Annotated in this window: 84 protein-coding genes, 5 tRNA genes and 1 other annotated feature; of the genes, 71 read left to right on the top strand and 18 right to left on the bottom strand. The window is 53.7% G+C overall.

Annotation, left to right across the window (positions count from 1 at the left end):
- The 28 genes from mraW to BCV73_RS18765 all read left to right on the top strand — a co-directional run.
- Positions 1 to 184 (top strand): 16S rRNA (cytosine(1402)-N(4))-methyltransferase (mraW, locus tag BCV73_RS35870; protein WP_256992901.1); only part of this gene is annotated, 184 nt, incomplete at its 5' end.
- An 86-nt stretch (positions 185 to 270) separates the two neighbouring features.
- Positions 271 to 687: a hypothetical protein gene (locus BCV73_RS18890; protein ID WP_076169846.1), complete on the top strand. Its 417-nt coding sequence runs from the start codon at positions 271 to 273 to the stop codon at positions 685 to 687.
- 18 nt (positions 688 to 705) lie between these two features.
- Entirely contained in the window at positions 706 to 2,985 is a 2,280-nt protein-coding gene (locus tag BCV73_RS18885) for a penicillin-binding transpeptidase domain-containing protein (RefSeq protein ID WP_089548191.1), read from the top strand.
- Positions 2,986 to 3,078: 93 nt separating this feature from the next.
- The gene (locus tag BCV73_RS18880) at positions 3,079 to 5,100 is read left to right on the top strand and encodes a stage V sporulation protein D (protein WP_089548190.1); all 2,022 of its coding nucleotides are present in this window, start codon (positions 3,079 to 3,081) and stop codon (positions 5,098 to 5,100) included.
- Between the two features lie 47 nt (positions 5,101 to 5,147).
- Complete coding sequence (locus BCV73_RS18875; protein ID WP_089548189.1) at positions 5,148 to 6,635, top strand: UDP-N-acetylmuramoyl-L-alanyl-D-glutamate--2,6-diaminopimelate ligase; 1,488 nt, start codon at positions 5,148 to 5,150, stop codon at positions 6,633 to 6,635.
- The gene (locus tag BCV73_RS18870) at positions 6,635 to 8,035 is read left to right on the top strand and encodes a UDP-N-acetylmuramoyl-tripeptide--D-alanyl-D-alanine ligase (protein ID WP_343220545.1); all 1,401 of its coding nucleotides are present in this window, start codon (positions 6,635 to 6,637) and stop codon (positions 8,033 to 8,035) included. The genes BCV73_RS18875 and BCV73_RS18870 overlap by 1 nt, the downstream gene beginning before the upstream one ends.
- 19 nt (positions 8,036 to 8,054) lie before the next feature.
- The gene (mraY, locus tag BCV73_RS18865) at positions 8,055 to 9,020 is read left to right on the top strand and encodes a phospho-N-acetylmuramoyl-pentapeptide-transferase (RefSeq protein ID WP_076169850.1); all 966 of its coding nucleotides are present in this window, start codon (positions 8,055 to 8,057) and stop codon (positions 9,018 to 9,020) included.
- Positions 9,021 to 9,023: 3 nt separating this feature from the next.
- Positions 9,024 to 10,445 carry a UDP-N-acetylmuramoyl-L-alanine--D-glutamate ligase gene (murD, locus tag BCV73_RS18860; protein WP_076169851.1) on the top strand — a complete coding sequence of 474 codons (1,422 nt, stop codon included), beginning with the start codon at positions 9,024 to 9,026 and terminating at the stop codon, positions 10,443 to 10,445.
- A 48-nt stretch (positions 10,446 to 10,493) separates the two neighbouring features.
- Entirely contained in the window at positions 10,494 to 11,591 is a 1,098-nt protein-coding gene (spoVE, locus tag BCV73_RS18855) for a stage V sporulation protein E (RefSeq protein WP_089548187.1), read from the top strand.
- Between the two features lie 5 nt (positions 11,592 to 11,596).
- On the top strand, positions 11,597 to 12,706 hold the full coding sequence (gene murG / locus BCV73_RS18850; protein ID WP_089548186.1) for an undecaprenyldiphospho-muramoylpentapeptide beta-N-acetylglucosaminyltransferase: 1,110 nt from the start codon (positions 11,597 to 11,599) through the stop codon (positions 12,704 to 12,706).
- Between the two features lie 159 nt (positions 12,707 to 12,865).
- Positions 12,866 to 13,771 (top strand): UDP-N-acetylmuramate dehydrogenase, encoded by a 906-nt coding sequence (gene murB, locus BCV73_RS18845; RefSeq protein WP_089548185.1) that lies wholly within the window; start codon positions 12,866 to 12,868, stop codon positions 13,769 to 13,771.
- A gap of 16 nt (positions 13,772 to 13,787) precedes the next feature.
- Positions 13,788 to 15,071, top strand: coding sequence for a UDP-N-acetylglucosamine 1-carboxyvinyltransferase (murA, locus tag BCV73_RS18840; protein WP_076169855.1), 1,284 nt, complete (start codon positions 13,788 to 13,790; stop codon positions 15,069 to 15,071).
- Between the two features lie 61 nt (positions 15,072 to 15,132).
- Complete coding sequence (locus tag BCV73_RS18835; protein ID WP_089548184.1) at positions 15,133 to 15,900, top strand: cell division protein FtsQ/DivIB; 768 nt, start codon at positions 15,133 to 15,135, stop codon at positions 15,898 to 15,900.
- A 195-nt stretch (positions 15,901 to 16,095) separates the two neighbouring features.
- The gene (ftsA, locus tag BCV73_RS18830; protein WP_076169857.1) at positions 16,096 to 17,376 is read left to right on the top strand and encodes a cell division protein FtsA; all 1,281 of its coding nucleotides are present in this window, start codon (positions 16,096 to 16,098) and stop codon (positions 17,374 to 17,376) included.
- A gap of 61 nt (positions 17,377 to 17,437) precedes the next feature.
- Positions 17,438 to 18,565 (top strand): cell division protein FtsZ, encoded by a 1,128-nt coding sequence (gene ftsZ / locus BCV73_RS18825; RefSeq protein WP_076169858.1) that lies wholly within the window; start codon positions 17,438 to 17,440, stop codon positions 18,563 to 18,565.
- A 478-nt stretch (positions 18,566 to 19,043) separates the two neighbouring features.
- Entirely contained in the window at positions 19,044 to 20,009 is a 966-nt protein-coding gene (spoIIGA, locus tag BCV73_RS18820; RefSeq protein ID WP_089548183.1) for a sigma-E processing peptidase SpoIIGA, read from the top strand.
- A gap of 176 nt (positions 20,010 to 20,185) precedes the next feature.
- Complete coding sequence (gene sigE, locus BCV73_RS18815) at positions 20,186 to 20,908, top strand: RNA polymerase sporulation sigma factor SigE (RefSeq protein WP_076169860.1); 723 nt, start codon at positions 20,186 to 20,188, stop codon at positions 20,906 to 20,908.
- A gap of 77 nt (positions 20,909 to 20,985) precedes the next feature.
- Positions 20,986 to 21,768 carry an RNA polymerase sporulation sigma factor SigG gene (gene sigG, locus BCV73_RS18810; RefSeq protein ID WP_076169861.1) on the top strand — a complete coding sequence of 261 codons (783 nt, stop codon included), beginning with the start codon at positions 20,986 to 20,988 and terminating at the stop codon, positions 21,766 to 21,768.
- A gap of 297 nt (positions 21,769 to 22,065) precedes the next feature.
- Positions 22,066 to 22,383, top strand: coding sequence for a YlmC/YmxH family sporulation protein (locus BCV73_RS18805; RefSeq protein WP_076170149.1), 318 nt, complete (start codon positions 22,066 to 22,068; stop codon positions 22,381 to 22,383).
- Between the two features lie 85 nt (positions 22,384 to 22,468).
- On the top strand, positions 22,469 to 23,335 hold the full coding sequence (pgeF, locus tag BCV73_RS18800; RefSeq protein ID WP_481855841.1) for a peptidoglycan editing factor PgeF: 867 nt from the start codon (positions 22,469 to 22,471) through the stop codon (positions 23,333 to 23,335).
- Positions 23,332 to 24,024 (top strand): YggS family pyridoxal phosphate-dependent enzyme, encoded by a 693-nt coding sequence (locus tag BCV73_RS18795; RefSeq protein ID WP_089548182.1) that lies wholly within the window; start codon positions 23,332 to 23,334, stop codon positions 24,022 to 24,024. The genes pgeF and BCV73_RS18795 overlap by 4 nt, the downstream gene beginning before the upstream one ends.
- Positions 24,024 to 24,470, top strand: a complete 447-nt coding sequence (locus BCV73_RS18790; RefSeq protein ID WP_076169863.1) for a cell division protein SepF — start codon at positions 24,024 to 24,026, stop codon at positions 24,468 to 24,470. Before BCV73_RS18795 ends, BCV73_RS18790 begins: the two co-directional genes overlap by 1 nt.
- A 7-nt stretch (positions 24,471 to 24,477) precedes the next feature.
- Positions 24,478 to 24,750 carry a YggT family protein gene (locus BCV73_RS18785; protein ID WP_076169864.1) on the top strand — a complete coding sequence of 91 codons (273 nt, stop codon included), beginning with the start codon at positions 24,478 to 24,480 and terminating at the stop codon, positions 24,748 to 24,750.
- A gap of 9 nt (positions 24,751 to 24,759) precedes the next feature.
- Complete coding sequence (locus tag BCV73_RS18780) at positions 24,760 to 25,542, top strand: YlmH family RNA-binding protein (protein ID WP_089548181.1); 783 nt, start codon at positions 24,760 to 24,762, stop codon at positions 25,540 to 25,542.
- A gap of 148 nt (positions 25,543 to 25,690) precedes the next feature.
- Positions 25,691 to 26,182 (top strand): DivIVA domain-containing protein, encoded by a 492-nt coding sequence (locus BCV73_RS18775; RefSeq protein WP_076169866.1) that lies wholly within the window; start codon positions 25,691 to 25,693, stop codon positions 26,180 to 26,182.
- A gap of 220 nt (positions 26,183 to 26,402) precedes the next feature.
- Entirely contained in the window at positions 26,403 to 26,537 is a 135-nt protein-coding gene (locus tag BCV73_RS35865; protein WP_256992897.1) for a hypothetical protein, read from the top strand.
- Positions 26,538 to 27,151: 614 nt separating this feature from the next.
- Positions 27,152 to 30,244 carry an isoleucine--tRNA ligase gene (gene ileS, locus BCV73_RS18770; RefSeq protein WP_089550316.1) on the top strand — a complete coding sequence of 1,031 codons (3,093 nt, stop codon included), beginning with the start codon at positions 27,152 to 27,154 and terminating at the stop codon, positions 30,242 to 30,244.
- A 143-nt stretch (positions 30,245 to 30,387) separates the two neighbouring features.
- A complete protein-coding gene (locus BCV73_RS18765; protein ID WP_076170152.1) occupies positions 30,388 to 30,753 on the top strand; it encodes a DUF5665 domain-containing protein in 366 nt (121 codons plus the stop codon).
- Here BCV73_RS18765 and BCV73_RS18760 read toward each other — a convergent pair.
- Positions 30,750 to 31,487 carry a TraR/DksA C4-type zinc finger protein gene (locus BCV73_RS18760; protein WP_089548179.1) on the bottom strand — a complete coding sequence of 246 codons (738 nt, stop codon included), beginning with the start codon at positions 31,485 to 31,487 and terminating at the stop codon, positions 30,750 to 30,752. The genes BCV73_RS18765 and BCV73_RS18760 overlap by 4 nt on opposite strands.
- A gap of 227 nt (positions 31,488 to 31,714) precedes the next feature.
- On the opposite strand from BCV73_RS18760, the gene lspA reads away from it, so the two are divergent.
- The 12 genes from lspA (at position 31,715) to pyrE (ending at position 44,874) form a co-directional block, all read left to right on the top strand.
- The gene (gene lspA, locus BCV73_RS18755) at positions 31,715 to 32,212 is read left to right on the top strand and encodes a signal peptidase II (protein WP_076170153.1); all 498 of its coding nucleotides are present in this window, start codon (positions 31,715 to 31,717) and stop codon (positions 32,210 to 32,212) included.
- Between the two features lie 47 nt (positions 32,213 to 32,259).
- Entirely contained in the window at positions 32,260 to 33,168 is a 909-nt protein-coding gene (locus tag BCV73_RS18750) for an RluA family pseudouridine synthase (RefSeq protein ID WP_256993150.1), read from the top strand.
- Positions 33,169 to 33,263: 95 nt separating this feature from the next.
- A complete protein-coding gene (locus BCV73_RS18745) occupies positions 33,264 to 34,517 on the top strand; it encodes an LL-diaminopimelate aminotransferase (RefSeq protein WP_089548177.1) in 1,254 nt (417 codons plus the stop codon).
- 219 nt (positions 34,518 to 34,736) lie between these two features.
- Positions 34,737 to 35,480, top strand: coding sequence for a twin-arginine translocase subunit TatC (gene tatC, locus BCV73_RS18740; protein ID WP_244169251.1), 744 nt, complete (start codon positions 34,737 to 34,739; stop codon positions 35,478 to 35,480).
- Between the two features lie 91 nt (positions 35,481 to 35,571).
- Complete coding sequence (locus tag BCV73_RS18735; RefSeq protein ID WP_089548176.1) at positions 35,572 to 35,829, top strand: twin-arginine translocase TatA/TatE family subunit; 258 nt, start codon at positions 35,572 to 35,574, stop codon at positions 35,827 to 35,829.
- 346 nt (positions 35,830 to 36,175) lie between these two features.
- Entirely contained in the window at positions 36,176 to 36,730 is a 555-nt protein-coding gene (pyrR, locus tag BCV73_RS18730; RefSeq protein ID WP_089548175.1) for a bifunctional pyr operon transcriptional regulator/uracil phosphoribosyltransferase PyrR, read from the top strand.
- A gap of 1 nt (position 36,731) precedes the next feature.
- A complete protein-coding gene (locus tag BCV73_RS18725; protein ID WP_089548174.1) occupies positions 36,732 to 37,640 on the top strand; it encodes an aspartate carbamoyltransferase catalytic subunit in 909 nt (302 codons plus the stop codon).
- 110 nt (positions 37,641 to 37,750) lie between these two features.
- Complete coding sequence (locus BCV73_RS18720) at positions 37,751 to 39,034, top strand: dihydroorotase (protein WP_089548173.1); 1,284 nt, start codon at positions 37,751 to 37,753, stop codon at positions 39,032 to 39,034.
- A gap of 98 nt (positions 39,035 to 39,132) precedes the next feature.
- Positions 39,133 to 40,263: a carbamoyl phosphate synthase small subunit gene (locus BCV73_RS18715; protein WP_076169875.1), complete on the top strand. Its 1,131-nt coding sequence runs from the start codon at positions 39,133 to 39,135 to the stop codon at positions 40,261 to 40,263.
- Position 40,264: 1 nt separating this feature from the next.
- Positions 40,265 to 43,477 (top strand): carbamoyl-phosphate synthase large subunit, encoded by a 3,213-nt coding sequence (gene carB, locus BCV73_RS18710; RefSeq protein WP_089548172.1) that lies wholly within the window; start codon positions 40,265 to 40,267, stop codon positions 43,475 to 43,477.
- Positions 43,478 to 43,498: 21 nt separating this feature from the next.
- Positions 43,499 to 44,236 carry an orotidine-5'-phosphate decarboxylase gene (gene pyrF, locus BCV73_RS18705; RefSeq protein ID WP_089548171.1) on the top strand — a complete coding sequence of 246 codons (738 nt, stop codon included), beginning with the start codon at positions 43,499 to 43,501 and terminating at the stop codon, positions 44,234 to 44,236.
- Positions 44,233 to 44,874 (top strand): orotate phosphoribosyltransferase, encoded by a 642-nt coding sequence (gene pyrE, locus BCV73_RS18700; RefSeq protein ID WP_089548170.1) that lies wholly within the window; start codon positions 44,233 to 44,235, stop codon positions 44,872 to 44,874. The genes pyrF and pyrE overlap by 4 nt, the downstream gene beginning before the upstream one ends.
- A gap of 129 nt (positions 44,875 to 45,003) precedes the next feature.
- On the opposite strand, the gene BCV73_RS18695 is transcribed toward pyrE, so the two are convergent.
- Positions 45,004 to 45,870: a YitT family protein gene (locus tag BCV73_RS18695; protein ID WP_076170154.1), complete on the bottom strand. Its 867-nt coding sequence runs from the start codon at positions 45,868 to 45,870 to the stop codon at positions 45,004 to 45,006.
- A 211-nt stretch (positions 45,871 to 46,081) separates the two neighbouring features.
- On the opposite strand from BCV73_RS18695, the gene BCV73_RS35105 reads away from it, so the two are divergent.
- The 7 genes from BCV73_RS35105 to BCV73_RS18665 all read left to right on the top strand — a co-directional run bounded on the left by BCV73_RS35105 (position 46,082) and on the right by BCV73_RS18665 (position 48,170).
- Positions 46,082 to 46,246, top strand: a complete 165-nt coding sequence (locus BCV73_RS35105) for a hypothetical protein (protein WP_163879495.1) — start codon at positions 46,082 to 46,084, stop codon at positions 46,244 to 46,246.
- A 108-nt stretch (positions 46,247 to 46,354) separates the two neighbouring features.
- Positions 46,355 to 46,431 (top strand) — tRNA-Met (locus BCV73_RS18690).
- Positions 46,432 to 46,469: 38 nt separating this feature from the next.
- Positions 46,470 to 46,546 (top strand) — tRNA-Ile (locus BCV73_RS18685).
- Positions 46,547 to 46,571: 25 nt separating this feature from the next.
- Positions 46,572 to 46,657: transfer RNA gene (locus BCV73_RS18680), tRNA-Leu, on the top strand.
- Positions 46,658 to 46,809: 152 nt separating this feature from the next.
- A tRNA-Leu gene (locus BCV73_RS18675) sits at positions 46,810 to 46,895 on the top strand.
- Between the two features lie 163 nt (positions 46,896 to 47,058).
- Entirely contained in the window at positions 47,059 to 47,727 is a 669-nt protein-coding gene (locus BCV73_RS18670; RefSeq protein ID WP_089550315.1) for a uracil-DNA glycosylase, read from the top strand.
- Positions 47,728 to 47,759: 32 nt separating this feature from the next.
- Positions 47,760 to 48,170, top strand: coding sequence for a hypothetical protein (locus tag BCV73_RS18665; RefSeq protein ID WP_089548169.1), 411 nt, complete (start codon positions 47,760 to 47,762; stop codon positions 48,168 to 48,170).
- 30 nt (positions 48,171 to 48,200) lie between these two features.
- On the opposite strand, the gene BCV73_RS18660 is transcribed toward BCV73_RS18665, so the two are convergent.
- Entirely contained in the window at positions 48,201 to 49,283 is a 1,083-nt protein-coding gene (locus BCV73_RS18660) for an AI-2E family transporter (RefSeq protein WP_089548168.1), read from the bottom strand.
- A 213-nt stretch (positions 49,284 to 49,496) separates the two neighbouring features.
- Between BCV73_RS18660 and BCV73_RS35860 the strand changes: the two genes are divergently transcribed.
- The gene (locus tag BCV73_RS35860; protein WP_084203873.1) at positions 49,497 to 49,610 is read left to right on the top strand and encodes a sporulation protein YjcZ; all 114 of its coding nucleotides are present in this window, start codon (positions 49,497 to 49,499) and stop codon (positions 49,608 to 49,610) included.
- Between the two features lie 104 nt (positions 49,611 to 49,714).
- Positions 49,715 to 50,206 carry a hypothetical protein gene (locus tag BCV73_RS18650; protein WP_076169881.1) on the top strand — a complete coding sequence of 164 codons (492 nt, stop codon included), beginning with the start codon at positions 49,715 to 49,717 and terminating at the stop codon, positions 50,204 to 50,206.
- Positions 50,207 to 50,239: 33 nt separating this feature from the next.
- Here the strand turns inward: BCV73_RS18650 and BCV73_RS18645 are convergent, their stop codons facing one another.
- Positions 50,240 to 50,401, bottom strand: coding sequence for a mechanosensitive ion channel protein MscL (locus tag BCV73_RS18645; protein ID WP_076169882.1), 162 nt, complete (start codon positions 50,399 to 50,401; stop codon positions 50,240 to 50,242).
- A gap of 173 nt (positions 50,402 to 50,574) precedes the next feature.
- On the opposite strand from BCV73_RS18645, the gene BCV73_RS18640 reads away from it, so the two are divergent.
- Entirely contained in the window at positions 50,575 to 51,315 is a 741-nt protein-coding gene (locus tag BCV73_RS18640; RefSeq protein ID WP_089548167.1) for a glycerophosphodiester phosphodiesterase, read from the top strand.
- A 77-nt stretch (positions 51,316 to 51,392) separates the two neighbouring features.
- Here BCV73_RS18640 and BCV73_RS35100 read toward each other — a convergent pair whose 3' ends face one another.
- The 3 genes from BCV73_RS35100 to BCV73_RS18630 all read right to left on the bottom strand — a co-directional run bounded on the left by BCV73_RS35100 (position 51,393) and on the right by BCV73_RS18630 (position 52,307).
- Positions 51,393 to 51,566 (bottom strand): hypothetical protein, encoded by a 174-nt coding sequence (locus tag BCV73_RS35100; protein ID WP_179232029.1) that lies wholly within the window; start codon positions 51,564 to 51,566, stop codon positions 51,393 to 51,395.
- A gap of 166 nt (positions 51,567 to 51,732) precedes the next feature.
- Positions 51,733 to 51,927 carry a hypothetical protein gene (locus BCV73_RS18635; RefSeq protein WP_089548166.1) on the bottom strand — a complete coding sequence of 65 codons (195 nt, stop codon included), beginning with the start codon at positions 51,925 to 51,927 and terminating at the stop codon, positions 51,733 to 51,735.
- 203 nt (positions 51,928 to 52,130) lie between these two features.
- Complete coding sequence (locus BCV73_RS18630) at positions 52,131 to 52,307, bottom strand: YjfB family protein (RefSeq protein WP_076169885.1); 177 nt, start codon at positions 52,305 to 52,307, stop codon at positions 52,131 to 52,133.
- A 165-nt stretch (positions 52,308 to 52,472) separates the two neighbouring features.
- Between BCV73_RS18630 and BCV73_RS18625 the strand changes: the two genes are divergently transcribed.
- Entirely contained in the window at positions 52,473 to 52,802 is a 330-nt protein-coding gene (locus BCV73_RS18625; RefSeq protein ID WP_218828158.1) for a hypothetical protein, read from the top strand.
- A gap of 91 nt (positions 52,803 to 52,893) precedes the next feature.
- Here BCV73_RS18625 and BCV73_RS18620 read toward each other — a convergent pair.
- Positions 52,894 to 52,966, bottom strand: a tRNA-Val gene (locus BCV73_RS18620).
- Between the two features lie 167 nt (positions 52,967 to 53,133).
- On the opposite strand from BCV73_RS18620, the gene BCV73_RS18615 reads away from it, so the two are divergent.
- Positions 53,134 to 53,331, top strand: coding sequence for a hypothetical protein (locus tag BCV73_RS18615; RefSeq protein ID WP_076169887.1), 198 nt, complete (start codon positions 53,134 to 53,136; stop codon positions 53,329 to 53,331).
- A gap of 162 nt (positions 53,332 to 53,493) precedes the next feature.
- Here the strand turns inward: BCV73_RS18615 and BCV73_RS35855 are convergent, their stop codons facing one another.
- Positions 53,494 to 53,622 (bottom strand): hypothetical protein, encoded by a 129-nt coding sequence (locus tag BCV73_RS35855; protein ID WP_256992896.1) that lies wholly within the window; start codon positions 53,620 to 53,622, stop codon positions 53,494 to 53,496.
- 96 nt (positions 53,623 to 53,718) lie between these two features.
- On the opposite strand from BCV73_RS35855, the gene BCV73_RS18610 reads away from it, so the two are divergent.
- Positions 53,719 to 54,162, top strand: a complete 444-nt coding sequence (locus BCV73_RS18610; RefSeq protein ID WP_076169888.1) for a GNAT family N-acetyltransferase — start codon at positions 53,719 to 53,721, stop codon at positions 54,160 to 54,162.
- A 90-nt stretch (positions 54,163 to 54,252) separates the two neighbouring features.
- A complete protein-coding gene (locus BCV73_RS18605; protein ID WP_076169889.1) occupies positions 54,253 to 54,492 on the top strand; it encodes a DUF3892 domain-containing protein in 240 nt (79 codons plus the stop codon).
- Positions 54,493 to 54,598: 106 nt separating this feature from the next.
- Here BCV73_RS18605 and BCV73_RS18600 read toward each other — a convergent pair whose 3' ends face one another.
- Complete coding sequence (locus BCV73_RS18600) at positions 54,599 to 55,336, bottom strand: MBL fold metallo-hydrolase (protein ID WP_089548165.1); 738 nt, start codon at positions 55,334 to 55,336, stop codon at positions 54,599 to 54,601.
- A 520-nt stretch (positions 55,337 to 55,856) separates the two neighbouring features.
- Here BCV73_RS18600 and BCV73_RS18590 point away from each other — a divergent pair.
- Together BCV73_RS18590 and BCV73_RS18585 are read left to right on the top strand one after the other, a co-directional pair.
- A complete protein-coding gene (locus BCV73_RS18590) occupies positions 55,857 to 56,408 on the top strand; it encodes a copper amine oxidase (RefSeq protein WP_089548164.1) in 552 nt (183 codons plus the stop codon).
- Positions 56,409 to 56,502: 94 nt separating this feature from the next.
- Complete coding sequence (locus BCV73_RS18585; protein ID WP_076169893.1) at positions 56,503 to 56,820, top strand: DUF1292 domain-containing protein; 318 nt, start codon at positions 56,503 to 56,505, stop codon at positions 56,818 to 56,820.
- Between the two features lie 101 nt (positions 56,821 to 56,921).
- Here the strand turns inward: BCV73_RS18585 and BCV73_RS18580 are convergent, their stop codons facing one another.
- Positions 56,922 to 58,397 (bottom strand): aminotransferase class I/II-fold pyridoxal phosphate-dependent enzyme, encoded by a 1,476-nt coding sequence (locus BCV73_RS18580; RefSeq protein WP_076169894.1) that lies wholly within the window; start codon positions 58,395 to 58,397, stop codon positions 56,922 to 56,924.
- 180 nt (positions 58,398 to 58,577) lie between these two features.
- Between BCV73_RS18580 and BCV73_RS18575 the strand changes: the two genes are divergently transcribed.
- Positions 58,578 to 59,861, top strand: coding sequence for an MFS transporter (locus BCV73_RS18575; protein WP_256992895.1), 1,284 nt, complete (start codon positions 58,578 to 58,580; stop codon positions 59,859 to 59,861).
- Positions 59,862 to 59,947: 86 nt separating this feature from the next.
- Here BCV73_RS18575 and BCV73_RS18570 read toward each other — a convergent pair whose 3' ends face one another.
- Positions 59,948 to 60,574, bottom strand: coding sequence for a YktB family protein (locus BCV73_RS18570; protein ID WP_089548162.1), 627 nt, complete (start codon positions 60,572 to 60,574; stop codon positions 59,948 to 59,950).
- A 306-nt stretch (positions 60,575 to 60,880) separates the two neighbouring features.
- On the opposite strand from BCV73_RS18570, the gene BCV73_RS18565 reads away from it, so the two are divergent.
- Both BCV73_RS18565 and gndA read left to right on the top strand, forming a co-directional pair.
- A complete protein-coding gene (locus BCV73_RS18565; protein ID WP_076169896.1) occupies positions 60,881 to 61,477 on the top strand; it encodes a hypothetical protein in 597 nt (198 codons plus the stop codon).
- A 181-nt stretch (positions 61,478 to 61,658) separates the two neighbouring features.
- Positions 61,659 to 63,071 carry an NADP-dependent phosphogluconate dehydrogenase gene (gndA, locus tag BCV73_RS18560; protein WP_089548161.1) on the top strand — a complete coding sequence of 471 codons (1,413 nt, stop codon included), beginning with the start codon at positions 61,659 to 61,661 and terminating at the stop codon, positions 63,069 to 63,071.
- On the opposite strand, the gene BCV73_RS35845 is transcribed toward gndA, so the two are convergent.
- The gene (locus BCV73_RS35845; RefSeq protein WP_256992894.1) at positions 63,062 to 63,229 is read right to left on the bottom strand and encodes a hypothetical protein; all 168 of its coding nucleotides are present in this window, start codon (positions 63,227 to 63,229) and stop codon (positions 63,062 to 63,064) included. The genes gndA and BCV73_RS35845 overlap by 10 nt on opposite strands.
- Before the next feature lie 346 nt (positions 63,230 to 63,575).
- Between BCV73_RS35845 and BCV73_RS18550 the strand changes: the two genes are divergently transcribed.
- Positions 63,576 to 64,091: a shikimate kinase gene (locus BCV73_RS18550; RefSeq protein WP_256992893.1), complete on the top strand. Its 516-nt coding sequence runs from the start codon at positions 63,576 to 63,578 to the stop codon at positions 64,089 to 64,091.
- A 311-nt stretch (positions 64,092 to 64,402) separates the two neighbouring features.
- Here the strand turns inward: BCV73_RS18550 and BCV73_RS18545 are convergent, their stop codons facing one another.
- Positions 64,403 to 64,705: a rhodanese-like domain-containing protein gene (locus BCV73_RS18545; RefSeq protein WP_076169899.1), complete on the bottom strand. Its 303-nt coding sequence runs from the start codon at positions 64,703 to 64,705 to the stop codon at positions 64,403 to 64,405.
- A gap of 135 nt (positions 64,706 to 64,840) precedes the next feature.
- On the opposite strand from BCV73_RS18545, the gene aroA reads away from it, so the two are divergent.
- The 4 genes from aroA (at position 64,841) to ptsP (ending at position 70,439) form a co-directional block, all read left to right on the top strand.
- Positions 64,841 to 66,133, top strand: coding sequence for a 3-phosphoshikimate 1-carboxyvinyltransferase (gene aroA / locus BCV73_RS18540; protein WP_076169900.1), 1,293 nt, complete (start codon positions 64,841 to 64,843; stop codon positions 66,131 to 66,133).
- A 67-nt stretch (positions 66,134 to 66,200) separates the two neighbouring features.
- Complete coding sequence (locus BCV73_RS18535) at positions 66,201 to 66,644, top strand: CoA-binding protein (protein WP_089548160.1); 444 nt, start codon at positions 66,201 to 66,203, stop codon at positions 66,642 to 66,644.
- 133 nt (positions 66,645 to 66,777) lie between these two features.
- Positions 66,778 to 68,664 carry a glucose PTS transporter subunit IIA gene (locus BCV73_RS18530; protein WP_076169902.1) on the top strand — a complete coding sequence of 629 codons (1,887 nt, stop codon included), beginning with the start codon at positions 66,778 to 66,780 and terminating at the stop codon, positions 68,662 to 68,664.
- Complete coding sequence (ptsP, locus tag BCV73_RS18525) at positions 68,661 to 70,439, top strand: phosphoenolpyruvate--protein phosphotransferase (RefSeq protein ID WP_089548159.1); 1,779 nt, start codon at positions 68,661 to 68,663, stop codon at positions 70,437 to 70,439. Before BCV73_RS18530 ends, ptsP begins: the two co-directional genes overlap by 4 nt.
- Positions 70,440 to 70,545: 106 nt before the next feature.
- Here ptsP and BCV73_RS18520 read toward each other — a convergent pair whose 3' ends face one another.
- Positions 70,546 to 71,070 carry a type 1 glutamine amidotransferase domain-containing protein gene (locus tag BCV73_RS18520; RefSeq protein WP_089550313.1) on the bottom strand — a complete coding sequence of 175 codons (525 nt, stop codon included), beginning with the start codon at positions 71,068 to 71,070 and terminating at the stop codon, positions 70,546 to 70,548.
- Positions 71,071 to 71,423: 353 nt separating this feature from the next.
- On the opposite strand from BCV73_RS18520, the gene BCV73_RS18515 reads away from it, so the two are divergent.
- From BCV73_RS18515 to BCV73_RS18500, 4 genes are all read left to right on the top strand, one after another.
- Complete coding sequence (locus tag BCV73_RS18515) at positions 71,424 to 71,729, top strand: hypothetical protein (RefSeq protein WP_089548158.1); 306 nt, start codon at positions 71,424 to 71,426, stop codon at positions 71,727 to 71,729.
- A 112-nt stretch (positions 71,730 to 71,841) separates the two neighbouring features.
- Positions 71,842 to 72,189, top strand: coding sequence for a bacillithiol system redox-active protein YtxJ (gene ytxJ / locus BCV73_RS18510; RefSeq protein ID WP_076169905.1), 348 nt, complete (start codon positions 71,842 to 71,844; stop codon positions 72,187 to 72,189).
- 90 nt (positions 72,190 to 72,279) lie between these two features.
- Positions 72,280 to 73,293: a catabolite control protein A gene (gene ccpA / locus BCV73_RS18505; protein WP_076169906.1), complete on the top strand. Its 1,014-nt coding sequence runs from the start codon at positions 72,280 to 72,282 to the stop codon at positions 73,291 to 73,293.
- Between the two features lie 205 nt (positions 73,294 to 73,498).
- On the top strand, positions 73,499 to 74,197 hold the full coding sequence (locus tag BCV73_RS18500) for a 5'-methylthioadenosine/adenosylhomocysteine nucleosidase (protein ID WP_089548157.1): 699 nt from the start codon (positions 73,499 to 73,501) through the stop codon (positions 74,195 to 74,197).
- A gap of 177 nt (positions 74,198 to 74,374) precedes the next feature.
- Here BCV73_RS18500 and BCV73_RS18495 read toward each other — a convergent pair whose 3' ends face one another.
- Positions 74,375 to 75,007, bottom strand: coding sequence for a GNAT family N-acetyltransferase (locus tag BCV73_RS18495; RefSeq protein WP_089548156.1), 633 nt, complete (start codon positions 75,005 to 75,007; stop codon positions 74,375 to 74,377).
- Positions 75,008 to 75,290: 283 nt separating this feature from the next.
- Between BCV73_RS18495 and acsA the strand changes: the two genes are divergently transcribed.
- Positions 75,291 to 77,015: an acetate--CoA ligase gene (gene acsA, locus BCV73_RS18490; protein WP_089548155.1), complete on the top strand. Its 1,725-nt coding sequence runs from the start codon at positions 75,291 to 75,293 to the stop codon at positions 77,013 to 77,015.
- Between the two features lie 203 nt (positions 77,016 to 77,218).
- Here the strand turns inward: acsA and BCV73_RS18485 are convergent, their stop codons facing one another.
- On the bottom strand, positions 77,219 to 80,335 hold the full coding sequence (locus BCV73_RS18485) for a transglycosylase domain-containing protein (RefSeq protein ID WP_089548154.1): 3,117 nt from the start codon (positions 80,333 to 80,335) through the stop codon (positions 77,219 to 77,221).
- Positions 80,336 to 80,483: 148 nt separating this feature from the next.
- Positions 80,484 to 80,748: a binding site (T-box leader), on the top strand.
- 57 nt (positions 80,749 to 80,805) lie between these two features.
- On the opposite strand from BCV73_RS18485, the gene tyrS reads away from it, so the two are divergent.
- The gene (gene tyrS / locus BCV73_RS18480; RefSeq protein WP_089548153.1) at positions 80,806 to 82,059 is read left to right on the top strand and encodes a tyrosine--tRNA ligase; all 1,254 of its coding nucleotides are present in this window, start codon (positions 80,806 to 80,808) and stop codon (positions 82,057 to 82,059) included.
- 143 nt (positions 82,060 to 82,202) lie between these two features.
- Here the strand turns inward: tyrS and rpsD are convergent, their stop codons facing one another.
- Positions 82,203 to 82,802: a 30S ribosomal protein S4 gene (gene rpsD / locus BCV73_RS18475; protein ID WP_076169912.1), complete on the bottom strand. Its 600-nt coding sequence runs from the start codon at positions 82,800 to 82,802 to the stop codon at positions 82,203 to 82,205.
- A 476-nt stretch (positions 82,803 to 83,278) separates the two neighbouring features.
- On the opposite strand from rpsD, the gene BCV73_RS18470 reads away from it, so the two are divergent.
- Positions 83,279 to 84,791 (top strand): GAF domain-containing protein (locus tag BCV73_RS18470; protein WP_218828157.1); only part of this gene is annotated, 1,513 nt, incomplete at its 3' end.

Here is an 84,791-nt window from a genome sequence, read left to right as displayed (position 1 = left end):
CAAGCAAATTTTGAACAGCTACGTAGGCAAATGCACCTGCCCGCCGGACTTTCCGATGTGCGTGTGCGGCGGGAAGGGTGAAATGAAACTGGTCAACCGCAAGCCGATCGTGCCGGGTGAAGATGAACTTGCACAGAACCCGCGTGCGCGTTCAGCCAAGCTGAGAGTTGCTGAGAAAATATAACCTAACGCATCTGACACACGATTCATATTTTTGAAGGCAAGGACTCATGTTCAGGGCGTAGAGACTAAGACAAAGGGGAATCAGACATGGCCTATACGCGTGGTAACCTGGCAGTTAAGGAGAAGGTCGCTGAACGAACATCTCCCGGGTACCGGGAGAAGACGAAAGTCGTTACTCACCGTACATATCTGCCGATCAAGGAAAAGCTGCTCTATTTGCTGACGGTTGGAATATGCGTCATGGTGGCGAGCCTGATCATCTGGCAGAACGCCAACATTTACGACCTGAACAAGCAGGGGCAGAAGGTCGACAAGAACATTAAGAACATGAACGTGACGATTAAAGAGCTTAAGGCGGAGAAGCAGCGCCTTGAGGTCGGAATCCGTGAGAAAGCGATCCAGCTTGGTTACCAAGAACCGGGCAAGGAGGCGCTTACCGTTCCGCGTTCCAATACGACAAGTACGGATAACGCCGGAACAGGGTCGGAAACGGCAAAAAAATAGAGCTTGTGAGGGTTGAGCATGGTAAAAAGAATAAAACTTCGCACACTGCTCCTAGGAGGATTCATCACCCTCCTTTTTGTTGTTCTGTTAATTCGGGTATTTGCACTGCAGGTGGTTAACGGGGATGACTGGCATGATCGGGCGGTCGCCCAGTGGACGAAAAAAGTCCCGATTCCGGCATCCCGCGGCACGATTACGGACCGCAATGGCGATATTCTCGCATCCGACGTCCCGGCCTATACCGTTATCGTCAATCCGGCCGTTATCCACGAGAATGGGCTGGAGAACGAAATCATCGAAGGGCTGCACAAGATTTTAGGCAAGGATGAAAGCGAGCTTAAGGAACTTGTAAACGCCAAAGACAAGGACGGGGAATACCTTACCAACCGGGAGGTCCGGAACGAAGGGTGGAAAATTGACGAAACGAAGAAGGCCCGGATCGAAGATCTCAACAAAGAGTTGAAGGCACAGCTTAAAAAAGAAAAAAAGGTGCTTGAAACCGGGCTGGACATGATCAAGGAGCAGAAGCGCTATTATCCGAAGGGGACGCTTGCGGCTCATATTTTGGGTTACACGAACCGGGATGGTGAGGCTGTCGCCGGACTTGAGGCAAGTCTAGATGATTACCTCAAAGGCACCTCAGGACTCATGAAATACGAAAGCGACCGGCAAGGGGACCAGCTTCCCGAAGCGAATATGGTGTACAAGCCGGCTGTCAATGGTAAAAATTTAAAGCTGACGATCGACGACACGATCCAGTATTATATCGAAGACGCGATGAAAGAGACGTACGAAAAGTACCAACCGATCAGCATGACGGTCATTGCGGCCGATCCGAAGACGATGGAAATACTCGGGATGGCCAACCTGCCGACATTCAACCCGAATACGTACTGGAACACGAAGGACCAAAAGGACTTCTTCAACTATGCCGTAAAAGCTACGTACGAGCCGGGCTCCACGTTCAAAATCGTAACGCTGGCAGGGGCGGTGCAGGAAAAGCTGTTTAATCCAAATGCGATCTACCAGTCCGGGCAGATCCAGGTTAAAGGGACTCATACGTACCTTCATGATATCAACCGTTCCGGATGGGGACCGATCACGTTCCTGGAAGGTGTCAAGCGTTCCAGTAACGTTGCCTTCGTCAAGCTGGGCTCGGAAATGCTCGGGAAAGAGCGCCTGCTGAAATATATCAACGACTTCGGTTTCGGTAAGAAGACGGGCATCGAGCTTCCCGGCGAAGTAACCACGACGATCAATCTGCCGGGTCCGGTCGAAGTGGCGACCGCTTCCTACGGACACGGTGTGTCCGTGACGCCGATCCAGCAGCTGGCGGCGATCAGCGCGGTGGCGAACGGCGGCAAATTGAAAACACCGCATATCATCAAAGAGATTACCGATCCGGATACAGGCAAAGTTGTATTAGCTCCGGATACGAGCAAGGTCGTCCGTCAGGTTATCTCACCGGAAGCCGCCAAGGAAACGAGCAGCTACCTGGAACAGGTCGTCGCGGACCAGGTAAAAGGTACCGGGCGCAACGCCTACATCGACGGGTACCGCGTTGCCGGTAAAACCGGAACCGCGGTCAAATACGGCGCCGACGGCAAACCGGATTATTCGAAATCCGTCGTCTCCTTTATCGGGTTTGCTCCGGTGAACGATCCGAAGATCGCCCTTATTGTCATTGTGGACCAGCCGAATGACCCTGATGTCGGCGGGGGCACGGTGGCGGCGCCGATCTTTAAGAAAATCGTGTCCCAGGCTTTGCCGTACATGGGCGTGCCGAAGGCCACCACGAAGAAGACGTCGGACGGCAAAACGTCTGTGGATCGCCCAGCCGCTCCGACGCTCACGAAGCTGGCCGTGAAGGACGCGAAGCAAAAGCTGCTGAACGCAGGCATTGACTTCGAGACGATCGGCAAGGGTACCTCGGTCATCCGGCAGTATCCGGCAGCGGGAACGCCGATGAGTCCGGGGCAGCGTATCTATCTGCTCACCGAGGAGACCGACAAGATGACCGTGCCGGACCTAAAAGGCGAATCGCTGCGTGATGCGCTGGATATTTTGACCTTGCTGAAATGCTCGGTTACCGTCGAAGGCCAAGGATACGTCAGCGAGCAGCTGGTCACGGACAAGAACGGCAAGCGTTCCGTCCAGCTGACGCTGAAGCCGGTCAAGGATGAAGAGGCATCGCAGGATACCTCATCCTCCTCCACGGAGGACGATTCCGGTTCGAAGGATACGTCGGCCGGCGATTCGGCCGACGGCAAGTCCGGCGAAGAAGCCAGCGATAACTGATAAGCGGCAACAGCTTGTTCTATCCCCTGGTTGTCCCGAATATTCATGATATGAACAGTCATGAAGCTGTAGGGAAGCGGGGAGGGATAACAAATGAAGGTTTCAAACGTCACCATGAGGCGGAGGCTGCTGTGGAGCTTGCTGATCCTGTGCCTGTTGTTCGCTGCTCTGATCGTGAGGCTAGCCTATGTGCAGCTTGGAAAGAGCAGCGAATTATCCGCCAAGGCCGAGGAGAACTGGCGCCGGGAAATTCCGTCAACGGCCAAGAGGGGCGAGATTCAGGACCGCAATGGGACGCCCTTGGCTTATAATATAAGCACGCCGACGATCATGGCGATCCCTGTTCAGATCAAGGAGCCCGAGAAAACGGCGAAGACGCTGGCTCCTCTGCTGGGTATGAGCGAAGACAAGATTATGAAGTCTATTACGAAGAAATCAAGGATTGAACGACTGCAACCCGGTGGACGCAAAATTACGATGGAGCTTGCTCAGAAAATTCGTGATTTAGAGCTGCCGGGTATCGTCGTTGCTGAGGACAATAAGCGGTTTTACCCCTACGGCGACCTGGCCGGGCACATTCTGGGCTTTACGGGCATCGACAACCAGGGCTTGACCGGGATCGAGCAGAGATATGACACCAAGCTGCAGGGGATTAACGGCAGCGTCTCCTACTTGTCCGATGCGGGGGGCAGGCTCATGCCGGGATCTTCCGAGAAATACGAGGAGCCCAGAGACGGCCTTAACCTCCAGCTGACGATCGACAAATCGATTCAGTCGATTATGGAGAGGGAGCTGGATCAGGCTATGGTTCAGTACCAGGCCCGAGGCGCCTGGTCGATCGCCATGAACCCGAAAACCGGAGAGATTCTGGGAATGGCCAGCCGTCCGGGATTTGAGCCGGCGAACTATCAGGAATACCCTTCCGAAGTGTATAACCGGAACCTGCCGATCTGGATGACGTACGAGCCCGGTTCGACCTTCAAGATTATTACGCTGGCGGCCGCCCTTCAGGAGAAGAAGGTGGACCTCAAGAATGAGCAGTTTTTTGATCCGGGATATATCAAGGTCGGGGGAGCCAGCCTGAGGTGCTGGAAGCGGGGCGGCCACGGCAGCGAAACGTTCCTGCAGGTCGTGGAAAACTCCTGTAACCCGGGTTTTGTCGTTCTGGGCCAGCGGTTGGGCAAAGATTCGCTGTTTAACTATATCCGCAATTTCGGATTCGGCTCCAAAACGGGCATCGATCTGAATGGAGAAGAGAACGGCATCCTGTTCAAGCCGTCCCAGGTGGGCCCGGTCGAACTGGCCACGACGGCTTTCGGACAAGGGGTGTCCGTGACGCCGATCCAGCAGGTGGCCGCCGTGTCGGCTGCCGTCAACGGGGGCAAGCTGTTTAAGCCTTACGTTGCCAAAGCCTGGATTAATCCGGAGACCGGCGAAACGGTGAGCGAAACGAAACCGACGCTGGTCAGACAAGTTATATCGGAGGATACGTCCAAGCAGGTGCGCGAAGCGCTGGAGAGCGTAGTGGCCAAAGGGACGGGCAGACCCGCTTTCATCGACGGATACCGTGTCGGCGGCAAGACGGGTACCGCCCAGATCGTCGTCAACGGCCGCTACTCCTCCACGGAGCATATCGTTTCGTTCATCGGCTTTGCACCGGCGGACGACCCGCAAATCGTTGTTTACACCGCGGTGGATAATCCGGCCGGCATTCAATTCGGCGGCGTCGTGGCGGCGCCGATTGTCCAGCACATTCTCGAGGATTCGCTGCATGTGCTGAAGGTGCCGGAGCGAAAGGATCAGCTGCCGAAAACTTATAAATACGGGGATACGCCGATCGACACCGTTCCTGACCTGGTAGGGGCAACGGTTCAAGATTTATATGAGGATCTGAACATGAATTTTACGCTGGCTAAGTCCGGTACCGGGAACACGGTCATCAGCCAGGCGCCCAAACCGGGCAGCCGGGTCGAGCGGGGGTCGACGATCCGGATTTATATGGGAACGGACGCTGACGTGAAGGATCATAGCGATGCGGACGAAGCGCAGGATGATCCGGAAGCGCCTCAGGACGGAACCGGCACACAGCAGAATGATGCCTCAACCCATAATTGATTGCGGCGATATTCGAGACTAATAGAACTAGAGTGAGGGATCAAGAGATGAAACTAAATGAACTGGCATCAGCATTAACGACGGCACAAATTATCGGAGACGGCGACATTACGATTACGAACATCCAGGTGGATTCGCGTAAAGTGGCGCCGGGAGACCTGTTTATCTGCCTCCCGGGCCACACGGTCGACGGTCATGACTATGCCGGCCAGGCTGCGGAACAAGGGGCGGTGGCGCTCGTTGTCGAGCGGAAGCTGGACATTGACCTCCCGCAGATCGTGGTCAAGGACTGCCGTTTTGCCATGGCCGTTCTGGCCGATGCGTTTTTCGGGTCGCCGAGCTCCCATATGAAAATGATTGGCGTGACGGGAACCAACGGCAAGACGACTACAACCTACCTCATCGAAAAAATGATGAGCGACCAAGGGGTCAACACCGGTCTGATCGGCACGATCCAGATGCGCTACGGCGGACGGACCTTCCCGATGTCGGGCACGACGCCGGAAGCGCTGGAGCTTCAGCGTTCCCTGGATGACATGACGGCGAACGGCGTAGAGTGCTGCGTGATGGAGGTTTCCTCCCATGCGCTGGAGCAGGGACGGGTAAAGGGCACCGACTTCCGTACCGCCATTTTCACCAACCTGACGCAGGACCACCTCGATTATCATAAAACGATGGAGGAATACCGCGCGGCCAAAGGCTTGTTTTTCGCCCGCCTGGGCAACAAATTCGCCCATCAGCCGGAGCAGCGCAAGTTTGCCGTGCTGAATGCGGATGATGAAGCATCCTCCTACTTCGCCAAAATTACGGCAGCCGAAGTCATTACATACGGTGTTGAGAACAGCGCGGACGTCCGGGCAACCGGCGTCAAGGTAACGGCGCAGGGAACTTCCTTCCATGTGGACACCTTCCGGGGCAGTGCCGATATCCAGCTGAGAATGGTCGGCAAGTTCAACGTCTACAATGCGCTGGCCGCCATCACCGCCGGCTTGCTGGAAGGCATTGAACTGGAAAATATCAAGCGCAGCCTTGAATCGGTACCGGGCGTGGACGGACGGGTCGAATCGGTGGATGCCGGACAGCCTTTTGCCGTTATCGTCGATTACGCGCATACGCCTGACGGTCTGGAGAACGTGCTGAAGACGGTCAACGAATTCGCTGAAGGCCGGGTCATCACCGTGTTTGGCTGCGGCGGAGACCGGGACCGGACCAAACGTCCGATCATGGGCAAAATCGCGGCCAAGTACAGCGACTTCATTTTTGTCACATCCGACAACCCGAGAACGGAAGATCCGGAGCTGATTCTGAAGGACATCGAGCAGGGTCTGAAGGATGACAGCGTTCCGCAGGAGCGCTACGAGATGATCGTGGACCGGCGGACGGCTATACAAAAGGCTATTGAAATGGCAAGCCCTCAGGATGTAGTATTGATTGCGGGGAAAGGTCATGAGACCTATCAAACCATTGGTACGACGAATTATGACTTCGACGACCGTGAAGTTGCCAAGGAAGCGATAAGGGGATTGGATAAGTGATTACGACGACTTTAGGCCAAATGGCCGCCATGTGCGGAGGAACACTCTCGCAGGAACAACACCGGGAGCTGCCGATTCAAGGCGTGTTTACGGACTCCCGACAAATAAAGCAAGGAAGCCTGTTCGTCCCGCTCGTCGGGGAACGTTTTGACGGGCACGCTTATGCCGAATCCGTACTGAAGGACGGAGCGGGCGCGACGCTGTGGCAGCGCGACCGGGGCGAGGCGCCGACGGGAGCTGTCATTCTTGTCGATGATACGCTTGCGGCGCTGCAGACCCTGGCTGAGGCCTATTTGGCGGAAGTAGGCTGCCGCGTAGTCGGCATTACGGGCAGCAACGGCAAAACGACGACGAAGGATATGGTGTATACCCTTCTGTCTACGACCTATAAAGTTCATAAAACCGGGGGCAATTTCAATAATCATATTGGACTGCCCTTAACCATTTTAGAGATGCCGGCGGATACGGAAATCGCCGTATTGGAGATGGGAATGAGCGGCCGGCATGAGATCGAGCGTCTCTCCCAAATCGCCCGTCCTGATGTGGCGGTTATTACAAATATCGGGGAAGCGCATCTGCTTCAGCTCGGTTCAAGACATGAAATCGCCCGGGCCAAGGTGGAAATTATCAGCGGCATGAAGCCCGGCGGCTTGCTGATCTACCATGGCGACGAGCCGTTGATTCCTACAGTGCTCGGCGAAGCCGAGACGGTGAAACCCGATGGGCTCCGGACCTTTACGTTCGGGTTGGATCAGAGCAACGATGATTACCCCACAGGGATGATGTTCCACAGCAAGGGGATTATTTTTACGTCACTGCTGCATCCGGAGGAGGGGCTGGATCTGCCGCTGCTTGGCCAGCATAACGTCATTAACTGCCTTGCGGCTCTCGCGGTGGCCCGCCATTTCGGCATTACCGAGGAGAACATCCGCACGGGACTGACCGGACTGCATTTGACCGGGATGCGGATCGAGCAAATCGTGGCGCCGAGCGGGCTGACCATTCTGAACGACGCCTACAACGCCAGCCCGACCTCCATGAAGGCCGCGATCGACGCGCTTCATAGTCTCAAAGGCTATCATCACAAGGTAGCCGTGCTGGGGGACATGCTGGAGCTTGGGCCGCAGGAGAAGGAGTTCCATGCCGAGATCGGGCAGTATGCTGCGGCGGACCGGGTGGATGTGCTGTACACGTACGGACCGTTGTCGGAGGAGACCGCTGAAGCGGCCCGGAAGATTCGTCCGGACCTGAGCGTATTTTCTTTTACGGATAAAGCTGAGCTGATCCCTCATCTCATCAAGCGCGTTCATGCCAAAGATGTGGTGCTTGTCAAGGCGTCGCGGGGTATGAAGCTCGAAGAAATTGTGGATGCTCTAGTTAAGGAAAACTTGCAGAAATAGCGCACGAGGGGGTGAATCCATGGACTATCAACTATTGCTGTTAACGATCGGTGTATCTTTTATTCTGGCGGTGATTGCCGCTCCGCTGCTTATTCCGCTGCTCAGGCGTATGAAGTTCGGCCAGCAGGTCCGCGACGACGGGCCGCAAACCCATTTGAAGAAGGCGGGAACGCCGACAATGGGCGGAATCGTCATTATTTTGGCTTTTACGCTTGCTTTTCTGAAATTTTCCGTCATTAATACGGATTTTTATGTGCTGCTCGTAGCCACACTTGGCTTCGGTCTGATCGGATTTCTTGATGATTATATTAAAATCGTGTTCAAGCGTTCGCTCGGACTGACGGCGAAACAGAAGCTTATCCTGCAGCTGCTCTTCGCCGCGATCATGTGTTACCTGCTTATCAAGAACGGTCACAGCACGGCGATCAGCGTGCCGGGAACGTCGTGGTCGTTTGACTGGGGCGGATGGTTCTATTATCCGTTCATCGTCATTATGATGATGGCCGTGACCAACGCGGTCAATTTCACGGACGGGGTCGACGGACTGCTGTCCGGCGTCAGCGCCATCGCTTTTGCCGCATTCGCCATCGTCGCCATGCAGGCGACCTCGCTGTCGGCCGCCGTTTGTGCCGCTGCCATGATCGGGGCGGTGCTCGGGTTTCTTGTATTTAACGCCCACCCGGCCAAAGTATTCATGGGGGATACAGGTTCGCTCGGCATTGGCGGAGCCATCGGCGGCATCGCCATCGTCACCAAAACCGAGCTGCTATTTATCGTGATCGGCGGCGTGTTCGTCATCGAAATGCTGTCCGTCGTTCTTCAGGTCGCATCATTTAAGACCCGGGGCAAACGCATCTTTAAAATGAGTCCGATTCACCATCACTTCGAGCTGACCGGATGGTCCGAATGGCGGGTTGTCATGACCTTCTGGGCGGTAGGCATCGTGCTCGCGGGACTTGGACTTTACTTGAACAAGGGGTTGTAGAAGATGAAGCATCCAGATTCGTACAGGGGTAAAGAAATCGTAGTGCTCGGGCTTGCCCGAAGCGGCGTGCAGGTCGCCAAAGTACTGCACCAGGCCGGAGCGATTGTTACTGTGAATGATCGAAAGGAAAAGGATCAATGTCCCGAAGCCGGGGAACTGGAGCCCTTGGGAATCACCGTCATTTGCGGTGGTCATCCCGAGGGGCTGGTTCATCCCGGTATTTCTCTGCTCGTCAAAAATCCGGGGATTCCGTACACAGCTCCGCCGGTGCAGGAGGCACTGAAGCTCGGGATCGAAGTGGTGACCGAGGTGGAAGTCGCCTATCACATCTGCGAGGCGCCGATTATCGGGATCACCGGCTCCAACGGCAAAACGACCACCACGACGTGGGTGGGCAACATGCTGGAAGCGGCCGGTATGCGTCCGATCGTCGCCGGCAACATCGGCACGCCGCTGTGTGAAGCGGCGCAGCATGCCGATGCAGGCAACTGGATGGTGACCGAGCTCAGCAGCTTCCAGCTGAAAGGAACGACGGATTTCCGTCCGCGTATCGGCTGCCTGCTGAACCTGACGGAAACCCATCTTGATTATCATGGCAGCATGGAAGACTATGCTTCTTCCAAAGCGAAAATGTTCGCCAACCAGAAAGAGGATGATACCGCGGTCCTCAATTGGGATGATTCATACTGCCGCAGCCTGGTGCCTTATATAAAGGCCAAGCTGCTTCCGTTCTCGGTGACGGAAGAACTGCAAGTCGGCGTGTATGTGAGCCCGCCTTATATTCCGGACACGGAAGACGACCTAGAGCGCAGCATCGTATACCGCGATTCGGACGGGCGGTCCCAGGTAATCATCCCCGTGAAGGAAATCGGTATTCCCGGCCGGTTTAACGTCGCAAATGCCGCAGCGGCCTGCGCGATCGCCATCGCAGCCGGCGCCGCACCAGAACGCTTGGCCGAACCCCTGGCTTCGTTCCACGGGGTGGAGCACCGCTTGGAGTATGTCAGAGACGTCGGCGGCGCTGCCTATTACAACAATTCCAAAGCGACGAACGCCAAAGCGACAGGCATGGCGCTCACCTCGTTCCATCAGCCGGTCGTGCTGATTGCCGGCGGTCTGGATCGCGGCTCGGATTACATGGAGCTGATGCCGCTGCTGAGCGAGCACGTCAAGGCGGTTGTGGTGCTCGGCGAAACGGCGGATAAAATCGCGAAAGTTGCCGAAATGGCCGGATTAAAGCATATCCGCAAGGCCGATACTGGTGAGGACGCCGCCGCTGTGCTGCGTTCCGCGGTACAAGAGGCCGCAGCTCTCGCCGAAGCCGGGGATGTCGTTTTGCTCTCGCCGGCCTGCGCGAGCTGGGACATGTTTACCTCATATGAGGAGCGCGGACGCATTTTTAAAGAGGCGGTGCATAATCTTTAAGTAGGGGGGTGGATAAGCCCCTACTTCCTGGCAAAAGGTGGCCTCCTCATGAACAAGACACGACCGGCGCCGGATCTGTGGCTCCTTCTTTGTATTTTGGGCCTGCTGACGATCGGCATGATCATGGTATACAGTGCAGGCTCCGTACTGGGCTTTCACGATTACGGCGACTCATTCTATTTCGTCAAGCGACAGATGCTGTTTGCCGGACTCGGACTGGTCGCGATGTTTTTTACCGCAAATTTGGACTACCATGTATGGAAAAAATACGCCAAGGCGGGACTGATCATCTGCTTCGGGCTGCTCGTCATCGTCCTGATTCCGGGCATCGGCGTTGTGCGCGGGGGTGCACGGAGCTGGCTCGGGATCAGCTCCTTCGGCATTCAGCCCTCGGAATTTATGAAGCTCGGGATGATTCTGTTCCTGTCCAAGTGGCTGAGCAGCGAGAACTTCAACATTACGGCATTTGGCAAAGGCCTGCTCCCGCCTCTCGGTCTGATTGGACTGGCCTTCGGGCTGATCATGATGCAGCCGGATTTGGGAACCGGTACGGTGATGCTGGGCGCGTCGATGATGATCGTTTTTACGGCAGGGGCCAAGCTGAGCCATCTGGGCTTTCTCGGGCTCGGCGGGGTAGCCGGCTTTGCGGGCCTGATCATTGCCGCGCCCTACCGGTTGAAGCGTATTACCGCTTTTCTTGACCCATGGTCGGATCCGCTCGGCGCCGGCTACCAGATCATCCAGTCGCTGTATGCGATCGGCCCCGGCGGACTCGGGGGGCTCGGACTCGGGATGAGCCGGCAGAAATACAGCTACGTGCCGGAGCCCCAGACCGACTTTATTTTCTCCATCCTGGCGGAGGAGCTCGGATTTATCGGCGGTCTGATCGTACTGCTGCTGTTCCTCGTGCTCGTATGGCGGGGGATGCGGGTGGCCATGACGATCCCCGACCGGTTCGGAAGCCTGCTGGCCGTGGGCATCATCGGCATGGTTGCCGTCCAGGTCGTCATTAACATCGGCGTGGTTATCGGCATGATGCCGGTCACCGGAATTACGCTCCCGCTGATCAGTTACGGAGGCTCGTCGTTAACTCTGATGCTGACCGCGCTCGGCATTTTACTTAATCTATCACGTTATGCGAGGTGAATACATTGCGCGTCGTATTATCCGGCGGCGGAACGGGAGGACATATTTACCCGGCCGTCGCTGTCGCGAGACAATGTGAAGCGGAAGATCCTGATTCCGAATTTTTATATATTGGCGGTACCCGGGGGCTGGAGAGCAAGCTCGTCCCTCAAGAAAATCTCCCTTTCGAAGCCATCGACATTACGGGGTTTCGCCGTAAGCTATCGATGGACAATGTGAAAACGGTTATGCGTTTTCTAAAAGGAGTCCAAACATCCAAGAAGCTGCTGAAGAAATTTAAGCCGGACGTTGTCATCGGCACCGGCGGCTATGTCTGCGGTCCTGTGGTGTACGCGGCTGCGAAGCTCGGCATTCCGAGCATCATTCATGAACAGAACGCCATCCCCGGGCTGACGAATCAGTTTCTGAGCCGGTACGTCAGCACGGTCGCCGTAAGCTTTGAAGGTTCCGAAGGCGCCTTTCCCAAAGCCAAACGGGTGATTTACACCGGGAATCCGCGGGCGACGACGGTTCAGACGGCGAACCGGGAAAGAGGTTTTGCCACCCTGGGCATTCCGATGAACAGCTCCGTCGTTCTGATTGTGGGCGGCAGCAGAGGTGCCAAGGCGATTAACGACGCCATGATCGAAATGGCGCCGCGGCTTGAGAAGCTGAAGCATATCCATTTCGTTTACGTGACCGGAGAAACTTATTTTGACCAAACGCGTGAGGATATCAGGAGCCGGCTTGGAAGCCTTCCTAATCATCTTCACGTTTTGCCGTATATTCATAACATGCCGGAAGTGCTTGCGGCGACTTCCCTGATCGTCAACCGTGCAGGGGCTTCGTTCCTGGCGGAGATCACATCGCTCGGGATTCCATCCGTTCTCATTCCTTCCCCGAATGTGACCAATAACCATCAGGTGGCCAACGCAAGACAGCTGGAGAAGGCCGGCGCGGCCAAAGTCATCCTGGAGAAAGAACTGACGGGTAAGCGGCTCTATGAGTCCATTGAAGATATCATGATGAATTACAATCTGCAGCAGGAAATGTCCGCAAGCTCCCGGAGCTTGGGCAAACCGGATTCGGCCAAGGTGATCGTTGAAGAAATGCGCCGACTGTCGCGGGGCCGCTGAAAGCCGTGGGCGATTGTCACACACGCGGTATGTACTACATAAGATACTCTATAATCGTGACAATCACCCATGGAATACCGGCACGGTTCTACGATCGGCCGCAGTATACCGGTCCATACCGCTTCTTTCCCGCTTAACGATAAAGGAGGATGCTTTGCGATGCAGCAGTGGAAGTCCCTACTGTCCGAAGCCCATGTCGGAACGATTCGCTGGAATGAACCTCTGGAGAGCTATACCACCTGGAAAATCGGCGGTCCTGCCGACGCGTTTGTCATCCCGGGCAGCGTGGAGCAGCTGGTAAGCCTGATTTCCCTGCTGCATGCGAATCAAATCCCCTGGCTGCAGATCGGCCGCGGCTCCAACCTGCTCGTTGCCGACAAAGGCTTTCGCGGCGTCGTGATTAAACTGGGCGGGGAGCTCGATCATGCCCATTTTCAGGGAAACCGGGTTACCGCCGGAGGAGGCTTCTCCCTCGTAAAGCTTAGTGTCCTGGCCGGAAAAGAAGGTTTAACAGGCCTCGAGTTTGCGGGAGGGATACCCGGAAGCGCAGGCGGTGCCGTGTATATGAACGCCGGAGCCCACGGGTCTGATGTGTCACGCATATTCAAGTCCGCTGAGATTGTACTGGATACAGGAGAATTGGTGACTTACACTGCAGAAGAGATGGCTTTTGCCTATCGTCACTCCATCCTTCATGAGCGCAAAGGGATCGTGGCAAGAGCCGTGTTTGAGCTGCGGCCTGGAGACCGCAAGCAAATTGCGGAAGCGATGGCCCGCTTCAAAGAATACCGGCGCTGCACCCAGCCGCTGCAGATGGCCTGCGCGGGGAGCGTGTTCCGCAATCCTCCAGGCGATCATGCCGCCAGGCTGGTGGAGCATGCCGGTTTGAAGGGCAAACGGATCGGAGGGGCAGAAGTGTCCATGCAGCACGCCAATTTCATTGTAAACACCGGTCAAGCGACAGCAGAGGACGTGCTCACATTAATGCATCACATTCAGGAGACGATTCAAACTGAATACGGCATCGAACTGATGCCGGAAGTGTATGCGGTTGGTGAGCGGTAAACTCGGAGGTGATACATTGGACAAATTGGTGATTGAGGGTGGCAAAGCCCTATCAGGAACCATACGTATCCATGGAGCAAAAAATGCCGCATTGCCGATTTTGGCAGCAAGCTTGCTGGCCGCAGGCGAAGTTCGGCTGAATAATGTCCCCCGGCTGCTGGACATTGATGTGATGCTGGGCATTCTCGAAAGGATCGGCTGCAAGACGCTGCATGAGCAGGAGACGGTCACCGTGGATACATCGTCCGCCAATTCGTTTCATGTGCCGGAAGACTTAATGGGGCAAATGCGTTCCTCCATATTTCTGATGGGTCCCCTTCTGGCCAGGTTCGGCGAGGTTGCCGTTTATCAGCCGGGCGGATGTGCGATTGGCGAACGGAAAATCGACCTTCATCTGCGGGGGCTTCAGGAGCTTGGTGCGGAAATTGAGGAGAGAGATCAGCAAATTATTTGCAGGGCGCGCAAATTAACCGGTGCCGACATCCATTTGGATTTTCCCAGCGTAGGGGCTACCGAAAACATTATGATGGCGGCGGCCACCGCCAGTGGAACGACGACGATTTCGAACGCTGCGCGCGAACCGGAAATCCAGGACTTGGCCAACTTCTTGAACAGGATGGGAGCCAGCATTATCGGCGCGGGTACCGATACGATCACGATCCAAGGGGTTCAGCAGCTGACCCCGTGCACTTATGAAATTATTCCTGACCGGATCGTAGCCGGAACCGTCATGATTGCCGCGGCGGCGACGCGGGGGAACGTCACTTTGACACACTGCAATCCCGCGCACTTGTCTTCGCTTATCCACGTGCTGAAGCGCGCTGGTGTTCAAATCAGTATTCTCAATGATATAATGAGCGTAAGCTGCATGAGCCGCCCCAAAGCGGTGGAACGGATCGTAACATCACCGTATCCGTCGTTTCCCACCGACTTGCAGTCCCAGGTCATGGTGCTGCTGTCGTTAGCCGACGGTTTCAGCGTCATGAAGGAGACGGTATTTGAAGGCCGGTTCAAGCATGTCGACGAGCTGACCCGTATGGGCGCGGATATTACAATCGACCTGAACAGCGCTTTTATCCGCGGGGTGCAGCGCCTATACGGGGCCACGGTTGAAGCCACGGACTTGCGGGCCGGCGCGGCGCTGGTCATTGCCGGTCTGGCTGCGCAGGGCAAAACGGTTGTGGAGCAGGTGCATCATATCGACCGCGGTTATGATCATATCGAAATGCTGTTCCAAAAACTCGGAGCGGATATACATCGGTTTACGCCGGTACCCAAACCGCTTGATTTAGCTAATTAACGCCACGCTTATCCCCTTCGCCAGTTGAAGGGGATAAGAGGCATTTTATGGAGAGTATCCTATGCCTAACGCCCAAATTCCTGTTTTAAAAGAAGACAAGCCTAAAAGAAAAGCCAGCAAACGTATTATTTGGATCCTGCTGCTGCTATTTATCGTGATCCTATCCGTTCTGTTCTTTCGTTCGACGATGAGCCAGGTTACGGAGGTTCATTTCAAAGGCAATACATTTACGACAAGGGACGAGCTGCTGAAGGCCAGCGGTCTTCAGGTTGGCAGCCAGTTCTTCGGCGTATCTCCGTCCAAGGTGGAGAGCAGCCTGCTTAAGGTGAAATCGATCCAAAAGGCGACGGTGGACAAGCAGTTTCCGGGCGTCATTAACGTCACGATCGAGGAGTATCCTACCGTTGCGTACGAGCTTGCCGCGGAGGGGGATCTGCAGGCGATCCTTTCCAGCGGTGCGACGGTGTCGGTGAACAACACCGGAATCGCGGTGGAGAAGCCGATCCTGACGAAGTGGAATGCCTCCGATCCGAACAAAGCCGCGCTCTGCAAGGTGCTGGGGCAAATTCCGAATGAACTGACCTCCGACATCTCGGAGATCATCCCGTCGCCGACGGAGTCCTTTCCGGACCGGATCAAGCTGTACACCCGCTCGCGGTTTGAGGTCATTACGGCCATCTCGCTATTAAAAGACAAGGTCGAATATCTTAACCAAGTCATAGAGACGGAAGAGCCGGGTATCATCACTATGCTGGAGGCTGATTCCTACGTTCCTTTCGAGCCTTCCGGCGAGGAAAACGGCGACCAAAATGCCACTACTCATGAATAGTAAAAAATGCTACAATTAAAATTACGGACAAGTATGAAATCTCCCTCTTTTTTCTTCTGATTTTGAAGAGATTCGTAACAAAGATTGGCAATTGAAAAATTTGTAGAAAAAAGAGGGAAAGAATCATGTATGTTGAATATGTAAAGTTGAGTGTCTTTTTACGCAGTTATTTTATAAAAACAGGAGGTGCCACGGTTGAGCAACAATGACATCATTGTTAGTTTGGACATCGGTACATCCAAAGTTCGTGCTATTATTGGGGAAGTTAATAATGGAACCTTTAATATTATTGGAGTTGGATCTGCCGACTCGGAAGGAATTCGCAAGGGTGCAATCGTAGATATTGACCAGACTGTACAATCCATCCGCAGTGCCGTTGACCACGCGGAGCGTATGGTCGGTATTCAAATATCGGAGGTCTATGTCGGCATTTCGGGGAATACTATCGGACTTCAATCAAGCCACGGTGTTGTGGCGGTATCGAATGAGGATCGGGAAATCGGCGAGGAAGACATCGAACGCGTGCTTAAGGCCGCTGAAGTTGTCGCTCTACCGCCGGACCGGGAAATTATTGATGTAGTTGCCAAACAATATGTTGTAGACGGGCTGGAGGGAATTCATGACCCGCGCGGCATGATCGGTGTCCGCTTGGAAGTGGAGGCCATCATTATTACCGGCGCTAAGACAGCCATACATAATCTTTTGCGCTGTGTGGAGAAGGCAGGACTCAAGATTAAGGATTTGGTCCTGATGTCTTTGGGAGCGGGTCAGCTGGCTTTGTCCAAGGATGAGAAGACGATGGGATCCGTTCTGGTCGACATCGGAGCGGGCTCAACGACGATTGCCGTGTTTGAAGCGGGAACGATCGCAGCGACATCCTCTTTGCCGATCGGCGGGGAATTCGTAACCAACGATATTGCTTACGGGTTGCGGACGCTGACCGACCAGGCCGAGAAAGTGAAACTGAAATACGGCTGTGCGTTAATGGCCGATGCCGCTCCGGACGTCACCTTCAAGGTGGTCCGCATCGGAAGCAACGTGGAGAAGGAGTTTACCCAGGAGGACTTGGCGGCTATCGTTGAGCCCCGGGTACAGGAAATTTTCCACCTGATCCGCGAAGAAGTGAAGCGTCTTGGTTACAGCGAGCTGCCTGGAGGTTATATTCTTACAGGCGGAACTGTTTCCATGCCTGGTGTGCTTCAGGTGGCACAGGGCGAGCTGGCGGCTTCGGTCCGAATCGCCGTGCCTGATTATATCGGGGTCAGAGATCCCGGATATACGAGCGGTGTGGGGGTACTGCACAACGTGATCCGCAACATTCGCGTACGCAGCACCAACAACACGGCGAGTGCCAATACCAGCAATGTGAAGAAAACAGTGAACCGACCGAAAGCGAATCCTGCTACCAACTCGGAGTCAGCCCAGAATCCGGGTATTATCGAACGGTTGAAGAAAATGTTCAGCGAATTCATCTAAGCAGGTTTTCCATATAACGTGGACGGGCCATCCATGCACAATGAGGGGGAGATGGGGAAATATGTTGGAATTTGATTTTGAAATGGAGAGCTTGGCTCAAATTAAAGTGATCGGTGTGGGCGGCGGCGGCAGCAACGCTGTAAACCGGATGATCGAGAATGGCGTGCAAGGCGTAGAATTCATTACGGTGAACACAGACGCCCAAGCATTGCATATGGCCAAATCGGAACACAAACTGCAAATCGGGGACAAACTGACCCGCGGATTGGGCGCAGGCGCAAATCCGGAGGTCGGCAAGAAAGCAGCCGAAGAATCCCGCGATTTGATTATGAATACGCTGAAGGGTGCAGACATGGTCTTCGTTACTGCGGGGATGGGCGGAGGTACCGGAACGGGTGCCGCTCCTGTCATCGCGGAAATCGCCAAGGAATGCGGCGCACTGACGGTCGGTGTGGTAACACGGCCGTTTACATTTGAAGGACGCAAGCGTTCCACCCAGGCTGTGCTCGGTATCGAAGCCTTAAAGGAAAAAGTCGATACACTTATCGTTATTCCGAATGATCGGCTATTAGAAATCGTTGATAAAAAAACACCGATGATGGAGGCATTCCGCGAGGCGGACAACGTGCTGCGTCAAGCGGTGCAGGGCATTTCGGACTTGATCAAGGTGCCCGGCCTGATCAACCTTGACTTCGCCGACGTCAAAACGATCATGACCGAACGCGGTTCGGCTTTGATGGGGATCGGCATAGCGACAGGCGAAAACCGTGCAGCCGAAGCTGCACGTAAAGCGATTATGAGCCCGCTGCTCGAAACTTCGATCGAAGGCGCACTTGGCGTCATCATGAACATTACGGGAGGCGCGAATTTGTCGCTGTATGAAGTCAATGAAGCAGCGGAAATCGTTACCTCGGCATCGGATCCGGAGGTCAATATGATCTTCGGTGCTATTATTGAAGAGAGCATGAAGGATGAAATCAAAGTAACGGTCATCGCGACCGGGTTTGAGAACCGTCCTGTGCAGCAGCCTCAGGTGCGCAAGCAGGGAACACCGGCGCCGTCGGAACCTGCGGAATCGCGCAGCAACAACACGAACAATCTGCGTCCGTTCGGGAACCAGACAAGCAGCGATCAATTGGACATTCCAACGTTCCTGCGGAATCGTTCCCGTCAGAACAATAACGACTAAGGATGTCATTCCATCCGTCAAACACCCGCATTTCTTCGGAAATGCGGGTGTTTTTTTTGTGGAAACGGGAATCCGTAGGAAACGAAACATCGCTGCTCAAAAAACTTTTGTGTGAGCGGGCTCGGTCATTTCTGTCATCCGTGCCAGTGCCTGAAGGCGTTCCTCTTTACAGAGTTCATCATATGTCATTAAAGCCGGATGTAATACTTATAACAATTTGATGATAGATATGGGAGTGTCGAATCCCATGCCAACGGCGGCTTATGCTTCTTTTTCCCCGAAACTTCCTCTATAAAAGAACGGAACTCGACAAAAAAAGTTCAGGAGTCCCTTCCAATTTTAGACAGACTTTGAACCGTATTGTTTTTATACTAATCACATCTCCCAAAAATGCTTAAGAGAATATCGGCGGTACCGTGTATGCGTTATGGATCCAATCATTCCATAAACATGAAAGGCGTCAGGCAGGTGATAAGCACTGGTTGTGTATATTGATTTGATATTCATCACGAATCTGCTGATCGACGGTGCACTGCTCTGGCTTACAGCCTGGATGCGGAAGCTGAAGCCCCCGTGGTGGAGATTGATTGTGGCGGCTGTGGTGGGTGCCCTGTATGTCGTCATGATGTTTGTGCCGCAGCTCTCGTTTATGTATACCTTTTTAGTCAAGCTGGGTTTATCCCTGCTGATGTTATGGATAACCTTCGGTTTTGGAAGTCTTCAAAACTATATCCGGAATATGGGGGCCTTTTATATTATCAATTTTGCGGTGGCCGGGGGGATTATCGGGATACATTATTTGCTGCAAAATTCGGGAGAAATTTTTAACGGGATTTGGTTCACGGCTTCCGGCGGCATGTCGTTTGAGCTGAAGATCGGGTTCTGGTTTACCTTCATCGGGGTGTTTGGCATGCTGCTGTGGTTCAAAATGGTTCACTCGACCCGGAAGCAGCTGGAAAGCCGTTCCGTATTTATGGGCGAGGTCGCCGTCGAGATCGGCGGTCACCGGGTGAGCTGCAGAGGGCTGCTGGATACGGGCAATCAGCTGAGCGATCCGCTGACGAGAACGCCGGTGATGGTCATGGAAGCTTCGCTGTGGGCGGACCGCCTGCCTTCGGGATGGTGCGAAAGACTGGCCGATGGAGAGCCGGACAAACTGGTAATGGAACTGGAACATATGGATTTTGCGTGGCAGGACCGGCTTCGTCTCGTTCCCTATCGGGGGGTGAACCGCAGCGCCTCATTCATGCTGGCCATCAAGCCGGACACCGTTGAGGTTCGGATCGGCGACGGCGTCCATCGTTCCAGCAAGGTGCTAATCGGCCTGGACGGCGGGCAGCTGTCGGGCGACCGGTCGTATCAGGCCATTATCCATCCGAAGCTGGTTGAGGATGATGTCCAGAGTCCAGCAGCGGAGCCATTGGAAACGGCGGGTAACCTGTGATCGCAGGGAAAGGTCGAAGACCTGTTTGCCTGCGGAAGACGAAACAGACGCTTACGAAGATCGTTTTCCTATGGAAAACTAATGCTTATGCTAACATGAGAGTTTTCCTGCGGAAAACTAATGGCTTATGCTTACGAAGATCGTTTTCCTGCGGAAAACGTATAGGAGGATCAATTATGCGTGTGAAATGGAGATTGGTGGCGCAGCTGCAGTACTACAGATTCCTGTTTCTCTTAGGACTCAAAAGCGAAGAAATCTATTACATAGGCGGCAGCGAGGCTCTCCCTCCTCCCCTGACACGCGAAGAGGAAGAATATTTGCTCCAGCGGCTGTCCACCGGGGATGCGGCCATCCGGGCGATGCTGATCGAGCGCAACCTGCGGCTCGTCGTGTACATCGCTCGCAAGTTCGAGAATACGGGCATCAATATCGAGGACCTGGTGTCCATCGGAGCGATCGGTCTGATTAAGGCGGTCAACACGTTTGACCCGGAGAAAAAAATCAAACTGGCCACGTATGCCTCCCGCTGCATCGAAAATGAAATTTTGATGTATCTGCGGCGAAACAGCAAAATCCGGAGCGAGGTATCCTTCGATGAGCCGCTCAATATCGATTGGGATGGAAACGAGCTGCTGCTTTCCGATGTGCTCGGAACCGAAAATGATACGATTTACCGGAATATTGAAGAGCAGGTCGACCGCAAGCTTTTGCACAAGGCACTCGACAAGCTGACCGACCGGGAGCGAACCATTATGGAGCTGCGTTTTGGCCTTCAGGACGGGGAGGAGAAGACGCAAAAGGACGTTGCGGATATGCTCGGCATTTCCCAATCCTACATTTCCCGACTTGAAAAACGCATCATCAAGCGGCTGCGCAAGGAGTTCAACAAAATGGTCTAGGCAAAATTTTTATCAGGAATAAAATGACCCTCCAGGGAGATAATGTACATTAGTTTCTCCTTGGGAGGTATATCATCATGACCCGAAACAAAGTCGAGATCTGCGGTGTGGATACTTCGAAGCTGCCCGTCCTGACCAATGTGGAAATGCGGGAGCTGTTCCATGACTTACAGCAAAACAACGAACGTACAGCCAGAGAAAAGCTGGTGAACGGCAACCTGAGACTGGTGCTCAGCGTCATCCAGCGGTTCAACAATCGGGGGGAGTTTGTCGACGATTTGTTTCAGGTGGGCTGTATCGGACTAATGAAAGCCATTGATAATTTTGATTTGTCTCAAAATGTGAAATTCTCAACCTATGCGGTGCCGATGATCATCGGGGAAATTCGCAGGTATTTGCGGGACAACAACCCGATCCGGGTATCCCGATCGCTGCGGGATATTGCGTACAAAGCGCTGCAGGTTCGTGATTCCTTAACGAATCAAAACTCAAGGGAACCGACGATTTTCGAAATTTCGGAAGTGCTGAACGTCCCCAAAGAGGACGTCGTCTTCGCACTGGATGCCATCCAGGACCCGGTGTCGCTGTTCGAACCGATCTACCATGACGGCGGCGACCCGATCTACGTGATGGACCAGATCAGCGACGACAAAAACAAGGACGTCTCCTGGATTGAGGAGATCGCTCTGCGTGAAGCGATGCAGAGACTGGGTCAGCGGGAAAAAATGATTTTGTCCATGCGCTTCTTCGAAGGCAAAACCCAGATGGAGGTCGCCGACGAAATCGGCATTTCCCAAGCTCAGGTATCACGTCTTGAAAAATCGGCCATCCAGCAAATGCAAAAGCACGTGAAATCGTGAATAGATGAAGTAAAGCAAGGCGGTCCGCGCTACGGGCCGTCTTTTTTTTATGGATGAGATGCTGACTGCTGCTCGGCTTCTGTCATGGGTCGTCAACTTAAAGCTCCGAGAAACCGTACACAAAGACCCTTCAAACCAACACGGAGAGGCTGAGTATTGCGGAGCATTTCGCTTCAAAACATGGGCATTTTGCCCGGCGCCGGCATATATTAATCATATATATTGAACGAGTCTGATGAATAGACTGCTAAAGGAGAGGAACATGTGAATCCAGAACGTTGGGCGGTGGACAGAAACATGAAAATATCCGATTTTCAAACGAAGGATGTCATCAACATCGTGGACGGCAAGAGGCTGGGGCAGATCAGCGATCTGGAGCTCGATCTCCGCCAGGGGCGGATCGAAGCGATCGTTGTCCCAAGCTACAGCAAGTTCAGGGGGCTGTTCGGAGGCGGCAGCGACCTGATCATTCCTTGGAGCAATATCGTCAAAATCGGATCGGATGTCGTCCTCGTCAAGATGGAGGAACTGCGGACGCTCCAGGACGAGAAGGAAGCCGCCTCCTACAGAGAGAGAACGGAGCAGGCGGACCGCCGCGGCTACCGGGATGTGTAAGGAAAGGACCGCCTTGTCAAACCAACCATTTTGGTTTTATGCAAGCCGTGTCCATGTGGTACACTGGAGGTTGAGGTGATTGAAATTGGAACCGTTCAAGTTAAAAGAGGGCGATTCGCGCCCTTCGTTATTTATGCTGGAGCCGTGGGTTCATGAATGGAACGGCATCAGCGCCGGATTTACCGGACGGCATGGCGGCGCGGGAAGCGCGCCTTACGATACGCTTAACACCGCCTTTCATGTGGGAGACCAGCCGGAGACAGTGGTAGCCAACCGCTTGAAGGTTGCGGAAGAGCTGGGCTTTACGTTGGATGACTGGACGTGCGGGGAACAGGTTCACCGGGCGGACATCGCGGTGGTGACGAATGAAGGCCGTGGACGCGGCAGCCGGAACAGAGAGTCGGGATTTCAGGATACAGACGGGCTTCTGACAAACGTGCCCGGGGTGCTGCTGACGTCGTTTTATGCGGACTGTGTACCGCTATATTTTTACGATCCCGTTCACCAGGCTGTCGGACTGGCCCATGCCGGATGGAAAGGGACTGTGGCCCGGATCGCCGCGGCTATGGTGGAGAAGATGGGGCAGGCTTATGGGAGCCGGCCTGAGGAGATACGCGCCGCAATCGGTCCGTCCATCGGCTCCTGCTGTTACGAGGTAGATGACAAAGTGATGAGTCATGTGCACGATTTGGCAAGTCATTTCCTGGGTAATGAACAGTACTCCCCTGCCGATTTTTACGTTGTCAAACCCGACGGCAAAAGCATGCTGAACTTGAAAGAATTAAATCGACAGATTATGATGAAAGCAGGAATATTGCCGACTCATATCGAATGTACATCATGGTGTACGAGCTGTCGCAACGATTTGTTCTTTTCCTACAGAAAAGACGGTGGAACGACAGGGCGTATGGCGAGTTGGATCGGGCTTAGAGAAGGGGTGAATCTTCCTTGACATTGGAAGAACGGATAAGAGAAGTCAACGCGCGCATCGAGGAAGCCTGCCTTCGCAGCGGAAGATCCAGGGAAGACGTCAATGTGATCGCTGTAACCAAGTACGTGTCGACATCCATGACAGAACGAGTGCTGGATAGCGGTTTGACGCATATCGGCGAGAATCGCTGGCAGAACGCCGAGGAGAAATGGAATGCGCTTGGTTCCCGCGGGACCTGGCATTTTATTGGACATCTGCAGACCAACAAAGTCAAAGACGTGGCAGGCAAATTCGAATATATACATTCGCTGGACCGGCTTTCATTAGCCAAAGAGCTGGAGAAGGTGGCGTCAGCCCGAAATCTGGAAATTAAAACCTTTGTTCAGGTTAACATTTCTGGAGAAGATACCAAATACGGTTTGGAGCCGGAGCAGGCCGTCCCTTTTTTGAAAGAACTTCATCAATTTCCTCATATCAAGGTCGCCGGCTTGATGACCATGGCCCCCTTTGAAGGGGAGGCGGAGGATACCCGGCCCGTTTTTCGCGGGCTGCGGGAGCTAAGAGACGACATAAACCGGCAGGCAATTACGCGAGAGCCATTAATCGATCTTTCCATGGGAATGTCCAACGATTTCGAAGTGGCCATTGAAGAGGGAGCCACCTGGATCCGTTTGGGCTCGATTCTAGTAGGTAAACAGGAAGGGGAATGATGAGCGTGATGAACAAGTTTATGTCTTTTTTGGGATTACAAGAGCAGGAGGAAGTCGTAGAACGGGAGCAGCTGCCGGTGGAGGAAGAAGAAGTTGAAACCCCGAGCATTGAGACACGTAGAAATACTAGAACCAACAATGTGGTCAGCATTCACTCCCAGAAAAATGTAAAGGTCATTTTGCATGAGCCGCATTCGTATGACGAAGCACAGGCCATTGCCGACCATCTGCGTGCGCACCGCACGGTGGTTGTCAATCTGCAGCGGGTCCGTTCGGATCAGGCGCTCCGCATTATCGATTTTCTCAGTGGGACGGTTTATGCCCTGAACGGCGGTATTTCCAAGATCGGCCATAACATCTTTTTGTGCACACCGGATACGGTCGAAATTCAGGGTGCCATTTCGGAATTATTATCCGAGGAACATGATTACAACAGAATGAGGTGAGCCAAGTTTGGCCCAAAACATTGATACGATTTTAACGCTGCTCTTTAATATCTACTTCTACATGATCATCATCTATGTTCTCATGTCATGGCTTCCGAACATTCGCGAGAGCTTTATCGGTGAGCTGCTCGGCAAGCTCGTGGAGCCATACCTGTCCCCTTTCCGCAAAATTATCCCGCCAATCTTCGGCATGCTGGATATTTCCCCGATCGTCGCTCTGTTCGTGCTCCAGTTCGCTATGCAGGGATTGCGGTTCATTATTTTTTCACTATTGTTTTAGGTGACTGAGATGAAATTAGACATCTATGATCACTTTCACCCGGATGAACGTGAGTTTGTGGATCGGGCATGGGAATGGGTCGTTCACGCCGGGGAATATCACGAAGTCAAGCTTACCGATTTTTTGGACCCGCGGCAGGCTTTTATTTTGCAGTCGCTGGTGAACCGACACCCCGACGTTCAGGTGCGCCTGGACGGCGGATATGAGGGAGCGGAGCGCTGCCGGGCGCTGGTGGCTCCCGATTACCGGGATTTAAGCCAAGAGGATATGGGATTGAAGGTGCTTAGCATCTACTCCGGGGATCAGAAATTTTTATCGCTGGAGCACGGCGATTATATGGGCTCCATTCTGGGACTCGGCGTAAAACGAAGCAAAATCGGGGATATCCATGTCCTTGAGGATGGATGCCACACCGTGGTTTGCGAAGAGATCAGTACGTTTCTCGACATGAACTTCACACAGGTGCACCGGATTCACGTGCTGCGCGAAATTTTGCCGATCGAACAACTGCGGACAAGCCAGGTTGAGCTGGAGCTGCAGGATATTACGGTCGCTTCTTTGCGTTTAGATGGAATTGCTTCTGATGCTTACCGCATCAGCCGGACCAAAGTGGTCGTTCCCATCCGCGCCGGCCGCTGCCGCGTCAATTGGAAAGTCGTCGAGGATCCTTCCTATCTGCTGAAAGAAGGGGATCTCGTTTCAATGCAGGGGTTTGGGCGGTTTAAAGTGATCGAAGCGGGCGGCATGACGAAAAAAGGACGCCAGCGCGTAAAAATAGGGAAATTTGTGTAGACCTACAGCAGGAATTGTCTTTTTGCTGTCGAAATGAATTATCCAAGAATATTAAAGATATCGTAACTTTTGACCGATACATTTGGGTGAGGCCCATCAGGACCGCTCGTCGACAGGGAAATCTGAACATTTTAGGAGGTGCGCATCAATGCCATTAACACCACTGGATATACATAACAAGGAGTTTGCCCGCCGAATCCGGGGTTATGACGAAGATGAAGTGAACGAGTTTCTCGACCAAGTCATTAAGGATTATGAGAGCGTGATCCGCGAGAACAAGGAACTTCAAGGTCAGCTGGCCTCATTGCAGGAAAGACTTGACCATTTCGTGAACATCGAGGAGACGCTGTCCAAGACCATCATCGTTGCGCAGGAAGCTGCGGATGAAGTGAAGAACAACGCGAAGAAGGAAGCGCAGCTCATCATCAAGGAATCGGAGAAGAATGCTGACCGCATCATTAACGAATCCTTGTCGAAGGCCCGCAAGATCGCGATGGAAGTCGAAGAGCTGAAGAAGCAAGCATCGATTTACCGTACCCGTTTCCGGACGCTGGTGGAAGCCCAGCTCGAGCTGCTCAGCCAGGATGGATGGGAAGCGCTGGAAACCCGGGAGACGCGTGAAGCGAACGAAGTATACTAGGCTTCTGCTTGGTTGACTTTTGCGGGAAAAAGGAATATAAATATATTCATATCGGTTTTTTTGCAAGTAATTGGGTTAGACTTGAAACGTAATATGAATTCGATGACGGGATAAGTAAGCTTGGGATTTGTTCCCCAGAGAGTTGGCGTATGCTGAAAGCCAATGTTCAAACCGAAGCCGAAGATCCTCCCTGAGAAGTGAAGCTGAAACGCAGGTTTGCGTGCGTAAGCCGAACCGGGCCGCCGAACGTTATATCGGCTCCATGCCGGAAGCTTGGCATGGACTGAGGAGTCATTCTTTGATCAATGTGCTTGACCTTGCGGTTCAAGGACGATTGTTGAAAGAATGGAATTAGGGTGGTCACGCGAGCAGAAGCCTCGTCCCTTAGGGGATGAGGCTTATTTGTTTTGTTTCGGATCCCCCTAAATCCCCCTTATCCTAAGGGGGACCCCAGAGGGTTCTACCCTCTGGACACCCGAAAGTCTCCGAGGACGGAGCTGGTTTGGAGTATTGATGCGACGGTTGGTGAGGTGCCCGGTTCCTCTCCGGCTGCCCCCCTTTAGGGGACCGCCTTCGGAACCTCTCATACGAGATGGGTCTTACGCGGCTCCGCACCCGCTCGACCTGGGGCACATGCGCAGGCTGTGTGCCGGGCTTGTGAGAACCATTTGGCGTACTGAGTGGTGATCAGGCTGGAAATTGGAGGAGCGTTTCTTAATTAGTAACAAGGTAACACCAACGTCAAGCGTGCCCATCTTCACTTTGCGGGGCAAAGGAAGATGGGCGGCAAGCGGGGATACGCTCAAAGACAACTAAGTCCGCTCTAAATGATGCGCCACGGAGGTTTCCGGGTGTCCAGAGGGCAGCGCCCTCGGGGTCCCTCTTATGAAGAGGGATTTAGGGAGATGGAAAGGTTTTTGATTTAGGGAGATGGGAAATCTTTTAAAGATTACGAAAGGTTGGATAATCATGCATAAGGTCGATGTCAAAGAAAAAGCGCGCACGAGAGATCAGCGCATCCTGAAAAAATGGAACGAAGAAGGCACCTTCAAAAAATCCATCGAAAACCGTTCGGGTAAGCCGAACTTCGTATTTTTCGAAGGCCCGCCGACAGCCAACGGGGCTCCGCATATCGGGCACGTGCTGGGGCGCGTGATCAAGGATTTTGTGCCGCGTTACAAAACGATGAAGGGCTACCGCGTCGTGCGTAAAGCCGGCTGGGACACCCACGGTCTGCCGGTGGAGCTCGGCGTAGAGAAGCAGCTCGGCATCTCCGGTAAGCAGGATATCGAGAAATACGGCGTGGAAGAGTTTGTGAAGAAATGTAAGGACAGCGTGTTTGAGTACGAGAAGCAGTGGAGAGAGCTGACCGAAGCGATCGGCTACTGGACGGATCTGGACCATCCGTACATCACGCTGGAGAACAATTACATCGAGAGCGTATGGAACATCCTGTCCACGATTCACGGCAAAGGGCTGCTGTACCGCGGACATCGCGTCAGCCCGTACTGCCCTTGCTGCCAGACGACGCTCAGCTCCCACGAAGTGGCGCAGGGCTACGAAGACGTCAAGGATTTGAGTGCTACGGCCAAATTCAAGCTGCATGACAGCGGCGATTATGTGCTGGCCTGGACGACCACGCCTTGGACGCTGCCTTCCCACGTGGCGCTGGCCATGAACCCGGATATGGAATATGCCCGCGTCCAGCAGGAAGACGGCGTCTACATCGTCGCCAAAAACCTGGTTGAAGACGTGATGAAAGGCGACTATACGGTTTTGTCCACACACAAAGGCTCCGAATTTGTCGGCCAGAGCTACACGCCGCCGTTTACTTACTTCAAGCCGGAAAAAGGCAACATCATCGTCGGCGCATCCTTTGTTACGGATTCGAGTGGTACGGGGATCGTGCATATGGCGCCGGCCCACGGGGAAGACGACTACAAAACCTGCCGGGAAAACGGCATCAGCTTCGTGAGCGTAGTGAACGCCCAAGGGCGCTATACCGATGAGGTTACCGACTTCGCCGGACGCTTTGTAAAAGATTGCGATCTGGACATCGTGAAGATGATGTCGGAAAAAGGAACGTTGTACAGCAAGGAAAAATATGAGCACAGCTATCCGTTCTGCTGGCGCTGTAAGTCTCCGCTTCTCTATTATGCGATGGAGAGCTGGTTTATCGAAACGACGGCCGTCAAGGATCAGCTAATCGCCAACAACAATGGCGTTACCTGGTATCCGGGCCATGTCCGTGAAGGTCGCTTCGGCAAGTTCCTGGAAGAGCTGGTGGATTGGAATATCAGCCGTAACCGCTATTGGGGCACGCCGCTGAACGTTTGGGTCTGTGAATCGTGTAAAGGCGAATTTTCGCCGCACAGCTTTGCGGAGCTGAAGGCGCAGGCGGTCGGCGAAATCAGCGACGATCTGGAGCTGCATAAGCCTTATGTCGATGAGGTCAAAGTGCGCTGTCCGCACTGCGAAGGCGGCGTGATGGAGCGGACGTCCGAAGTGATCGACGTTTGGTTCGACAGCGGCTCGATGCCGTTCGCACAGCACCATTATCCGTTTGAGAACGTGGACACGTTCGAGGAGCAGTTCCCGGCGGATATGATCTGCGAAGGGATCGACCAGACCCGCGGCTGGTTCTACAGCCTGCTGGCGGTCTCCACCCTGTTCAAAGGCGTTGCGCCTTACAAATCGGTCATCGCTACGGGGCATATCCTGGACGAAAACGGCCAAAAAATGTCCAAATCGAAGGGCAACGTCATCGACCCTTGGGACATCATCAACGAATACGGCACGGACGCGTTCCGCTGGGCGCTCCTTTCGGACAGTGCGCCTTGGAACAGCAAACGCTTCTCCAAAGGCATCGTCGGTGAAGCCAAATCCAAAGTGATCGACACGCTGGTCAACACGCACGCGTTCCTGACGCTGTATGCGAACATCGACGGCTACAACCCGGCGGAGCATCCGTACCAACCGTCGGAAAACAAACTCGACCGCTGGATCCTGTCCCGTCTGAACAGCCTGATCCTGCTGGTTGACAAAGCGCTGGAAAGCAACGACTTCCTCAACTCGGCCAAGGCCATCGAAGGATTCGTCGACGAGCTGAGCAACTGGTATATCCGCCGTTCGCGCGACCGCTTCTGGGGCAGCGGACTCGGAGAAGACAAACTGGCCGCTTACGGCACACTGACGCATGTGCTGGTCACGCTGGCCCAACTAATGGCGCCATACACGCCGCTGCTGTCGGAAGATATCTACACGAACCTGACCGGCGGGGAAAGCGTTCATCTGACCGACTATCCGGTTGCCGATGAGGCCCGGATCGACAAGGCGCTCGAGGAAGATATGGAAACCGCCCGCCAGGTCGTCGAGCTCGCCCGCAACGTGCGGAACGAAACGGGAATCAAGACCCGCCAGCCGTTGTCCGAGCTGATTGTGTCGCTGGACCGCGATTTTGATGTGGCCGGATACGAGGAGATCATCAAGGAAGAAATCAACGTGAAGAACATCGTCGTGGAGACGAGCGACAGTGGATTCGTCGACTTTACGCTGAAGATGAACCTGAAGGTAGCCGGCAAGAAATACGGTAAAAACATCGGGTTCCTCCAGGGCTTCCTGAAAGCGATGAGTCCGGAGGATACGCGGAACGTCGTCAATACCGGCAGCCTGAACGTCACTTCGCCGGATGGTGATGAGCTTCAGATTACAGCCGACGAGCTGCTCGTCGAGAAGCAGGCGAAAGCCGGATTTGCATCGGCCTCGGGCTATGGCATCACCGTTGCCCTCAATACGGAGATCACGCCTGAACTGGAACAGGAAGGCTGGGTCCGCGAAGTGGTGCGTGCCGTACAGGACTACCGCAAAAAACTCGACCTGCCGATCGAAAAACGCGTCACCCTGGTTCTTGATGCGGATGAAGAATTGACGGCTGCCATCCAGGCATTTGAGCATGTGCTCCGGGAAAACGTGCTGGTGAACGAGCTTGCGTTCGGGCAAGAAGCCGAAATGGAGCGCGTTGATCTCGCAGGCAAAACGCTGGGTATCCGCATTGCCGGATAATCTGCCTTTTTACCGCCATTGAATGGCAATCGCCGCTTTGGCGCATAATAGCACAACAAACGAACAAACGAGCCTTCTGGCCCGTGCGGAAATGAAAGACCATTTTCGCGCCGGCTTCGGCTCGTTTGTTGTTCATCGGAACGATGGATACCGCGCTGATCCGAGAGGAGAATGCAGAGATGGCGAATAAGAAGAGCATCATTCCCGAATCGGAAGAGGAGAAGCTGAACGTTGTGTACCGTTTGACCGTGCGAATTGCCGAAGAATTGGAGCAGGCCCGGATTGCGGAATATACCCAGCTTTTGCACAGACCTTTCCGGTTGATTATGTTAAACCTGCTGTCCGGTGCGGCGCGCGGCGTCGGGGTCGCCATCGGGTTCACCTTTTTTGCCGCTACAATTATTTATGTGCTGCAGGTGCTGGGAGCGCTCAATCTTCCGATTATCGGAGACTATATTGCCGATATCGTCCGGATCGTCCAGCGGCAGCTTGAGCTGAAAACGTATTAAATGAACCCTTCGTCCTCTTCGCCGAGCTGGTCCATACTGACCCCTTCGCCTTGGTCCATATATTTTCGGTACTCTTGGTTACGGACAAATTCGATCTGATTCCCGTAAATATCGGTGGCGACAAAAGCTTCATACGGCTCTACGCAGCCTTCCAGCTCGTCGGAAGCTTCGATTTCGAGCTCGTTGTAGCTGTGGACCTCACGGTCTTCTGCATAAGCCGGACTTGTGGAGCTGCCGAAGTTTTCTACGATTTGCCACGCGTCTTCGCCGTCGAAACCGTTCTGGTCATCACGTTCGTCCAGGCTCGTCCGGCCAAAAGGAGGCATCAGAAATTCCTCTTCAACCGGGCGGTAATTCTCGACATGCACTTTAGGCGAATGCTCTTTGCAAAAAGACGTCGTCGGAACGGCTTCCAACCGCTCGTACGGGATTGGCTTTCCGCATTCCTCGCAGACGCCATAGGTTCCCTGCTGGAATCGGTCCAGCGCCATTTCAATGCGGTCCATGTGATGGTCATCATGGTCCTGCAGCGTTAAATCGACTTCCCTGGAGTAAAGCTCGGTAGCCACATCGCCGGGATGGTTGTCGATGTTCGACAGCTCGCCGGTCTGGTCGCGCATGGAGTCTTCCAGGCCGTAATGCTCGTTGCTGTCATCCTTTTGGCGGATGGATTCCTGCTGTTCCTTAAGCATGCTGTGCAAATGATCCAGCTGTGATTGTGTGAGATGCTGCATGACAAAGCCCCTTTCCGCTTCGGATCAACAAAACGATAAAGACGATTTCTTTTCATATCTAGAATGTGCGGATGAAGCCTGTTTTACAGAAGGAAATTGTTTTCGCCATTCCCCGTTTATGGACGGTTTCCGGCGCCCTATGCTACAATAAACAAGTCTTTACATGACGTGAAAGGCTGTGTCCGAGCGGACGGGCCTAATGAATAAGAACGGAGTGACAAATGGCTGTGGTGTACTACTTAATCGCTTTAATCGTGTTTTTGGTGGATCAGGGCGCCAAGTATTTAATTGCCACCAGATTGGAATTAGCAGAGGAAATTCCGGTGATTGGCAACTTTTTTCTGATTACCTCCCACCGGAACACGGGTGCAGCCTTCGGTATTCTTCCCAACCAGCGCTGGTTTTTTATCGTGATTACCATCGTCGTGGTGGTGGCGATTATCTGGTATATGAACCGGGTGAGAAAATCGTCTTCGCGCAAGCTGCTTCCGGTAGCGCTTAGCCTCGTCCTGGGAGGGGCGATCGGCAACTTTCTCGACCGTGCGCTGAACGGCGAAGTGGTGGACTTTTTACAATTCAATTTCGGCAGCTATACGTTTCCGATTTTTAATGTGGCCGACTCCTGCATCGTGATCGGGGTGGCGCTCATTATACTGGATTCGCTGATGGACATGAACCGAACCGAATCGAACAACAAGAGCAATGAAGGGAATGAACCGGTTTGATCGAAGAACAAACATCCGGAGCGGGGGGAAACCCGGAGAGTGCGGATATCAGGGAGTGGGTCGTTGACCCTGTCCATGCCAAAGAACGCATCGATAAATATATTACGGAATCCTGGGAGGAGGACATTTCCCGGTCCCAGGTCCAGCTCTGGATCAGCGCAGGCCATGTGCTTGTGAACGGTCAGCCGGTCAAAGCCAATTATAAGCTGGCGGCGGGCGACCGCTTGGAAGTGACCGTCCCGGAGCCGGCCGCCGTCGAGATCGTACCGGAAAACATTCCACTGAATGTCGCTTTCGAGGACAAGGATGTCATCGTGGTCAACAAGCCGCGGGGGATGGTCGTTCATCCTGCGCCCGGGCATGCCTCGGGGACTCTGGTGAATGCGCTGATGTACCACTGTAAGGATTTGTCCGGCATTAACGGGGAGCTGCGTCCAGGCATCGTTCACCGGATCGATAAGGACACTTCCGGCTTGATCATGGCCGCAAAGAACGATATGGCCCACGCCTCTTTGGCCGCCCAGCTCAAAGACCACAGCGTGACCCGGCGCTATTATGCCCTGGTCCACGGCAATGTCAGCCATGATCAAGGAACGATAGACGCTCCGATCGGGCGCGATCCAATCGACCGCAAAATGTATACCGTGACGGAGAAGAACAGCAAGCACGCCGTCACCCATTTTACGGTCAAGGAGCGCTTTGGCGACTACACCCTGCTGGAGCTTCAGCTCGAAACCGGGCGGACTCACCAGATCCGGGTGCACATGAAGTTCATCGGCCATCCGCTCGTCGGAGATCCGGTGTACGGACGGAGCAAAGGCATCAAAATGAACGGACAAGCGCTGCACGCCGGCGTGCTTGGGTTCATCCATCCGGCAAGCGGCGAATATATGGAGTTCTCAGCGCCGATTCCCGGCGATATGGAGGATCTGCTGACATCGCTGCGCAGCCGTTGAAAGTACAAATCATACGATAATTAGTCCATGGCATTCAGCCATGGATTCCTTCATATTTAGGGGTGTAGAAATTGAAGTAGGAGATGAAAGAATACATGAGTATCGAACAGTACCAGCAAACGTACATTCAGAACAGCTTTGCGGACCGGATCGGCGGTTCCAATTATGGTAAAGACACAGCCATCTATAAATTTGAAAAAATCAAGCGGGCCAAAGCCCAGGCTAAAAAGGATTTCCCGGACGTAGAACTGATCGACCTTGGCGTAGGCGAACCGGATGAAATGGCTGACGCCGGCATCGTGGCCAAGCTTGCGGAAGAAGCGGCCAAGCCGGAGAACCGCGGCTATGCAGATAACGGAATTCCTGAATTCAAGGAAGCGGCGGCCAAATACTTGATGGAAGTTTTCAACGTGGACGGCATCGATCCGCAGACAGAAGTGCTTCACTCCATCGGCTCCAAGCCGGCTCTGGCGATGCTTCCATCGGTGTTCATCAACCCTGGCGACGTGACCATCATCACCGTGCCGGGTTATCCGGTTCTAGGAACCCACACGAAATACCTCGGCGGGGAAGTATACACCGTTGAGCTGAAGAAGGAAAACAACTTCCTGCCGGATCTGAAGAGCATTCCGGAAGAGATCGCTCAACGCGCCAAGCTGATCTACCTGAACTATCCGAACAACCCGACGGGCGCAAGCGCCACGGTCGAGTTCTTCACCGAAGTGGTGGAATGGGCGAAGAAGTACGACATCGTCGTCGTTCATGATGCTCCTTACGCAGCCCTGACTTATGACGGACTGAAGCCGCTGAGCTTCCTGTCGATTCCAGGTGCGAAGGACGTAGGTGTCGAGCTGCACTCCCTGTCCAAATCCTACAACATGACCGGCTGGCGGATCGGCTTTATCGCCGGTAACCCGCTTGTCGTGAAAGCCTTCGGCGACGTGAAGGACAACAACGACTCCGGCCAGTTTATTGCCATTCAGAAAGCGGCCGCTTACGGTCTTGCCCATCCGGAAATTACCGAGAAAATTGCGGAGAAGTATTCCCGCCGCCACGATATGCTGGTAGCCGCGCTGAACGAGCTGGGCTTCCAGGCCGAGAAACCGAAAGGCTCCTTCTTCCTCTATGTGGAAGCGCCTAAAGGCATTAAAGGCGGAATCCGCTTCAATTCCGGCGAGGACTTCTCTCAGTTCTTGATCCGCGAGAAGCTGATCTCCACCGTGCCTTGGGATGATGCCGGCAGCTTTGTCCGTTTCTCCGTCACTTTCGAAGCGAAGGGCCAAGAAGACGAGAAGCGCGTCATTGCCGAAATTAAACGCCGCCTGAGCGACGTGGAATTCGAGTTTTAATTCAATGTGCAGCAAGATCCGTCCCTGACATGCAGGGCGGATCTTTTTTTTTGCCGCAGCGTTATACAGCCTGCTGGAGCGGCTGAAGGAACTGGAAACAAGCCCATGATTTTTGCGGCCAAACATGGTAAAGTGGACATAGCAATACGGGCGCTTGTTTTTGAGAACAAGGCCTGAAGTGGGAGTTGAGCAGCTCTGTTTAAACATTGGAAATGGGATTTGTATGTCGAACATTTGGGCGAATTGCGGAAGCGCCTGTTCTGGATTTTGGGCGCGTTTTTGGTGTCAATGATCGCGGCGCTGTTCGTGGTGGGCGACGTGCTTCATTTCTTGAGGGGCAGGCCGCCGGCCTCACTGGTCGAATGGAACGCGTTCAGCCCGTGGGAGGGCGTTCGCATGTATATGTACATTGCCGCAGCCTTGTCGCTGGTCGTAGCGGTACCTTTTACGATGCTGCAAATTTGGGCTTTTGCCAAAAAGGGACTGCGCAAGAGCGAGCAGAAAGCGGCGCTAAAGTATGTGCCGGCTGCGTTCGTACTGCTGCTTGTCGGGTTTGCTTTTGCCTATTTTGTCGTGTTCCCGATGGCGTTTCGCTTTACGACGAGTATGACCAAAAACCTGGGATTGGTGGAGACGTACGGCATTGCGCAGTACTTTACGTTTCTGACCAACATCGTGGTTCCGGTGTCGCTTGCCTTTGAGCTGCCGGTGCTGGTGATGCTGCTGACAAGGCTGCGTGTCATCAACCCGGGACTGCTGGGTAAAATGCGTAAAGTCTCGTACATGGTGCTGGTCTTCATCGCGTGTATGATTTCTCCACCGGAGTTTTTTTCGCATATTTCGGTGTCGGTACCGTTTATTCTGCTGTACGAAATCAGCGTTTTGATGTCCAAGCTGGTATACCGCAAGCAAATGCAGATGGATGCGGGAACCAAGGATCGGATGAATTATGGATCTGCTTAATGCAGGTTCGACCGTGGGCGTTGAAAGTGTACTGAAATCAAGTGGAGAAGATGGTTTATAAATTGGGTTTTAAGGGAGGACGATTTACGTTATGCTAAGCGATATCGGTTTGCCGGGTTTCATATTGCTGGCCGTGCTTGCGCTGCTATTATTTGGACCAAACAAGCTGCCCGGACTGGGCCGCTCGGCCGGACGCATGCTGCGGGAATTTAAAAACGAAATGAGCGACATTATGGGCGACTCGCCGCGCCAGAAGCGCAACTCCGCCCAGGAGCCCGTAACGGAACAGGGGCAGCAGCCTCAGGCGGCTCGGACGGAATCCGCCGCATCCCCGCGTCTGCCGGAATAAAATTCCACGGATCGGGAAGGCTAAGCTCGGTTGACAGCAGACGTTCAGTCTGTCATAATCATCTTTAGTTGAATAGCACCTTTAAATCAGTCCCGTGAGACTGGCAAGGTAACGTGAACCGAGGTTCACTTCGCGGCAGCATACTGTCTGCTTTAAGCCGCCCAGCGAATCTCTATGTCTATCAGCGCATGCTGATGGCTTCTAACTCCTTGCCTACGGGCATGGAGTTTTTTTGTTATCTGGGTCCCCTCCAAGCATCTGAAGAGGCATCAAAGCCTCGCTTTGTGGAGAACCTTCACGGGTCAGCTATTTAAATCCCTTTTAGACGGAAGAAGGAGTGTGGAGCATGAGCAACGAGGTGCATGTCATTATGGATGAAACGGCAATCCGCCGTGCACTGACAAGGATTGCACACGAAATACTGGAGAGGAACAAGGGGATTGAAAATTGCGTGTTCATCGGCATCAAAACCCGGGGAGAATTTCTGGCCCAGCGCATCGCCGGCAAAATTCTCGAAATCGAAGGCACACCGGTTCCATGGGGCGCTGTTGACGTCACCCGGTACCGGGACGACCAGAAAGACAGCGCAGCTTCCCTGACTGAAGCAAACATAGCCCTGGAAAAGCTCGATATTCATGATAAAAAAGTGATTTTGTTCGACGACGTGCTGTACACGGGACGGACGATCCGCGCCGCAATGGACGCCCTGATGGACTGCGGCCGGCCGCAGATGATCCAGCTGGCGGTGCTGGCGGACCGGGGACACCGGGAGCTGCCAATCCGGCCGGATTACATCGGCAAGAACGTACCGACGGCAAGGTCCGAGCAAATTGAAGTAGCCCTCACGGAAACGGACGGCAAGGACGAAGTGACGATTATGCAAAACCGGGAGGAGAAATAACATGCTAACGATGACGCAGCTGAAGGACCGGAGCCTGCTCGGACTGAAGGATCTGGGCCGCGACGAAATCGAATCGATCCTGAACCGGGCCGCATACTGGGAAGCACAGCACGAAAAGCTGGTGCCGGTGCTGGCCTCCAAATTCGTAGCCAACATGTTTTTTGAGAACAGCACGCGGACGCGCTTTTCCTTCGAAATGGCAGAGAAACGCCTGGGTGCCCAGGTGCTGAACTTTACGGCGGCTGCTTCGAGCGTAGAGAAAGGCGAATCGATCTACGACACGGTAAGAACGCTCGAATCGATGGGGATTGACGCAGGCGTCATCCGGCTGAAGCCGGCCGGGGTACTGGAGGAGCTGTCCAGCAAAATCTCGGTTCCGCTCATCAATGCAGGGGACGGAAACAATGAGCATCCGACGCAGGCGCTGCTCGACCTGTACACGATGAAGAAACGGTTCGGCAGCCTTCAAGGCCTGACGGTGTCGATCATCGGCGACATTAAGCACAGCCGGGTGGCCCGATCGGACCTGTGGGCGCTGCGCAAGTTCGGGGCCGAAGTCAAATTCTGCGCGCCGAATAATATGACGGCACCGGAGCTGGAGCCGTTTGCCAGATACGTAACGATGGAAGAGGCGCTCCGCTCGGATGTGGTCATGATGCTGCGGGTTCAGCTTGAGCGTCATGCGACCGGCATGCTGAAATCGGCGGAGGAATACAGAGCGCAGTACGGATTGACGGAGGAGCGGGCTTCCAAATTGTCCAAGCATACACTAATTATGCATCCTGCTCCGGTGAACCGGAACGTGGAGATCGACGATGCGGTTGTCGAGAGTGAACAGTCGGCGATCTTCCCGCAAATGAGCAACGGCGTTCCGATCCGTATGGCGGTCATGGAACGGGCGATGAAATAATCAGGGATATATAGGCATACACAAATTTTATTAATAAATATACACAAAAATGAATTATTATTATACAATAGATTGGAAGCCACAGTGCCAATCAACGACCGGAGGTACTCATGATACAGATCATAACGAACGCCAGCGTACTGAACGAACAAGGGGAACAGGTAAGCAAGCATATCGTCATCAAGGACGGCATCATCAAAACATTGGTCGAACCCGATGCCGGCTGGAGTGCTCCCGAAGGGGCCGAAGTGACGGACGCTGCCGGCAAGCTGGTTACGCCCGGCTTGATCGATATGCATGTCCATCTGCGCGAACCTGGATTTGAACATAAGGAAACGATCGAGACCGGGAGCCGCTCGGCTGCCAAAGGCGGCTTCACGACCATCGCCTGCATGCCGAACACGAAACCGGTGACCGACAACCCGGAAACGGTCCAGCTGGTGCTGGAGAAGGCCCGCGAGGCGGGAATCGTGAAGGTGCTCCCTTATGCAGCGATAACGGTACGGGAGCTCGGACGGGAGCTGACGGATTTTGAAGCGCTCAAAGCAGCGGGGGCGGTCGGCTTCACCGACGACGGCGTTGGCGTACAGAACGCCAAGATGATGAAAGACGCCATGCGCCGGGCGAAAGAGCTGAATATGCCGGTGATTGCGCACTGTGAAGAGAACTCCCTGGTCGAAGGGGGTAGCGTGACGGAAGGCAAGTTTGCCGAGCAGCACGGACTGATCGGTATTCCGAACGAGTCGGAAGCGATTCATGTGGGGCGGGACATCCTGCTGGCAGAAGCGACGGGCGTGCACTACCATGTATGCCACGTCAGCACGGAACAATCGGTCCGGCTGATCCGCCAGGCCAAGGAAGTCGGCATTCACGTCACCGCCGAGGTGTGTCCGCACCATCTGCTGCTGTCGGATGAAGACATTCCGGGGCTGGACGCCAACTGGAAAATGAATCCTCCGCTGCGCTCGCCGCGGGACGTGGAAGCCTGCATCGAAGGGCTGCTGGACGGAACGCTCGACATCATCGTGACGGACCATGCGCCGCATGCGGCGGAAGAGAAAGCAAAAGGCATGGAAATGGCGCCTTTTGGCATCGTTGGCTTCGAGACGGCCTTCCCGCTCTTGTACACCAAATTTGTGGCGACTGGCAAATGGGATCTGGCCACGCTGGTTCAGCGGATGACTTCCGATCCGGCGCGGGTGTTCGGTTTGAACACCGGGCGGCTTGAGGAAGGCGCTCCTGCTGACCTGACGATGATTGACCTGGAAACCGAAAAAGCGGTGAATCCGGAAGAGTTTGCCTCAAAGGGACGGAACACGCCGTTTACCGGGTGGAAGCTGAAGGGCTGGCCGGTTAAAACCTGGATGGACGGCAAAGTCGTGTTTGAAGCCTAAAACCGGATATAACCGGGCCGGATCGGTTGATAAAAAAGAAACAGATATAGATACTACTAGATACTAACTTAACGTAATTTGACAGAGGAGTGAGTGGGATGCAGGCAAGATTGCTGCTGGAGGACGGAACACTGTTTACGGGCAGTGCTTTCGGAGCAGAAGGTGAAACGACGGGCGAAGTCGTGTTTAATACAGGGATTACGGGATATCAAGAGGTGCTGTCAGACCCTTCGTACTGCGGGCAAATCGTCACGATGACGTTCCCGCTGATCGGCAACTACGGCATTACGCGCGACGATTTTGAGTCGGTTGCGCCATATGTGCACGGATTTGTCGTACGCCGCCATGAAACGGTGCCGAGCAACTGGCGCGCCGAGTACAGCGTGGATACGCTGCTGAAGGAATACGGGATCGTCGGCATCAGCGACATCGATACGCGCATGCTGACCCGCCTAATCCGCAGCCACGGCACGATGAAGGGGATTCTGACGACATCCGCTCAGTCCGTCGAGGAACTGAGAGAGCGTCTTGCTGCGAGCACCCTGATGACCGATCAGGTGTCGCGCGTGTCCACGAAGCATACTTACAGCAGCCCGGGCGCTAGAGAGCGGATCGTACTTATCGACTACGGCGCCAAAAGCGGTATTTTGCGCGAACTGACTTCCCGCGGCTGCGACGTGGTGGTTGTTCCGCATGATACGACGGCCGAGGAAATCCGCCGCCTGAATCCGGATGGCATTCAGCTGTCCAACGGCCCTGGGGATCCTAAAGATGTACCGCACGCGATCCAGACGATCAAGGAACTGCTCGGCGAATATCCGATCTTCGGCATCTGCCTGGGTCACCAGCTGTTCGCCCTGGCTTGCGGCGCCGACACCGAGAAGCTGAAATTCGGCCATCGCGGCGGCAACCATCCGGTGAAGGATTTGGCGACGAACCGCTGCTATATCACATCGCAGAACCATGGCTACACGGTTAAGGATGACTCCATTGCCGGCACAGAACTCGAGGTTACGCATATCAACAACAACGACAAGACGGTGGAAGGGCTCAAACATAAGAAATACCCGGCCTTTACCGTGCAATACCATCCGGAAGCGGCCCCTGGCCCTTACGACAACAGCTATCTGTTTGACGAGTTCTTGAAAATGATTGCCGATCATAAACAGCAAAAACCTGCAAAACCGCGCCAGGCTGAACTGGCTGCAGCCGTGAAAGGAGCACGATAATATGCCTATCAATAAACAGCTTAAGAAAATCCTCGTTATCGGTTCTGGACCGATCGTCATCGGCCAGGCGGCTGAGTTCGACTATGCGGGCACGCAGGCATGCGAAGCGCTGAAAGAGGAAGGTGTCGAGGTTGTCCTGATCAACAGCAACCCGGCGACCATCATGACCGACACGAACACGGCGGATAAAGTATACATCGAGCCGATCACCCTGGACTTCGTAACCCAGGTCATCCGCCAGGAGCGCCCGGACGGACTGCTGCCGACGCTCGGCGGCCAGACCGGCCTTAACATGGCGGTGGAACTGGCGAGAGCAGGCGTGCTGGAGCAGGAAAACGTTAAACTGCTGGGCACCCAGCTTCATTCGATCGAAAAAGCCGAAGACCGCGACCTGTTCCGCGAACTGATGCGCGAGCTGGAACAGCCGGTACCGGAAAGCACGATCGTCACTACACTGGAAGAAGCGCTCGACTTCGCCGAAGAGATCGGCTACCCGCTGATCGTCCGTCCGGCGTACACGCTCGGCGGAACCGGCGGCGGCATCTGCGCGAATGAAGAAGAACTGCGTGAGACGGTAAGTTCCGGTATCCGTTACAGCCCGATCGGCCAGTGCCTAATCGAGAAGAGCATCGCGGGTATGAAGGAAGTCGAATACGAAGTCATGCGCGATGCCAATGACAACTGCATCGTCGTATGTAACATGGAGAACTTTGATCCGGTTGGCGTTCACACCGGGGACAGTATCGTCGTAGCCCCGTCCCAAACGCTCTCGGACCGTGAATACCAAATGCTGAGATCGGCGTCGCTGAAAATTATCCGCGCGCTGAACATCGAAGGCGGATGTAACGTGCAGTTCGCCCTGGATCCGCACAGCTACCAATACTATGTCATCGAGGTTAACCCTCGCGTCAGCCGCTCTTCGGCGCTCGCTTCCAAAGCGACCGGGTACCCGATCGCCAAGATGGCGGCAAAGATCGCCCTCGGCTACACCCTGGACGAAATCGTCAACCCGGTGACCGGGCAGACTTACGCTTGCTTCGAGCCAACGCTGGACTACATCGTCAGCAAAATTCCGCGCTGGCCGTTCGATAAATTCGTACAGGCGAACCGCAAGCTGGGCACGCAAATGAAAGCGACCGGCGAAGTGATGGCTATCGGCCGCACGTTCGAGGAATCGATCCATAAAGCGATCCGCTCCCTGGAAATCGGAGTGCACCGCTTCTATCTGAAAGGTACGGAAGAGCTGAGCGAGGAAGTGCTCCGCGAGCGCCTCATCAAAGCCGACGACGAGCGGATCTTCCTGATCGCGGAAGCGTTCCGCCGCGGCTACGGCTTGCAGGAAGTTCAGGACCTGACCAAGATCGACTGGTGGTTCCTCGATAAAATCCAGGGACTGATCGCGTTCGAAGAGCAGCTTCAGGAAGACACGCTTTCTTATGAAACGCTGTACCTGGCGAAACGCCGCGGTTTCACCGACCGGGCGATTGCCGAGATCCGCAGCCAGAGCCAGGCTGGAAGCCTGACGACGGAGACGGAAGTTCGCGAGTTCCGCCTCTCGAACGGTCTGCGTCCGGTCTACAAAATGGTTGACACCTGCGCGGCAGAATTCGAAGCGACAACGCCTTACTACTACTCGACCTACGAGACGGAGAACGAAGTAACGCCGTCCAACAAGGAGAAAGTGGTCGTGCTGGGCTCCGGACCGATCCGGATCGGCCAAGGCATCGAGTTCGACTACTCGACCGTACACGCCGTGTGGGCAATTCAGAAGGCCGGATACGAAGCGGTTATCATCAACAATAACCCGGAAACGGTATCCACGGACTTCAACACGTCAGACCGCCTGTACTTCGAGCCGCTGTTCTTCGAGGACGTCATGAACGTTATCGAGCAGGAGAAGCCGATCGGCGTCATCGTGCAGTTCGGCGGCCAAACGGCCATCAACCTGGCCGGACCGCTGAGCAGAGCGGGCGTGAACATTCTCGGCACCAGCCTCGAAAGTATCGACGAGGCGGAGGACCGCAAGAAGTTTGAGGCGTTGCTCTCGAGACTGCAAATCGCCCAGCCGAAAGGCAGCACGGTTACATCGGTCGACGAAGCCGTAGACACGGCCCAATCGCTCGGCTATCCGGTGCTGGTCCGTCCATCCTACGTCCTTGGCGGACGCGCGATGGAAATCGTCTACTCCGATGACGAGCTGCTGAGCTATATGGAGCAGGCTGTTAAGATCAATCCGGAGCATCCGGTCTTGATCGACCGCTACATGCTGGGTAAAGAGGTGGAAGTCGACGCGATCTGCGACGGCGAAACCGTGGTCATCCCGGGCATCATGGAGCATATCGAGCGCGCAGGCGTGCACTCCGGCGACTCGATCGCGGTATATCCGCCGCAGCACCTGGAGGAGCATCTCAAGAAGAAGATCGTGTCCATCACGACACGGATTGCGAAGGAACTGAAAACGATCGGCCTGGTCAACATCCAGTTCGTCATTTACAACGACGAAGTGTATGTCATCGAGGTAAACCCGCGCTCTTCCCGGACGGTACCGTTCCTGAGCAAAGTGACGACGATTCCGATGGCGAACCTGGCCACGCAGGCCATTCTCGGCCGCAAGCTGAAGGACGCAGGCTACAAAGAAGGCCTCTGGCCGGAAAGCGACTACGTTTCCGTCAAAGTGCCGGTGTTCTCCTTCGCGAAGCTGCGCAGAGTCGAGCCGACACTCGGACCAGAAATGAAGTCGACCGGCGAAGTCATGGGCCGCGACCTGCAGTACGCCAAAGCGCTGTACAAAGGCTTGATCGGCGCAGGCATGAAAATTCCGGCATCGGGTGCGATCATCGTCACCGTGGCCGACAAGGATAAGGAAGAAGCTGTGGAGCTCATGAAGGGCTACAAGCGCCTTGGCTACAAGATCTATGCAACCGAAGGTACGGCTCAAGCTTTGAACGAAGCCGGACTCAACGTAACGACCGTGCAGAAGCTCAGCGACGGCACACCGAACATCCTGGATCTGATCCGCAATGGTGAAGCGCAGTTCGTGTTCAACACCCTGACCAAAGGGAAAACGCCGCAGCGCGACGGATTCCGTATCCGCCGGGAAGCGGTAGAGAACGGCGTAGTCTGCATGACCTCGCTGGACACGGTCAGAGCGCTGATGAATATGCTGGATACCCTCAACTTCTCTTCGCAGGCCATGCCGGCTTTTGCGAACTGAGAAGGGGGAAATACGAGAAGTATGAATGATAAGTATACAGAAATGGCGGGCCGCTTGATCGTGGCCCTGGACTACCCGGATGCCGAAGCGGCATCCGCGCTGGTCAGCGAACTTGAAGGGATTCCCTGCTACTTGAAGGTGGGCATGCAGCTGTACTATGCTGCAGGGCCTGCTTTTGTGCGGGAATTGAAGTCTAAAGGCTACAGCGTATTTCTTGATCTGAAAATGCACGACATACCCAACACCGTAAGGGGTGGCGCAGAAAGCATCACCCGTCTTGGTGTGGACATGTTTAACGTCCATGCTGCCGGAGGTACGGCGATGATGAAAGCCGCGCTTGATGGAGCTGAATCCGCGCTTGCGGCCGATCCCGGCCTGAGCAGGCCGGTCATTATCGCGGTCACCCAGCTGACCAGCACCAGCCAGGAGACGCTCAACAGCGAGATCGGCATTCAAGGCAGCGTGCAGGACGCCGTGGTACACTACGCCAAGCTGACGCAGTCGGCCGGACTGGACGGCGTCGTTGCCTCGGCCCAGGAATCGGCGCTGATCCGCGAGGCTTGCGGCCAGCAATTTATCACCGTTACGCCGGGTATCCGGCCTGCGGGCTCCGCAGCAGGCGACCAGGCGCGCATCCTGACGCCGGGCGAAGCCATTCGCCAAGGCAGCCATTACATCGTCGTCGGGCGTCCGATTACGGCGGCGGAAAACCCGCGTGAAGCTGCCGAACACATTATCAAGGAGATGATCGAAGCTTGACTACCCTAGCAGAAATTCCAGCCCGTATCGCATCCCATTTGCTTGAGATCGGAGCGGTGGCGCTCCGGCCTAAACAGCCGTTCACTTGGACCTCGGGCATCAAGTCGCCTATCTACTGCGATAACCGTCTGACGATGTCTTACCCTGAAATCCGCGAGCTTATCGCCGAATCGTTCGCTGCGATCATCCGGGCGCAGTATCCGGACGCGGAAGTCATAGCGGGAACCGCGACGGCCGGTATCCCTCATGCGGCGTGGGTTGCCCAGAAGCTGAATCTGCCGATGGCCTATATCCGCGACAAAGCGAAGGGGCACGGCAAGGAGAACCTGATCGAGGGCATCATCAAGCCGGGGCAAAAAGTCGTTGTCATCGAAGACTTGATCTCGACCGGCGGCAGCTCGCTCAAAGCGGCAGTAGCCGTGAAGGAAGCCGGTGCCGAGCCGCTCGCCGTGCTCGCCATCTTCAGCTATCAGCTCGATAAAGGGGTACAAGCCTTTGCCGAAGCGGGGATTCCGCTGCAGACGTTGTCCAACTATGCGGCGCTGATGGAAGTGGCCCTGGAAAAGGGAGCCATTCAGCAGGAGGACGTCAAAGCGCTCAAAGCGTGGAGAGAAGATCCGTCATCGTTCGGAAACTAAGAGGACGACGCTTGTGTGAATTTCCTCAAATGGATTTATAAAATGATACAGCAAAGGCAGCCCCTGAGGGCTGCCTTTTTAATGGATGATCGACCTTGCTGTAACCTTAGGCTTGAAGTTGCAAATGATTTAGTGGATGGCATTTTTCTCAAAATTGCCGCCGAGCACATCGGACACATGCTCAATGGCAATAAAGGCTTTGGGATCGATCTCCTGCACGAGCGCCTTCAGTTTGGCCAGCTCAAGCCGGGTGACGACGCAATAGATGACTTGTGTATCTTCCTTCGAGTAGCCGCCTCTGGCGTACATGAAGGTCGTGCTGCGTCCCAGCCGATCCTGAATCGTTTGGGAAATTTCCTCGTATTCGTTCGAGATGATGGTGACCGACTTGGACTCGTTCAAGCCCTCGACCACGATATCCATTACTTTGGAGGCCATATAGTATGTAAATATGGAGTACATCGCGGAATCCCAACCGAAAACGAATCCGGCAACAATGAAAATGAAGACGTTCATGATCATGATGATTTGGCCGACCGGCATGCGGAGCTTTTTAGACAGCAGAATCGCGACAATTTCGGTTCCGTCGAGCGAGCCGCCGAAACGGATGACGAGTCCGACGCCAAGGCCCAGAATAAGGCCGCCGAACAGGACCGCTAATATTTTCTCATTGGTAAAAGGACTGACATGATGCAGCAGCTGCGTCGTTACAGACATGACGGCGATGCCGTAAAGGGTAGAAAAGGCGAACGTTTTTCCGATCTGCTTGTATCCCAGAAATAAAAAGGGAAGGTTGATAATAAACAGAAAAATACCGAGCGGAAAGGTCGTTACTTTGGATAAGACGATCGAAATCCCGGTGATGCCGCCATCGATGATTTCATTGGGAACCAGAAATACCTCGAGCGCGACGGCCATAAGCACGGCGCCCACCGTAATAAATACAAATTTTTTGACCAGATCCGCAAAAGACAGCTTTTTATGTGTTTTTGCCATGGACATTCCCCGCTTTCCTGAAAATTAAAATGTTAAACAACTTAGTTATCAGTATAAACGATTTTTCCGCTCAGCACAAAGCAATCTCGCTTTTTTTCGAACGTTTTCGACATTTTACTAACCGAGATTTCTGCTGCTATGAATGAACCATGGCGTTTGCGGCAACAATAGGCATCAAAACAGCTCATCTATGAAAGGAGGGTTAGCAGTAATGCGGTGGGTGTATTTCGGCAAGCTCTACCGGACGAAGTTCCAGGCAGGGTGCCTGGCGAAGAGGCTGGAGCAGGACAGCTGGATTTACGGTTATGAAGAGCCGCGGCTCGTTGAAATTTTCCGTTCAAGGAGAGGCAGGTACGGTGTCCGCTTCTTGCCGTGACATGGCAGGCTCCAGGGTGTCCTAACACCAATTCCATAAATAAATACTTGACGCAGTGGGTACATATGCTGTATATTAATTCTTGTCGCTATTTGATATGGTTAATGACGCGGGGTGGAGCAGTCCGGTAGCTCGTCGGGCTCATAACCCGAAGGCCGCAGGTTCAAATCCTGCCCCCGCAACCAATTTAACAGCCATTATCTGTACGGTATATACTTGATCAGGGCCCTTAGCTCAGTTGGTTAGAGCGGTCGGCTCATAACCGACTGGTCGGGGGTTCGAGTCCCTCAGGGCCCACCATATAGCAATATGTAAGAAACAGCATGCCGGGGTGGCGGAATTGGCAGACGCACAGGACTTAAAATCCTGCGGTAGGTGACTACCGTACCGGTTCGAGCCCGGTCCTCGGCATACAGGTAAACCATTCGAAGGAAGCCGGTTCAGTCTTTGACTGAGCCGGTTTTTTTGTGCTCATGGGCGGTAAAAGGAATGGCAATTAAAGGATTGCCGGTATAGGCAAAACATGTTATATTAAATTTTGTCGTCACAAAAGTGATAGACAAGCCGGGATGGCGGAATTGGCAGACGCACAGGACTTAAAATCCTGCGGTAGGTGACTACCGTACCGGTTCGAGCCCGGTTCTCGGCATTGGATTGGAACAAGATGAACAGGGTAAGCTGGTCCGGATCGGGGCCGGCTTATTTTTTTAGCTGCCGTTCAATGCGGTCTGACTTTTATTGATTGTGCGTCGGAAGACGTTTTTCTATAAAAATAGGTTTATATATTTACGAGAGAGGAGAAATGCTTCATGATATTTAATAACGATTGGGACGAGCAGCTGAAGGAAGAAACCGAAAAGGACTATTTTCAGGAACTCCGTTATAAACTGGCCAAGGAATACAAGCTTCACAAAGTGTACCCGCCGAAAGAGGACCTCTTTAAAGCGCTCAAGCTGACCCCATACGAGGATACCAAAGTGGTCATTTTGGGACAGGATCCTTATCATGGACCCGGACAGGCCCACGGCCTTAGCTTTTCGGTCAAACCCGGCGTGCGGATTCCGCCTTCCCTCGTGAACATTTACAAAGAGCTGCACAGCGATCTTGGTGTGCCGATTCCAAACCATGGAACGCTGGTGCATTGGGCCGAGCAAGGGGTGCTGCTGCTTAATACGGTGCTGACCGTCCGGGATGGCGAGGCAAATTCGCATAAAGGATTAGGATGGGAGCGATTTACCGATGCTGTCATTGAGAAGCTGAATGAGCGGGATAAGCCGGTCGTGTTCATTCTATGGGGAAGCCATGCCCAGAAAAAAGGAGCTTTTATCGATCGGAAAAAGCATCTGGTGATCCAATCGGTTCACCCGAGTCCGCTGTCGGTGCACCGCGGTTTTTTTGGAAGCAGGCCGTTTTCCAAAGCCAACGCGTTTTTAGCAGCCCATGGGATCAAGCCGGTCGATTGGGCGATTCCTGACAGGTAACTCATTTTCATGCGAAAGGAGGCGAAAGGGCCATGAAGAACTGGATCGGCAGGCGGGTTACTATCCTGTGCAACGACAAGCTGCATTCCCGGGTCAAGGGGACGCTTCGCAAGTGGGATGAACATAACGAATGGCTCGTGCTCGGGCCGCACGACCTGAAGCTGCCGTTTGGCGAGGTTTGTACGATCCGGCTTCTTCCCGAAGGGAAAAATGCCCCTGACGCCGCGCCTCATTCGGTCGGATATATCATGAAGGACAAACGGCAGTTCGATAACGCCGTGTTGTTCGGGTCCGAGGTCATGATCTGGCGGAAGGACCGTCTGGAAGCATACAGGGCCACCCTGAGCTCGCATAATGCGGAGACGGTGACCCTGTCGGACGGCCGGACTTATCGGAAAGCGGAGTGCACTTGCGTTGTCAGGTCATTGCGGGGCATGCTGTGAGACATTGGTCTTGCGGCATGCTTTTTTTCCTCACTCTTTCATGTCATCTACCTTTTCCGCCAAAAACAGACCATACCCCCGGACGATAATAATCTTGGCGATCATATAGACGGGAATGGCCAAAATGACGCCGACGATCCCGGATACGTCTCCGCCGATCAGCAGCAGGACGATGGCCGTCATCGGATGAATGTCCAGCTGCTTGCCGTAAATAATCGGCGTCAGCAGATTATCCTGGATCTGCTGGGAGATGATGATCACGACGAGCGACCATACGGCAACGGAAGGCGAATCGATAAAACCGATGATAACGACCGGAACGGCAGCGATGATCGCACCTACGTATGGAATCAGGTTCAGGACAATCGAGATCAGCGCGAGCAGGAGAGAGTACGGAAGCCCGATAATGAGGAAGCCGATGTACATCAGCACGCCTAGAATGAGATTCAGCACGACCCTGCCGACGATAAAGTTGCTGAGCGCCGTATCGATTTCCCGCAGCGCTTCTTTCCCTTCCTTCCGGTATTTCCGTGGAAGGATATGCAAAATTTTAGGGGGAAGCTTGCTGCTTTCTTTCAGCATGTAATACAGCACGATCGGAACGGTAGCAATAATGACCACGACATTGGATACGACGGATATAAAATTGGAGATCGAATCCGTTACGGCCATAATTAGACCGTTGAGATATTCACTCACGCGGGCATAAATTTCCGACTCGCTTGGCAGCGCCTTGGCGAAAAAGCTGTTTTTCTGAAGCGCCTCAAACTGCTTCTGCAAATCTTCCACGAAATAAGGCGCGTTTTCGGCAAAAGTGATCACCTGCTCGCGCAGCGTTGGCCATACCAGCACCGAAAACAGGGCGATCAGACCAACGAAAACGAGGTAGATCGACAGAATCGAAAGCGACCTTTTCCAGTGGTGCTTTTCCAAGTAATTCACGATAGGCCTCAGCAAGTAATACATGAAACCGGCCAGCATCACCGGGACCAGCAGCAGCTTGAACAGCAGCACGATCGGATTGAAAATAAACTTTACTTTGGCACCCAAATAAATAATTAAAAGTGCCGCGATGATACCCAGACATGTACGAAAATATTTGCTCTGCAGCAATCAAATCCCCCCAGCCTTCATGGACCAGCCTATGTAACGGTCTGTTTCCTCTTTTACAACCCATTAACCAAATGTCATAAGGATGATTCAGGGAGCTCCTGCCATCGCTTCTGGACGCGGTAACTGTTTGAGGCAATCCGGGTATTCGTACAGTCAAACCGCAGGTGAACTACATAATATAGGTTGACCCCATGAAAAAGGAGGTTCAAACCTATGAGCGGAGTCGTAGGCGGCGTTGGTTATCCAGGCGGAGTTTTCAAATCGACGGGAGCGATCTTGGTCCTTTTCATCCTTTTGGTCATTATTTTGAGCTCCTGTTTTTGTTAAGGCGTAACACAACACATCCTGGCGGTATTCGGCCGGGATGTTTTTTTATGCCCGCGTTAGTTTACCTAATTACATACAGTCATTTAACCTGGGAGGGATTGAGGATGAACCAACTCGTGATCGCATTGTTCCGGACGAGACAGGATACGGCGCTGGCGGTCAGCGCGCTTTGGGAGCGTCATTTTGACAAAAAGGACGTGTCGCTGCTTGCCCTTGACAAGAGACAGTTATCTATCGTATGCCGGGATACCGGCTTGAAAGAACCCGTGTCCAGGCATGGTACCAGCGGGTTGTTCGGCGAAATCCGGGATTTAACCTCTAGCCTGACTCTGCGGGATCAAGTCACCTGGGCATCGGGACCGGCAGCGGCCAAACTTGGGGGGGCGGAAGTCGGGGGGAAGAACGACGGGCTGATTGTCAGTCTGGTGGGGATTGGCGTCCCCGAAGGGGATGCAGAAAACTATGAGAAGCTGCTGATTCAGGGGCATTTTATGGTCATAGTGGAGTGCAGTAAGGAGCGAAGCATCGAGGCGCAGCATGTTCTTGAGGCCCATCCGTGCGTAGAGACGAGAAAAGAAAAGCGTGTATCGACATAAAAAAAAGGCGATCGAGTACCGATCCCCTTCCGGTCAATAAATGATTCTCCGACTTAAGTTAACGGCCGTTCCGTATTTTTTGCTGAGGATCTTGGCCTCTTCGGTGACGTAGGCGAGGATATGCTGCAGCCGCTGGGTGGCCGGCCGGATGGTTTCTTTGACTTCTCCGTGGACGATGACGTCAAACACGATCATGATCGAATACCTCCTTATATGCGGGATAAATCCATGATAAAATACAACCATCAGAGAGGAATCAATTTGGATGGAGCGGTTTGTAAACTCTACGGTTTATACTCGCATTACATATGACGGGTACGATAAGTTGGTAAGGTTTGCGAGAATACCAGTCGGGAGGTTGAGAGAAATTGGATTCGATTATTAATTTTGCCCACCGGGGCGCATCTGCGGTATGTCCGGAAAATACGATGGCCGCTTTTGCCCGCAGTTTGGAGCTTGGTGCCACAGGGATTGAAACCGATGTTCAGTTAACCCGGGACGGCCGGCTTGTCCTGATTCACGACGAAACGTTGTCCCGTACGACAAACGGGAGCGGGTGGGTCAAAGACCATGACCTGGAAGAGCTGCGCAAGCTGGACGCCGGCAGCTGGTTCCATCCCGATTTTGCGGAGGAGCGCCTTCCGCTGCTGGAAGAGCTGCTGGAGCTGGTTCAGGACACCGGGACCGTCGTCAACATCGAGTTGAAAAATACGAAGGTACCTTATGCAGGGCTTGAGGAGAAGGTCATCGACATGGTAAGAAGCTATAACCTGAGTGAGCGAATCGTCATCTCAAGCTTCAATCACTATTCCCTGCGGCTCTGCAAGCAGCTCGCGCCAGAAATCCGCACCGGCATTTTGTACATGGAGGGACTGTATGAGCCGTGGGAATATGCCCGCAGCGTTGAAGCCGACGCCCTGCACGCCTACCATTTTGCGGTGCTGCCTGAATTTGTGGCGGGAGCGAAGGCGGCCGGTAAGGTATACCACCCATGGACGGTCAACGAAGAAGAGGAAATGCGGCGTCTTATCGACGCAGGGGCAGCGGGGATCATCACCGACTACCCGGATAAGCTGGCTGCGCTGCTGAGCGCTTCAGTGCGCTCTTAAACACCGATAACCCGATGCCACGGCGGCATCGGGTTATTTTGTGCCCGTAAACGTCTCCAGAACAGTGAGGGAACGCGTCACCCTTGATGATCCGGTGAATCCCCGTTCGACGGATGTTTACCTTTCTTCAATTCCCGCGCCCCTTCTTCCAGCACGTCTTCAATCATGTCCGTGGATGACGGCGTTTCATGATCGGGATCCGGAATGGGATCGACCCCGGGGAAACGATCCTCTTCATTCGGTGTATTCATCGCCACACGTCCTTCCTATAGAATCGTTGGTACTTCCATAGTGTGTTCCTTATATGTAAGGATAAACCGTTCCAAGTGCTGCTGAACCACATTTTCCTGCACCTTCCGAGACGAAAGGTTAATCGTTATATAAAAAAATAAAGCTGCCCAGTCAAGGCAGCGAATATTAACGAATATGAATGAGGCGTGACAGATGGCCGACTTCATCCAGCGGAATCCACATGGAGCCGTACACCGTCCGCATCTTTAAAGTGCCCGGATCATCGGATTTCTCGGGGATGCCGGTAATGGATTCACCATCCAAATTTTGAACGAATAATTGATGGCCGCGGCGGATCGCCATTTCAATTTCCTTTTCCATGAGACTATTCTCCCGTATCCACATACTGGTAAGACTTTTGTATCAATAACTATCTTTATCATAAGATAATTTTCGTCTGTTGGATAGAGAACGAATGTTTGATTGGTGGGGATATGGACCTAAAATATAAATTTAATTTGAACAGTTGTGCTGAAAAATAAAAAAACCCTCCGTCTGGAGGGGCAGAAAAAAATGCCGAGCAGTTAAATCCGGATGTCTAGACGGTTTCCCAAATGGGGTGCGGCGCTGCTATCCAGCATTTTGACCAGGGATTGACCGTCCTGCGAGGCTTGATCCTTAGCGATTTTAAGCACCTGGATGCTCACATTTTGAGCCAGCCGGGACTGGCTCATGGCCATCGATAAAGCAGGGATATCCATCATAAGCCTCCTCTATGTAAAATGGGTAACATCTATGTTATCGGATTTTCGGTGTGATTTATAAAATAGATGCCGCCCGGGAACCAAGTTCCCGGGCGTGCGATCAGGGAGGTGTCATGCTGATTTCATCCGAAAAATCCGGAATTAATACATGTCTCCACCGAAGTGATCGCGACAGTGGCATCTTTTATGGTGGCGTTTTTTGAAGTGGTGGTGCTGTTTGTGAATCTTATGGCAGGAAACATGCTTTTCTTTGTGGACCTTTTTGATTACAGGCTCCCAGTCCACTTTGACGAATATCGTTTTCTTGATTTCTTTTTTAAGGATGACTGGTTTTGGTCTGCGGACATGGCAGTCACGACGGTGATCATGTTCGTGGAAAAAGAATTTACCCATTTGGTTACCCCACCTTTGTTGGAAAATGTGAAACCTGAGATATCGTATGTAATGGTTTCCTTCGCAAACACGGCGGAGGTCCATGTGGGAACAAAATAGATGATTATCTTAACGGGACAGGGCCAAAACTCTGCGGCTAATTGTGAACAAAAAAACTCTTGAAGCCTTAAGCTTCAAGAGTTTCTATAGATGATCTGCAGTGGGCTCGAACCACTGACCCCCACCCTGTCAAGATGGTGCTCTCCCAGCTGAGCTAGCAGATCGTATAAGTCAGATACATTTAATATAATAACAGCGCCATAGTTAGCTGTCAATCATTTTATTTTGCTCACGGTGAATGGCATGCACAATTTGTTTGCCGCTCATGATTAGAAGCTATCCAAACGGGCGAAAACTAAAGTATATTTCGAATCAGAAGGAGTGGCACGGTATGCCGAACAAAGGCGGGCTGCTCGCGGCAGGGATGTGCCTGCTGCTTGCCGGATGCTCCCCCGCGGGTGAGTTTTCGGATGCGCAGGAGCCGATCAAGCCCGGTTCAACAATGGCCGACTCACCGATTATGCTGGACGTTTACGGCAAATCGGTCAGCGAGGATGTGTATTCCAAGGGCCCTATTACGCCGCCCTGATTCTTTGGACAAGACAAGGGCCCGTGCTCCGACTGCACCGGCCCTGTTTTTTTCGATATAGGAAAGTATTTGCATCGGAGATTCGGTTTCCTTATATCGCATGAAAAACTTCCGCAAAACACGGTTCTATCTTCCGTGAGTGTTCGTCGATAAACGTTTTTCTTATTCCTCATCCCATTTGCGTGAATACCCTTTTTGGATGACATAAATGAATGAATAGATCAAGATGGCTGATAAAATGACGATCAGCGCAATGGTCATGCCCATAACGATCCATGGTCTCCCTTCCATAGAGCTCTCATGAGTCAACTATACAGGAAAATCATTTTTTTGTATAATGATTCAATCGTGTTTTTTATATTGATTGCATGAAAGAGAGGGTAACCGATGCCTGCAGAAATAGTATACGTGACGACCCCCGAGCAGCTGGAACATGCGCTGGACATCCGCCAGGAGGTGTTCGTCAAGGAACAAAACGTGCCCGCCGACCTGGAGATCGACGAATACGATGTGATCAGCGACAATGTTCATCATATCCTCCTTCAGGACAAGGATCAGTATGTGGCCACCGGCCGGATCATTTATTATAACAGCGATACTGCCAAGATGCAGCGAATCGCGGTTCGCCGCGAGTTCCGCACCCACGGGTTCGGCCGCATTTTGCTGATGGCGATGGAAGAGCGTGCGAGGGAACTGGGGCTGGCCTATTCCATCCTGGATGCTCAGTGCCAAGCTGAACAGTTCTATGCAAAACAAGGCTACGAGGTCATTTCCAAGGAGCCGTTCGATGACGCGGGCATTCCGCATGTCCGTATGAAGAAAACACTGTAGGCTTCATTTCTTCGTATAAATCCATGTTCTCAGGGAACGATATCCATATGTCACCTTGATATATCATGACAACTTAAGGAGTGGATATCGATGGGAAACCCGGGAAGAGAACAATTTATCGCAGTACAGAAGAACGGTGACGGCGACTTGACGGCCTTTCAAACGTCGTCGGGCCGGGTGCTCGATTACGAGCAGGCGCTGCAGGAAGTAAAAGCGGGCGCCATTGCCGGAGTAAACGTCTTTAAAGGCCGTGACGGCGAGATGTACATCCGCGGGGACGCCGACGGCGATCCGTCGAATAATCTCGATAACTTGCCTACTTTTGAATAAAAGACGAGCGTCATGTTTCCAAAAATAACAGCCGGCTGCAGAGAAGGTTCATCTTTCTGCAGCCGGCTGTGTTTTTTCACCCGTAATCCACATCGTCCAGCAAGGGTTACAGCGTATATACGTGCCCTTGCTCAAGGAAGGTCATTTCTCCGGTTTTTCCTACAAACTTGTCTTTATTATCTGCATAATGCATCAATCGGATCATACGCTGAACCGGCTCCGGCAGCGATAGGAGCTCGCTGAGCGTCGTATGCACCTCGCCCGGTCCTTCCAGCTGGACCTCGTGCAGGATCGTATCACAGCCGCGTTCCCCTACGAGCTTGTCCAGCAGCCCGGGGTCGAAGGTCATGTCCGCGCTGTAGAAAATCCGGCCGTTAATATAGAGGGAGAAGCTGTCTTTGCCCGGAATGTGGCGGTTCGGGATGAGCTCCAGCTCGATTTGCTCCGACAGGCGGCAGGGAACTCCCGGTTGAAGCGTATGTACATCGAAGGCGTCCTCGAGGCAGGTGATTTGGCCGGGTTGGGACAGACCGCCCTTCAGCGTGTGCTCCCACAGCACATCACGCAAAGCTTCCGCGATATAAAGCTTCATTTTGCGATGGTACGCATATTTCATCTGGAAGGCAAGCTCCTCCAGGCCGCCGACATGATCGCCATGAATATGGGTGATCAGCACGGCATCCAAGTCATTAAACGTTTTGCCCAGTTGGTGAAGGGCGAGGGGGGCCGTAATTCCGCAATCGATCATCAAAGTGAACGACCCGTCCCCGAGCAGGGCATTATTGTTGAAATACTTTTTGGCAAAAGCGCTGCCTGTCCCCAGCATCTGAAGCTGCAAGCTCATCGGTTGATCCTCCTGTGAATGAGCGGCATGCCGAGCATGCCGTTCGTATTTTTTTCTTTCATTATACACCACAGTTCCCAATTTCCATCTACCCCCATAATATGCTGTAAACGCGCGAAATGGGGTTTTGTCATGGCGAAGGGAAAAAGCAAAAAACCAGCACAAGCCAAAGGGGAAAAGGTCATTCGAGGCATGAGGCTCGTGACCTCCGACGTATGCGAGGCCTGTAAAACGCCCTGTGCCCGGGGAATGGCGTACGCGGCACGGATGAGAGTTCCGGGTGCGATCGGCAAAGGGGTGCCCTGTATTTTAACCAAGAAATAAGGAGAGAAATTAGGAACTGAGCCAAAATTTGGAGCTATAGTCCCACAAGGTGGGGCTTTTTTTTGTATCCCTGGAACAAAATTCCTTCACTTTTGAGAAAAAATGTGAGTTTTGCCCGTATGGACAGCGCAACTTGCGTTTGTACTTTTCGTATATACATACAACATCACGATGGAAATGGAGGGAAACGAACAAGATGAATTGGAAGAAAGTTATGGTATGCGTATTCGCCTTTTCCCTGATGGGGGGTTCTGTGTTTGCAGATTCAATTACCCAAAAAGTCAGGGTGTGGATGAACGGCAAGGAAATCCAGGACGGCGGTTATATCATCGACGGCAAAACCTATGTCCCGATTCGGGAGTTTGACGGGGTCGTAAAGTTTAATTCAGATACGAACAAGGTTGAATTCATTAAGCCTAACGTACATATATTTCTGTTTAATGGAGATACCGTCTTCGGTAACGTCAATAAAGGGAAGCTCAAGTTTAACGTATTCTGCCAGGTGGACAGCCTATCGGACGATGTGGCGAGCGTAAAGGTGGCTATTACAGATCCTTCGGGAAAGGTCAAGGATATCCAGTCTCAGGACGTGAGCGGCAGCCAGAAGGATAATTTCTGGTTCCGGACTTACGATTTTACGTATGATTTCAGCAGCGCGGGCAAATATAAAGTGGGGTTCTACATTAAAGCCACCAAGACCAGCGATTACGTCCTCGTATCGCAAAAAGTGATCACTGCGCTGAACTGACAACCCCCGAGGAGGATAAATTGACCAGATCATGCGGACGTGATACGATACGGTGGTATGATCCATTCCAACCATAAGTGAGGTTTTTGTTAAAATGAGCGATCACAAGCATGAACACGGCGAAGCCTGCAATCATGATCATGACCATGATCACGAGCATGAGGAATTTGTTCTGACGCTGACAGATGAGAACGGCAAAGACGTGGAAATGGTTCTTGTCGAAACATTCGATGTAGGCGAGAACGTTTATGCACTGCTGCTGGAACGTGAGAATCCTGAAGCGGACGGCATCATCCTTCGCGTCGAGGAAGAGGACGAGGAAATGATGCTTTACAATATTGAAGACGAAGAAGAATGGAACAAAGTGGAAGCCGCTTATAACGAGCTGGTTGCCCAGTTGGACCAGGAGTAATCCTTTTCGCCACAAGCCCTACACCAAGAAACCCCCGAACCGCAGCGAAAGCGGGACCGGGGGTTTCTTTTTTTGGTGCAGGCGGTAAAGAGCCGCGCGTATTAAAAAATCGGATCGGTTTCCACAATGACCTTGACGTTTTGGATATACCGGTCTTCCGGTCCTTTTACCGGCAGCCCGACGTCCACATGGTCGACAATGTAGTCGATATTGTCCTGGGAGATAACCTCTCCCGGAAGAAGGATCGGAATGCCCGGCGGATACACATAAATAAACTCGGCGATAATGCGTCCGGCCGATTCCTTGAACGGAATGACTTCCGTATCCCCATAGAAGGCATCCCTTGGAATGAGGGACAGCTGCGGAATTTCCGGAATTTTAACAACCAGCTCGTTGGCTGTGTTTACATTATAGTAGGTCTGTGCCAGCTCGCGGAGCGCATTCACCAGGATGGAGATGGTCTCCTCGTTATCCCCTGGCGTAATCAGGCACAGGATGTTGTACATGTCGCTCAGCTCGACTTCGATATTATACTTTTCGCGAAGCCAGTTTTCGGTCTCATAACCGGTGATGCCCAGGTGGCGGACATGGATGGTCAGCTTGGTCGGATCATAATCGTAAGTCGCTTCCCCGCCGAGAATTTCCTTGCCGAAGCAGTAGAGACCTTCAATTTCATTGATTTGCTTGCGGGCGGACTGCGCCATGTCGATGGCACTTTGGGCCATGGCATATCCGTTCAGCGCCAGGTTCCGTCTGGAGGTATCCAGCGAAGCGAGCAAAATGTAGGAAGTCGACGTCGTGGTCAGCATACTGATGATCGTTTGCACGCGCTGCGGATTGACATAGCCGTTCTTCGTGTTCAAATTCAGCACGGAGCTCTGCGTCATGGAGCCGCCCAGCTTATGCACGCTCGTCGCGGCCATATCCGCTCCGGCATCCATAGCGGACATCGGCAGTTCCGGATGGAAATGGGTCAGCACGCCGTGGGCTTCGTCCACGAGGACGGGTACATGCCGGCTGTGGGCGAGGTCCACGATCTCCTTCAGATTGGCGGAGACGCCGAAGTACGTCGGATTAATGACGAGAACCGCCTTGGTGTCCGGATGACGGTCCAGGGCCCGCTGCACGGAGCGGACGGTAATGCCGTGGTCGATCCCTAAATTTTCGTCGCGGGCCGGCGAAACGAAGACGGGCTTGGCACCGGAGAAAATAATCGCGGACATGACCGACTTATGGACATTCCGGGGAACGATGATTTTGTCGCCGGGAGAGCACATCGTCAGAATCATGGTCATGATCGCGCCGCTGGTCCCCTGTACGCTGAAATACGTGTAATCGGCGCCGAAGGCGTCAGCAGCCAGAATCTGGGCTTCCTCGATGACGCCCGTCGGCTGGTGAAGGTCGTCCAGCGGGGCAATATTGATCAAATCTATAGAGAGGGCGTTATCGCCGATAAATTCTCTGAATTCGGTATCGGTCCCCATTCCCTTCTTGTGGCCGGGAATATGGAACTGAACGGGATTTTTTGCCGCGTGCTGTGTGAGTGCTGTAAATAAAGGGGTACGGCTATGGTCCATGTATGCTGTCACAACCTTTCATCTGTTAAAATTACAAAGCTCAGTATAGCAAATCGGGGGGCGAATGCAAGCGGCTTTTTGACCCTGTGAAAATCTCGTCCCCATATGGGGTACACTATTAGTATAGACCATACTGCTGGGAGGATTCGCACAAACCAAAATAGGGAAGTGGTGAAACGCGTGTCGCAAATAACGGAAGCGGCGGCAGCCCGCCGGCTGATTTCGCCCTTTTTCATCGGGCTGCTGACGATTCTATTTCTCGTGGAATTTATGAAAGGGTCGCTTTTGGTGGCCATTTTGCCGGTTTATATGAAAAACTCGCTCGGTCTCGGCGCCCATACGATCGGTCTCGCTTTTTCCCTTCAATATATCGGAGACAACCTGTTCCGCAGCCCGTCGGGCTGGATCGCCGAGCGGCTGGGGTACCGCAGAACGCTGACAGGGGCGCTGGTGCTGACCATCGTCGCGGTTGGCATGATCGCCTTCTTATCCGGCGCAGGCTGGCTGTCGCTTGCCTGTTTTATTCTTGGGGTAGGCACTTCGCCGCTGTGGCCATGCGCCATGACCGGGACGACGGCCATTTCGGGTCCGAGAGGCAACAGCGGACAAATGATCGGCATGCTTGAGATCGCTTCGCTGGGCGGAACAGGTGCAGGACCGATCGTCATGAATTTTTTGATGGACCGTACGAACAAAAATTATCAGACGCTATTTTTTATCCTTATCGGCTGCTGCATCATCGTAGTTCTGGTTGCATTGCTCCTCCCGGGAAGAGTCAAGGCCAATGGGCAGGGGATGGAAAGAAGGACGGAATCTGCGAGGGGGGTCCTTCCCCAACTGCTCGGGAAGGTGAATCATCTTTTTGCCAGCATCCGCAAGACGCTGTACGAAATCAGGCACAACCTGAAGGTCAGCTGGCTGGTATTTCCGGCGCTGTTTCTCCAATCCTTCGTCATCGGGCTGCTCAGCCCGGTGATCACGCTGTACGTTCAAAATGAGCTGCACCTGTCTCCAAATATGTACAGCCTGCTGCTGATCGCGGGCGGAGGCATTACGATGCTGGCGATCATTCCATGCGGGAAGCTGGTCGACCGGTTCGGAACCGCCCCCTTCCTGAATGCCGGGTTTCTGCTGGCGGCTATTTCCCTCATCATGTTCTCGGCGGTGCGCTCGCTGCCAGTTGTGTTCGCCACCGTAGGCGTGGTGGGCATCAGCTATGCCATGATCCTGCCTGCCTGGAATACCTTTGTATCGACACATGTGCCGAAAGGCGAGCGGGGAGCGGTCTGGGGATTTTTCCTCACCCTCCAGGGCTCGGGCATGGTTGTCGGGCCGATCGTTTCAGGTCAGCTCTGGGACCGTATCGGGCATTCAGTGCCTTTTGTCGCCAGCAGCATCGTCATGGCCGTGCTGTTTGTGATCCACCTCGTTTTGTCGCGCAAGAAGCGGGCAGAGGCGCCGTAACAAACAAAAAAAAGGATAGGGTGCCAGCGCGCTTATGCGTACTGGCTGCTCTATCCTTTAATATTTGGCTGCACCGTAAGCGGCGGTTAGAACGCCATTTTATACAGCGGCAGCAGCTGTTCAAAGGTGGAATGAATGACGGACACCAATTGGTCTCTGTCCTCTAGCACGGGGTCCCCTTTTTCAATCCGGAGTCCGCACAGCACCTCGGATTTTTTGACGTTCTTCAGCTTGTCCGCCATTTTGGCGAAGTCTGCGGCCGTCATTTCAGACTGCGGGGTAAAGCCGGGATCCATATGGTCCATCGACCAATAGAACGTTTTGGGGAGCTTTTTGACAGCCGCGATTCCTTTCTTCCCTTCCAGATGCTCGGCGAATACCGACTTGTTCGTGCTCTCGTAAATGATCGCAAAGATGATGAACAGATGCGTGCCGAACATGCCCACCTGAAAATGGGGGAGGGCTTTGTAGCCGCGTTTGTTGGCCGCCCAAGCCACCCAGGTATCGTTCGGCGGGTTTACCGTCCGGCGGGCATGCTTGGCCACGTGAACGAACATTTCCTCTCCGCAGAGCGCGGACAGGAAGGGTACGATTTCGCTGCCTAATATTTCAAGTTTGGGGCGAACCCGCTCAATGAGCACTTCCATCCGGGGCTCCAGTCCCTCCACATTAAACACTTCAAAATCCTGCGCGTTAAATCCTGCAAACGGCATTCTTGCTGCCTCCTCCATCCAAATGCGTGTTGAATTTTTGTCCCATTATACCACAATCCGCGGCGGATCTTTAATTGGCAGGGCTTCCGGCCGGTCTTTTCCGTTTGATGCTGCGCCCTGTCGGGTAAAAATAGTCAATAAACCAAGTTACCGTTACATAGGATAAAGTATAAAATATAGCAAAGCTGTTTAGCCATCAGCTTGATAACGAAGCTGAAGAATCACCGGCCGATTCCAGCCCGCCGGTCTTAAGAAGCGGGAGAAGGAAATAGCCAAAGGCGGTCCAATTTTGAAGGAGGGAGTGCCGTGAATAAGAGCTATGAAGTGGAATACTGCAATTTGGAGCTTCGGTTTAACCGGCGGCATATTCAGGACCTGATCAAGGATTTGATTCAAGACGGCTATTCGTTGTACTGGAGCGAAAACGAAACCCTGTTCATCATCTCCGTCCGAACGGGGCGCAAACTCGTCAAGCTGCGGTTTAACCGGACGAAAAACGGTTATAAGATGGTTGGAGATTACACGATCCGGGACGCCAAGCTGGCGGAATGGATGGAGAAGCTGATCGAGGATACCCGCGGTCACGCGATCGTCAAACGTTTCAAGGACCGCCAAATTCTGATCGAGAGCATTCTATTCGGCGAGGTGATCCGGCTTGTCGAAATTTCAGGCTATCAGCAAAAAGTATTGTATCAGAAGGGTCCTTTTATGACGGAGCAGGAGATTTCCAAAATGTATTTCTCCAAAGAGGGCGACCTGCGCCTGCAGCTCCTGAGGCTTGAGCTGGATGACGAGCTGGAGCGCCTGTACGAGGCGATGCAGGCTGGAGATGCCGAAAAAGCGGAGAAAAGCAAGGAGAAGCTCGCCGCCTTGTCCAAGGATTTAATGATGCTTGAATGGTAACTTACCTTTTGTACGACAATAGAATGGAAGATCGTTCATAAACACCTCGGATGCGCTGCGGGGTGTTTTATCACGGGCAGCTGACTGCCGAACCCGGACTTCACTTTCACGCGTAAACACGTTAAAATAGGCTTGTTCTAAAATTTTCATCAAAAAATCGCAAAGAATGGAGAAAAAACATATGTCGAAACAACAAATTGGTGTCATCGGCCTTGCTGTCATGGGCAAAAATCTGGCACTCAACATTGAGAGCAGAGGCTTCACCGTTTCCGTGTTTAACCGCTCTCCAGAAAAAACGCATGATCTTTTGAAGGAAGCCGAAGGAAAAAATCTGACGGGGACTTTCTCGATTGAGGAATTTGTGAACTCGCTGGAAACACCGCGAAAAATTTTAATTATGGTACAAGCCGGCAAGGCGACCGACGCCACGATCGAGCAGCTGGTGCCTCACTTGGACGAAGGGGACATCATCATCGACGGAGGCAACGCGTACTTCCCGGATACACAGCGCCGCAGCGCGGAGCTGGAAGGAAAAGGACTGCGCTTTATCGGGACAGGCGTATCCGGCGGGGAAGAGGGAGCTCTGAAGGGACCTTCCATTATGCCTGGGGGACAAAGAAGCGCCTACGAACTGGTGGAACCGATTCTGACGGCGATTTCCGCCAAAGTGAACGGGGAGCCTTGCTGTACATATATCGGACCGGACGGTGCCGGACATTACGTAAAAATGGTGCATAACGGCATCGAATACGGCGACATGCAGCTGATCTGCGAAGCTTACCAGCTTCTGAAGGATACGCTGGATTTGAGCGCCGAAGAACTGCATGAAATTTTCTCCGACTGGAACAAGGGCGAGCTCGACAGCTACCTGATCGAAATTACGGCCGATATTTTCGCGCAAAAGGATCCGGAGACGGGCAAACCGATGGTGGACGTTATTTTGGACTCAGCCGGCCAAAAAGGCACGGGCAAGTGGACAAGCCAAAGCTCCCTGGATTTGGGCGTGCCGCTGTCTATGATCACGGAATCCGTATTCTCCCGCTTCCTGTCGGCCATGAAGGATGAACGCGTAGAAGCGAGCAAAATTTTGAACGGCCCGAAAAAAGCGCCGTTCCAAGGAGACAAAGCCGAGTTTATCGAGAACGTCCGCAAAGCGCTGTTTGCAAGTAAAATCGTATCCTACGCCCAAGGCTTCGCGCAGCTGCGCGTCGCTTCCGACGAGTACGGCTGGGATCTGCAGTACGGCAACCTGGCGAAAATCTGGCGCGGCGGCTGCATCATCCGCTCCCGCTTCCTGCAGAACATCACCGACGCCTACGAGAAAGATCCGGGCCTGAAAAACCTGCTTCTGGATCCGTTCTTCAAGGACATCATCGAGAACTACCAGGAAGCATGGCGTACGACGGTAGCGACGGCCGTGGCTCAAGGCGTTCCGGTTCCCGGCTTCGCCAGCGCCCTGGCCTATTTCGACAGCTACCGCACGGAGCGGCTGCCGGCGAACCTGCTTCAGGCGCAGCGCGATTACTTCGGGGCCCACACGTTCAAGCGCGTGGACAAGGAAGGCGTCTTCCATCACAACTGGATTCAGGAGTAATCGTTACTTGGGGGAGCCGCTTCGTTTTCTCCGCTCTGGAAAAGACCGTGCATCGCCTCCAGCAGGCAGACGCGGATCCTCTCGTTGTCGAGCCCTTGGGCAGATGACCGGCTGAGCAGGAGGACGGCGGCCTCGCCGAAATATTGAAAATTGCGCATTAGACGTGGCTTGGGAAGCTCCAGCAGGGCTGGATCTTTCTGAGCCACTTTTTTTTGGACGTAATGAAGCACCCAGAGCAGATCGTCCCGGCACAAAATGTGCTGGGGATCGAAAATTTGCTCTATCCGTTTGGGGCCTCCTAGTAAAGGGCTATGGGAATCATGCATGGCTCCTCTCGACCACTCCTCATATTCTACTGGTTATCAAGTTGATGTATGTATATGATAGAGTTCCTGCAAATAGACTTGCAGGCGAAGGACGGCATTGTCGAAAGTTTTTGGCCTGTGTTATGATATGTAGCAAGTAACGGCATGGGCAGCAGCAAGTGCAAAAAGGGGTGTTCTATTGAACCGGACTAAACAAAATATTATCTTGATCGGTATGATGGGCACGGGCAAGTCAACTGTAGGCGATCTGCTGGCTATGGAGCTCGGATACCGGCTGATCGATCTGGATGCCGCCGTCGTGGAAAAGGCCGGCATGACGATCCCGGAGATCTTCGAGCGGCATGGTGAGCCGCATTTCCGCGAGCTCGAGAACGAGACGCTGCGGCAGGTGCTCGCCTCCGAAGAAGGAGTAATCGTCGCCACGGGAGGCGGAGCGGTGCTGCGCCCGGACAACTGCGAGCTGATGCTGCAGGGCGGTCTCGTCGTGGCGCTTACCGCGAATGCGGAGCATATTATTGCCAGGGTCCAGGGGGACCGGAACCGGCCGCTGCTTGCGGGCAATGCGGAGGAGCGGGTGAGAGCGCTGCTTGAGGAGCGGAGAGACGCATATCGCTTTGCCCACTGCACGGTGGACACATCGGGCCTTGCGGCGGAAGAAGTCATGCGTGCAATTTTAGCGCATTACCGCGTCTAAGCTTATCTCTGTGAAAAAGCAGCAGCCTGACCGGGGTCAAGCTGCTGCTTCAGTAGCTTAGGTTGCGGAAGGGCATCCAAGCCATAACTTCCCTTTGTGGGGATGAGGTTTCCGGGTGCTCCCCGCAAAGTACCTGAATAGGCATCGAAGCAAAAGCTTCACTTTGTGGGGATAATGTTTTCGGGGCTCCCCGCAAAGTACCTGAATAGGCATCGAAGCAATAACATCACTTTGTGGGGATATGATTTCCGGGGCCCCCCGCAAAGTACCTGAATAGGCATCGAAGCAATAACATCACTTTGTGGGGATAATTATTCTTCTTCTTCCTCGTTCCATTGAAGCATGCCGCCGACCATGTTGACGCAGTCGATGCCGTGCTGCGACAGGTACTGGCAGGCGCGCATGCTGCGGCCGCCGCTGCGGCAGATCATGATGACTTCGCCGTCTCTCGGGATTTCGTCGAGACGGGCGGGGATTTCACCCAGCGGGATATGCTTGGCGCCGCTGATCATGCCCTGGGCCACTTCATCGTCCTCACGGACGTCAATCATCTGCAGGGACTCGCCGGCAAGCAGGCGGCGTCTCACCTCAGAAGGCTCTATTTCACGAAACATTGACAATGTTAAAACCTCTTTTCGACTGTAATCATACTGTTCATCACCTATGATAACCAAGCAGTAAATCGGCTGTCAATCCGGACAGACCCGCGGGAAGAGCCATACTACCGACTATTGCAAAGGAGATTACACATGGACATGATCGTACATCCGACTCCCCGGCTGAGCGGGGAAATCGGAGCTCTCTCATCCAAAAACTATACGACCCGCTACCTGCTGGTGGCGGCGCTGGCCGAAGGGACAAGCACGGTATACTTCCCGGCTCACAGCGAGGACAGCGACGCCATGCGCCGCTGTATCCAGGACCTCGGCGCCACGCTCGTCGAAGACGACGAGAAGGCCGTCATTACCGGCTTCGGCAGGCATCCGCGTGACGTCAAGGAGCTGAACGTCGGCAATGCCGGCGCGGTGCTGCGCTTCCTGATGGGGACCGCCGCCCTCTGCCCGGAGGTGACGTTCGTCAATACGTATCCGGACTCGCTGGGCAAGCGCCCGCACGACGACCTGATCACCGCGCTTGAGCAAATCGGCGTGCAGGTGGAGCACAACAACGGGCGCCTGCCGATCACGATTCGAGGCGGGCAGGCGAAAGGCGGCCGAATTACGGTATCGGGCGAAGTAAGCTCGCAGTACTTGAGCTCTCTGCTGTTCCTGACGCCGCTGCTGGCGGAGGACAGCGAGATTGAGGTGACGGGCGACCTGAAATCGAAAGTCGTCATCGGTCAGACGCTGGAAGTGCTGGAGCAGGCAGGGATCGTCATTCATGCCAGCGACGACTACACGCATTTCCGCGTTCCCGGCAACCAGTCCTATCAGGCGAAAACCTATACCGTTCAGGGCGACTACCCCGGATCGGCGGCGGTGCTGGCCGCGGCAGCGGTCACGGAATCGGACGTGCTGATCAAGCGCCTGCCTGTGCAGAGCAAGCAGGGAGAGCGCGCGGTTGTCGACGTGCTTCAGATGATGCAGACTCCCCTGACGCATGAGAACGACGAAGTTCATGTTCGCGGCAACGGGAAGCTCAAAGCCGTCGAGTTTGACGGGGACGCAGCCACGGATGCCGTGCTGGCCATGGTGGCGGCTGCCGTGTTTGCGGAAGGAACCTCCCGCTTCTATAACGTGGAAAATCTGCGCTACAAGGAATGCGACCGCATCACCGATTACCTGGCTGAGCTGCGCAAAGCCGGGGCCAACGTGGAGGAGCGCCAGGCGGAGATCATCGTCCACGGGCGGCCGGAAGGGGTCGAGGGGGGCGTCGAGATCAACGCCCATTACGACCACCGGGTCATTATGGCGCTGACCATCGTCGGCCTGCGCTCCAAGCAGCCGCTGCGGATCAAGGACGCGCACCACGTCGCCAAATCGTATCCGCAGTTCTTCGACCATATGAAGGCGCTTGGCGCCCAGGTGGAATGGGTAAAGTAACTCATAAGTTATATAAGTTCAGGTAAATCCGATTCTTGAAGAAAATAGAGCAAAGGCGGGATGAACGATGTCATTTGAAAATCCGACCCGGGAAGAAATCAAGGAAATTCTGGAGCAGGCCGGCAACATTGCGGTCGTCGGCCTGTCCGACAAGCCGGACCGCACTTCTTATATGATTGCGGAAGCGATGCAGCAGCGCGGCTACCGAATCATTCCCGTGAACCCGACCGTTCAGGGAACCATCCTTGGCGAAACGGTCTACGCCTCGCTGAAAGACATTCCCGAACCCGTTGATATTGTCGATGTGTTCCGGCGCAGCGAATACTGCGCGGACGTGGCCAGGGAGGCTGCCGACATCGGCGCGCGGGTACTGTGGCTGCAGCTCGGCGTTGTCAGCGATGAAGCCGCCAGCATCGGCGAAGAAAACGGCATGCGGGTCATTATGGACCGCTGCATCAAGGTGGAGGACTCCGTAACCCGGCCGAACCGTCCCGGCCAAAAGAACGGATAATACCTTCACTGAATACGAGGCAAGACAGGGCCGTGCAGAGCAATCTGCAGGTCCTTTTTTCTTTTTGACAAAAAGTTGAACAACGCGTACCATTTTAAATATGTGTGTGTGTGTTGAGAGGAGAGTGCATGTCTTGAACTGGCTTGGATCGCTGCAGCAGCTCGGCAGAGCAGTGATGCTGCCTACGATGGTTCTGCCGTCGGCCGCCATACTGCTGTGTGTCGGCAGTCTGCCATGGGCAGCCTGGGGGCTGCCGGGCGTCGCAGAGGTGTGCACTTGGGCAGGACAGGGTATTTTTTATTTCCTCCCGTATCTGTTTGCGGTAGGAGTGGCCTGGGGACTGGCGAACCAGGCGGGACCGGCTGGCCTTGGGGCTCTGGCCGGGATGTTTATCTATGATCAAATTACGAGGCATCTGGGTAATGGTGGCATTCAGCCTTCCACGCTGATCGGCATCATTTTCGGCATGATCGCCGGCTCTGCCTATAACCGGTATAAACATATCAAGCTGCCTGAGATTGTCCAGTTTTTTGGCGGCTCGCGCTTCGTGCTTTTGTTTATGGGGCTGTTCTCCGCCTTGTTTTCGTGGGTAATGGTCTTCATCGCTCCGCTGCTGCAGAAGGCGCTGAACGAGCTGACCATGCTCATGGCGCATATGGGCGGATTCGGTCTGTTTTTATACGGCATTTTGTACCGGATCCTGACGGCGTTCGGCCTTCATCATCTGCTCAACAATGTTTTCTGGTTCCAGCTGGGAACTTACAAAACCCCGTCGGGCAGCATCGTGCAGGGGGATTTGCCGCGTTATTTTGCGGGGGATCCGACCGCCGGTACATTCATGGCCGGACTTTTCCCAATTATGATGTTCGCACTGCCGGGCATCGCCTTGGCGATCATCCAGGAAGCGCGGGAAGACCTGAAGCCGAAGGTCAAGAAGACGTTTTTGACGGCGGCCTTGGTCTGCTTTTTGACCGGGGTGTCCGAACAGATCGAGTTTGCCTTCTTGTTCGCAGCGCCTTATTTGTTCATCCTGCATTCGATCCTGTCGGGGATCGCGATGTGGATTACGTATGCGCTCGATATTCATCACGGGTTTTCCTATTCCGCAGGGGCGATCGATTATCTGCTGAACTTCCATCTGTCGCATAACGCGCTTCTGATAATTCCGATCGGGCTCGGATACGGCCTTATGTACTATTTTCTGTTCCGCTGGGCCATTCGGCGGTTTCAGATTCCGACTCCCGGACGCGAGGAAGGCTCCACGCTGGAGGACTGGGCAGGCAACATCCCTTATCAGGCGCCGCTCATTCTGGAAGCGCTCGGGGGCAAGGACAACATCGTTCAGGTGGAATCCTGCATCACCCGGCTGCGGCTGACGGTCAAGAACGACCGCATGATCGACAGCAATGCGCTGAAGCTGCTCGGCTCCGCGGGGCTGATCAAGCTCGGCGGGGGCAACGTGCAGGTCGTATTCGGCACCTATTCGGAGCTGATCCGCGAGGAAGTGAACAAGCTGCTGCACCGGGATTTGCCGCAGGTTCTGTTCAGCGCGCCGGTCCAAGGGAAAATGATCCCGATCGAAGAAGTGCCCGATCATATTTTCGCCGCGAAGCTGGTGGGAGACGGGGTGGCGTTCATGCCGGAGAAAGGGGAGCTCGTGTCTCCGGTATACGGGACAATCATGCACCTGTACCCGACGATGCATGCCATCGGGATCTCGACACCGGAAGGGCTCGAGGTGCTGCTTCACATCGGCATCGATACGTCCCAGCTCAAGGGCGGGCATTTTACTGCGGTCGTACAAGAAGGAGACGCGGTGGAGCCCGGCCAGCTGCTGGTTAAATTTGATATCAACTATATCCGAAGTCATGCTTCATCGCTTGCCACGCCGATGGTGATCACCAACCCGGACCGCGTTAAGTCATGGAGCTTCGCTCCGTTCAAAGCCGTCAAGAAGGGGCAGACGTCGGTTATGTCCGTAGTATTACACGACAGAAATGTTGGAGGTTTGGAATCATGATACAAGGCATCGGTGCATCTGCCGGGGTAGCGATTGGAAAAGCATTTGTACTGCCGAACTGGGAATGGGACCTGCCCGAGACCGGGATCGACGCAGTAGATCTGGCCAACGAATTTGAACGGCTGTATGAGGGGATACGCACCTCCAAAAATGAGATTGAGTTTATTAAAAACGAGTTCAGGGATATGGTCGGGGAAGAGGAGTCGAGCATTTTTGACGCCCATTTGGCCATCCTGGACGATCCGGTGTTCATGAATGAAATCCAGGGCGTCATTGAGCGCCAGTATAAAGCGGCCGAGGTCGCGGTAAAAGAGGCGATCGATCATTTCGTCACGATGTTCGACCTGCTGGATGACGAATACATGAAGGAGCGGGCGATGGACATCAAGGATGTCGGCAACCGCCTGCTCAAGCATCTGCTCGGCGCACCGGAGATTACGCTGCCTGCGGATACCCAGCCGTATATCCTCGTGGCCAAGGAGCTGTCCCCGTCCCAGCTGGCGCATTTGAATCCTTCCCACGTGCTCGGCATCGTGACGATGGTCGGCGGGAAGACGTCCCATTCGGCCATTATGGCACGGGCTCTCGGTATCCCGCTCGTTGCGGGGCTGGAGAACAAGCTGAAGGATCCGATCCAGACCGGGGATTTGCTGGTCATTGACGGAGATACAGGAGCGCTGTATCTCAATCCGGATGAAACGCTCGTGGAAGAATATGTGCGGATCCGGGAGCGCCAGCTGGCGAAGAAGGAGCAGCTGGAGCTGCTGGCTGCCGTCGAAGCGATCACGAAGGACGGCTGCGAGCTTCACCTGGCCGCGAACATCAGCTCCGCCAAAGAAGTGGAATCGGCCTTGAAATACGGCGCCAATGGCGTAGGGCTGTTCCGGACGGAATTTTTGTACATGGACCGCAGCACGTTTCCGAGCGAAGAAGAACAGTTTGAGGTGTACCGCCAGGTAGCCCAGCAAGTGGGTGAGCTTGGGGCGGTGATCCGCACGCTCGACATCGGCGGCGACAAGCAGCTGGATTATTTTGCGCTGCCGGATGAGGATAACCCGGTTCTAGGCTACCGGGCGATCCGGATCAGCCTTGACCGCCAGGAGCTTTTTCAGACGCAGCTGACCGCCATTCTTCGGGCGAGCGCGTTCGGCAGGGTGAAAATTATGTACCCGATGATTTCATCGGTCGACGAAATCAGACAAGCCAATGAAGTGCTGCATCGGGCCATGGCCGATCTTGACGCAAGGGGCATCGCTTACGACAAGGACATCCCGGTCGGCATCATGATCGAGATTCCCGCCGCGGTCATCATCGCCGATCTGCTCGCGGAAGAATGCGACTTTTTCAGCATCGGCACGAACGATCTGGTGCAGTACGTATTGGCTGTTGACCGGATGAACGAGCAGATCGCCCATATGTATCATCCGTTCCATCCGGCGATTCTGCGGATGCTGCGCACGACGGTGGAAGCCGCGCACCGGGCGGGCATTCCCGTCAGCGTGTGCGGCGAAATGGCCGGCGATGAACGCTCGGTACCGATCTGGCTGGAGCTGGGCGTGGACCATCTGAGCATGTCGATCCAGTCCCTGCTGAAGCTGAAGCATCGGATACTTAACACGACGGCTTCCGATGCGAAGCGGACGGCGCAGACATGCTACCAGTTGAAGAGCAGCGTCGAAATCGAACGCCTGCTGACCGAATTTGCCGAGCCTGCTTGCGCAAATAACGAAAGCGTAAATCAGCCTCGGGGCGAAAAGGGCAGCAACGCTTCCTGACCGCCTGCCTGCCCCTGCCGTCTAAATACAGAAAAGAGCCCGCCGATCCACCAAGTGGACGGTCAGGCTCTTTTTTTGACCCGGCTGACTGCCTATGGCCTGCTGCTTATTGCCCCGCAAGCGCATCGCAAAAGGCTTTGCCGTAAGGCGGAAGATCCGGCGGACGGCGGGCGGACACGATATGTCCGTCAGTGACGACCGCCTCATCCTTCCAGATCGCGCCGGCGTTCTCCATATCGTCCCGGATGCCCGGAGTGGAGGTCACGGTAACGCCCTGCAAAATTTTAGCCGAGACCAGCACCCAGCCTGCATGGCAGATTTGCCCGATCGGCTTGCGGTCCTCGTGCATTTCCTGCACCAGCTGCAGCACCTTTCCGTAGCGGCGCAGCTTGTCCGGCGCCCAGCCCCCGGGCACCAAAATGCCGTCGTAATCCCGGCTGTCCACTTCTTCAAACGAATAGTCCGATACGGAAGGAACGCCATATTTGCCGATGTAGGAATGTCCCTTTTTGTCCCCGACCAGGTGCACCTCGGCGCCTTCCTCCCTCACCCGGTATACGGGATACCACAGCTCCAAGTCTTCAAACTGGTCATCGACGAGCGCAATGACCTTCTTTCCGGCTAATCTCATGTTCAGCATGCTCCCTCCTGAGTAAATGTCCCTATGTTTCCAGTGTAACAAAAATGAATAGAACAATCATGCTTTACAAGAAAGGGATGGGCCGTTTGGTAAATAAAACAGGTGGGCTGGAGAGGAAGGAATCCAGCGCGGGCAGGGCGAATACGAAGGGGAACGACGATTTTTACAATGACTATATAAAGATGTAAAAAGATATATGGGGTGGAAATATGGGATCAAAATGTAAATGTGGGGAAGTCCTTAGACTTGACCTCCGCACGGTGATGTATACCCGTAATGTAATCATACGGCATGTTCCGGTGCTTGCTTGTGACGATTGTTCGAATTATGAGCTGCTGCCATGCATGAGACCGGTGCTGAAGAAATGCGTCGAGACGCTCGGGGAGCGTCCTTCCCGTCGAAGCTTTTCTTTGGCAGACCACCATGAGCTGGCAGGAATGGTTCGCGAGGTGTTCCTGCGTCCCGAAAGCCTGTCCCGCGAAGATTTGGAGCTGCAGATTGAAACCGAGGTCAGGGACCGTATCAACCTGCTTCTGGACTTATACAGCTTTGCCGAACAGACTGAGGACCACGAGTGGGTGGAAAATATCCGGGAGCGGCTGTCCCAGCTGTCGGCGATGCTCCCTGAATTGAACCAATTTTACGCCTGATTTACGTTTTACTGCATTTTTTCGGGTTTTTCGCTAGGTATGTTGGATTTTTCACGAGCTTTTTGATACGATAGATTCAGGATTTGAATCGAAAAAAGGGGATGTATATCAAATGGCGACAATGACTAAACTGACTACTAGCGATCAGCTGCAATCCGCATTGGAAGCCTCCACAGATAAGCCTCTGCTGCTGTTTAAGCACAGTACACGCTGCCCGATCAGCGCCGGTGCGTATCGGGAAATGATGTCTTACTTGGAAGATCAGCCGAATGAAGCCGTACAGTATGGTCTGATCCATGTTGTCGAAGACCGTCCGGTATCGATGGAAGCGGCGGATCGTCTTGGGGTGCAGCATGAATCGCCTCAGGTTATTCTGGTTCAAAATCAGGCGCCCATCTGGCATACGTCTCATTCTCATATTACTTCTGAAGTGATTAAAGAGCATTTGCAACAGCTGTAAGTGTAATCATTGCACAATGCAAAATTTTGTCGTATCATTGAGTTTAATGGGTTGACGAATGAAAATTTATTTGCAATGGAGAGAAGGAATTTGACGGTAACCATTTACGATGTGGCGCGTGAAGCAGGCGTATCGATGGCCACGGTATCGCGGGTTGTCAACAACAATCCGAACGTGAAGCCTCAGACCCGGAAGAAAGTATATGAAGCAATTGAACGTTTAGGATATCGTCCGAACGCAGTGGCAAGAGGACTTGCCAGCAAGAAAACGACAACCGTGGGTGTCGTGATTCCGGACATATCCAACTCCATTTTTGCGGAGATCGCCCGGGGTATCGAAGATATCGCCAATATGTACCACTACAATATCATTTTGTGTAACGCTGACAAGAGAAAAGACAAGGAAATTCGCGTCATCAACACGCTGCTTGAGAAGCAGGTGGACGGGCTGCTCTTCATGGGCGGAACCGTAACGGACGAGCATATTCAGGCATTCCAGACTTCGGCTGTGCCGATCGTGCTCTGTGCGACGCGCGACGAGAACGGCATTTATCCTTCCGTGGATATCGATCATGAGGCGGCCGCCTTTGACGCGGTAAATACGCTGATTCGTCACGGTCACCGGGACATCGCCATGATCAGCGGAACGCTCCAGGACCCGGCGAACGGCTATGCTCGTTTCCAAGGCTACAAGAGAGCGCTGGAAGCTGCCGGCATCGAGTATCAGGAAGACCTGGTTCGCATCGGCAACTACCGGTACGAGTCCGGTGTGGAAGCGATGAAGTATTTCCTCGGGCTGAAGAAGAAGCCTACGGCGATCTTTGCGGCCACCGACGAGATGGCGATCGGCGCCATTCACAGCATTCAAGACGAAGGTCTGAAGGTTCCCGATGACTTCTCGATCATCAGTGTGGATAACATCCGCATGGCTTCGATGGTTCGTCCGCAGCTGACGACTGTAGCGCAGCCGATGTACGATTTGGGTGCGGTAGCGATGCGTCTCTTGACCAAGCTGATGAAGAAAGAAAATGTGGACAACCCTCGGGTCATTCTTCCTCACGAAACGATTTTGCGGCTCTCCGTAAGTCATGTGAACGAGGAATAAATAGACATATCCAAATATGAAAAAGGTTGAATACTCGTGAAAAAAGCTCCTTCAGGGAGCTTTTTTTGGGATGTGCGGCTATTAACAGATACGATGCGGCCATGTGCCTGTTTTCATAGCCATTAAGTCCTAATCGTCTGAAATCATATTTTTGCACACAAATAGCATCATCGAGAACTGACTGCTTGAAAGGATTGGAGATGACATGCCAGAAATGATAGGAATCATTGGAGCCATGGATGAGGAAGTGGAACTGCTCCTTGCCGGGATGGAAGGGGCGGAGACGGTTACGAAAGCGGGCGTCAAATATGCCCGGGGTACTTACAGAGGCAAGCCGGTTATCGTTTGCAAATCCGGCGTGGGCAAAGTCAATGCGGCGGTAACGACGCAAATTTTGATCGACCAGTTTGGCGTCGGCAAAGTGCTGTTTACCGGTGTGGCCGGAGCCGTTCATCCCGAACTGAACATCGGCGATATCGTCATTTCGTCGGACTGCGTGCAGCATGATATGGATGTCAGCCCGCTCGGATATGCACGTGGCGTAATCCCTTACCAGGAAGTATCGGAGTTCAAGGCGGACGCAAGTCTCATCGCTTTGGCGCAGGAAGCTTGCCAGGCTCTTGGAGAGGTCAACTGCAAGGTGGGACGTGTTCTCTCAGGGGACCAGTTTATCGCGAACGTCGATCAGGTATCCTGGTTTTATGAGCATATGGAAGGAGCCTGCGTCGAAATGGAAGGCTCTGCCGTAGCCCAAGTCTGCTATATGAACGGCGTGCCGTTTGTTGTGATCCGGTCGATGTCCGACAAGGCCGACGGTTCGGCACATGCCAATTTTGCTGAATTTACGGTGGCGTCGTCACGCCGCTCCCATGCGATTTTGGATTACATGGTGCAGCGGTTGTAGTCGGCGGCTCGACAAGCATCGAAACGATTGGAATCTAACTAAAAATCCCCAGTCCCTTGAAGAGAGGATGGAGCCGCACGATGATCGGCTCGCTTCGTCCCTCTTCCGGGAGACCGGGGATTTTTTCGGCTTGTCCGGCATATGGCAAAGGCCATCTCCGAAACATTGTGTATATGGTTAATACATAAATCGCTGCTGGAAACGGATCCGGTCAAACTGTTCCTTGGAGGATAGCGGAACGTCCCGGCCGATGCGGACCATAAGGCAGTTGGCCGGATGGGAACAGATCTCCGGATCGTCGGTGGCGTACCATACCATGTCCACGACTTTCATCAGCCGCTCCATCATTTTGCGATAGTCCCATACGCTGAGGCCGCTGGATTTGAGGTCCCAATGCCAATAATACTCGGTCGTAAAGACAATGTAGGGCTCCATTTGGCCGCCTTCAAAAGCGGTTGTGATCATTTTCTGCCCGAGTCCCAGCGAACGGTAGCTGTTGGCCACCTCAATCGCTCCCAGCTCGATCAGGTCGGCCATATGGCCCTGCGACCAGCGTTCCTGCTCGTCCGGGTAATGGAAGGTGACATAGCCGACGATCACGTTTTCATCCCGGGTAATGATGATTCTCCCTTCCGGAAGGCCGGCGATTTCGATCAACGCCTTGTGCTGCTCGGCCGGCCTGCGGAAAGCGTCGAGATCCGGATGCATCGTAAGCTCCGCGAGTCTTCCCGGCGGTACGGGACCTTCGACAATCAGGCAGCGGTCCTCGCGGGACAGCGGATGGACATGATACAGTTTGAGGTGTTCCATCTGGACGCTCCTTTCTGCTTCTAACCTACTTATAGCAAAAAAACAAATAAATGAAAAGGGAATGGCAGGGGCATACATCCTGTGCTATAATATCTCTGACATAAATTAGTCACATTTTTTGCTGTTTCCGTAAGTGCTTAACCTGTATGCTATACCCTTTCAGCAATCATTCAAAACTCTCGTAAATCAAGTCATGATGTGTATGGTGTCAATCTATTGGCATGAACTCATACAAGATTGTAAGCGCTGCCCTAGCATGGGAGAACAGAGGGAGGATGAAAGTATGGATCAAATTCACAATGAAATCTTGCCGAGCGTGGTTTCATCATCCAATATGGGCGATTATGAACAGGCTCGTTCCGAGTTTCAATGGGAAGATGTGGAGAAACATTTCACCTGGTATGACACAGGCAAGGTAAATATGGCTTACGAGGCAATTGACCGCCATGTGGCGGAAGGACGCGGATCGAAGACGGCGCTCCTGTACAGCGATGCTTCCCGTGACGAGTCATATACCTTTGCGGAGATGAAGGAGCAGTCCGACAAATTCGGTAACGTGCTGCGCAAATACGGTATCGGTAAGGGAGACCGGGTGTTTATTTTTATGCCGCGGAGTCCGGAGCTTTATTTCTCCCTCATGGGTATTTTGAAAGTGGGAGCCGTCGTTGGACCGCTCTTTGAAGCGTTTATGGAGACGGCCGTCAAGGATCGGCTCGAAGACAGCGGGGCCGTCGCCCTGATTACGACGCCGCAGCTGCTTGGGCGCGTCAAGAAGGATGAGCTTCCCGACTTGAAGCATATTTTCGTCGTTGGCGACAATGTACAGACGGACGACAGCATTATTGATTTTAAGCAGGAAATGAACGAAGCGCCTGCGGACCTGCAGATCGAATGGCTGGACCGCAGCGACGGATTGATTATTCATTATACTTCCGGCTCCACCGGCAAGCCGAAGGGCGTATACCACGTTCAGAATGCGATGATTCAGCATTACTATACGGGGCGGATCGTCCTTGATCTTCGGGAAGACGATACCTATTGGTGTACGGCTGACCCGGGCTGGGTAACAGGGACATCGTACGGCATTTTTGCCCCATGGCTGAACGGGGTAACCAATGTCATCCGCGGCGGACGCTTCAGCCCGCAGGATTGGTACGGAACGATTGATAAATACAAAGTCACGGTGTGGTACAGCGCTCCGACCGCTTTCCGGATGCTGATGGGGGCCGGGGCCGATGTGATCTCCCAGTTTGACCTCAGCAGCCTCCGCCACGTTCTGTCCGTTGGCGAGCCGCTGAACCCTGAAGTCGTCCGCTGGGGCGAGAAGGTATACGGGCAGCGCATTCACGATACATGGTGGATGACCGAAACGGGCGGGCAGCTGATCTGTAACTATCCTTCCATGGCCATCAAGCCTGGCTCGATGGGACGCCCGCTTCCAGGGATCGAGGCCGCTATCCTGGACGATAATGGCAAGGAAGTGGCGCCATATACGATGGGCAATCTGGCCATTAAGGCCCCTTGGCCGTCGATGATGAACCAGATTTGGAAAAACCCGGCCAAGTATCAGGAGTATTTCAGAATTCCCGGCTGGTATATTTCCGGGGACTCGGCATACATGGACGAAGAAGGTTATTTCTGGTTCCAAGGCCGGATCGACGATGTCATCAACTCGTCCGGCGAGCGGATCGGACCGTTCGAAGTCGAGAGCAAGCTTGTCGAGCACCCGGCGGTTGCAGAAGCCGGCGTCATCGGCAAGCCGGATGCGACGAGAGGCGAAATCATCAAGGCGTTTATCTCGCTTCGCGAAGGTTACACCGAGTCGCAGGAGCTTAAGGACGAGATCTACCGCTTCGTCAAAGAGGGATTATCGGCCCATGCTGCACCGCGCGAAATTGAGTTCAAGGATAAACTGCCGAAGACGCGTTCCGGTAAAATTATGCGGCGCGTGCTGAAGGCGTGGGAGTTAAACCTTCCGACAGGCGATTTGTCCACAATTGAAGACTAAGCACTGAATCTAGCGTTACCTTTGCTAACGGTAAGGGATAACGCCGTAAACAGAATAAAGAACAGCCGGTTGCCCAGGGTTATACCCTGACAGCCGGCTGTTTTCGTTATCCCGATTTTTAAGATAAACCGCTCTATACAATACAAGAGGCAATCCCATACCGGGATTGCCTCTTGTGATGCTATATCTGCTTGCCAGGTCCATTACTTTTTCTCAAAGTAGGCGCCCGGCGATTTTGGCGATTCGCCTGCACTATTTACCGCAGATACGAAGAAGTAACCTTTGATTGGAGTCGATGTGGTGTACGATAAGCCAGGCTCCGTGCTGGTGCCTAATTTAACATACGGACCGTTCGGATTCGTACTGTAATAAACATCGTACTCTGTGACCATTTCCTGGGCTCCTGCGGCGGTCCACTGGAATTGGATTCCGGTCTCCGTAGCAGCCATTTGAAGCCCGCTAGGGGCGGCTGGAGCCGTCTGAGGCGCCTGTTCCGTTCCCGGTGTCTCTCCGGATGCCACACCGCCGTCCGGATTGTCCTGCCCGTCGTTTTGTCCTTGTTCCCCGTCCGGATTGTCCGTGCCTCCGATAATGTTGGTCAATCCGCCTCCCAGGCCCACGGTCATGCTCGGTGCGGACTCCTTGCCGGCCACGTCCACGGCCGTGACATAGAAGCTGGATCCGCCGCTCGCAGCGCTGGTAAAGGATGACCCTTCTCCCACGAGAAGGCTGGCCTGTCTCCGGTAGGAGCCGCCGTTATCCGAGCGGTACAGCCGGTAGCCGACGACATCGGATTGTCCGGTAGGGCTGAAGGAGATGACGGCCTTGCTGCCGTTCCACGAGATCGAAGCGTTCGATGGGGCAGCCGGTGCGGCGCCGTCGTCTACGCGCGGATCGATCTTGGTCGGCATGTCGCTGTTGGCATCCCTCGGGATGTAGTAAGACAGCGCATTGTGGCCGCCCTTCATTTTGGCAAACGCGTTCTCCAGCTCTTTGATCAGCTCGGAAATCGGTTTTTCCCGTTTGACGACGACCTTCTCCTTGAGCATGTCATCCGGCGTACCATCCTGCGGGATATAGTTTACGCCGTTGTAGGTAATGTACTTCTCCTTGGCGATGCCGTCGTCGCTTTCCGTCGGAACGTATTTGCTGTTGAAAATGTCGGTCACGAACCGGTCCGTGAGCGATGTCGGCAATTTGCCGCTGTAGGCGGACACCGTCTTGGTTACGATGCCGTCCGGTTTATCGAACTTCGAAGTCTTGAACAGCTCCGGTTCTCTGTCGATCACCTCGTTCATCACGAGGGTCCAGATCGACTGGGCGCGTTTCTTCGCCGCCTTGGTGGTCAAGGTGTTCTTTTGTTCCTTATAGCCTGCCCAGACCCCAAGCGTCACGTCAGGGGAATAGCCCAAAAACCAGACGTCTCCGTAATTCTGGGTCGTACCCGTTTTGCCGACGATCGGCACGTTTTTAAAATGCTTGTAATTTTTGCGGACGACATCGCCGGTTCCTTCGGTGATGACGGTCCGCAGCATGTCGGTCATCAGATAGGCCGTCTGCTTGGAAAAAGCCTGCACCGGCTTGGCTTCGTGCTGATACACGATGTTGCCTTTGGAGTCGGTGATTTTCTCGATCATGTAGGCGTCGTTAAACTGGCCGTTGTTCGCAATGGCGCTGTAAGCATTGGTCAGCTCTTCAACCGTCACACCGTAAACGAGGCCGCCCAGCACGCCGGTCTTTGCACCATAATCATCCGGTTGCAGGGTCGTGATCCCGAGCTTCTTGGCAAAGCTCCAGGCGTTCTGGATTCCGACAACGTTATTGTATAGTTTAAGCGCGACCGTATTCACGGAATTGTTGAGTGCGGAGCGCGCCGTCATCAATCCTTTATATCCCGAAGTTGAGTTTTTGGGAATATGATACCCTTTTTGCCAGTCCGGCAAAATGATCGGCGAATCGTCAACCACGCTTGCCGGTTGAATTGCGCCGGACTCAATCGCCGGCAGGTAAGCCGCAATCGGCTTCATCGTCGATCCCGGCTGGCGGATCATCTGGGTCGCATAGTTCATCTGTTCTTTGTTAAAATCACGGCCCTCGATCATGCCGAGAATGGCGCCGGTCTTGTTGTTGATCATCATGGCCGCCGTTTGCTCGGCCCCCTTGGTTTTGCTGTCAGGGGAGAAGTTGCTGTCATCCTCGGCGATTTTATGCATCGTATTGTACACCTTTTTATCAATGGTGGTATAGATCCGATACCCGCCCGTGCTGAGCTGCTGCCGGGCTTCTTCAAGCAGGTCGCCGTCCTGCTTCGCATCGTCCCCGGGAACCTTGCCTTCCGCCTGCTCATTCAGCTGCATGATGATTTGGGCGCCTTGGCGCTCCGTTTCCATCATCAGATAAGGGAAGGTGGCGTATGCCTTCTCCACATGGGGAGCCAGCTGCTTACGGATGTCGAAAGCGAGCGCTTCCTTGTACTGCGCCTCCGTGATTTTGTTCTCCTCAAGCATCCGCCGGAGCACCAAATGCTGCCGGTCGATGGCGCGTTTAAAGTTGGCTTCGTTAAACTCGCCTTTGCCGTTGAAGGCCGAATATCTGGAAGGCAGCTGAGGAAGACCGGCCAAATAAGCCGCCTCGGCGACGTTCAATTTACTGAGATCACTAATATTAAAAATGCCTTTGGCTGCGGCCTGAATACCGTACAGATTGTAGCCGCTGGATCCGTTGCCGAACGGAACCTTGTTTAAGTATGCCGTTAAAATTTCTTCTTTCGTCATAAACCGCTCCAGCCGGAGCGCGAGCAAAATTTCCTTGAATTTCCGGTCTTCCGTTTTGTCCAGGTTCAGGAAAACGCGTCTGGCCAGTTGCTGGGTGAGCGTGCTTCCTCCGGTCTGCACGGATTCATGCAGAAGCTTCTGTTTGACGGCACGGAGCGTGCCCTTGATGTCAACACCCTTATGTGTAAAAAAGTTATTGTCTTCAATCGATACGACGGCGTCGATGACGATGGGCGGTATCTGCTTATACTCCACGGGGCGTCTGTCCTCATCGGTCCGAAGCTGTCCGATGGGGGTGCCGTCACGGAAGTAGGCGAATCCCGTAATGGAGTTCTCGCTCATCTTCTGGTCAATCAATGCCCTGGAACGGACCGGATCATCCTTCACGATGGAAGTGAGGTACCCGGCTGCCGTACCGCCGGCGAACAGCGCTCCCATAACGATAACGACCAGCGTCCACATCGCGGTAAGGCCGATGATGCGGCCGTAGGACCGTTTTTTCGGAGCGGTCTGCTCTTCCGGCTTTTGTTTGTTATCTTCAACCATTCGTGGCTATCCTCCTTTTGACGGAACTATTATAGCATAAATTGCGTATTTTGAATGCAGAGATCGAATCGTGGCCAAATGGATGGCAATCATTGACTTTTTTCGGGTGTGTGGTATAAATAGGGTTAATCCAAAAAGAACATATCGTCAAAAGGCAAAGAAAGACTCCAGTAGAAGGGAGCCTGGGCTGATCAGAGAGCCGGTGGGTGGTGCAAACCGGCAGCCTCTCCCTTTGAATTACCGTCTTGAGCCGTCCGGAGGAACGCGCGTCACCTGGAGCGTAAGTAGTCTGGCACCGGACCTGGCAGTCCGTTATCGTAATGAAGTGAAAGCAGTGGGTGGAAGGGGATCGTCCCCGAAACGGCTGCTTTAATTAGGGTGGTAACGCGAGCAGGCTCCTTCTCGTCCCTTGGGACGAGAAGGAGCCTTTTTGCTGTACATTCTAACGGATCAGAGAGAGGTTGATGACGATGAACTGGGAACAACTCATGCCGGCCCAGAAGGAAGAGGTTGAACGCCAACTGGCTGTCATCAGGAGGGGGACGGTCGAAATCCTGCCGAACGAAGAGCTGGAACGCAAGGTGATCCGGTCGGTTGTGCAAGGACGGCCGCTCAAGGTAAAGCTGGGTCTTGATCCATCCGCTCCGGACATTCATATGGGGCACACGGTAGTGCTGCACAAGCTGCGGCAGTTTCAGGAGCTGGGCCATGAGGTGCAGCTGATCATCGGGGATTTCACGGGCCGGATCGGCGACCCGACCGGGAAATCGGAAACCCGCAGGCAGCTGACGGAAGAGGACGTGAAGCGGAATGCGGAAACGTACCAGGCTCAGGCGTTCAAAATATTAAGTCCGGACAAAGCGAAGGTATACTACAACTCCGAATGGCTCGGACCGATGACCTTTGCCGACGTGATCGGGCTCGGTTCCAAAGTGACGGTGGCCCGGATGCTGGAGCGAGACGATTTTTCCAAACGGTATGCCGGCGGTCTCCCGATCAGCATTCACGAGTTTTTCTACCCGCTGATGCAGGGCATGGATTCGGTGGCGCTGGAGACGGATATCGAGATCGGCGGTACGGATCAGACGTTTAATCTCATGATGGGCCGCACCTTGCAGAAGGAATACGGGGCAGAGCCGCAGGTGGCGGTCACGCTTCCGCTGCTGGAAGGGCTGGATGGCGTGCAGAAGATGAGCAAAAGCCTCGGCAATTACATCGGAATCGATGACGCACCGAACGAAATGTTCGGCAAAACGATGTCGGTGCCGGATGGTCTGATGGTGAAATACTTCGAGCTGGCCACGGATATAACGAATGAAGACCTTCGGATTCTGCGCGAAGGATTGGAAGGCGGCCGTATCCACCCAAGGGATGCCAAAATGAGCCTGGCGGCAGCCTTTGTCCGGATGTACCACGGGCAGGAGGCGGCCGAAGCGGCCCGGCAGCATTTCGTCACGGTCTTTCAGCAGCGTGCGCTTCCTGAAGATATCGAGCTGCGCGATATCCCCGAAAACGAGCTGCAGGGAGGGGCCATCCGGCTGGTCCGGCTGCTGACCCTCATCGGATTTGCTTCTTCCAACAGTGAAGCCAGAAGGAGCATTCAGCAAGGATCGGTCAAGCTGAATGAAGTGAAAATCGAGGATCCCCATGCGGAGATCGCGGTCCGGGACGGCGATATCGTTCAAGCGGGAAGACGCAAATTTGCCAAGCTCCGGCTGCTATAGAAGATGTAAGAAGCCGTGAGAAGGCTGGGAGAGGCCGGGGGGATACTACCACGATACACAGGGCTGCCAGTCGGCCCTGTTTTTCATCCAGAACAAACAAAAAAGCCCGGAACATAAAGTTCCAGGCTTGGTTGCAGCAAATATTAACGGTTGTAGAATTCGACGATTTGTCTTTCGTCGATGTCTTGGGAAAGCTCGGCGCGCTCTGGGAAACGGATGTATTTACCTTCCAAAGCTCCATCGTTGTACTCCAGGTAGCCTGGCAGATGCGTACGGTTTTCCAGCGCTTCTTTAATAGAAGAGAGGCTGCGGCTTCTTTCGCGAAGACCGATCACGTCGCCTGTGCTTACTTGGTAGGAAGCAACGTTTACTTTCTTGCCGTTAACAGTCACGTGACCGTGAGCGACCAATTGGCGCGCTCCTGCACGGGAGTTAGCGAAACCAAGACGGTAAACAAGGTTGTCCAAACGGCTTTCCAGCAAGAACATGAAGTTTTCACCGGCAATACCTTGCATTTTTTGCGCTCTGTCGAACAGCGTGCGGAATTGCTTTTCACCCAAACCGTACATGTGGCGCAATTTTTGTTTTTCTTGAAGCTGCATACCGTAGTTGCTCATTTTTCTCCGTTGGTTAGGACCGTGTTGTCCCGGAGGAAAAGGGCGTTTCAATTCTTTACCAGTACCGCTCAGGGAAATTCCCAGACGACGGCTCAATTTGAACTTTGGACCTGTGTAACGTGCCATGTTATAGTAGACTCCTTTATTTTTCGAATAATTTACAGTAGGGCTCTATTTGCGCCGTATTTGTTTACCTGTGCGTTCTAATACGAACCGCACAACTGACGGGAAAGTTCAGCCGCTGTCCTGTCAGCAACAAATGACGTGAGGGTGACACAACGTTACGCCCAAATCAAGACTATATTGCAGTCTTTTTCAACAATAGATTTTATATTATAGAGTAGGCAAAAGTCAAGGCCTGACATTGTGCTGGAAAAGTCTAATTTTGTCGATAGGGCTATAGTCCTAAAAAAGTAGGACGAATATCTGAAATATGAGTGCAAAATTGCTTGGAACAGAGTAGAATATGATTATTATAACACATCCGACATAACCCGACTTTGTCAGGGGATTTTCATATTGCAAGGATGACAATGATTGATTGTGATTCTATGGTGCCTTGAAAGACACCCTCTGGGCACGGTGTAAAGGAGCGCCTGTCTATGTCAGAACACCAACGAGAAACAACCAAGCATCAAAGCCTGTTCCAGACGAATACCGAGCTGGCGTTTCCCTCAGAGTCGGCTACTTCCTGGCTGCAGGAGATCGACTTGTCCATTCATGATTTGCCCTATGTGGATCACGTGATTCAGGAAGCCTTTCTCCAATGGAGCACCGAAGGGCAGGCGCTGACGTTAAGCGGACAAGCCCTATGGGCCGTGACAGATTACGAGGGGCGGTGGATCGAAGGCGATGAAGCTCTCCTTGCGGAACCTTTCTGCGGTTTGACGGGAGAGATCGGGCGCTGCCTGGAGTCCGGGGAACAAGTCTGGGTCCATCCTGATGACCCGGCGGATCGCGGAAGCTCCTGGGTCACGACGGTTATTCCGGTCTTTACACGCCGGGACCATGCGCTGGTATGCCTTATGGTCTGCGGAATCCCCGCACGCTTTTTTGATGAAGGAATCCGGGACACCGTTGCCGCGATGGCGCTTCACTATCGTTCCTGCCTGTACAAAAGCTTTAAGTTTGCCCTCGTATCGGATATTCTGAAGGTACAGGAAAGCACGGAACGGGAAGCCAACCGCCGGTCCATCCTGTTCCAAATCATGCAGCGGATGCATGATCAGATCGACGTCGAAACCGTGCTGACGGAAGTTCTGGACAGCCTTGAAGTACTGTACCCCACTATCCGGGCGAGGCTGCTCATGTCCCAGGACCACCAAAGCCGCAATCCGCGGGTAGAACCGCTCGTGTTTCATCCCTGGGGCGAGGATATCTGCGTCAGGTCTTTTATGGATGGAAGGCTCATGATGCAGGATGGCAGCGGCGAAGGAATGGAAGGCCAGACCGAAATCGCCATACCGCTCGGCGGCAAGCAGGGCGTCTACGGGGTGCTGCATCTTGTGATGTCCCGGGAGCTCCGGGAAGATTTAGATCTGCAGCTGATCAGCATGGTGGTCGACACGGCGGGGAACGCGTTCGAGAATGCGAAGCTCTACGAGCAGTCGAACCTGCTGATTCATGAGCTGCGCCTCATTAACGAATTGACCCAGCGGCTGAACCAGAGCCTCAAGCTGGGGGATATCTACAAGTTTGCCAGCGAGGAGATGCTGGATATTTTTCAGGCGGATTACTGCTGCTTCCTGCAGTACAATGAGGAGCGGGACGTTCTGGAGGTCATGGCATCCAACGTTCCCGGTCTTGCCCCGTCTTTTGACGCAGAGTACGGCTTCGGCGGACTTGTCTTTCATAAAAAGGAACCTGTAATTCTGTCAGACTATTCGCTGAACGGCAAAGTCCCCTCAAAGCTGATGGAAATCACGCATTCGCAATCCCTCATCGCTTCACCGCTGACCGTAAACGGCAAGGTAATGGGGGCGATTCTGCTGACGCACCGCAGCCCTCATTATTTTTCCTATGACAACTACCGGCTTCTGCAGACCTTGTCCAGCCACATCGGACTGTCGGTGAGCAACGCGCTGCTCCACGCCGAGCTGAGACGGATGGCCAACC

The organism is Paenibacillus sp. SSG-1, from assembly GCF_002224835.1.
GTDB classification, from domain to species: Bacteria; Bacillota; Bacilli; order Paenibacillales; family Paenibacillaceae; genus Paenibacillus_AQ; species Paenibacillus_AQ favisporus.
The sequence above is the reverse complement of the archived record's forward strand: the minus strand, read 5'-3'. Positions and strand labels throughout refer to the sequence as shown.

Excerpts from the sequence above, each read along its gene's own strand:
- sigE (WP_076169860.1), top strand. The coding sequence starts at position 20,186 with ATGCGTGTGAAATGGAGATTGGTGGCGCAGCTGCAGTACTACAGATTC.
- ileS (WP_089550316.1), top strand. The coding sequence starts at position 27,152 with ATGCATAAGGTCGATGTCAAAGAAAAAGCGCGCACGAGAGATCAGCGC.
- BCV73_RS18890 (WP_076169846.1), top strand. The coding sequence starts at position 271 with ATGGCCTATACGCGTGGTAACCTGGCAGTTAAGGAGAAGGTCGCTGAA.
- BCV73_RS35855 (WP_256992896.1), bottom strand. The coding sequence starts at position 53,622 with ATGGAAGGGAGACCATGGATCGTTATGGGCATGACCATTGCGCTGATC.
- BCV73_RS18765 (WP_076170152.1), top strand. The coding sequence starts at position 30,388 with ATGGATACCGCGCTGATCCGAGAGGAGAATGCAGAGATGGCGAATAAG.
- BCV73_RS18585 (WP_076169893.1), top strand. The coding sequence starts at position 56,503 with ATGAGCGATCACAAGCATGAACACGGCGAAGCCTGCAATCATGATCAT.
- BCV73_RS18610 (WP_076169888.1), top strand. The coding sequence starts at position 53,719 with ATGCCTGCAGAAATAGTATACGTGACGACCCCCGAGCAGCTGGAACAT.
- gndA (WP_089548161.1), top strand. The coding sequence starts at position 61,659 with ATGTCGAAACAACAAATTGGTGTCATCGGCCTTGCTGTCATGGGCAAA.
- BCV73_RS18735 (WP_089548176.1), top strand. The coding sequence starts at position 35,572 with ATGCTAAGCGATATCGGTTTGCCGGGTTTCATATTGCTGGCCGTGCTT.
- BCV73_RS18515 (WP_089548158.1), top strand. The coding sequence starts at position 71,424 with ATGAGACCGGTGCTGAAGAAATGCGTCGAGACGCTCGGGGAGCGTCCT.
- spoVE (WP_089548187.1), top strand. The coding sequence starts at position 10,494 with ATGAACAAGACACGACCGGCGCCGGATCTGTGGCTCCTTCTTTGTATT.
- murD (WP_076169851.1), top strand. The coding sequence starts at position 9,024 with ATGAAGCATCCAGATTCGTACAGGGGTAAAGAAATCGTAGTGCTCGGG.
- BCV73_RS18745 (WP_089548177.1), top strand. The coding sequence starts at position 33,264 with ATGAGTATCGAACAGTACCAGCAAACGTACATTCAGAACAGCTTTGCG.
- BCV73_RS18790 (WP_076169863.1), top strand. The coding sequence starts at position 24,024 with ATGAGCGTGATGAACAAGTTTATGTCTTTTTTGGGATTACAAGAGCAG.
- BCV73_RS18880 (WP_089548190.1), top strand. The coding sequence starts at position 3,079 with ATGAAGGTTTCAAACGTCACCATGAGGCGGAGGCTGCTGTGGAGCTTG.
- BCV73_RS18580 (WP_076169894.1), bottom strand. The coding sequence starts at position 58,397 with ATGGACCATAGCCGTACCCCTTTATTTACAGCACTCACACAGCACGCG.
- BCV73_RS18605 (WP_076169889.1), top strand. The coding sequence starts at position 54,253 with ATGGGAAACCCGGGAAGAGAACAATTTATCGCAGTACAGAAGAACGGT.
- ptsP (WP_089548159.1), top strand. The coding sequence starts at position 68,661 with ATGATACAAGGCATCGGTGCATCTGCCGGGGTAGCGATTGGAAAAGCA.
- BCV73_RS18720 (WP_089548173.1), top strand. The coding sequence starts at position 37,751 with ATGATACAGATCATAACGAACGCCAGCGTACTGAACGAACAAGGGGAA.
- ytxJ (WP_076169905.1), top strand. The coding sequence starts at position 71,842 with ATGGCGACAATGACTAAACTGACTACTAGCGATCAGCTGCAATCCGCA.
- acsA (WP_089548155.1), top strand. The coding sequence starts at position 75,291 with ATGGATCAAATTCACAATGAAATCTTGCCGAGCGTGGTTTCATCATCC.
- BCV73_RS35100 (WP_179232029.1), bottom strand. The coding sequence starts at position 51,566 with ATGAATACACCGAATGAAGAGGATCGTTTCCCCGGGGTCGATCCCATT.
- BCV73_RS18615 (WP_076169887.1), top strand. The coding sequence starts at position 53,134 with ATGCCGAACAAAGGCGGGCTGCTCGCGGCAGGGATGTGCCTGCTGCTT.
- BCV73_RS18835 (WP_089548184.1), top strand. The coding sequence starts at position 15,133 with ATGCCTAACGCCCAAATTCCTGTTTTAAAAGAAGACAAGCCTAAAAGA.
- BCV73_RS18535 (WP_089548160.1), top strand. The coding sequence starts at position 66,201 with ATGTCATTTGAAAATCCGACCCGGGAAGAAATCAAGGAAATTCTGGAG.
- sigG (WP_076169861.1), top strand. The coding sequence starts at position 20,986 with ATGACCCGAAACAAAGTCGAGATCTGCGGTGTGGATACTTCGAAGCTG.
- BCV73_RS18645 (WP_076169882.1), bottom strand. The coding sequence starts at position 50,401 with ATGATCGTGTTTGACGTCATCGTCCACGGAGAAGTCAAAGAAACCATC.
- BCV73_RS18780 (WP_089548181.1), top strand. The coding sequence starts at position 24,760 with ATGAAATTAGACATCTATGATCACTTTCACCCGGATGAACGTGAGTTT.
- BCV73_RS35105 (WP_163879495.1), top strand. The coding sequence starts at position 46,082 with ATGCGGTGGGTGTATTTCGGCAAGCTCTACCGGACGAAGTTCCAGGCA.
- BCV73_RS18590 (WP_089548164.1), top strand. The coding sequence starts at position 55,857 with ATGAATTGGAAGAAAGTTATGGTATGCGTATTCGCCTTTTCCCTGATG.
- BCV73_RS18630 (WP_076169885.1), bottom strand. The coding sequence starts at position 52,307 with ATGGATATCCCTGCTTTATCGATGGCCATGAGCCAGTCCCGGCTGGCT.
- pyrF (WP_089548171.1), top strand. The coding sequence starts at position 43,499 with ATGAATGATAAGTATACAGAAATGGCGGGCCGCTTGATCGTGGCCCTG.
- BCV73_RS18635 (WP_089548166.1), bottom strand. The coding sequence starts at position 51,927 with ATGGAAAAGGAAATTGAAATGGCGATCCGCCGCGGCCATCAATTATTC.
- BCV73_RS18760 (WP_089548179.1), bottom strand. The coding sequence starts at position 31,487 with ATGCAGCATCTCACACAATCACAGCTGGATCATTTGCACAGCATGCTT.
- BCV73_RS18650 (WP_076169881.1), top strand. The coding sequence starts at position 49,715 with ATGAACCAACTCGTGATCGCATTGTTCCGGACGAGACAGGATACGGCG.
- BCV73_RS18600 (WP_089548165.1), bottom strand. The coding sequence starts at position 55,336 with ATGAGCTTGCAGCTTCAGATGCTGGGGACAGGCAGCGCTTTTGCCAAA.
- rpsD (WP_076169912.1), bottom strand. The coding sequence starts at position 82,802 with ATGGCACGTTACACAGGTCCAAAGTTCAAATTGAGCCGTCGTCTGGGA.
- BCV73_RS18725 (WP_089548174.1), top strand. The coding sequence starts at position 36,732 with ATGCTAACGATGACGCAGCTGAAGGACCGGAGCCTGCTCGGACTGAAG.
- BCV73_RS18485 (WP_089548154.1), bottom strand. The coding sequence starts at position 80,335 with ATGGTTGAAGATAACAAACAAAAGCCGGAAGAGCAGACCGCTCCGAAA.
- BCV73_RS35845 (WP_256992894.1), bottom strand. The coding sequence starts at position 63,229 with ATGCGCAATTTTCAATATTTCGGCGAGGCCGCCGTCCTCCTGCTCAGC.
- BCV73_RS18500 (WP_089548157.1), top strand. The coding sequence starts at position 73,499 with ATGCCAGAAATGATAGGAATCATTGGAGCCATGGATGAGGAAGTGGAA.
- BCV73_RS18520 (WP_089550313.1), bottom strand. The coding sequence starts at position 71,070 with ATGAGATTAGCCGGAAAGAAGGTCATTGCGCTCGTCGATGACCAGTTT.
- mraY (WP_076169850.1), top strand. The coding sequence starts at position 8,055 with ATGGACTATCAACTATTGCTGTTAACGATCGGTGTATCTTTTATTCTG.
- BCV73_RS18695 (WP_076170154.1), bottom strand. The coding sequence starts at position 45,870 with ATGGCAAAAACACATAAAAAGCTGTCTTTTGCGGATCTGGTCAAAAAA.
- aroA (WP_076169900.1), top strand. The coding sequence starts at position 64,841 with ATGGACATGATCGTACATCCGACTCCCCGGCTGAGCGGGGAAATCGGA.
- BCV73_RS18570 (WP_089548162.1), bottom strand. The coding sequence starts at position 60,574 with ATGCCGTTTGCAGGATTTAACGCGCAGGATTTTGAAGTGTTTAATGTG.
- murB (WP_089548185.1), top strand. The coding sequence starts at position 12,866 with ATGCAGCAGTGGAAGTCCCTACTGTCCGAAGCCCATGTCGGAACGATT.
- BCV73_RS18715 (WP_076169875.1), top strand. The coding sequence starts at position 39,133 with ATGCAGGCAAGATTGCTGCTGGAGGACGGAACACTGTTTACGGGCAGT.
- carB (WP_089548172.1), top strand. The coding sequence starts at position 40,265 with ATGCCTATCAATAAACAGCTTAAGAAAATCCTCGTTATCGGTTCTGGA.
- BCV73_RS18875 (WP_089548189.1), top strand. The coding sequence starts at position 5,148 with ATGAAACTAAATGAACTGGCATCAGCATTAACGACGGCACAAATTATC.
- BCV73_RS18495 (WP_089548156.1), bottom strand. The coding sequence starts at position 75,007 with ATGGAACACCTCAAACTGTATCATGTCCATCCGCTGTCCCGCGAGGAC.
- ftsZ (WP_076169858.1), top strand. The coding sequence starts at position 17,438 with ATGTTGGAATTTGATTTTGAAATGGAGAGCTTGGCTCAAATTAAAGTG.
- BCV73_RS18805 (WP_076170149.1), top strand. The coding sequence starts at position 22,066 with ATGAAAATATCCGATTTTCAAACGAAGGATGTCATCAACATCGTGGAC.
- BCV73_RS18885 (WP_089548191.1), top strand. The coding sequence starts at position 706 with ATGGTAAAAAGAATAAAACTTCGCACACTGCTCCTAGGAGGATTCATC.
- BCV73_RS18545 (WP_076169899.1), bottom strand. The coding sequence starts at position 64,705 with ATGTTTCGTGAAATAGAGCCTTCTGAGGTGAGACGCCGCCTGCTTGCC.
- BCV73_RS18665 (WP_089548169.1), top strand. The coding sequence starts at position 47,760 with ATGAAGAACTGGATCGGCAGGCGGGTTACTATCCTGTGCAACGACAAG.
- BCV73_RS18775 (WP_076169866.1), top strand. The coding sequence starts at position 25,691 with ATGCCATTAACACCACTGGATATACATAACAAGGAGTTTGCCCGCCGA.
- BCV73_RS35860 (WP_084203873.1), top strand. The coding sequence starts at position 49,497 with ATGAGCGGAGTCGTAGGCGGCGTTGGTTATCCAGGCGGAGTTTTCAAA.
- pyrR (WP_089548175.1), top strand. The coding sequence starts at position 36,176 with ATGAGCAACGAGGTGCATGTCATTATGGATGAAACGGCAATCCGCCGT.
- tyrS (WP_089548153.1), top strand. The coding sequence starts at position 80,806 with ATGAACTGGGAACAACTCATGCCGGCCCAGAAGGAAGAGGTTGAACGC.